Source organism: Chondromyces crocatus, from assembly GCF_001189295.1.
GTDB lineage: Bacteria > Myxococcota_A > Polyangia > Polyangiales > Polyangiaceae > Chondromyces > Chondromyces crocatus.
In genome coordinates, this window is record NZ_CP012159.1 from 5,873,202 (window position 1) to 5,988,544 (window position 115,343).

Annotated in this window: 81 protein-coding genes (2 of these 81 cut by a window edge); 41 read left to right on the top strand and 40 right to left on the bottom strand. The window is 69.8% G+C overall.

Going from position 1 to position 115,343, the window contains the following annotated elements; all coding sequences use genetic code 11:
- On the top strand, positions 1–2,474 hold the 3' portion of the coding sequence (locus CMC5_RS48605) for a serine/threonine protein kinase (RefSeq protein WP_050432176.1). It extends 121 nt beyond the left edge of the window; the window shows 2,474 of its 2,595 coding nt (coding positions 122–2,595); its start codon lies off the left edge, out of view; its stop codon occupies positions 2,472–2,474.
- A gap of 64 nt (positions 2,475–2,538) precedes the next feature.
- A complete protein-coding gene (locus CMC5_RS21520) occupies positions 2,539–4,083 on the top strand; it encodes a tetratricopeptide repeat protein (protein WP_050432177.1) in 1,545 nt (514 codons plus the stop codon).
- A 78-nt stretch (positions 4,084–4,161) separates the two neighbouring features.
- Here the strand turns inward: CMC5_RS21520 and CMC5_RS21525 are convergent, their stop codons facing one another.
- The 3 genes from CMC5_RS21525 to CMC5_RS21535 all read right to left on the bottom strand — a co-directional run bounded on the left by CMC5_RS21525 (position 4,162) and on the right by CMC5_RS21535 (position 8,416).
- Positions 4,162–4,668 (bottom strand): DUF2505 domain-containing protein, encoded by a 507-nt coding sequence (locus CMC5_RS21525; protein WP_050432178.1) that lies wholly within the window; start codon positions 4,666–4,668, stop codon positions 4,162–4,164.
- 534 nt (positions 4,669–5,202) lie between these two features.
- A complete protein-coding gene (locus tag CMC5_RS21530; protein ID WP_050432179.1) occupies positions 5,203–6,513 on the bottom strand; it encodes a pyridoxal phosphate-dependent aminotransferase in 1,311 nt (436 codons plus the stop codon).
- Positions 6,514–6,535: 22 nt separating this feature from the next.
- A complete protein-coding gene (locus CMC5_RS21535; protein ID WP_050432180.1) occupies positions 6,536–8,416 on the bottom strand; it encodes a hypothetical protein in 1,881 nt (626 codons plus the stop codon).
- A gap of 170 nt (positions 8,417–8,586) precedes the next feature.
- On the opposite strand from CMC5_RS21535, the gene CMC5_RS21540 reads away from it, so the two are divergent.
- The 6 genes from CMC5_RS21540 (at position 8,587) to CMC5_RS21565 (ending at position 15,549) form a co-directional block, all read left to right on the top strand.
- Positions 8,587–9,114 (top strand): hypothetical protein, encoded by a 528-nt coding sequence (locus tag CMC5_RS21540; RefSeq protein WP_050432181.1) that lies wholly within the window; start codon positions 8,587–8,589, stop codon positions 9,112–9,114.
- Positions 9,115–9,718: 604 nt separating this feature from the next.
- Entirely contained in the window at positions 9,719–10,276 is a 558-nt protein-coding gene (locus CMC5_RS21545; protein WP_050432182.1) for a hypothetical protein, read from the top strand.
- A 15-nt stretch (positions 10,277–10,291) separates the two neighbouring features.
- Positions 10,292–11,209: an isoaspartyl peptidase/L-asparaginase family protein gene (locus CMC5_RS21550; RefSeq protein WP_050432183.1), complete on the top strand. Its 918-nt coding sequence runs from the start codon at positions 10,292–10,294 to the stop codon at positions 11,207–11,209.
- Between the two features lie 150 nt (positions 11,210–11,359).
- A complete protein-coding gene (locus CMC5_RS21555) occupies positions 11,360–12,436 on the top strand; it encodes an STAS domain-containing protein (protein ID WP_156338771.1) in 1,077 nt (358 codons plus the stop codon).
- A 6-nt stretch (positions 12,437–12,442) separates the two neighbouring features.
- Complete coding sequence (locus tag CMC5_RS21560) at positions 12,443–14,989, top strand: DEAD/DEAH box helicase (RefSeq protein ID WP_050432184.1); 2,547 nt, start codon at positions 12,443–12,445, stop codon at positions 14,987–14,989.
- Positions 14,989–15,549, top strand: coding sequence for a YkgJ family cysteine cluster protein (locus tag CMC5_RS21565; protein WP_050432185.1), 561 nt, complete (start codon positions 14,989–14,991; stop codon positions 15,547–15,549). The genes CMC5_RS21560 and CMC5_RS21565 overlap by 1 nt, the downstream gene beginning before the upstream one ends.
- Here CMC5_RS21565 and CMC5_RS21570 read toward each other — a convergent pair.
- Together CMC5_RS21570 and CMC5_RS21575 are read right to left on the bottom strand one after the other, a co-directional pair.
- Positions 15,539–17,935, bottom strand: a complete 2,397-nt coding sequence (locus tag CMC5_RS21570) for an OPT family oligopeptide transporter (protein WP_050432186.1) — start codon at positions 17,933–17,935, stop codon at positions 15,539–15,541. The genes CMC5_RS21565 and CMC5_RS21570 overlap by 11 nt on opposite strands.
- 83 nt (positions 17,936–18,018) lie before the next feature.
- Positions 18,019–18,912: an SDR family oxidoreductase gene (locus CMC5_RS21575; protein ID WP_050436044.1), complete on the bottom strand. Its 894-nt coding sequence runs from the start codon at positions 18,910–18,912 to the stop codon at positions 18,019–18,021.
- A 92-nt stretch (positions 18,913–19,004) separates the two neighbouring features.
- Here CMC5_RS21575 and CMC5_RS21580 point away from each other — a divergent pair, with 92 nt between their 5' ends.
- From CMC5_RS21580 to CMC5_RS21605, 6 genes are all read left to right on the top strand, one after another.
- Positions 19,005–19,916, top strand: a complete 912-nt coding sequence (locus tag CMC5_RS21580; protein WP_245677679.1) for a LysR family transcriptional regulator — start codon at positions 19,005–19,007, stop codon at positions 19,914–19,916.
- A 170-nt stretch (positions 19,917–20,086) separates the two neighbouring features.
- Positions 20,087–21,274, top strand: coding sequence for an ABC transporter permease (locus tag CMC5_RS21585; protein ID WP_050432188.1), 1,188 nt, complete (start codon positions 20,087–20,089; stop codon positions 21,272–21,274).
- On the top strand, positions 21,271–22,014 hold the full coding sequence (locus CMC5_RS21590; RefSeq protein WP_050432189.1) for an ABC transporter ATP-binding protein: 744 nt from the start codon (positions 21,271–21,273) through the stop codon (positions 22,012–22,014). The genes CMC5_RS21585 and CMC5_RS21590 overlap by 4 nt, the downstream gene beginning before the upstream one ends.
- Complete coding sequence (locus CMC5_RS21595; RefSeq protein ID WP_050432190.1) at positions 22,011–22,964, top strand: MlaD family protein; 954 nt, start codon at positions 22,011–22,013, stop codon at positions 22,962–22,964. Before CMC5_RS21590 ends, CMC5_RS21595 begins: the two co-directional genes overlap by 4 nt.
- A complete protein-coding gene (locus CMC5_RS21600) occupies positions 22,961–23,632 on the top strand; it encodes an ABC-type transport auxiliary lipoprotein family protein (protein ID WP_050432191.1) in 672 nt (223 codons plus the stop codon). Before CMC5_RS21595 ends, CMC5_RS21600 begins: the two co-directional genes overlap by 4 nt.
- A 373-nt stretch (positions 23,633–24,005) precedes the next feature.
- Positions 24,006–25,508 (top strand): MFS transporter, encoded by a 1,503-nt coding sequence (locus tag CMC5_RS21605; protein ID WP_050432192.1) that lies wholly within the window; start codon positions 24,006–24,008, stop codon positions 25,506–25,508.
- Positions 25,509–25,649: 141 nt separating this feature from the next.
- Here CMC5_RS21605 and CMC5_RS21610 read toward each other — a convergent pair whose 3' ends face one another.
- The 3 genes from CMC5_RS21610 to CMC5_RS47730 all read right to left on the bottom strand — a co-directional run bounded on the left by CMC5_RS21610 (position 25,650) and on the right by CMC5_RS47730 (position 31,058).
- Entirely contained in the window at positions 25,650–28,811 is a 3,162-nt protein-coding gene (locus CMC5_RS21610) for a cyclic nucleotide-binding domain-containing protein (protein ID WP_156338772.1), read from the bottom strand.
- Positions 28,812–29,005: 194 nt separating this feature from the next.
- Entirely contained in the window at positions 29,006–30,274 is a 1,269-nt protein-coding gene (locus CMC5_RS21615) for a hypothetical protein (RefSeq protein ID WP_245677681.1), read from the bottom strand.
- Between the two features lie 223 nt (positions 30,275–30,497).
- Entirely contained in the window at positions 30,498–31,058 is a 561-nt protein-coding gene (locus CMC5_RS47730; RefSeq protein WP_245677682.1) for a DUF433 domain-containing protein, read from the bottom strand.
- Between the two features lie 243 nt (positions 31,059–31,301).
- Here CMC5_RS47730 and gndA point away from each other — a divergent pair, with 243 nt between their 5' ends.
- The 4 genes from gndA (at position 31,302) to pgl (ending at position 36,548) form a co-directional block, all read left to right on the top strand.
- Positions 31,302–32,735, top strand: coding sequence for an NADP-dependent phosphogluconate dehydrogenase (gene gndA, locus CMC5_RS21625; protein WP_218920024.1), 1,434 nt, complete (start codon positions 31,302–31,304; stop codon positions 32,733–32,735).
- Between the two features lie 224 nt (positions 32,736–32,959).
- Entirely contained in the window at positions 32,960–34,450 is a 1,491-nt protein-coding gene (gene zwf, locus CMC5_RS21630) for a glucose-6-phosphate dehydrogenase (protein WP_050436045.1), read from the top strand.
- Entirely contained in the window at positions 34,447–35,640 is a 1,194-nt protein-coding gene (locus CMC5_RS21635; RefSeq protein WP_245677684.1) for a glucose-6-phosphate dehydrogenase assembly protein OpcA, read from the top strand. Before zwf ends, CMC5_RS21635 begins: the two co-directional genes overlap by 4 nt.
- A 164-nt stretch (positions 35,641–35,804) precedes the next feature.
- Complete coding sequence (gene pgl, locus CMC5_RS21640) at positions 35,805–36,548, top strand: 6-phosphogluconolactonase (protein WP_050436047.1); 744 nt, start codon at positions 35,805–35,807, stop codon at positions 36,546–36,548.
- Positions 36,549–36,773: 225 nt separating this feature from the next.
- On the opposite strand, the gene CMC5_RS21645 is transcribed toward pgl, so the two are convergent.
- Positions 36,774–37,175 carry an RICIN domain-containing protein gene (locus CMC5_RS21645; protein ID WP_050432196.1) on the bottom strand — a complete coding sequence of 134 codons (402 nt, stop codon included), beginning with the start codon at positions 37,173–37,175 and terminating at the stop codon, positions 36,774–36,776.
- Positions 37,176–37,965: 790 nt separating this feature from the next.
- On the opposite strand from CMC5_RS21645, the gene CMC5_RS21650 reads away from it, so the two are divergent.
- The gene (locus CMC5_RS21650) at positions 37,966–38,955 is read left to right on the top strand and encodes a hypothetical protein (protein WP_156338773.1); all 990 of its coding nucleotides are present in this window, start codon (positions 37,966–37,968) and stop codon (positions 38,953–38,955) included.
- Positions 38,956–39,272: 317 nt separating this feature from the next.
- Positions 39,273–40,067 (top strand): SDR family oxidoreductase, encoded by a 795-nt coding sequence (locus CMC5_RS21655; protein WP_156338774.1) that lies wholly within the window; start codon positions 39,273–39,275, stop codon positions 40,065–40,067.
- 73 nt (positions 40,068–40,140) lie between these two features.
- On the opposite strand, the gene CMC5_RS21660 is transcribed toward CMC5_RS21655, so the two are convergent.
- Positions 40,141–40,530: a hypothetical protein gene (locus CMC5_RS21660; protein WP_050432199.1), complete on the bottom strand. Its 390-nt coding sequence runs from the start codon at positions 40,528–40,530 to the stop codon at positions 40,141–40,143.
- Between the two features lie 833 nt (positions 40,531–41,363).
- On the opposite strand from CMC5_RS21660, the gene CMC5_RS21665 reads away from it, so the two are divergent.
- Together CMC5_RS21665 and CMC5_RS21670 are read left to right on the top strand one after the other, a co-directional pair.
- Positions 41,364–42,179 carry a hypothetical protein gene (locus CMC5_RS21665; RefSeq protein WP_050432200.1) on the top strand — a complete coding sequence of 272 codons (816 nt, stop codon included), beginning with the start codon at positions 41,364–41,366 and terminating at the stop codon, positions 42,177–42,179.
- Between the two features lie 115 nt (positions 42,180–42,294).
- On the top strand, positions 42,295–42,786 hold the full coding sequence (locus CMC5_RS21670; protein ID WP_156338775.1) for an FHA domain-containing protein: 492 nt from the start codon (positions 42,295–42,297) through the stop codon (positions 42,784–42,786).
- A gap of 75 nt (positions 42,787–42,861) precedes the next feature.
- Here CMC5_RS21670 and glk read toward each other — a convergent pair whose 3' ends face one another.
- Positions 42,862–43,887: a glucokinase gene (gene glk, locus CMC5_RS21675; RefSeq protein ID WP_245677686.1), complete on the bottom strand. Its 1,026-nt coding sequence runs from the start codon at positions 43,885–43,887 to the stop codon at positions 42,862–42,864.
- Positions 43,888–44,145: 258 nt separating this feature from the next.
- Between glk and CMC5_RS21680 the strand changes: the two genes are divergently transcribed.
- Positions 44,146–44,568, top strand: coding sequence for a hypothetical protein (locus tag CMC5_RS21680; RefSeq protein WP_050432203.1), 423 nt, complete (start codon positions 44,146–44,148; stop codon positions 44,566–44,568).
- Between the two features lie 203 nt (positions 44,569–44,771).
- A complete protein-coding gene (locus tag CMC5_RS47735) occupies positions 44,772–48,203 on the top strand; it encodes a type VI secretion system Vgr family protein (RefSeq protein ID WP_050432204.1) in 3,432 nt (1,143 codons plus the stop codon).
- Between the two features lie 102 nt (positions 48,204–48,305).
- Here CMC5_RS47735 and CMC5_RS46020 read toward each other — a convergent pair whose 3' ends face one another.
- Positions 48,306–48,770 (bottom strand): YtxH domain-containing protein, encoded by a 465-nt coding sequence (locus tag CMC5_RS46020; RefSeq protein WP_050432205.1) that lies wholly within the window; start codon positions 48,768–48,770, stop codon positions 48,306–48,308.
- Between CMC5_RS46020 and CMC5_RS46025 the strand changes: the two genes are divergently transcribed.
- Positions 48,769–49,062, top strand: coding sequence for a hypothetical protein (locus CMC5_RS46025; RefSeq protein ID WP_050432206.1), 294 nt, complete (start codon positions 48,769–48,771; stop codon positions 49,060–49,062). The genes CMC5_RS46020 and CMC5_RS46025 overlap by 2 nt on opposite strands.
- Positions 49,063–49,294: 232 nt before the next feature.
- Positions 49,295–50,170 carry an alpha/beta fold hydrolase gene (locus tag CMC5_RS21700; protein WP_050436048.1) on the top strand — a complete coding sequence of 292 codons (876 nt, stop codon included), beginning with the start codon at positions 49,295–49,297 and terminating at the stop codon, positions 50,168–50,170.
- Positions 50,171–50,216: 46 nt separating this feature from the next.
- Here CMC5_RS21700 and CMC5_RS21705 read toward each other — a convergent pair whose 3' ends face one another.
- The 5 genes from CMC5_RS21705 to CMC5_RS21725 form a co-directional block, all read right to left on the bottom strand.
- Complete coding sequence (locus CMC5_RS21705) at positions 50,217–50,657, bottom strand: hypothetical protein (RefSeq protein ID WP_156338776.1); 441 nt, start codon at positions 50,655–50,657, stop codon at positions 50,217–50,219.
- An 88-nt stretch (positions 50,658–50,745) separates the two neighbouring features.
- Positions 50,746–52,008, bottom strand: coding sequence for a hypothetical protein (locus CMC5_RS21710; protein ID WP_050432208.1), 1,263 nt, complete (start codon positions 52,006–52,008; stop codon positions 50,746–50,748).
- On the bottom strand, positions 52,005–53,426 hold the full coding sequence (locus CMC5_RS21715; RefSeq protein ID WP_050432209.1) for a FecR domain-containing protein: 1,422 nt from the start codon (positions 53,424–53,426) through the stop codon (positions 52,005–52,007). Before CMC5_RS21715 ends, CMC5_RS21710 begins: the two co-directional genes overlap by 4 nt.
- Positions 53,423–54,106 (bottom strand): RNA polymerase sigma factor, encoded by a 684-nt coding sequence (locus CMC5_RS21720; protein WP_245677687.1) that lies wholly within the window; start codon positions 54,104–54,106, stop codon positions 53,423–53,425. Before CMC5_RS21720 ends, CMC5_RS21715 begins: the two co-directional genes overlap by 4 nt.
- Positions 54,107–54,225: 119 nt before the next feature.
- Complete coding sequence (locus CMC5_RS21725) at positions 54,226–54,864, bottom strand: LysE family translocator (RefSeq protein ID WP_050432210.1); 639 nt, start codon at positions 54,862–54,864, stop codon at positions 54,226–54,228.
- A 312-nt stretch (positions 54,865–55,176) separates the two neighbouring features.
- Here CMC5_RS21725 and CMC5_RS21730 point away from each other — a divergent pair, with 312 nt between their 5' ends.
- The 5 genes from CMC5_RS21730 to CMC5_RS21750 all read left to right on the top strand — a co-directional run bounded on the left by CMC5_RS21730 (position 55,177) and on the right by CMC5_RS21750 (position 65,031).
- The gene (locus CMC5_RS21730; RefSeq protein WP_218920026.1) at positions 55,177–58,818 is read left to right on the top strand and encodes an SUMF1/EgtB/PvdO family nonheme iron enzyme; all 3,642 of its coding nucleotides are present in this window, start codon (positions 55,177–55,179) and stop codon (positions 58,816–58,818) included.
- 114 nt (positions 58,819–58,932) lie between these two features.
- Positions 58,933–60,864, top strand: a complete 1,932-nt coding sequence (locus CMC5_RS21735; protein WP_050432212.1) for a mechanosensitive ion channel domain-containing protein — start codon at positions 58,933–58,935, stop codon at positions 60,862–60,864.
- Positions 60,861–62,285 (top strand): cation:proton antiporter, encoded by a 1,425-nt coding sequence (locus CMC5_RS21740; protein ID WP_050432213.1) that lies wholly within the window; start codon positions 60,861–60,863, stop codon positions 62,283–62,285. The genes CMC5_RS21735 and CMC5_RS21740 overlap by 4 nt, the downstream gene beginning before the upstream one ends.
- A complete protein-coding gene (locus CMC5_RS21745) occupies positions 62,282–63,667 on the top strand; it encodes a cation:proton antiporter (RefSeq protein WP_050432214.1) in 1,386 nt (461 codons plus the stop codon). The genes CMC5_RS21740 and CMC5_RS21745 overlap by 4 nt, the downstream gene beginning before the upstream one ends.
- Positions 63,664–65,031, top strand: a complete 1,368-nt coding sequence (locus tag CMC5_RS21750) for a cation:proton antiporter (RefSeq protein ID WP_082362681.1) — start codon at positions 63,664–63,666, stop codon at positions 65,029–65,031. Before CMC5_RS21745 ends, CMC5_RS21750 begins: the two co-directional genes overlap by 4 nt.
- A gap of 97 nt (positions 65,032–65,128) precedes the next feature.
- Here CMC5_RS21750 and CMC5_RS21755 read toward each other — a convergent pair whose 3' ends face one another.
- The 11 genes from CMC5_RS21755 to CMC5_RS21805 form a co-directional block, all read right to left on the bottom strand.
- Positions 65,129–65,800, bottom strand: a complete 672-nt coding sequence (locus CMC5_RS21755) for a hypothetical protein (RefSeq protein WP_245678628.1) — start codon at positions 65,798–65,800, stop codon at positions 65,129–65,131.
- A gap of 65 nt (positions 65,801–65,865) precedes the next feature.
- Positions 65,866–66,630: a hypothetical protein gene (locus CMC5_RS21760; protein ID WP_050432216.1), complete on the bottom strand. Its 765-nt coding sequence runs from the start codon at positions 66,628–66,630 to the stop codon at positions 65,866–65,868.
- A 130-nt stretch (positions 66,631–66,760) separates the two neighbouring features.
- Positions 66,761–67,993 (bottom strand): endolytic transglycosylase MltG, encoded by a 1,233-nt coding sequence (gene mltG, locus CMC5_RS21765; RefSeq protein ID WP_082362682.1) that lies wholly within the window; start codon positions 67,991–67,993, stop codon positions 66,761–66,763.
- Positions 67,994–68,145: 152 nt separating this feature from the next.
- Positions 68,146–71,094: an alpha/beta hydrolase-fold protein gene (locus tag CMC5_RS21770; protein ID WP_218920028.1), complete on the bottom strand. Its 2,949-nt coding sequence runs from the start codon at positions 71,092–71,094 to the stop codon at positions 68,146–68,148.
- A gap of 201 nt (positions 71,095–71,295) precedes the next feature.
- Complete coding sequence (locus CMC5_RS21775; RefSeq protein ID WP_050432219.1) at positions 71,296–72,846, bottom strand: VWA domain-containing protein; 1,551 nt, start codon at positions 72,844–72,846, stop codon at positions 71,296–71,298.
- A 59-nt stretch (positions 72,847–72,905) separates the two neighbouring features.
- Positions 72,906–75,398: an NAD(P)-binding domain-containing protein gene (locus CMC5_RS21780; RefSeq protein ID WP_050432220.1), complete on the bottom strand. Its 2,493-nt coding sequence runs from the start codon at positions 75,396–75,398 to the stop codon at positions 72,906–72,908.
- Positions 75,399–75,567: 169 nt separating this feature from the next.
- Complete coding sequence (locus CMC5_RS46600; protein WP_218920030.1) at positions 75,568–77,373, bottom strand: DUF4215 domain-containing protein; 1,806 nt, start codon at positions 77,371–77,373, stop codon at positions 75,568–75,570.
- Between the two features lie 11 nt (positions 77,374–77,384).
- Positions 77,385–80,471: a vWA domain-containing protein gene (locus tag CMC5_RS21790; RefSeq protein ID WP_050432222.1), complete on the bottom strand. Its 3,087-nt coding sequence runs from the start codon at positions 80,469–80,471 to the stop codon at positions 77,385–77,387.
- Positions 80,472–80,826: 355 nt separating this feature from the next.
- Positions 80,827–83,256, bottom strand: coding sequence for a cyclic nucleotide-binding domain-containing protein (locus CMC5_RS21795; protein ID WP_050432223.1), 2,430 nt, complete (start codon positions 83,254–83,256; stop codon positions 80,827–80,829).
- Positions 83,256–86,441, bottom strand: coding sequence for a serine/threonine-protein kinase (locus tag CMC5_RS21800; protein ID WP_050432224.1), 3,186 nt, complete (start codon positions 86,439–86,441; stop codon positions 83,256–83,258). The genes CMC5_RS21795 and CMC5_RS21800 overlap by 1 nt, the downstream gene beginning before the upstream one ends.
- The gene (locus CMC5_RS21805; RefSeq protein ID WP_050432225.1) at positions 86,438–87,757 is read right to left on the bottom strand and encodes a serine/threonine protein kinase; all 1,320 of its coding nucleotides are present in this window, start codon (positions 87,755–87,757) and stop codon (positions 86,438–86,440) included. Before CMC5_RS21805 ends, CMC5_RS21800 begins: the two co-directional genes overlap by 4 nt.
- Before the next feature lie 155 nt (positions 87,758–87,912).
- Here CMC5_RS21805 and CMC5_RS21810 point away from each other — a divergent pair, with 155 nt between their 5' ends.
- Complete coding sequence (locus CMC5_RS21810) at positions 87,913–88,107, top strand: hypothetical protein (protein ID WP_156338778.1); 195 nt, start codon at positions 87,913–87,915, stop codon at positions 88,105–88,107.
- Positions 88,108–88,146: 39 nt separating this feature from the next.
- Here CMC5_RS21810 and CMC5_RS21815 read toward each other — a convergent pair whose 3' ends face one another.
- The 3 genes from CMC5_RS21815 to CMC5_RS21820 form a co-directional block, all read right to left on the bottom strand.
- Positions 88,147–89,040 (bottom strand): PARP-type zinc finger-containing protein, encoded by an 894-nt coding sequence (locus tag CMC5_RS21815; RefSeq protein WP_050432227.1) that lies wholly within the window; start codon positions 89,038–89,040, stop codon positions 88,147–88,149.
- Positions 89,041–89,061: 21 nt separating this feature from the next.
- The gene (locus tag CMC5_RS44810; RefSeq protein WP_156338779.1) at positions 89,062–89,226 is read right to left on the bottom strand and encodes a hypothetical protein; all 165 of its coding nucleotides are present in this window, start codon (positions 89,224–89,226) and stop codon (positions 89,062–89,064) included.
- A 94-nt stretch (positions 89,227–89,320) separates the two neighbouring features.
- Positions 89,321–90,622 (bottom strand): DUF6688 family protein, encoded by a 1,302-nt coding sequence (locus CMC5_RS21820; protein ID WP_050432228.1) that lies wholly within the window; start codon positions 90,620–90,622, stop codon positions 89,321–89,323.
- Between the two features lie 162 nt (positions 90,623–90,784).
- Here CMC5_RS21820 and CMC5_RS21825 point away from each other — a divergent pair, with 162 nt between their 5' ends.
- On the top strand, positions 90,785–91,630 hold the full coding sequence (locus tag CMC5_RS21825) for an NAD-dependent protein deacetylase (RefSeq protein ID WP_082363495.1): 846 nt from the start codon (positions 90,785–90,787) through the stop codon (positions 91,628–91,630).
- 1,180 nt (positions 91,631–92,810) lie between these two features.
- On the opposite strand, the gene CMC5_RS21830 is transcribed toward CMC5_RS21825, so the two are convergent.
- Entirely contained in the window at positions 92,811–93,245 is a 435-nt protein-coding gene (locus CMC5_RS21830; protein WP_050436050.1) for a hypothetical protein, read from the bottom strand.
- Between the two features lie 175 nt (positions 93,246–93,420).
- Here CMC5_RS21830 and CMC5_RS21835 point away from each other — a divergent pair, with 175 nt between their 5' ends.
- Positions 93,421–94,749 carry a serine/threonine-protein kinase gene (locus CMC5_RS21835; RefSeq protein WP_050432230.1) on the top strand — a complete coding sequence of 443 codons (1,329 nt, stop codon included), beginning with the start codon at positions 93,421–93,423 and terminating at the stop codon, positions 94,747–94,749.
- 114 nt (positions 94,750–94,863) lie between these two features.
- On the opposite strand, the gene CMC5_RS21840 is transcribed toward CMC5_RS21835, so the two are convergent.
- From CMC5_RS21840 to CMC5_RS21850, 3 genes are all read right to left on the bottom strand, one after another.
- Positions 94,864–96,015 (bottom strand): hypothetical protein, encoded by a 1,152-nt coding sequence (locus CMC5_RS21840; protein ID WP_050432231.1) that lies wholly within the window; start codon positions 96,013–96,015, stop codon positions 94,864–94,866.
- Positions 96,016–96,039: 24 nt separating this feature from the next.
- A complete protein-coding gene (locus CMC5_RS21845; RefSeq protein ID WP_156338780.1) occupies positions 96,040–97,107 on the bottom strand; it encodes a DUF2167 domain-containing protein in 1,068 nt (355 codons plus the stop codon).
- 75 nt (positions 97,108–97,182) lie between these two features.
- Positions 97,183–97,785: a hypothetical protein gene (locus CMC5_RS21850; protein ID WP_050436051.1), complete on the bottom strand. Its 603-nt coding sequence runs from the start codon at positions 97,783–97,785 to the stop codon at positions 97,183–97,185.
- Positions 97,786–97,973: 188 nt separating this feature from the next.
- Here CMC5_RS21850 and CMC5_RS21855 point away from each other — a divergent pair, with 188 nt between their 5' ends.
- The 4 genes from CMC5_RS21855 to CMC5_RS21870 all read left to right on the top strand — a co-directional run bounded on the left by CMC5_RS21855 (position 97,974) and on the right by CMC5_RS21870 (position 103,514).
- The gene (locus tag CMC5_RS21855) at positions 97,974–98,816 is read left to right on the top strand and encodes a DUF1444 domain-containing protein (RefSeq protein ID WP_156338781.1); all 843 of its coding nucleotides are present in this window, start codon (positions 97,974–97,976) and stop codon (positions 98,814–98,816) included.
- 176 nt (positions 98,817–98,992) lie between these two features.
- The gene (locus CMC5_RS21860) at positions 98,993–101,170 is read left to right on the top strand and encodes an alpha-amylase family glycosyl hydrolase (protein WP_050432234.1); all 2,178 of its coding nucleotides are present in this window, start codon (positions 98,993–98,995) and stop codon (positions 101,168–101,170) included.
- On the top strand, positions 101,167–103,215 hold the full coding sequence (locus CMC5_RS21865) for an alpha-amylase family glycosyl hydrolase (RefSeq protein ID WP_082362686.1): 2,049 nt from the start codon (positions 101,167–101,169) through the stop codon (positions 103,213–103,215). The genes CMC5_RS21860 and CMC5_RS21865 overlap by 4 nt, the downstream gene beginning before the upstream one ends.
- Before the next feature lie 95 nt (positions 103,216–103,310).
- Positions 103,311–103,514, top strand: coding sequence for a cold-shock protein (locus CMC5_RS21870; RefSeq protein WP_063796617.1), 204 nt, complete (start codon positions 103,311–103,313; stop codon positions 103,512–103,514).
- A gap of 81 nt (positions 103,515–103,595) precedes the next feature.
- On the opposite strand, the gene CMC5_RS42810 is transcribed toward CMC5_RS21870, so the two are convergent.
- Both CMC5_RS42810 and CMC5_RS21880 read right to left on the bottom strand, forming a co-directional pair.
- A complete protein-coding gene (locus CMC5_RS42810) occupies positions 103,596–104,579 on the bottom strand; it encodes an SRPBCC family protein (RefSeq protein WP_082362687.1) in 984 nt (327 codons plus the stop codon).
- A gap of 146 nt (positions 104,580–104,725) precedes the next feature.
- Complete coding sequence (locus CMC5_RS21880; RefSeq protein WP_050432237.1) at positions 104,726–108,151, bottom strand: UvrD-helicase domain-containing protein; 3,426 nt, start codon at positions 108,149–108,151, stop codon at positions 104,726–104,728.
- A 520-nt stretch (positions 108,152–108,671) separates the two neighbouring features.
- Here CMC5_RS21880 and CMC5_RS21890 point away from each other — a divergent pair.
- The gene (locus tag CMC5_RS21890; RefSeq protein ID WP_156338782.1) at positions 108,672–110,801 is read left to right on the top strand and encodes a PQQ-binding-like beta-propeller repeat protein; all 2,130 of its coding nucleotides are present in this window, start codon (positions 108,672–108,674) and stop codon (positions 110,799–110,801) included.
- Positions 110,802–111,052: 251 nt separating this feature from the next.
- Positions 111,053–111,589, top strand: coding sequence for a hypothetical protein (locus tag CMC5_RS21895; RefSeq protein ID WP_156338783.1), 537 nt, complete (start codon positions 111,053–111,055; stop codon positions 111,587–111,589).
- Between the two features lie 174 nt (positions 111,590–111,763).
- On the opposite strand, the gene CMC5_RS44815 is transcribed toward CMC5_RS21895, so the two are convergent.
- On the bottom strand, positions 111,764–112,030 hold the full coding sequence (locus CMC5_RS44815) for a superantigen-like protein SSL4 (RefSeq protein WP_156338784.1): 267 nt from the start codon (positions 112,028–112,030) through the stop codon (positions 111,764–111,766).
- Between the two features lie 179 nt (positions 112,031–112,209).
- Here CMC5_RS44815 and CMC5_RS21900 point away from each other — a divergent pair, with 179 nt between their 5' ends.
- Positions 112,210–113,205 (top strand): dioxygenase family protein, encoded by a 996-nt coding sequence (locus tag CMC5_RS21900; RefSeq protein ID WP_050436053.1) that lies wholly within the window; start codon positions 112,210–112,212, stop codon positions 113,203–113,205.
- Between the two features lie 37 nt (positions 113,206–113,242).
- Here CMC5_RS21900 and CMC5_RS21905 read toward each other — a convergent pair whose 3' ends face one another.
- Both CMC5_RS21905 and CMC5_RS21910 read right to left on the bottom strand, forming a co-directional pair.
- Complete coding sequence (locus CMC5_RS21905; RefSeq protein ID WP_050432242.1) at positions 113,243–114,823, bottom strand: sensor histidine kinase; 1,581 nt, start codon at positions 114,821–114,823, stop codon at positions 113,243–113,245.
- Positions 114,820–115,343 carry the 3' portion of a response regulator transcription factor gene (locus CMC5_RS21910; RefSeq protein ID WP_050432243.1) on the bottom strand. The gene runs 145 nt beyond the window's last position, so only the last 524 of its 669 coding nucleotides appear in the window; its start codon lies off the right edge, out of view; it ends in the stop codon at positions 114,820–114,822. The genes CMC5_RS21905 and CMC5_RS21910 overlap by 4 nt, the downstream gene beginning before the upstream one ends.

A 115,343-nucleotide genomic window follows, 5' to 3' on the forward strand; every position in this document is an offset into this window, starting at 1 on the left:
AGCTCTGTGCCGTCAAGCGACTGCACGCGCACCTCGAAGAAGACGCAGGGGTAGCGACGGAGTTCCTCGACGAGGTCTGGATGACCGCGTCCCTCAAGCACCCCAGTGTGGTCGAGGTGGTGGGGTGGGGGAAGGACGAGCAGGGCTCGTACCTCGCCGTGGAGCTGGTGCAAGGCGTCAGCCTGATGCGGCTGATGAAGACGGTGACCGAGACCCGCGAGGCGTTCCCGGAGCGCCTGGTGGTCTACGCTGCGGCGCAGATCTGTCGCGGGCTCGCGGCTGCTCACGGTCTGCGGGCGCCCTCGGGTGAGCTGCTGAACCTCGTTCACCGCGATCTGACGCCGGGGAACGTGCTCGTCGGCTTCCAGGGCGAGGTGAAGATCGCCGACTTCGGCCTGGCCAAGGCGAAGCTGCGCATGACGCGGACGCTCACCGGCACGCTCAAGGGCGAGCCGACGTACATGGCCCCCGAGCAAGCGAAGGGCACCGAGATCGACCGCCGCGCGGATCTCTTCGCGCTGGGGGTGATGATGTTCGAGCTCTTCGCCGGGCAGCACCCCTGGGCAGCGCCCACCGAGTTCGAGATGGTGCACCTCATCGCGACGGCGCCGCCGGCCGATCTGCGCGAGCTGCGGCCGAAGATCGACAAGGGGCTGGTGACGCTCGTGAACCGCTGCCTGGAGAAGGATCCGGCGGCGCGCTACCAGAGCGCCGAGGAGATCCTGGCGCGCCTCGACGAGTGGTTGCACGCCCACGGCTACCAGCAGGGGAGCCAGGAGGCACTCGCCCGCTTCGTGCGGCGCAACGCCATGCGGCAGATGCGGTGGTTCGAGCGGGCCATGGGGGGTGAGCTCGCCCCGACGGGTGAAGCGATGCCCGTGAACCAGCCGCCTGCGGCGCGTCCGCCGCCTCCACCGCGCGCGGACTCGTACCTCGGGGGGCCGATCACCGTGCTCGGCGCCAAGGGGGTCCCCCTGGTCAAGGCGCCGCCAGGGGCCGAGCGGGACGAGGAGCGGACCGAGATCACCGCCGATGTGCACGCGCGGTTCAAGGCCGGTCGCGATCCGGTCGACGAGCTGTCCGACGACGAGATGCCGACGGGTCCCATCGGGGGGTGGGGCAACGAGGAGGACGGGCCGACCCTCATCAAGAAGGGGCGGACCTTCCCGCTTCCCCGGTCCATCGGGCAGCTCATCGCTGCGCCCGAATCTTCCGTCACCAGCATCGTCACGTCGAAGGGGGACAGTCCCTCGACGATCGCGCGGATCCGAGGGCCGCACGACACGCTGCTCGACGAAGAAAGCGATGCGCGTACGACGGCGGTGAAGGCGGTCCACCTGCCGGCGCCGCGGCTCCCAGCGCCTCTGCCCGCGCCGCTCCCCGTGCCACCCCTGGCTGCGCCGCCCGCTTCTCCCATCACGCCAGGAGCTGCACCGGGCTTGCTCGACGTGAGCTCGGAAGAGCTGCCGACGATGCCGCTCAAGGGCGACAACGCCTTTCCGATGCTGCCCTCGAACGGGCGCGCTCCCGGGTTGCCAGGGCATGCGACGTCGCCACCGCCGCCGCCGCCACCTGGCTCGAGTTCCATGCCGCCGCTCCCGGGGCGGAGTTCACCACCGCCCGGCGCGCTCGGGCCGCTGCCGCCACCGCGCGGGCCTTCGTTCCCACCGCCCGGAGGTGGGGCGGCGTCGGTCGCTGCACCTTTTCGCACGACGACGCCGCTGGAGCTGTCCGAGTCCCGCAGCCTCGCGACGCCCCCGGATCAGCGGGTCGTGGCGGAGGCAGAGCGGCTCGCCCGTGAGGCAGCGCGGCTGCGTGAGGAAGCAGAGCGGCTGGCAGCGTCGTCGCGGGCCGTGAGCCAGGCGGCAGCGATGGCTGCTGAAGCGGTGAGGCTGCTGTCGAGCGGTGGGGCGACGGAAGCCGCGCGCCGTCTGGAGGAGGCCCTCCACCTGGAGCGCAGCGCCTCGGCGGGGATCCCGGCGTCCTCTCCCGTGGCGCAGGCGCCCAGCTTGCCGCCTCCGCCCCCCCCGCCGCCCCCTTCCAGCCCCAGCCTCCTGCACGAGTCGGCCTCGTCCCCGGCGTTCCTCGCTGGTGCCAAGGCTTCGGATCTGCCCGCATTTGCGTCGAGCAGCGCTCCGTTCTCGTCGCCGCAGCCGGAATTTCAGGTGTCCGCGTCGCCGCATCCGACGCTTCGACTGACGGGCAACGGGGTCCCCGGCAGCGGCGCGGCGATCGCCTCGGTGCCACCTCCGTCGAGCTACCTGCATCGATCCACCGGGATGAGCGGCGGAGCCCCCCTCATGCCAGCGGCCCTGGGACCCGACGGGGCGGCGCAGGGCCTCGTCACGGGGGGGGCCGGCGGTCTCCAACCAGACGTCCCGTCGACGCTGTTCGGCATGTCCAAGCTCCTCGTGCTGCTGTTCGTGGGCGTCTTCGTGCTCGTGCTGGGTCTCCTGTTCCTGGTCTTCTCGTGACTTCGGCGTCGTCCACGGCACACCTCGCTTGATCCCGCAGCGGCCCGGCAGCTACCGTCGGGACATGGCGGAGCAGGACGACTGGTTGCTCATCGGCTTGGACGAAAAGTTGGCGCGTCGGCAGGGCCTTCCCCCGCGACTGCCCGTCCCCAAAGCGGAGTTCGATGGCCTCGCGGACAATGGCCTCAGCATCGACAACGCGCGCAAGTGGATCAAAGACTTTCTGACGAACTCGGAGCCCGGGAAGAGCGGCGTCTGGCGCAAGCAGAACAGCGCCGTCGTCAGCAGCCTGGAGGCCTTCGTCGACAAGGGGCCTCTCTGGGAGCGAGCGCAGAAGTGCTTCGCCGAGAACGACTACGAGAAGGCCATCTCGACGCTGAAGCGCATCAGCACGATGGATCCCGAGGATCATGCCGCGAAGCTGAACCTCGCGTCCGCGCAGGCGAACCAGCGTGATTTCCCGGCGGCGCTGAAGAACTTCCAGGCCATCCGGAAGACGTTCGAGGGCGATCCCGACTTCCACGTGGCGGTCGGGCACGTGCACCTCGCTCTGGAGAACCGGGACGCCGCAATGGATGAGATGGTGCTCGCGCTGGAGGCGAAGCCGGATCATCAGCCAGCCCTGGACGCGATGGTGCAGATGCGGGTGCTGACGCCGATCTACGAGAACCCGCGCGACGCGAACTCGTTGCTCTACGTGCGCGCGGACGCCGTAGACGAGTACCTGCGCGGGCAGTGGGACGCAGAGCCCCGCGACCTGGCGTTCTTCATCGAGCAGATCGCCTACCACGAGCGCGAGCTGCGCCACGGCGTGGTGCTCGCGGCGGCCGAGCGTGCGATCGAGTCCGCCGGGAAGACGGAGTCCCCCGACGCGAGCCAGGTCGAGCGGGTGGAGCTGGCGCGCGTCTCGGCGCTTCGAGCGCTCGGCCGCGTCACCGAGGCGCAGGCGGCGGCAGAGGCCTACGCGGCGCGCGCTCCTCGGTCGGCAGGGGCGCAGGTGGAGCTGGCGCGGACGCTGGCCACCGGAGGACGTGGAGACGAGGCACGGGCCGCCATCGATCGCGCGCTCGAGATCGATCCGGGCGACCTCGAAGCCCTCGCGATCCGTTTCCTCCCCGAGGACACCAACGACCTGCAGAAGATGCACGCGGCCTTCCCCGCGCTCCAGGCGTTCGTCGAGGCGCATCCAGAGAGCGCGGGGGCGTGGCGCTCCAGAGCGCGCGCAGAGCTGGCCATCGGGCGAGAGGACGACGGGCTCGCGCATTTCGCGAAGGCCGTGTCCCTGGCGCCCGCCGACGACGAGCTGCGGGCCGAGTACTGGGGCGAGCTGGGCAAGCAGCAGCGCTACCAGGAGATTCTCGACGACGCGGCGAAGATCTCCGACATGAAGAAGCGCGACTGGAAGCTCCGGTGGAACGAGGCGGAGGCCTACGTCGGCCTGGAGAAACGCGCCGAAGCGCGCGCGTGCTTCTCGGCGATCAACTTCGACGAGTCGCTCCACGTCGACGTCCGCAAGCGCGCGAAGCGCGCCGTGAACGCGGTGGACGAGCAGGCGGCCACGCCGGCCGAGCCGCCGGCTGCCGGTGAAGGCGAAGCCACGCCGGGCTGAGTTCGAACTGGTCTGAAGTCCCCCACGAGCGGTGGGGGGTGATCCGAAGGGGGCACCCCGGTGCCCCCGTGAGATCCGTCAGCCCGCCTTCCCTTCGGCGACCCAGCGGTTCATGAAGCCCTGGCTGCGGTCCCATCCCTCGCGGAGCTGCTTCTCGGCGCTGCTCTCGATGAGGCCACCGACACCGAAGACCTTGGCCTCGATGAGGATCTCGGTGATGCGCCGGACCTTGTCGTCGCCGATCGGCTCGATGCGCATCGAGCCTTCCTGGCGCACTTTGTCGGCCATCGCGCTGGGGGTCATCTTCCAGGTCCAGACCTTGGTCGCCTTGTTCCAGCGCCCATCTTCCGTGTAGCTGAAGCTGCTTCCGAGCAGCTTCTGTACCGGCCCTGGCATCTCCATCTTGGGCTGACCGGAGACCTTCCGGAAGATCTCCGTGTCCGACTCGCGCTGCTCGAGGATCTGGTACGCCGGGAAGCCGAGGTATTCCAGGAAGAGCTTTTCATTGAAGCTCTTATCGAAGAAGACCTTCCAGAAGGTGTCGGCGTTGCAGTTGATCTCGTGGGTGAGCGTAAATTTTCCCATGAATTCCTCGCAGTGGGTTGCCGTCAGGGGTCTAGCGCAGCCGGTCGGAGGCGTCCACGACAGGCAGCCACCGAGGAAGGCTCGGGTGGTGGTGCGAGCACTGCATCTTTCATGTTCGAGGTTTCACATCTGAACTGCTCGGCAGAGATGGGTCTCGAACCATGCGAAACATCGTGGTGTGGAGCTGGCATGTTCCCTGCGATGAGAGGGAACCAGCGTCGGCACGGTGCTTCGTTTCCCCCCCCCACGAAGCCTGTGTGACGCGCTTTCTCGGCACGCTGTAGAGCCCTCGCTTCCCCCCCCCGCGAGGCCTACGGCGTGCTTTTTTTTGTGCGCGCGGGCCCGTCGCGGGTCGTGACTCTGCGCCGCCGGGTCCGAGCCGGACCCCAGCGGGGTGAGGCGCTGCGGTGGGAGCTTCCGCGCTTCGAGAGGTGTCCGGGGTGGGGGAGGGGAGGCTGGCCGTGTGGTGTGACCGGGGGCCAGCGTGCGGGGCGACTACCTGGCGACTACCTGCGGTAATCGCTCCCCATGCGACTACCTGCGGTAGTCGCTCACCATGCGGGTGAGCCGCGCGAGCGCACGCACGAGGACCTCTTCGCTGGGGCCGAACGAGAACCGGACGTGGTGTCGGAAGCGGCTCGGGCGGTTGGCGCGGCGCTTTCCTGGGTTCACGTCGAAGAACTCTCCAGGGACCACGATGACGCGCTGGCCGAGCGCTGCGCGGAAGAACGAGTGGCCGTCGTTGAGGCCTTCGGGCAGGTTGGCCACCGAGCCCCAGACGTAGAACGTCCCCTCGGGTTCGACGTCGATGGTGACGCCCAGCTTGCGGAGGCCGTTCAGGAGGATCTCTCGCTTGTGCGAGAAGGAGCGGTGGATGGCGTGGGTCTCGGCCAGGGTGGGCTCGGCGTCGAGGAGCTGTGCCGCGGCCCGCTGCATGGGCTTCGAGCCGCCACCATCGAGGAAGCTGCCAGCGCTGGCGACGGCCTCGATGACCTCACGGGGACCCACCGTCCACGTGACGCGCCAGCCCGGGTAGCGCCAGTTCTTGGTGAGCCCGTCGAAGATGACGACGGGATCGTGATCGACGTCCTCCACGTAGCGGGCGGCGCTCTCCATCGGCGCCTCGTCGCCCAGTCCGTAGACGTAGTGCGAGTAGAACTCGTCCATGAGGAGCGTGCAGTCGAGTTCTCGCGCGGTGTGGACCCAGGCCGCGAGTTCCTCGCCGCGGACGTGCTTGCCCGTGGGATTGCAGGGGTTCGAGAGCAACAGCGCGCTCAGTCCGCGGTTGAGGATTTCACGCCTTAGGTCGCCGACCGAGAAGCTGTAGCCACGCTCGCCCTCGAGGACGATGGGGATGGGAGAGAAGAGACGGAAGATGTCGAGCAGCTCTTCGTAGGCCGTATAGTCGGGCAGGAAGTGCCCCAGGTTGATCTGCCCGAGGGACGCCGCGGCCCTGGTGAGCGCTGCGCGACCACCGCCGGAGACGGCCACGTTCTCGGCCGAATACTGGGACGGCATGCCACGCCGGTACGTCCGGTTGTAGAAGTCGGCGATCGCTTCCCGCAGCTCCCACAGGCCTGCGACGGGTGCGTACTCCTGGTCGTCACCGGCGATGCTCACGGCCTCGCAGCGCGGCGGTGAGCCGGGCAGAGGGCCTGTCTCGGGCTGTCCTTGCCCCAGGTTGCACCACCCATCCTCGCCGTCCTCGACGCCGGGGCGGAACCCCAGCCGTGAGGCCTCGGTGGTCACATAGATCACCCCCGTCCTGGGGACCTTGCGAAAGGCGCTGATGGACCCCTTCGCGCTGGAGGGCAGGTGAGGGGGACTCGAAGGCGCGTGACTCATGCTCGGTTCCTCGAAGCGTGGCTCAGCTCTGCGATGTCACTGCCGGCGCAGGTGACGGCTCTTCCGGCTTCTTCCAGGGGAAGGTGCGGCCCGAGAAGACGCAGAGCAGGTAATAACAGAACGCCAGCGAGATGGCGGTGAGCGTGTAGTACTTGTCGTCGTTCCAGTAGAACGCCATCCAGATGAACTGGCTGAGCGCCGCGAGGCCGAACAGCGGCACCTCGATCTGCGGTTTCACCCGCGAGAGCGGCGCCGCGAGGATCATGAACGAGTAGTAGTAACAGGTGAGCTGTGAGGCCAGGATGACGAAGATCTGCGCGAGGCATTGCGCGATCCACAGCGAGCGGACGCGCCGGCAGACGTAGACGAAGAGCGCGAGGGTGGCGGCGATGATGCCGTAGGCGACCCACTTGTACTTCGCGTAGCGCTCGATGCGCATCCGCTTCCAGACCTCGAAGGGATCCTGCAGCTTGTTGTCGCGGGTGTACTTCATGCGCCCGGACTCGACGCCGACGCCGAGCTTGATGCCTGGCACGGGCACGGGGCCGATTCGCTCGTTGATCTCGATCGGCGTGCCCTGACCGACGAGGACGCGCAGGCCCATGTGGTTGGTGAGCGGCGTCTGGTCGTGGACCTGCAGGGTGTGTTTGTAGAACTGCTGGTAGGCGTCTTTCCCTGCGACGGCCATGCTGGCGGGGATGAGGATCGCCGCGGCCGCGATGCCTCCCAGCAGCATTCTCACGTGGTGTGCAGGCATGCGCCGGTGGCGCGCGAGGTGAATGCCGGCGACCGTGAGGCCACCGATGACCACGATCCCCGGGAAGATGCGGAGCAGCCCGGCGTAGACGACGCTCGCGCCCGCCAGCGCGAAGTACCGTTTTCGGAGGAAGCAGGTGGAGAGCACCAGCCAGAACAGCCAGTCCTGACGGAGGAAGGCGCCGCCCGTCCAGTAGAAGGGCGCTGAGGACTGACAGCCCCAGAAGATCGCGCCGACGGCGCAGACGCGCCAGCCGAAGGCCCAGTACAGGGCGACGAACATGCCCCCGATGAAGAGGACATCGAGCATGGCGAGGTGCTGGACCCAGAGGAACCCGAAGATACGGTGGCTCGGATCGACCAGCTCGGCGAAGAACTTCCCTCCCAGCGTCCAGACCGGGGGCGGGTTGTACCCGTGGTCCTTCTGCATGTCGTCCCAGTAGCCCTTGTCGGACACCGTCCGGAAGAACTTCACGTCACGCTTGTATTCGTCCCAGCGCGCCGGGGTGAAGCTGTGCTTGCAGTCGTCCGGCTTGTCGAGGAACTCGCTCGCGGGCTTCAGGAGGTTGTCGCCGCTGAGGTTCCGGATCTTCTTCTCCGGAGCGCGCACCTCCTTCGTCATGTCGATGCGCACCTTCTTGCCGGTGTCTTCGTTCGTGTACTCGACGACACCGAGCTCGTCCTGCGCGATCAGGGAGCACTTGTAGAGGTTGCTGTACCCGAGCTCCGGGAAATACTTGGCCCCCATGTAGTAGTGATACTGGTCCCACCGGTGCCAGTACTTGGGGTAGCCAAAGCGGAAACCATTGAAGTAACAGAGAATCGCGGCGACCCCGAGGGTGATGCCGATGAATTTCTTCCAGCGTTCCGCCACGGGGCGACGCTGGCCTGCGCGGTGCGCCTCGTAGAACACGCAGCTCGCGGCCATCATCGCGATGCCGGCCTTGGCGACGTCCACGGCGCGTGCGTGGTCGGCGACGTAGCGCTGGACGCCGACGAAGAAGAGGACAACGCCGAGGACGGCGGCGATCTTCTGGCTGTACGTACGCCAGCGCGCCGGGACTTGGGTGGTGAGCGCCCAGGCCGCGATGAAGTACAACCCGAGACCTATCAAGATTTCCTGGAGCTGCTGGGCGTTAAGCTTCATGTGGAACTGTGATTGGAGGCTCTATCAGTAAGCGGGGCTGCCGCAGGGGCGGTTCCGCTAAGGCGCGGCCACCTTAGCCGAAATCAGACGTGGGCGTGCGCGCCGTTTGTGCCGTTTCGAGCCTCCGACAAGCTTCCGGAGCGCTCCTCGGCTGGTGTAGGGTCTCGGTCGTGTCGGAAGATGTCCTGTGGTTCTCTAGCGGGCTGCCTGCCAACGACGCGGGCGAGACAGATGGATCCGGACCTGACGGCATCTCCGCCGAACCGAGCCGGTTCTTTCTGAGCGTCGACGATGGCCATGTCATCGGCTGCAGCGAGGTGCGCGGCTTCCACGACGCGGTGACCGCCGCCGAGAACCCGGGGATCTCGCTTCCTGCGCGGCTCGTGTTGAGGGGCCTCGACCAGAGCGCGCTTTCATGGATCGACGCGTGGGCAGAGGACTGCGAGCGGGTGCGGCGAACCATCTCCATCCGTCGGCTTCTCGACGATCGCGAGATCACCATGGTGGTGACCCTCGCGTCGTACGGTTCGGGTGTGGATCCCGAGCTGTGGATCGAGTCGCTCACCGCGGGGCCCGCCGGCGGGATCCCTGCCTTGTTGCGGAGCGGTGTGCATCCGCGCGCGCTGGTCGACGCCGCGCTGGGGCTCGCCGGTCATCCCCGCCTCGAAGACGACGCAGGCTGGCTCATCCAGGGCTGAGCCTTCGACGCAGGGCTGAGCCTCCGACGCAGGGCTGAGCCTCCGACGCAGGGCTGAGCCTTCGACGCGTGCCAGCGCGACGTGCGGGCGTCGATGCTCGGCTCCGGAGATCGAACCGCGCGGGAGCACCTTGCTCGTCCGAGCAGCGGTGTTAGGCTGCTCCGTGAAGCCAGGAGGGAGCAGCTGCTCCAGGATGGTCCTGCTGCGGAGCACCGCAGCGCCGGGCCCTGATCGACTCTGCGGGATTCGCTCGCAAGTCCAACGACGAACACCCTTGCAAGGCCGTGCGGCTCGTTCCGTTCGGCGCAGGGTGCCGGCAAGCCGGAGGAGGGAGATGCTCATGCAGCGTACCAGTGGCTCTCACGCGGAGGCTGGGCACGTCTGACCCGAAAGCGGTCACGGAGCGGCCCCCCGCCGAGTCCATCATGGCTCGAAGCCCGAAAGGGTGAGGGGAACCAGGCCGAGCTGTGCCACGGGCGACCCAGAGGCCTCCGGTGAGGCCCGCGCGACGGGTCGGGTGCAATGAATAGCACCCGGCCCGTTTTTGTTTTCATCGGCTGCCGCGTAGTTGTCCGGAAGAGCGGGTCCGCGCTAGCACGGAGCCGTGCGTACCCTGTCGCTGTTCCTCCTGCTCCTGCCTGCGCTCACGGGCTGCGAGCACCTCTTCGGCAAGGCGGAACCCGAGGAGCCCGGCGAGGTGCTCGGCGTCTTCCACGTCGTCGGTACCCGTGCCTCGAACACCTGCGGCGAAGGCGCGCTCGGCGCGACGCCCACCTGGGAGTTCGATGTGGAGCTGTCCCGGGAGGAGGGGATTCTGTACTGGAACAACGGCGCCGAGCTCGTCCTCGGGTCGCTGGCCGACGACGACAGGACGTTCTCGATCGAGGCATCGAGCGTCGTGGATATGCGGACCGAGGAGACGCTCGCTTACGCTCCCTGCTCGCTGGAGCGGCGTGACATCGCCTCGGGCAAGCTCCAGAAGGCGGGAGAGGACGAGATCGTCCCTGGCTTCTCCGGGAGCCTGACGTACCGCTTTTCGCCTACAGCCGACTCGGAGTGCATGGACCTGATCGAGGGCGAGACGGCCCTCTTCACCATGCTGCCCTGCACGATGGTGTATGAGCTCGCTGCGGTCAGGCTGGCGGCGTCGGAGTCCGAGTAGAATCCCCCGGTGTCCATGGTGATCTCCCCCGTTCATGGTCTGGGCGACGACGGCGGGCGGTTCTACGTCCTCGTTCACGGCGGCGCAGGCCATGTCGTCGAGGCGCGACGTCAGCTCCATGTCGACGGGTGCCTGCGCGCGGCCCGCGCGGCCGCAGCGGTGCTCGCTGGCGGGGGAAACGCGCTCGACGCGGTGGAGCACGCCGTGCGGACGCTCGAGGACGATCCCCTCTTCAACGCAGGGACCGGCGCTTGCCTGAACGAAGCGGGGCGCGTCGAGCACGATGCGTCCATCATGGAGGGGCGTGGGTTGCGCGCTGGAGGCGTGTGCGCGCTCTCGGGGTTCCAGAACCCGGTGTCCATCGCGCGCGCGGCGCTGGAGGATGGCCGCCACGTGCTCTACGCGGCGGAGGGGGCGGCGCGGTTCGCCTCGGAGCGAGGGTTCTCGTCGGTGGACGGAGAGGCCTTGATCACTGACGCGGCGCGTGAGGCCCTTGCCTCGGTCCGGGCGGGGAAGGGGACCACGTCGTGGGCGGGGGGGACGGTCGGGGCGGTGGCGCGTGACGCGTCGGGTCTGTGCGCGGCCGCGACGAGCACGGGGGGGACGATCGACAAACGGCTCGGGCGGGTCGGAGACTCTCCGCTCATCGGGGCTGGCACCTACGCGGATGACGAGGCGGGCGCCGTGTCAACGACGGGTCAGGGGGAGGCGATGATCCGGCTGGGGGTCGCGCGCTCTGTGGTGGAGCGGATGCGCGCTGGCGCGCTGGCCGAGGTCGCCGCTCAGGTCGAGATCGAGCGCGTGCGTGGTCGGCTCCAGGCGACCGGGGGCGTGATCGCCGTCGATGCGCGGGGGCGCTGGGGGCTCGCTCGCTCGACGTCCACGATGTCCTGGGCCGTCGCGGGAGAGCGGGGAGAGCGCGCCGGCTTTTGAGGTGCGCGAGGGGGGCCGTCCGTCGCGTTCCACCCTGTACCTGGGACGGTCATGCCGGTATACGGGACCACAATCGAAGGGCGGGGATGGGGGCGCCAGGACCAGCGGAGCACAGGCGAGAGCGACAGCACGATGGCAGAGCGGGACAGCATGGGAGGTATCGACGGAGCGAGCGCCGGGCGGAGCGAGGACGGCTCTCGAGAGGGCGTGCCGCGCGAGCTGACGATCTCGATCGAGACCTCCTTGGCAGGGCTGATGGCCGGCATGCAGCGCATGGTCGGCACCGAGCGGTTCAACATCTGCCTCCAGAGCGGAGGACGCGAGAGCGTCGCGGCGGACTGGCAGATCCTCACCTCCAGGCCGTCCTTCGAAGAGGGGTTTGCGGAGCTCGCCAGGATCGCTGGGCGCGCCGGCTGGGGTCGCTGGGAGCTGGTCGCGCTGGATCGCGACAGGAAAGAGGCTCGCTTCCGCGTCGCTGGCTCCTGGGAGTCCGTCTACCAGCAGGCGCTGGGGGTGACCTGGGGGGCGAGCTTCCTGGCAGGGAAGCTCGCCGGTCTCTGTAGCTACCTCTTCGATGCGGACTGCTGGGCCGAGCAGACGGCGTACGAGGTGGCGGGTGATCCGTACGACGAGTTCATCGTGCGCCTGTCGAACGGGACCACCGAGCGGGAGGTCGAGGATCTCCTGCGCTCCGACGTCGCCACCCGCGCCGATCTCGCCGTCGCTTTGGAGACCCTCCGCCACGAGGTCGAGGAGCGCCGCCAGACCGAGCAGGATCTCCGCGACAAGCTCGAGGTCATCCGGCGCCAGGACGAGGCCATCCAGGCCCTCTCGACGCCCGTCCTCCAGCTCTGGGACGGTGTCCTCGCGCTTCCCCTCATCGGCGCCATCGACGGGCGACGCGCGGCCGCGGTCACCGAGCGCCTCCTCGGCGAGATCGTGAGGACGGCATCCCGCTTCGCCCTGCTCGATCTCACCGGCGTCGACATCGTCGACACCTCCACCGCCGACCACCTCCTGCGGGTCGTCCGCGCCGTCCAGCTCCTCGGCGCGCGCGCGGTGATCACCGGCATCAACCCGGCCGTCGCCCAGACGTTGACCTCGCTCGGCGTCGACCTCTCGGCCCTGACCACCCAGCAGAACTTGCAGGAGGGGCTCCGGTACTGCATTCAGGAGTCAGCACCCGCTCGCGGCGCCAAGTCCCCACCTCGCCGTCCGGGCCCCTGAGACCGCATGGACAACCAGCTCGGACCGCTCGAAGCCCGCATCACCCCCACCATCGACCCGACGCCCGACGAGCTGCTGAACGGCTTCCTCGAGTACATCACCGAGCGCGAGCTCGAGCTCTACCCGGCCCAGGAAGAGGCCATCCTCGAGCTGTTCGCGGGCAAGAACGTCATCCTCAACACCCCGACCGGTTCGGGGAAGTCGCTGGTCGCGACCGCCCTCCACTACAAGGCCCTCTGCGAGAACCGGCGCTCGTTCTACACCTGCCCGATCAAGGCGCTGGTCAGCGAGAAGTTCTTCGCGCTCTGCAAGGATTTCGGCGCGAGCAACGTCGGCATGATGACGGGTGACGCCTCCGTCAACCGCGACGCGCCCATCCTCTGCTGCACCGCGGAGATCCTGGCGAACATCGCGCTCCGGGAGGGGGAGAAAGCGCCCGTGGACTACGTCATCATGGACGAGTTCCACTACTACTCCGACCGCGAGCGAGGTGTCGCCTGGCAGATCCCCCTCCTCACCCTGCCCAAGGCGACCTTCCTCCTGATGAGCGCGACGCTCGGAAACGTCGACTTCTTCCAGGAGAAGCTCTCCGAGCTGACCGGCATCGAGACGGCGATCGTCCGCTCCAGCCAGCGCCCGGTCCCGCTCGACTACGAGTACCGCGAGACGGCGCTCCACGAGACCGTGGCGCACCTCATCAAGACGGGCCGAGCCCCCATCTACATCGTCAACTTCACCCAGCGCGCCGCGGCCGAAGAGGCCCAGAACCTGATGAGCCAGGATTTCTGCACCAAGGAGGAGAAGCGCGCCATCAACGCTGCCCTCGCCGGCGTCAAGTTCGCGAGCCCCTATGGCCGAGAGGTACAGCGCTTCCTGCGTCACGGCATCGGCCTCCACCACGCCGGGCTCCTCCCGCGTTACCGGTTGCTCGTCGAGAAGCTCGCCCAGCAGGGCCACCTGCGGATCATCAGCGGCACGGACACCCTCGGCGTCGGGGTGAACATCCCCATCCGCACCGTGCTCTTCACGCGCCTCTGCAAGTTCGATGGCGAGAAGACGGCGATCCTCAGTGTCCGTGACTTCCAGCAGATCTCCGGCCGCGCAGGCCGCAAGGGGTTCGACGATCACGGCACGGTCGTCGCCCAGGCACCGGAGCACGTGATCGAGAACCTCCGCATGGAGATCAAGGCCGGCAACGACCCGGCGAAGCGCCGCAAGATCGTCCGACGCAAGCCGCCCGAGCGGGGTTACGTCCACTGGGATCGCCAGACGTTCGAGCGCCTCGTCGCCTCTCAGCCGGAGCCGCTCGTCTCTCGCTTCCAGGTCTCACACGGCATGCTGCTCAACGTCCTCGGGCGCAAAGAGGGTGGCTGCCAGGCCATGAAGAAGCTCGTGCGCTCTTCGCACGAGCGTCCCGCGGTGCGCCGCCAGATCGGCAAGACCGCCATGCAGCTCCTGCGCTCCCTGTGGGAGGCGGGCATCGTCGAGCTCGTGCCCATGTGGGACTCCCGCGCGAAGAAGCTCGAGGTCAGCTCCGGCCTTCAGGAGGAGTTCTCGCTCCACCAGGCGCTCTCGCTTTACGTCCTCGAAACCGTCGACAAGCTCGATCGCGAGCTGGGCACGTACCCCCTCGACGTTCTCACGCTCGTCGAGTCCACCCTCGAGAATCCCGAGGCGATCCTCCAGCGCCAGCTCGACAAGGTGAAGCAGCTCAAGCTCGCCGAGCTCAAGGCCGAGGGGGTCGAGTACGAGCAGCGCATCGAGGCGCTCGAGAAGCTCGAATACCCCAAGCCCAACCGCGAATTCATCTACCTCACCTTCGACGACTTCGGGCGGCGTCACCCCTGGGTGGGCCAGGAGAACATCCGCCCCAAGGGCATCGCCCGGGAGATGTACGAGAAGTACATGTCCTTCGCCGACTTCATCAAGGAGTACGGCCTGGAGCGCGTCGAAGGGCTGCTCCTGCGCTACCTCTCCGACGTCTACAAGGGCCTCGTCCAGACCGTCCCCGACTACGCCAAGAACGACGACGTCGACGAGATGATCGCCTACTTCCGCGCCCTCGTGCGCGGCGTCGACTCCAGCCTCCTCGACGAGTGGGAGCGCCTCCGCGCCGGCGGCGCGCCGCGGGTCATCGAGGCGGCGCGTGGCGTCACCGAGCCGGAAGCGTTCGACATCACCCGCGACGAGCGCGCGTTCACCGTCCTCCTCCGGAACGAGCTGTTCTTCTTCCTGCGCGCCCTCGCTTCCAGGGATTACGAGGTCGCCGCCGAGATGGTCGAGGGGGAGGGGGAGCCCTGGACCGCCGCCCGCCTCGAAGCGACCTTGCAGGCGTACTACGCCGAGCACACGGCCATCCGCACCGACCCCGTCGCGCGTCGCCCCCAGAACACCCTGATCGAGCGCTCGGACGACGGCACGATCTGGAACGTGAAGCAGATCGTCGTCGACCCCGAGGACGATCAGGACTGGATGCTCGACTGCCTCGTCGACCTGGGGCGCTCGCGGGATGCAGGTCGCCCCGTCATCGTCCTCCGGCAGATCAAGAGCTGATGTCCACCGCGCCGCCCACCCCGCGAGCGCGCCTCGGCGAGCTGTTCGCCAAGGTCGATGGCTTCTTCGATCGCGCTGCGCGCCTGCACGGCCCGCAGATCACCTGCCAGGCCGGATGCGACGACTGCTGCCGACGTCGCTTCACCGTGACCTCCCTCGAGGCCTCCGCGCTCGCCGAGGCAGCAGCGTCGCTTCCAGCCTCCCGCCGCGCGGAGCTCGCGGCCCGGGCGCTCGGAGGCGATCCCGGCGTCTGTCCGGCCCTCGACGAGGGCGGCCAGTGCGCCGTCTACGAGGCCCGCCCGCTCATCTGTCGGACGCACGGTCTCCCCCTCCGGTTCACCCCTCCGAAAGGCACCCGCGCGCTCCCCGTGCTCGACGCATGCCCCAGGAACTTCACGGGCCAGGCGCTGGACTCGCTCGAGCCCAGCACCATCCTCGATCAGACCACCCTCTCCACCATCCTCGGCGCCCTCGACGCCGCCCATGCCGACGCCGAGGGCCGCCCCCGTGGAGAGCGCGTCGCCATCGCCGACGTGCTCTCCGCAGCCGCTACTTCGTAGCTGCGGCGCCCTCGGGCGACGTACCCCCGGGGGCACCGCCACCGCCACCGCCCACCGCGTCCTGCGCCTTCGTCCCGACCATGTAGAGCGCCACCACGATGAGTCCGAAGGCGATGATCCCGGACAGGTTGCTCGACGTGATGTCACCGAGCCGCGAGCCGAGATCGAACTGCCGCTCCATCCCGAAGCCGGCCACCGTCGCCGCCACGAGGCCCGCGATGGCCCCTCCGGCGATGTAGCCGGACGACAGCAACGTCCCGGGGCTGAACTCCTCCTCGGCGGAAGCTTCCTTCCCTGCACGCCGCTGCCTGTCCACCAGCCACCGCACCAGCCCGCCGACGAAGATCGGGACGGACGTCGACAGCGGCAAGTACACACCCACCGCGAACGGCAGCGACGCCACCCCGCAGAGCTCCATCATCACCGCCAGCATCACCCCGATCAGCACCAGGCTCCACGGCAGCTTGCGCGTCAGGATGCCGTCGATGATCAGCGCGAACAGGCTCGCCTTCGGCGCATCCAGCTTCTGGACGTCACGCAGCTTGTAGACGGCCTCCTCGCCCGACACGAGGTAGCGCCCCTTCTCCAGGCTCCCTCCGCTCTCGACCTCGATGACCCGGTACTCCTGCCGGTCCGGACCGAGCTGGGTCCCCTTGGCCACCGCCCCCACCGGGACCGGACGCGGCGCATCGAGCTTCTCGGGGACATGGGGCGCCCGACCGCCGATGCCCGGGTCGACCACGAACGCGATCTTTCCTCCCTCGTCGACGAGGTACTTGCCTTGCGGCACCGCGCCTCCCGAGTCGGCCATGTACCCCACGCGGTACGACTGACCATCGGGGGCCGTCATCATCTCCGCGGTGATCGCGGCGGGTGGCAGCGGTGCTTCGTAGTTCTCCGCCACCACCGTGGTGTACGCCTTGTTCAGGAACAGCAGCGTCCAGCCGATGAACAGCGCGCTCGTCACCACGCCGACCAGCAGCGCGATCTGCTGACGCCTCGGTGTCGCCCCCACCAGGAAGCCGGTCTTCAGATCCTGGCTCGTCGTCCCTCCGTTCGACGCGGCAACGCACACGATCGCCGCCGTCGTCAGCGCAGCGGCGCGGTGCTCCACGCCGACCCAGCCCATCGCCAGGAAGAGCAAGCAGGTGATGAGCAACGTGGCGACCGTCATCCCCGAGATCGGGTTCGACGAGGAACCGATCTCGCCCGTGATGCGCGATGACACCGTCACGAAGAAGAAGCCGAACAGCATGATCAGGATCGCCGGCACGAGCTGGATGTCCAGCATCGGCGCCAGCCAGATCAGCCCCAGCAGGCCCAGCGAGCCGTAGATCACCACGCTGAACGGCAGATCTTGCGCCGTGCGCGGGACGGACGCCGTGGACGCCTTGCCACCCACGCGGAAGTTACGGATCCCGCTCTTGAAGGCCTTCAAGATGGTGGGCATGGCGCGCCCGAGGCTGACGAACCCGCCGGTCGCAACTGCGCCAGCGCCGATGTAGAGCACGTAGCGCGACCTGATCTCGTTCGGCGTCATCTCCCGGATGAGCGTGGTCGCGGGGAAGATGGGCGTACCCAGGCCCTCGCCGAAGAACGCGATGAGCGGGATCAAGATGAGGTAGGCGAGCACGCCACCGGCCATCATCGTCGAGGCGGTGCGCGGCCCGATGATGTAGCCCACGCCCAGCATTTCCGGCGTCAGCTCGCCTCCGAAGCTCGCTCCCCGGAAGCTCGAGAAGCGGTAATCCGGGTTCATCTGGAAGAGCTTCGCTGGGTCGCCGAGCAGCTTGTACACGAAGCCCAGACCGAACCCCCCGAGCACCGTCTTGGCGTTGGTGCCGCCCGTCTCGCCGACGATGAGCACGTCGGCGCACGCTGTTCCCTCGGGATACGTGAGGTTCTTGTGCTCCTCCACGATCAACCCGTGGCGGAGCGGGATCATCATCAGGACGCCGAGGAGTCCGCCGAGGAGGGCGATGGCGACGACCTTCATCCCCTCCATCGCGTAGCCCATGAGCAAGAATGCCGGCATCGTGAAGGCGATGCCTGCGGCGAGCGACTCACCTGCCGATCCCGTCGTCTGGACGATGTTGTTCTCGAGGATGGTGGCCCGACCGAATGCCCTGAAGATCGTGATCGAGAGGACGGCGATGGGGATCGAGGCGGAGACGGTGAGGCCGACCTTGAGGGCGAGGTAGACGGAGGACGCGGCGAAGATGACCCCGAGCACCGCGCCGAGCACGATGGCGCGCAGCGTGAGCTCCCGCGGGCTCTGCGAGGCCGGGATGTAGGGTTCGTGCTCGGCGTGGGATGGAGGCGCCTCGGAGACAGGCGCGCGATCGAGGACCTCTGCGGAGGTGGACTCGGGAGCGGCGGACGACATGGCCGGGAGCGTAAGGCACTTTCGGGGTGGGCCGCGACCCGTCCCGGCGGGGGGGCGCGGCTCCGCGGGGCGGGCGCGAGGGGTCAGGGCGCCGCGGGAGGGAGGAGGGCGGCGCGGTGGCGGGAGAGGTAGGTGCGCACGTCTTCGGCGGGCTGGCCGGTGAGATCTTCGACGGCCCTGGTGGTGACGTTCAGCGACCCCCGGGCGATCGCCTCGTCGAAGGAGGCGTAGGCGGCGGCGAGGGTGGGGGGGAGGCCAGCCTGCTGGAGGCCGTTTTCGAGCGCGCTCAGGGGGATGATCACGTAGTCGACGGGTTTCCCGGTGAGGTCGGCGGCGAGCCTGGCGAGCTCGCGGTGTGTGATCGTCGTCGGACCGGTGACGTCGAGGGTGCGCTGGCCCGCGAAATCGGAGGCGAGGGCGGCGGCGGCGGCGCGGGCGCAGTCTTCGCGGGTGACATAGCCGGTCGCTCCTTCGCCCGTGGCCGCGAGGAGCTGGCCGGTCGCGGCGGCGCGGGCGAGGGCAGAAGGGAGGAGGTCGGCGTAGAGGTTGTTGCGCAGGACGGTGTATCCCAGGCCGCTCTGCGCGATGGCGTCTTCCGTGCCCTGATGATCCGGCGCGAAGGTGACGGGGGACCCTGGCCCCGGGTTGGTCAGGGACGTGTAGACGATGTGCTTCACCCCGGCCTTCACGGCGGCGTCGAGGGCACGACGGTGCTGCTCGATACGACGACCTGGCCGATCGAGGGCGTCGGTGCTGATGAGCAGCAGGCGCCCGGCTCCAGCGAAAGCCTCCTGCAGAGACGCCGGATCGTCGAAGTCGGCGTGGCGGACTTCGACGCCACGAGCGCTCAGGTCGGCGAGCTTGGCCGGATCACGTGTCGTCGCGATGAGCGGGCCGGCGCCCTTCGCGAGCAGGAGTTCGAGGACGCGGCGACCGAGCTGACCGCCGGCGCCCGTGACCAGGAGAGGCTGAGACATGGTGAACACTCCTTGTTGTTGCGAGGTGCCCCGAGATCTGTGACCGTTTCGGTTCCGGCGCAATGCAGCGCTTTTGCTCACTGTGTTGCAAAATGGGAACAATTGATCTGAACCACCTCTCGGTCTTTGCGGCCGTGGCAGAGACGGCGAGCTTCACGGAGGCGGCGCGACGCCTGGGGGTACCCAAGTCCACGGTCAGCCGTGCGATCGCCTCGCTGGAGGCCGCGCTCGGCGTACGGGTCCTGCAGCGGACGACGCGAACGGTCGCGCTGACCACGGCAGGGCAGGCGCTCGTCAGCCGTCTGGCGTCGCCCCTCCAGGCGCTGACGGAGGCCATCGCGGGCATCCCGGAACTCGCCGACGAGCCCTCGGGATCGCTGCGCCTGACGGCGACCGCCGACTTCGGCGCCGAGGTGCTCGCGGAGATCATGGCCGGCTTCTGTCGCCGCTACCCCCGCATCTCGGTGGCGATGCACCTGTCGCCTCGCCCCGTGGACCTGGTGAAAGAAGGCTTCGACGCCGCGTTTCGCATCCTGGGCAAGAAGCCGCGCGACTCGGGACTGATCGCGCGCAAGGTGGGAGAGCTCAGCCTCCAGTTCTACGCCTCGCCGGAGTACCTGCGGGTTCGGGGCACACCGAAGGCACTGGAGGATCTCTCCGGGCACGACGGGGTGATGATCGTCGGCACGAGCCCCTTCGCTCCCGACGAGGAGGCCTTGATGCGCGCCAGGCTACAGGTTCGCTTGACCGCGGACGACGGCTTCTTCGCGCGAGAGGCGCTTCGCCACGGCATGGGCATCGGGCTGCTCCCGTCATTTCTTGCGCAGCAGGACGTTCTCGCGGGGAAGCTCGTGCGGGTGCTCCCGCGGTGGGCGGCACCTACAGGGGGTGTATTTCTCGTACGCCCGAGTGGACAGCACCTGCCCAGGAAACTCTTGGCCTTGCGTGATCACGTCGTGGAGGCACTGGGCAGGCGCTTCTCACTATCGGGCGGAGAGGGATGACGAGCGGCGAAATCGCGCGCACGATGCCCCCCCTGGTGGCTGGACCAGGTCGTGCTGAGGGGGCGCCCGCAGCGCGCCAGAGATTGACGGCACGGCATGCACCACGCCAAGGTGCAGGAAGTCGCAACAGTTCTCGGCCTGCAACCGTTCTTGGCCTGCTTCGATAACTCATGCCCACGGCTCCCACCGCCACCGACGCTGGAACGACGCGCTCCCGCGACGAGGCCGTGAGCACGGGATTCCAGATCGAGCTCGTGGCCCGCGGCGAGGCGACGGCGGAAATCTTCATCTCGGGTGACCTGCTGCTGCGGGACGCCGCCGGATTCTGGCGAGCCCTGCGCAAGCAGATAGCGGCCGCCGGAGCAGCGCGCACGATCGACATCGACCTCTCCGGTGTGCGCGAGATCGAGGGCGGCGTGATGGCCCTGCTGCTTCAGCTCGTCGGCGAACTCCAGGCCCGCGAGGTGGAGAGCGAGATCCGCGGCGCGAAGGGACCGGTCGCGGACGTTCTCGGCCTCTACGGCACACCCGACAAGGTCGATCTCCGCACGAAGCCTCGGACCGAAGGGATGCTCTCCCAGATCGGGCGGGCCACAGTCGCGATCATCACCGAAGTGAAGGCGGTGCTCTCGTTCGTCGGCGAGCTCGTGCTGGCGATCTTCGGTGTCCTCCGCAATCCCAGCTCGATGAACTGGAGCGGTGTGTTCCCCATCATGGAGCGCGCCGGGGCCGACGCGCTCCCCATCATCCTGCTCATCAATTTTCTGGTGGGCTTCGTCATGGGTTTTCAGGGGGCGGTCCAGCTCAAGCAGTTCGGCGCGAACATCTTCGTGGCCGATCTCGTGGGCCTGGCGGTGGCGCGCGAGTTCGGTCCCCTGATGGCTGCGATCATCGTCTGCGGTAGGTCTGGCGCGGCTTTCGCCGCGGAGATCGGGACGATGAAGGTCTCCGAGGAGATCGATGCGCTTCGCACCATGGGCTTTGGCCCCGTGCGCTACCTGGTGCTGCCGCGCATCCTGGGCCTGATGCTGGTCATGCCCCTGCTCACCCTCATCGCCGACGCCATCGCCATGTTCGGCGGGCTCCTGGTCGGCGTGTTCAGCCTCGACCTCACGCCCGTCGGCTACCTGCTCGAGACGCAGAAGGCCGTCAGCGCGTGGGACGTCATGTCGGGCGTGATCAAGAGCATCTTCTTCGCCTTCGCCATCGCGCTGGTCGCGTGTCAGCAGGGCCTGGCCACGGCGGGAGGTGCGGAAGGTGTGGGGCGACGCACGACGTCGTCGGTGGTCGCGATCCTGTTCTCCCTCATCCTCATCGACGCGGCCTTCACGGTCGTGTTCTACGCACTGGGCCTATGAGCGAGCCGCGCATCGAGGTCGACGACCTGACCATGGGCTGGGGGGACAACATCCTCCAGAAGAACGCCTCGTTCCAGGTGAAGCGCGGCGACATCTTCGCCATCCTCGGCGGCAGCGGCTGCGGAAAATCCACGATGCTCCGCTACCTCGTCGGCCTCGAGACCCCGATGGGGGGGCGCATCACCATCCAGGGGATCGGCGCCCCGCGCCTCCAGGTGGGCAGGCCCAAATACGGCGTCATGTTCCAGTCGGGCGCGCTGTTCGGTTCGATGACCGTCGGCGAGAATGTCGCCCTTCAGCTCCGGAAGTGGACCGATCTCCCGGATGACGCGATCGATGCCATCGTCCGCGCCAAGTTGCAGCTCGTCGGCCTCGGCGGCGTCAAGAACCACATGCCTTCCGAGATCTCCGGCGGCATGAAGAAGCGCGCCGCCATCGCCCGGGCGATGGCCCTGGAACCGGACCTCATCTTTCTCGACGAGCCCTCGGCAGGCCTGGATCCGGTGAGCTCGTTCGAACTGGACGAGCTGATCCTCACCCTGAACCGCTCTCTCGGCCTCACCGTGGTCATCGTCACCCACGAGCTGGAGAGCATCTTCAAGATCGTGAAGACATGCGTGATGCTCGACAAAGAGAGCAAGAGCATCATCGCCCGCGGCGATCCCCGCCAGCTGCGCGACGAGAGCCGCGACCCGCGGGTCCACAGCTTCTTCAACCGAACGAACCGGGAGGGGACATGAACTCGGCCAACCACTGGAAGATCGGCCTCTTCGTCGTGTTCGGCGTCTCCATCGCCATGGTCACGCTCATCTATCTGGGCGCCAAGTCGCTCGGCAAATCGACGAGCACCTACGTGTCGTTCTTCGACGAGTCGGTCCAGGGGCTCGAGATCAGCTCTCCCGTGAAGTTCCGCGGGGTGACGATCGGGACGGTGTCGAAGATCGAGGTCGCCGCCGACCAGCGCCACGTCGCCGTCGAGTACCAGATCGGGAGCAACGTCCCCGAGCAGCTCGGCCTCCGGAAAGGCGACTCCGACGCCAGGAGCCTCGGCCCGACCGAGCGGCGTGTCCAGCTCGCCTCGGCCGGCGTCACCGGCGTCAAGTTCCTGCAGATCGACTTCTTCCCGGTGGATCAGTACCCCGAGCATCCGCTGCCGTTCGAACCGCCGTCCAACACCATCCCGGTTGCGGCCTCCGCCCTGAAGAACATCGAAGAATCGTTCATCAAGGTGATGCACAACATGCCCGAGCTGTCCGAGCAGCTCGTGAAGCTCATCGCTCGCGTGAACAGCATCGTCGCCGAGTTCGACGACACCCATCTGCCCAAACGCGTTGGTGACACGCTCGGCAATGTCGACATGCTCCTCAAGTCCGCCCACAAGGGCATCGAGGACCTCAACACCGCCAAGCTCGGGGACGGGGCAGGGAAGACGGTCTCTTCCATCGCTGCGGCGACCGCGCGGCTGGATCGCCTCCTGGGCCGCGTCGAGAAGGACGATCTCGTGGGCAGCATCAAGCGCACCACAGACAACATCAGCAACGTCGCCGACGGGGCGAGCATCCCGGTCGAGGAGCTGAACCAGACGCTGCGATCGGTGCAGGACGCAGCGAACTCGCTGCGCCAGCTGGTCGACGCCCTGGAGCGCGACTCCGACATGCTCCTCAAGGGGCGATCGAGAGGGGCCGAATGACGATCCTCCGCAAACCCATCGCCGCTTGCGTCCTCGCGTGCCTCGCCTTCGGCAGCGCCGGGTGCGCCTTGCTCACGAAGAGCGACCCCATCGCCCCCCGTTACTACAACCCCGAGCGGCTGAACGCCCCGGACCCCGAGCCCACGTCACGGAACAAGCCCGACTCGAACCCCGCCCACAAGCTGCGCCTTCGGGCCGTACGCGCCAGCGAGCACCTCAAGGAGCGCATCGTCTTCCGCGACTCTCCCACCGAGCTGGGCTTCTACGACGGCCGCCGCTGGACCGAGCTCCCGGAGCACTACCTGCGCCGCCAGCTCTCGGCCGCCCTCTTCGAGAGTCAGCGTGTGCAGCAGGTCATCGCTGGCCCTGCCGCCACCCTGGAGGTCGAGATGAGCGCCTTCGAAGAGGTGCGCGAGCCGCGGCGCGTGGGGCGCGTGCAGATCATGTTCCTGCTCCACGACGGCAACCTCGTCCGGTTCCGCGAGACCGTCACCATCGAGCGCCCCATCGCAGGCGAGGGGACCCCCTCGGCCGAAGCCACCGTCAGCGCCCTCGGCGAAGCCCTCGCCGCGGCGGTACAGCGGATCGTCGACCGGACGCTACGTGAACTCGATTTCGTCACCCCCACGCGCCCCTCGCCCGTCCCCGAGCCGCCGCCGCTTCCCTGACCCGCTCTTCCGGGCTGCACCTCTGACCTGGCTCCTCAGGCGGCGTCTCCGACCTGGCTCCTCGGGCTGCCTCACTCAGGGGGCCTTCCACAGGGCCTCCCCGCGGTCGAGCTGGCCAAGCCGTTGGCTGTGTGCTGGTGTCGTACAAAAGCAGCAGTCAGGGCCCTTTGGCGCGGAGACACCAGGGCCGATCTGTTACGCAATGGCATCGAGTCGTTGCCATTGGTGGTGACCTCCACCCGCGCCACGACAGCACGAACCCGAGGCATTCCCCTCGGGCAGGGTGAAACGAGCGTGGATGGCCTCATGCGATCGAGCAGCGCGTCGACTCCCCCCGAAGTGAAGGGCGAGGCCTGCAGGCGGCGCACCCCCCGTGTCTGACGCCCTTCCCAGGAGAGCAGGCCTGCCGCTGGCGCTGCTTGCGGCGCTCGCCTTGTCGACGGCGATAGCTCCCCTCAACTCCACGATGATCGCCGTCGCGCTGCCCGAGATGGCGCGGACCCTGCCAGCCGACTCGAGCGTGCTCCGCCAGGGGCTGGTGACCAGCTACATGCTCACCAACATCGTGCTGCAGAGCCCTGGCGGGAAGCTCGGCGATCGCATCGGCCATCGTCGCGGCCTGGAACTCGGACAGCTCATCTTCGCGCTCGGCGCCGCGCTCGCCTACCTGATGCCCTACCTCCCGGCGCTCATCATCTCGCGCGTCCTCATGGCCACCGGCGCTGCCGTGATGACGCCCAGCGCGATGGCCATGCTCCGCACCGAGCTCCCGACCGAGGCCCGCGCGCGCGCCTTCGGCGCCTTCGGCGCCCTCATCGGCATCTCCGCGGCGCTCGGCCCGAAGATCGGCGCCCTCCTCGTGGCCCGCTTCGGCTGGATCTCCATCTTCCTCGCCAACGTCCCCGTCTTGCTCGCCTCGGCCCTCCTCCGCCGCGTGGCAGGCGCCTCGGCCTCCTCACCCCGCCCGACGGTGGCGAGGGCGTCCGAGCCGACCGCCAAAGACCAGCCCAGCGCACCCAACTCCCAGCCCTCCACATCAGCCCCCGAGAGCGCGGCGCAGCCCCTCGCGACGGCAGCAGGGCAGGGGAAGGGCACGACGGCGCCAGCGCCCTTCGACCTGGTCGGCTCCTTCTTGCTCGGAGCCTCCCTCATCGGCCTCGTGCTCGGCATGGAGAACGCCCCGCTCCGCTGGGCGGCTTTGCTGGGAATGCTGGGCCTCATCCCCTTCGCCCTCTGGGAACGCCGCGTCTCCGATCCCGTCATCGACTTCTCCCTCTTCCGACGCCGTGCATTCCTTGCAGGGACCCTGATCGTCGCCCTCCAGAGCGTCGCCATGTACTCCGTCATGTTCGAGCTCCCCCAGGTCGCCTCACGGCTGTTCTCCTCGGGGAAACAGGATGTAGGCAACACCCTCGTGGTCATGATGGGCGCCATGGTCGTCACCTCCCCCCTCGGCGGCCGAGCCTCGGAGCGCTTCGGCGCTCGCGCCGTCGCCATGACTGGCAGCCTCCTCAACCTCACGGGCATGATCCTGCTCGGCATCGGTCGCCTCGACTCACTCACCGACGCCATGCCTGCCCTCGCGCTGCTCGGCGCCGGCTTCGGCCTCGTCTCCGCGCCCACCCAGTCGGCCGCGATGAGCGACGTCCCCCGTCACAAGAGCGGCATGGCCGCCGGCGTCTCCTCCACGATGCGCTACGTCGGCGGCATCGCCGGCGTGAGCATGCTCGGCTTGCTGCTCAGCGAGCGCACCGAGCGCGACGTCGTGATGCGCGAACACACGACCGTCGTGACCCTCTTCTGCATCGCCTTCGTGCTCCAGGTCCTCTGCACCCTGCTTCTCCCCCGCCGCACCCCTCCGCTCCCACCTCGGTGACCCCCGCGAGCAACCCCTCCACCCCGAGGCACTCCTCCACGCCACCAAGCCCCCTCCACCCCGTCCCATGCACCCCCAGCCTCCTACAAGGCGCGACTCGCACGGGGGGAACCACCTCCGCCGCACACCGTGACCGCGGGCCTACCCCGCGGCCCCAGCGGCCCTCAGGTGCCCCAGCAGCGTCCGGATCACCCCCCGCGCCAGCTCGGGTGACTCATCGAGCAACCCCTCGAACTCCGCCCGCGGGATGCGCAGCACCTTCCCCTCGGTCGTCGCCACCACCGTCGCCGCGCGCGGCGCCCCGTCCAGCAGCGCCACCTCTCCGAACACCGCCCCGGGCTCCAGCGCCCGCACCGCCGCCCCTCGCCGCTCGACCTGGAAGCGCCCCTCCACCACCACGAACAGCGCGTCGCCCGGATCTCCCTCCCGCACCACCTCTTCGCCGGACTCGTACTCCAGCGCCTCGGCGATCTCCGCGACAGGGTACAGCTCCTCCCCGCTCAACCCCTTGAACAGCGAAGAGTCCACCAGCACGACCACCTTCTCGAGCACCGTCGCCATCGGATGCGACGAAGGTAGCGCGCCTGCGTCGAAATTCCGGCACTTCTCCAGCCAGCCGTCGAGCTGTGGCGGCTTCCCGCCCGTCGGCAGCGGCGTCGCCCAGTCGATCTCCAGCAACGCCACCGCCCGAGCGGCCAGCGGACGCGGCAGGATCGTCTCCAGCAGCTCCAGCCCGTGACCTCGCTCCCGCGCCCCCTCGGCCAGCGCGGCCCGGGCCCGCGTGATCAGCTCCCGATCGCCCATCACGGCCGCCAGATCCAGAAGCCGCGCCGACGTCTCCTCGATCCGGTAGCGCACCTCCCGCCGCAGAAGGCCCCGCGTCTCCTCGCGCAGCCCATCCGGGGCCGACGCCCGCTTCGGCGAGAGCCTCCCGAACAGCGTCATCGGGTACAGCAGCGCCAGCGACTCCGCGTACTCCAGCGTCATCTCCATCGCTTGCAGCACGAGCTCCGGATCCACGGCCTCCCCGGTCCTCCGGGACACCGTCGCCAGTGCTCGCGCCACGGCGTTACGCGCCCGGTAGCCCAGCTCCGCGTACCGCACCAGCACCTCGGCGCACGCCTCCGGGCCCAGCCGCGCCAGCACCCGCGCCGCGCGCACCGAGCCCGTCAGCGCGGACCCGCTCGCCACCGACGTCGCCACCGCGGCCCCCTGACCGCGCGTCGTCGGCAGCGCCGCGATCAGGTCGCCCACCGCCTCGGGACCGGCCAGAGAGAGCGCCTCCGTGACGGCCCGCACCTCCGACCCCGTCGTCAACCGACCCAGCAGCGCCGCCACGGCCCCCCGCGCCTCGATCAGCACCGCCGCCCGCGCTGCCGCCGCGAACACCGCCCGATCCGACGACCCCAGAGACAGCAGCACCTCCCGGTGCGCCTGTCGCGCCCGCAGCTCACCCAGCGCCCACAACGCCGCCGCGCGCCGAGGCGACCCGGGCACCAGCGCCTCTTGCCGCAGCACCTCCACCACCGCCGCTTGCCCCACGGGCGTTTGCGGCGCCCCCGAGAACGCTGCCACCGCGAACGACGGCGACGACCCCCGCCCCCCGCTGGCCACCGCGATCCCCCCGAGGCCCACCAGCGCCTCCCCCCACAGCCGCGCCTTCTCCGCGCTCGCCCCCGACCGACCCCGATCGAGCGCCAGCGAGAGCCGCGCCTGATCCGCGCCGCCGCCCAGCGCCCGCGCGCCTGCGAGCAAGCTTTGCTCGATGTCGTCTTCCGGATCCGGATCGGCCAGCGCCAGCAGCCGAGGCCCCTCCCCGGGCCGCCCCACCCGCACCGCCGCCGCCACTGCAGCCCGCCGGATCTCCGCCTGCGGCGCCCGCAGCGCGTGCGCCACCTCGTCCATCGAGAAGAACCGATCGTCGAGCACCGCCAGCAGCCGCGACGCCCCCTCCACGTCCCGCCGCCCCACCCGCCGGTGCAGCGTCTGTGACAGCTCGCGCCCCAGCGCCTGCGCCGTCTGGGGCGACAGCTCCTCCTCGATCTGCCCCTCGCCCAGCGCGTGCGCCAGCGCTGCCATGTAGGCCCGCCGCGCCCTCGCCACGGCCAGCATCCCCACCGCGCCCGTCAGCGCCAGGATTGCCCCCAGCGCGAGCGGTGGCGGCCCTGCGGCGCCGAACGCGGCGAGCAGCAGACCCACCAGCACCCCGCCGAGCGGGTTCGCGAGCCCCTTCGCCAGCACCTTCGCCCGCACCCGTGCTGCAGGAGGTGCTGGCGTCAGCAGCAGATCCTCCACCGGCGCCGACAGCGCGTAGCGGAACGTGTTCTCCGACAGCCGCGCCATCGCAGCCGACACCACCCCGGGCGCGAGCCCGAGCCCGGCGCCCATCGCCACCTGCGACGCGAACAGCGCCTGCATCGAGATCCGCACCCCGAAGCGCGCCGTGAACCGGCTCGACCCGAAGAGCTGCGCCAGCAGGATCAGCAGGTTCGTCGCGGCCCCGAACGTCCCCAGGAAGGCCGCCATCTCCTCGCGCTCGTAGCGCGCCTTCAGCGCCGCCTTCATCGCATAGTCCACCAGGTTCGCCGCGATGGCCCCCAGCAGCACCCCCGCGAGCACCACCCCCACCACGGGCGACTCCACCAGATCGCGCCGCATGTCGACCAGCGCGCGCAAGAGCTTCCCGGGGGGCTCCGCCTGCGACTGCCGCGGTGGCGCGCGCTCCGCCAGCACCGTCGGCAGTGGCGCCGCCAGCGCGGCGAGCACCGCCCCGGCGTAGAGCACCCCGGGCGTCCCCAGCAGCCCGGCCAGCGTCGGTACCGCTGCGCTCGCCACGATCACCCCCACCGTCGCCGCCGCGGCCACCAGCGGCAACAGCCGCCGCGCCTGCCGCGACTCCAGCGCGCTCGACACCGCGCGGAACGTGATCAGCGGGAGCAGCGGCGGCAGCACCAGGAGCCCCACACAGATCGCGTAGAGCAGCGCGCCCGTCGCGCTCTGGCTGAGCAGCGCCGCCCCGGCCACCGACATCGCCGTGATCAGCAGCAGCGCCCCGTCGAGCCGCGGCCCCTCGAAGCGCCGCAAGAGCGCCGCGTACCCGAGCGCCGCGCCGAAGCGCACCGCCGACGTCACCACGTAGAAGCGCGAGATCTGACCCAGATCGAACGCCGAGACGAACAGCGTGTCGGCCGCGATCCCGGCGAGCGACATCGCCCCCACGCCGAGGAAGGCCACACCTGCAGCGGGCAGGACGATGGGACCATCCCCGCGGCGGAGATCGATGAGCGCGCGCAATCGAGACAAGCGACCCTCATTAACACTTCGGCATCGCTCCGGCAGCGCCTCACGCGTGACGTGAGCGCCCGCGCCCGCGCGCTGCACCGTGGGGCCGAGCGGACACTGGCGCGCCTCGAAGCTGGCGCGTCTCGAAGCTGTCGCGCCACAAAAACGAAACGGCGGCCCCGGAGGACCGCCGTTCGACGTTCAGGACGACAGGCTCAGCCGCCGGTGCCCACCGAGCCGCCGACGCTCGCGCTCGCCTTCACGTTCACGTCGATCGACGCGGACGCGCTGGCCGACGCCTCGACGGCGACGGCGATGCAGGCGATCGCCTTGCCGCCGGCCTTGAGGGCCACATCCTTGATCTCCGCGCCGGACTTGACGACGCCGGCCACCGTCGTGGCGAGCTTCTTCCCGGTGCCGAGCTGGATCTTCACGATCGCCGGCAGGGTCGTCTGCAGCGCCGCGATCAGCTTGTTCACGTCGGTGTTCGCCTTGCCCTTGGCAACGACGCGAACGTTCGGCGCATCGCAGGTGAACTCCGCCGCGCCCTTCGCGGTGCACTGCATCTGGCAGCTGATGTCCACGTTGGGGGGCTCGAAGTCACCCGTGCACTTGGGCGCCTTCACCTCGGCCGAGCAGCCGCCGGAGCAGGTGCCGTCGCACTTCGCGCTCGCCTTCATCTCGCACGAGCCCGAGCACTTGCCGTCGCAGGTCCCGGAGCAGGTGCCCTGAGCCTCGGCGTCGCACTTGCCTTCGCACTTGCCGGCGCACTTGCCCTTGGTGTTCTTGCCGTCGCACTTGCCATCGCACTTGCCGCCGCAGGTTCCGGAGAAGCCTGCCTCGCACTTGCCCTCGCAGCTCGCCTTGCAGGTGCCGTTGCACGCGGCGCCCGCCTCGACGTTGCACGAGCCCTTGCACTCGGCCTCGCAGGTGCCGGCGATCTCGCCGCCCTTGCAGCTCGCCTCGAGCTTGCCGGGCGACACGGGCGATCCGCAGTCACCGAGGCAGCTCGTCATGAAGTCGATCGGCACGTAGCACTTCGGCGGATCCACCTCGACGGCGATCTGCGCCTCCGCGTTCGCCTGGAGCATCGCGGTCACCTTGGCGGCCACGGCGGAGCACAGCTTCTCCGCGCCCTTGCCACCACCCGGCTCCACCTTCAGCTCCTCCTCGGACATGCCGAGGTCCTTGCCGAGCTGGCCGCAGGAAGCGATGAGGCTCGCCTCCATCTCGGTGACGACCTTGTCGAGCGTGAAGGCGGCCTCCAGGAAGCCCTTGACCTTCCCCTCGACCGCGGCGCCGCCCTGGAACTTCAGGTCGGCGAAGCTGCCGGTCTCCATCTCGGGACAGCCACCAGCGGCTGCAGCGACATCGCCCAGGGGGCCCGGCAGGGCCGGCAGCGAGCCGCAGTTCACGAGCAACGGCGACGCCAGGCCGAGCATGAGCACGGGCATGGTCACCAACTTCCAACGATTGACGCTCATCTGCCTAAACCCTCCGGCGCCCCTCGGGCACCCCACAAGCAATGCAGCCTGGAAAACCCGTCGCGCGTCCAGAGGCAGAGGACAGCGGCCTACCTTGCGCCGACACCCCCAGCGCTCACCCCGAGCGGCCCTTGCGCCGCGGCAGGTCCCAGTGCGGGCCGTATGCCCCAACTGAAGGGGGCTGTAAAGAAGCAACCGGCGCGTCCGGGCCGTTATGACACGCCTACCGGCGGCCACTGCGAGCGCGCTGACCGCCACCCCCCCGACTGGGGGGTGACGCACCAGCGGCGCCGGGGGCGCTCGGCGTGTCGGCGGCTGCGGGAGGCGTCGCCGAGGGCGTGGCCGAGGGCGTCGCGTGCGGTGTCACGGTGGCGTCGGCGGCTGCATCTGCGCGCGCCGTCGCAGGGCGCGTCGCGGTCGCGCGGGGCGCCTTGCTCAGAGGAGCCTCTGCGTCGAGGAACGGCAGCGTGAGCTGCGAGAGCGGCCGCGCGCCGACCGTCGGACCTCCCTGCTGCTCGAACAAAGCCTGCTCGCGCGCCAGGTCGGCCTCGATGAGATCGAGGTTGTCGTGGGCGAACGCGAGCGCATCGAGGATGCGCGCCGCGCCCAGGTTCGGGTAGCGCTTGAGCAGCGTCTCCACCGAGGCACCACCGCGATGCCACGCCCAGAGCCGACGCACCGGCACCCGGGAGCCAGCGACGTGCGGACTACCGGCGAGCACCTGGCTGTCGCAGCGGACATGCGGGTGGGGGACACGCACACGAGGGAGCGGAGGGACCGCCATCGCCGCGTAGCCTAGTCGCGACGTCGCCTGGTCGTCCAGCGCTCCCACACGCCCTCTGCGCGCATCCCGCCTCCCAGCATGGGAGCATCCGGCCTGCCGACGGGGGCGCATCCGGCCTCCCGGGCGGGGGCGCATCCGGCCTCCCAGCATGGGCGCCGCCGGCTCCGGGCGCGTGCGTGACGGGGCCCGCTCGGTGGAGCCGGGGCGCCCCGTGTGGTACCGCCTTCAGCGAGGGAGCAAAGCATGACGACAGAAATGGACATCGGGGTCGCGGGGCTCGGCGTCATGGGCCGGAACCTGGCGCTGAACATCTCGGACAAGGGTTTCTCTCTGGCCGTCTACAACCGCCACTCCGACCCGGTGAAGGCGTTCGCTGCCCATGCGCAGGGCAGGGAAGTCGCTGCCTGCACCACGGTCGAGGAGTTCACCCGCTCTCTCAAACGGCCGCGGAAGATCCTGATGCTCGTCAAGGCGGGCATCGGCGTCGAGAACACCATCGCCGCCCTCAAACCCCACCTCCAGGAGGGCGACATCCTGGTCGACGCCGGTAACGAGCACTTCGCCGTCACCGAGCGCCGCGAGCGAGAGCTGTCCGCGGCGGGGATCCGGTACTTCGGCATGGGCGTCTCCGGCGGCGAGCTGGGCGCCCGCAACGGCCCCTCGATGATGCCTGGCGGCGAGCGCGCCGCTTACGAAGCCCTTGCGCCCATTCTCACCAAGATTGCCGCGCAGCACGCCGACGGCCCCTGCGTCGCCTACATGGGCCCGGGTGGCGCCGGCCACTACGTGAAGATGATCCACAACGGCATCGAGTACGGCGACATGCAGCTCATCGCCGAGGCCTACGATGTCCTGAAGACGATCGGCGGCCTCTCCAACGACGAGCTGGCCGAGGCCTTCTCCGCCTGGAACGAGGGCGAACTCGAGTCGTACCTCGTCCAGATCACCGCCCACATCTTCACCGTCCGTGACCCCGAGGGCCAGGGCCAGCTCCTCGATGCCATCCTCGACGCCTCCTCGATGAAGGGCACCGGCACCTGGACGGTCGAGGACGCCGCGTCCCTCAACGCCGCCATCCCCACCATTGCCAGCGCCGTCGACGCCCGCGTTCTCTCCTCCGACAAGGCGGGCCGCCTGCGCATCGCCAAGATCCTCGCCGGCCCGGACCCCAAGGACGCCGGCCGCGTGCTCGCCGGCTTCGACCGCAAGGCCCTGATCGACGCCGTGCGCGACGCCCTCTACGCCTCCAAGCTCTGCAGCTACGCTCAGGGGATGAACCTCCTCCGCCTCGCCTCCCGCGAGCGGAAGTGGAACCTCGACCTCCCCGAGATCGCCCGCATCTGGCAGGACGGCTGCATCATCCGCGCCCGCCTCCTCAGCCGCATCAAGGCCGCCTTCGCTGGTGATCCCGAGCTGCCCAACCTCCTCCTCGACCCCTCCCTCGCCAAGGACCTCGCTGGCCGCCAGACTGGCTGGCGCAAGGTCGTCGCCCTTGCCGCCGAGGCCGGCATCCCCACCCTCGCCACCAGCGCCTCGCTCTCCTACTACGACACCCTCCGCCGCGAGCGCCTCCCGGCCAACCTGGTCCAGGCCCAGCGCGACTTCTTCGGCGCCCACACCTACAAGCGCCTCGACCGCGAAGGCGACTTCCACACCGACTGGAGCGCCACCTCGTGAGCAAGAGCGACGAGAAGCCCACCAGGGGCGATGACGCCACGCACGAAACGAAGCCGCGTACGGACGGGAAGCCGCGCACGGACGAGAAGCCGCACGCCGACGAGAAGCGCAACGCCAGCGAGACGCCCGGTGCCGACGCCAGCGAAGCGAAACCCGCCAAGCATGACGCCCAGCGCAGCCGGGCTGCCGAGGACGGCACCGAGGGCAACCCCCTCCGCGAAGGCATGCCCGAGGAGCGCAACGCCGCTCCGGCCGCGCTCGTCATCTTCGGCGCCTCCGGCGATCTCACCCGCCGGAAGCTCCTCCCGGCCGTCTACAACCTCGCCTTGAGCCGCCTCCTCCCGGGCGGCTTCGCCGTCGTCGGCGTCGCGCGCCGCGACAAGCCCGACTTCGCCGACTCCATGCGCGAGGCCGTCGACAAGTACTCCCGTCGCCCCCTCGAAGACGCCGTGTGGAGCGACCTCGCCCGCGGCATCTCCTACGTGAAGGGGGACTTCGACGACGACGCCACCTACGAGGCCCTCGCCAAGGAACTCGACCGCCTCGACCAGGAGCGCGGCACCCGCAAGAGCCGCGTCTTCTACCTCGCCGTCCCCCCCGACCAGGTCACTGCCATCGTCCGGGGCCTCAGCAAATCGAAGCTCATCTCGCCCTCTGGCCACGACGACGACGACCGTTTCGAGCGCGTCGTCGTCGAGAAGCCCTTCGGCGAGGACCTCCCCAGCGCCCGCGACCTCAACCGCGGACTGAGTGCCCACCTCTCCGAGTCGCAGATCTACCGGATCGACCATTACCTCGGGAAAGAGACGGTCCAGAACCTCCTCGTCCTGCGCTTCGGCAACACCATCTTCGAGCCCCTCTGGACGCGCCAGCACATCGAGCGCGTCGAGCTGACCGTCGCCGAGGACATCGGCGTCGAGGGCCGCGGCAAGTTCTACGAGAAGGTCGGCATCACCCGCGACATCGTCCAGAACCACGCCCTCCAGCTCCTCACCCTCGTCGCCATGGAGCCTCCCTCCTCGTGGGACGCCGACGCCGTGCGCGACGAGAAGGTCAAGGTCCTCCGCGCCCTCCGCCCCATCACCGGCAAGGCCGTCCTCGACCACACCGTCCGCGCCCAGTACGCCGCTGGCGTCGTCCGCGGCGAGAAGGTCCCCGGCTACCGCGAAGAGCCCGACGTCGCGAAGGACTCCCTCACCGAGACCTACGTCGCCCTCCGCGCCCACGTCGACAACTGGCGATGGAGCGGCGTCCCCTTCACCTTGCGCACGGGCAAGCGCCTCGCCCGGCGCGTCGCCGAGGTCGTCCTCCACTTCAAGCCCCTCCCGCACGGCCTCTTCCGCGGCCGTGACGGCGACCAGCCCAACGCCCTCGTGATGCGCCTCCAGCCCGACGAGGGCATCTCCCTCCGCTTCGCAGCCAAGGTCCCTGGCAGCGGCATGGCCCTCCGCGGCGTCACCATGGACTTCCGCTACGGCGCCGCCTTCGGCTCCAGCACCCCCGAGGCCTACGAGCGCCTCCTGCTCGACGTCCTCCGCGGCGACGCCACCCTCTTCACCCGCTCCGACGAGGTCGAAGCCCAGTGGCGCTTCATCGACCCCATCTTCGCCGGCTGGGCCGCCGAGCACGCCAAGGTCGCCACCTACCCCGCCGGGAGCTGGGGCCCCGAAGCCGCCGACGCCCTCGTCGCCCCGGATCGCTGGAGGCGCCCGTGAGCGCCTCGCCCAGCTCCCCGAGCTCCAGCGGCTCCAGCGGCTCCAGCGGCTCCAGCGGCTCCAGCGCCTCCGGACCCGGCGCGCCTGGCGCTCCTCGCAAGCCTGCGCCGCCGCGCAGCACCGGCCCCATCGCCAAGGAGGTCGCGCGCGTCGAGTCCGAGCTCAACACCTTCTGGTCCACCCCCGACGAAGGCAAGGACGGCCAGCCGGTCGCCAAGACCCGCGCCTCCACGATGACCTACGTCGCCGTCGGTACTGCGGACGAGGTCGCGCACCTCGAGTCCCAGGCCGAGGCCCTCGAGGCCACCCACGCCGGCCGATCCTTCCTGATCACCGTCGACCCGAGCATCCCCCCCGCCGAGATCGAGGCCTCCTGGACCGCCACCTGCCGACGCGACGGCGGCGTCCCCATCTGCCGCGACCGCGTCACCCTCTGCTTCGGCGCGGGCGCCCACGAGCGCGTCGCCTCCGTCGTCCGCGCCCTCGCCCTCGCCGACGTCCCCCTCTTCGTCGAGGCCGCTCCCGGCGCTCCACCCGACGTCGCCGAGGCCCTCGTCGCCATCTGCGACCGCCTCATCCTCGACTCCGCCGAACTCCCCACCGCCCGCGTCGCCGAGCTGGTCCAGGCGAGCCGCGGCCCCGTCGCCGACCGCGCCTACATCCGCACCCACTCCTGGCGCGACCTCGTCGCCCGCTTCTTCGACCAGGCCCCTGGCGCCCATCGCTTCATCCGCCGCGTCGAGATCGCGCGCACCCCGGGTGACGGCCCCGATCCCGCCGCCCTCTTCCTCGGCTGGCTCGCCTCTCGCCTCGGCTGGACCTTCACCACCCGCACCCAGGCCACCGACGCCGCGGGCGCCACCATCGAGATCGCCCTCACCGACGCGCCGCCCCCTCCCGAAGGCGACACCGGCGACGCCGACCCCTTCCGTCGCCTCGACGCCGTGCGCATCCAGACCACCTTCGAGGACAAAGCCCTCTCCCTCACCTGCGCTCGCCTCGACGATGCCCCCACCTCCGTGCGCTGGACCCTCCGTGGACCGCGCACCTGTGCCAGCGAGCACGTCCACCCCCTCGGCCGCCGCGACGAGACCTGGGTCCTCATGAAGGCCATCAACGCCACCGAGGGCGACCAGGTCCTCCGCGACGCCTCCCTCGCCGCGGCCACCTGGAGCGCGCTCTCTGCCTGATCGGAGGTCCCTCTGGAGCGCCCTCTCGACCCCACCAGGGCTCGAACCGAACCCCTTCAGCCGCCGGCCACCCGTGCCGCATCACCCGACGGTGTGGAGCGCGCCCTGATCCCGTGGAGCGCGCCCCGATCGACAAACCCATCCTTCAGCCCGAGGAGACGACCATGAGCACCACCCGAACCCGCCCCGAGCACGAAGAGACGATCATCGCCCACGACGACGGCGAGCTCGCCCGCCTCGGCGCCGAGCTGCTCGCCCGCGCCCTCCTCGAGGCCGTGAACGCCCGTGGCTGCGCCCGCATCGCCCTCTCTGGCGGCGGCACCCCGGGCCCGACCTACGCGCAGCTCGCCACCTACGATCTCCCCTGGGACGTCATCGACTGGTTCTGGGTCGACGAGCGCGCCGTCCCCCCCGAGCACGACCGCTCCAACTACGGCGCAGCCCGCCGCGCCCTCGCTGCCGCCCCCATCCCCGAAGCGCGCTTCCACCGCATGGAAGCCGAGGACAGAGACCTCCCCGCTGCCGCTGCCCGCTACGACGCCCTCCTCCGCGGCCAATTCGGCATCGCCTCCGCCATCGCCTTCGACGCCATGACCCTGGGCATCGGCGACGACGGCCACACCGCCTCCCTCTTCCCGAACATGGGCACCGTCGCCATCGCCGACCGCCTCGTCGCCGGCATCCCTGCCGATCGCACCCCGGGCGAAGGCCCGCGCATGACCCTCACCACCCCGGTCATCCACCACGCCCGCTTCGCCCTGATGATCGTGAAGGGCCCCGCCAAGCGTGACCCTTTGAAAGCCGCCCGCTCCCCTGGCTCCGAGGACGAGGTCCCCTCCCGCATCGCGCAAGGCATCCAGGGCCGTCTCTGCTGGCTCCTCGATCGCGCGGCCGCTGGCGAGGGCTGAGCCGCCAGCACACGCCTCTCGCCACCCGCGGAACCTCGCGGACCGCTGCCGGAGCGCGCTCATGCTTCGAGCGTGGGTGTTCCAGACTGCTGTGGGCAATCTCGATGACTATCGCCGTGCCGTCCGGCGAGAATCGCTTGGTGCGGGGAAAGACGTGTCAATGGTCGACGGACGTGTCGAACCGCGCGCCCCGGACCGAGCGGCTCGGGGCGCGTCGTGCTGGTCTCAGCCCGAGGCCTCGACGAACTTCCAGCTGTAATCCTTCGGTTCTCCGCCCTTGTAGGCGATCACGTTCTCGCCTTCATAGGCGATGAACGAGGTGTACTTCTTGTTCTTGATCTTGTACCCGCCGTCGCCGTACGCCTCGAAGGACCAGGTTTGTTCCTCGCCGTCGTTGCCGTCATACATGCCGACGGCGCCACCGGAACATCCGAGGAACTGGCTCGTGTTGCCACTCTTGATCTTGTAGTAGTGCCCGTCCTTGTCGGCGGGCTCGAAGTACCAGTGCTGCTCGTGGTTCTCCGGGCCGCTGTACCCGACCACCTTGCCCCCGCTGGGCGCCAGCACGCTGGCCTTCTTCGTGTTCTTGATCATGTAGCGCTTGCCCTGCACGAACGGCTTGCTCATGGATTCCCCCTGCTGATTGCATGACGGGAGCGGGCACCATTGCCTGCTCCCCTCCGGCCGATACCCCTCGGGCCCTCGACCGGAACGACGTTTCACTGCGCGCGCACCCAGGGCCTCGAAGAACCCCTCGAGCGGCGAAACGAGCCTCGAGCGGCATCCTCCAGCGCGCCACCCGGCACACCTTAGGCCACCCCCTCGGCCCGGCCACGGCTCATGAGCGCGTGCGTCGTGAAAGCCGGGAGCATGTTAGGGAGAACCCACCACTGAATGCAACGATCAAACGGAGGAAATGTCGAAATGAGCGCGATCATGGATGGCCGAGACGAATGAAATTTCATTCGTGGGCGCGACGTGGTGCCGAGGACGATCCGCGCATTCGGCAGCGGCGTTCCGGGCACATCGGAGCGCGCCGGCGTGCTCGTGAACCCTGCCCGCCAGGGGACGGGTGCGGGGGAGCGCGAGGCGTGACCCATCTCGTGCGGATGCGTGCCGGGCGGCGCGTTCCAGGAAGCGTGTTCGTCGTCGACGCTCGCTCCCGCGGCCCGTCGAGGCATCGCTGGGCCCGTCGGGGGCATTGCGGCGCCACGGGCGCCACGTCGGCGTGCCCTCTCGTCGTTATCGTGGAGACGCAGCCGCGTCGCGTGGTGACGCTACCGCGTGCGCGGCGGACAGAGCGAGGACACTCGCCACTGCACTGGACCCGCTCGGCGCTCCCTGGTCCGCGCTCCGTACCGAATGCAGCGACTGCTCACCATCTGTCTGGCACACCGGGTGCAAATCTGTCCGCTTCATGACCCGTCCTGGTGCTCCGTCCGTCGCCCCGCCCTGGCCTTTACTGTCCAACACGCTGGGGGACGCTGGTGGAGCCGTGGAGCTGCGCGCTCCCTTTCCGGCCATCACGCCCCCGGTGCTCTCCGTGCCCGTGTCCGTACCGCGACCTGCCGCGTTTGCGCCTGCGCTGCGCCGCAGCTGGAACCTGCGCCGCAGCTCGGACGGGGAGACCCTGGTCGTCACCTTCCACGGCAAGCTGACCGAAGCGGACGGCCGCACCTCCGTCCTCGCGCTCGTCGCCCAGCTCGCCCGTGGCCCTGCCCGCGTCGTCTGGAACCTCCACGAGATGACCGGCTACGAGGCCGGTGCGCGTCTCGCCTGGCAGCGCGGCCTGTGGCCCGTGCGCCACTGCATCCGCAGCCTGGAGGTCATCGGCGGCAGCCCCGTGGTCCGCGTCGGCGCCGTCACCTTGACCATGGTGCTCGGCCTCGAAGCGCGCTTCTACAGCGCGAGCAGGCCTCCGCCGGCACCCGACTCCAGCTTGCCCCTGGAGGCCCTCGGCGTCGCCTCGTCCGCGGTGAACCCCGCGCTCACGGCGAGCCTCACGAGCCCAGCGCCCCCGGCGACGCCAGCGCTCCCGGCGACGCCAGCGCGCGCTGCGAGCCCAGCGCGGGCGCTGATCCCAGCGTCCCCGGCGAGCCCGGCGCGCGCGCTGAACCCGGTGTCCGTGGTGAGCCCGGCGTCCCCGGCGAGTGCCGGGTACATGGCGACCATGGCGCTCACGGCGAGCCCAGCGCTCATGACGAGCCCAGCGCTCACGGCGCGTTCGGCGAACACCACGACCTCCGCGAATCCATGGGTTTCGAGCGCGTGTCCCGTGAGCCAGCGGCCCACGAACCATGCCCCGGCCTGCCAGTCACCGTCGACCCTGCGCTCCTGCACCGATGCGGGACCGAGCTCGCGCAGCGGCACGCCTGGTCCCCGCCCCGGGAGGCGCAAGGCGGCCTGAAGCGTGGGCATGCGCGTGCGACCGGGCCGCCAGCGCTCATGCCTCGTGCGAACGGACTCGCTCTTCGGCGTGCGCACAAGCTTCCCAGCGCCGCGCGACCTCGCTTGCACGGAGCGCACAGCGCCTTGCTCCCCACGCGCGCAGCTCGGCGCGCCCTCCGCGCCCGTGCGTCCCGGTCCTCCGCCTGCGTGCGCGTGACGACAGACGCATCGCGAGGGAGGACGATCCCCGCCGCGCGCGTGCCCGGAGCGCTTCTCCCGGAAGACGTGGTACGACCTCGCGGCGGATGTGCCGACGTCGGCGCAGGAAGGATGTTCATGGCTCGCATCGCGCTCATCACCGGTGGTAACCGCGGCATTGGCTACGAGGTAGGACGACAGCTCGGGCAGCGCGGCGTGGAGGTCATCCTCACCAGCCGCGACGACGCTGCAGGCCGCACCGCCTGCGACGAGCTCCTCGCCGAGGGCGTGAGCGCGCGTCACCATCGCCTCGACGTCACCCGGGACGACAGCGTGCAGGATCTCGCTGCGTGGGTGAAGGCCGAGCTGGGCGGGCTCGACATCCTGGTCAACAACGCCGGCATCGTGTTCCAGGGCTTCGACGCCGAGATCGCCCGTCAGACCATCGACACCAACTTCTTCGGCCCCTTGCGGGTCACCGAGGCCCTGCTGCCGTTGCTGCGCCCCTCCGGACGCATCGTGATGATCTCGAGCGGCCTCGGTGATCGGAGCAAGCTCGGCCCCGAGCGCCGCGCCCGTTTCGAGACCCCCTCGCGCCTGACGCGGGACGCCTTGATCGCCGAGATGCGCGCCTTCGTCGCCGCCGTCGCCGCGGGACGCCACGAGGCCGAAGGCTGGCCCAGCTCGGCTTATGCCGTCTCGAAGATCGGCCTCAACGTGCTCACCGATCTCGTGGGCCAGGAGCTTGCCGCCGCCGACCGCGGCATCCTGTGCAACGCCGTCTGCCCTGGCTGGGTGCGCACCGACATGGGCGGCCCGAACGCCCACCGCTCCGTCGAGGAAGGCGCCGACACCCCGGTGTGGCTCGCCATCTCCCCGGACGTCACGGCGCAAGGCGCGGTGTTCCGCGACCGAAAGCCCTACGCTTGGTGACCGCATCGGGTTGGTGAGCGGAGCGGGCTGGTGAGCGGAGCGGGTTGGTGCGCGGAGCGGGCCGCGCGGCTCCTCAGCGTCTCGGGGCCTGCTCCAGGGTGCGCGCCAGGTGATCGCCGAAGCGGCTCATCAGCTCATCGAGGTGCTTCGCCTCCGTCACGTCGCTGTCGAAGATCCGCCAGGTCGTCCCTTGGCGCTTTTCGATGTGGAGCGGGACGATCAGCGAGCCCGTCATCTTCTCGTCCCGGAAGGGGATCATCGCGCTGAAACTCACGATGTCCTCTCGCGCCTGGTTCGCGTCCTTCTCGACGTGGAGCTCCCGGAGCAGCTCGTCGGGCCAGCCCAGCGTCTTCAGCGCCAGGTAAGCAAACCGTTCGGCGAACTCGGTGTAGGTCTGGCTCGCGAGAACACTCCTCCGCAGCCACGAGCGCAGGAACGAACTGTAGGTGTGTCGGGTTTCCATCCTCGTCTCCAGATGGAGGGCACGCCCGGCGCGTCACGAGATCATGGATCTCTGGCCCCCTTGCGCTCGGAGCGTAGCAACCTTTCCTCCGCGCGCCCCTCCAATCACCCGCCGCGCCCCGCGACGTACTCCTGCTGTGGTGACCTTCGGGCGCCATGTCGAGCCTTGGCAGCGCGAGGCGGGGGCCGCCGGGCGCCTGCGAGGCCACCGAGGCCCTCGTGCGCCCCTCGTCGGAGGACGACGAGACCATCGCGCTCTCGGTCGGGCCGCATTCCGGTGATGGCGGGACCGTCGCGGCGTCGATGGGGCAGCGGTCAGGTGAGGGGGGGCCATCGCGGCGTCGATGGGGCGGCGGTCAGGTGACGGGTAGGCCATCGCGGCGTCGATGAGGCGGCGGTCAGGTGACGGGTAGGCCATCGCGGCGTCGATGAGGCGGCGGTCACGTGGCGGCGAGGCCATCGAGGCGTCGATGAGGCAGCGGTCACGTGGCGGCGGGGCCATCGCGGCGTGGATGGGGCGGCGGTCACGTGGCGGCGGGGCCATCGCGGCGTCGATGAGGCGGCGGTCACGTGGCGGCGGGGCCATCGCGGCGTGGATGGGGCGGCGGTCAGGTGACGGCGGGGCCATCGCGCTCGCGTGGGACCTTGGTGGCGGTGACCTCGGGGCCACCTCCGGCTCGACGCTGGTGCCGATTGCACGACGCATGGAATGGGCCAGGTCTGTGCGTCAGGTTCGGTCGATTCTTTGACGGGCCCGGCATTGACGATCCCGATCGGCGACTTACCGTGGTCTCCGCCCGGACCGATCGGTGTCTGTCCGGAGTGGAGACAGCCATGCGTTTACCTGCTCAGACCACCTCGTCGTGGGGTTACATCGAGTTTGCTTGTTACACTTGGTCCTCGCTCGTCGCGTGGTCCGAGTTCCCGGCCCTGTCTCAGGAGGAGCGTGACGTGCTGGCGCGTCTCGCGGCGGATCTGAAGGGCCACATCGATCGCTTGCTGGAGGAGGCGCGGACGACGGAGACTCAGCGCCTGTTCGCGCGCCCCACGGCGCGGGCCCGCCAGCATGCCTGGCTCGCGCTGCTCAAGCGCACCTTCACCGAGGCCCAGTCGCTGGTGAGCTTCCGGCTGGGTGGCAACTCCACCGATCACCCGCTCGTGCGGGAGTTCTTGCCCAGGCTGCAGGCCACCATCTTTCGCAAGAAGCTCGGCGAGCGCGCCCACGAGGCCGACAAGGCGACCGCGCGCCTCGAGGGGCTGCGCGGCGACTTCCCGGAGAAGGCGGCGCTCGTCGAACGGCTGCGCGTCGCCACGGTCGGCACCCATAGTGCCGTGGCCACCCATGAGGCCGCCCTGAAAACCTGGAGCGTGATGCGCTCCGGCGAGGTCGTCGCGAAGCGCCGCCTGCGTCTGGCGCTGGAGAAGACGCACCGCGCGCTGGGCATGCACTTCGTCGGGCAGCACGACTTCGTGGAGTCGTTCTTCCCGCGCGCGGAGAGCGAGAGAGAGGAGAGCGGCGAGGAGGGAGGTGCTGCGGGCGAGGTCGCGACCAGGAGCGATGCCGAGGCAACAGCGGGGGTGAGCGCATCGCTCGTCACCTCGTCTGGCGCCGCCGAAGCAGGCACCAGCACCTGGAGTGCCGAACCCTGATGCCATGAGCTGGCGCGCTGGGGCTCACGTGACCGTGGGGCCGGCCGTCGCTCTCCAGCGCTTCTGCTGGGCCCGAGGGCGGTTGTCGGGCGAGCGCGCGAGCCGATGATGTCGCGTGGTAGACTTGGCCATGTCGAGCTGGGAGATCGAATACTGGGGGCATGAGGACGTGCCGCTCGCGTACTTCACCGGAGCGGCGTCGTCGTGGGGCGGTGGAGAGCGGTTTCCCGTCGAAGGTTCGCTCGACGCGCTTCCCAGGGTCGTCGAGCGGCTCGGGTGGAACCCAGACCGGATCGAGGGCCTCGCGCGCGCGAGCGCCGTGATCTCGGTGGGGCGCCGGGTCGGAGCGAGCGTTCGCATCGCCTCGTCGATCGTCGCGCCCGATCACGTGATCTTCTTCGTGGTCGACGAGCGCCTGTTCCTGGTGGATGTCGGCTCCACGAACGGGACAGTGCTGAACGGAGGCGAGGTGCCACGAAGCGCTGGCTCGGGGCCTCTTCGTCCCGACATCGAGCCGATGCGGCCCTACGAGGTCCGCGATGGTGACGTCATCACGCTGGCCGGTGGTTTCCACCTGAAGGCGCACGCGGTGCGGGCGGGAGCGTGACCTCCAGGATCCTCGTCGGCGAGGGGCGCAGGAAGGGGGCCAGTGGCGCAGGAAGGGGGCCAGGGGGCTCGCGGCTCAGCCGTCTTCGAGCTCCGCCGAGAGTTCCCGCGCCACGTCGAGGGCGCCGCGCACGCCGACGAGGGAGTCGGTCACCACGGCGACGGGGATCTGGCCGAGAAAGTCGGCGAAGCGGCCCTTCTGCAGGAAGGCGTTCATGAACACCTCCTTGCGCTCGGTGACGATGTGCTTGGCGATGTTGCCGCTCACGAACACGCCGCCGAGGGCCATCTCGCGCAGGGCCATGTTGCCGGCCTCGGCGCCGTAGATCTCGGCGAAGAGGTCGACGGCACGGGTGGCGGGGCGGAAGGCGCGGGTGAGGCCCAGCTCGGTGATGGCGGCGTTGCGGTCGCCCTGGGCGAGGCGGCGATCGACGGCGCGGGTCATGCGTCCGCCGCGGGACACGAAGAAGTCGAAGAGGGCGCCGAGGCCGTCACCCGAGAGCACGCGCTCGTAGCTCACGTGATCGTTGTAGCGGGAGTGCATGAACTGCCACAGCTCGATCTGGAGGGCGCTGCGGGGCGCGAAATCGGCGTGCCCGCCCTCGGTGGGCATGGCGAGGTGGCGGTCGCCGGTCCACACGAGGCGCGCCTGGCCGAGGCCGGTGCCGGCGGCGATCACTGCGGCGTTGCGGGCCTTCACCCGGGGAGCCTTCTCGGTGAGCTTCACGAGCGACTTGCTGGGCAGGGTGAGGCAGCCGCGTGCGCTCACGACGAGATCGTTCACGAGCGAGACGCGCTTGATCTTCAGCCGCTTGGCCAGCTCGCCCTCGGCGAGGCGCCAGGGCAGGTTGGTCACGGTGGCGATGCGGTCCTTGATCGGGCCGGCGATGCCCAGCACGGCGACTCCAGGATGCGGCGCGTTGGAGCGGGCGAGGAAGGCGAGGGCGATCTCCTCGAAGCTCTGGTGCTCGCGGCTCGGGTAGGAGGCCTCGGCGATCACCTTGCTGCCGGCGCTGTCGTACAGCGCGAGGCGGGTGTTCGTTCCGCCGATATCTCCCACCAGGAGCGACATCGTCTGCTTCGCGCGCTTCTTCGTAGCCACGTGGCGCCGTTGCCAGCGGAGCGACGGGGATGCAAGGCGAACCCGACCGAGGCCGTACCAGCCTGCGGCTTTCTGCGAGCTTTTCCCGGAGAGGCGCGGCACGCCGGGTCGACTTCGATGTGGGTGCGACATTTCGCCTCGGGCGCTACCATGAGGACGGGAGCGGGCTGAGCTCTTCAACGGGTTCTGGCTGCGAGGACGAACGACGACGGACCACGACGAACGAACGACACAGCTCCAGCTTTGAGGGCAGTCCCCATGCAGATCGGCACGCACGAGGTCGACTTCGAGCCACCAGATCTCATCACGATCCGGGTGAAGGGCGATGTCCTGGAGGGCGACGCCGACCTCCTGTGCACGTTCTGCGAGCGCTGCTGCGAGGGGCTCGTCCGGAACTTCGTCATCGCCGATCTGACGCAGCTCGGTGTCTTTCCGAGCGGGGTGCGCAAGCGCCTGGCGCTCCGGATGCGCGAGCTGCCGAACGAGGGGACCGTGGTGATCGGGGCGAGCTTCACCGCCCGGATCCTGATGCAGTGCTTGATCCAGGCGATGCAGCTCGCCATGAGGCGGCAAGCGACCACCGTGTTCGTCGATGACGAGGCCGCAGCGCGCACCTGGATCGCGAAGCGGCGCGCTCACTTCGCGGTGCAAGAGGCCAAGGTGCTGGAGGCGAAGGGCTGAGCGGTGATGTGCGTGCTTGCGTGCGCGTCGACGCCAGCATGACGGCAGTGTGGGGACATCGCGGAGTTCCGGATGGCTCGATTCGCGGATGATGCGGGCCTCTCGACGGACGTTCGTGTCTCGTCACACCAGGTGGCGATCGCTACCATGGCGGCTCCCGTCGGCGTCTCACGGTCCGCGTCGGCGAAGCTGGAGGAGGCGCGATGACGCAGATCGATGGCCACGTGCGGTTCGAGAGCGACGGGTTCCCGGAAGGTCTGCTGGAGATCGCGAAGCTCGACGGTCGGGAGGCGATCGGCAAGCTCTTCGAGTTCGAGCTCTTGCTCGTGTACCAGGGGGAGGACGAGGTCGACCCGGAGGAGATCCTCGGCTGCGAGGCGACCCTCGTCTTCGAGCGCAACGGCGAAGAGATCCGCCGGGTGCACGGGATGATCGCGGAGATCAACGACCGGCTGGACACGGAGACGGACCACGCGACGTTCAGCGTGCTCGTCGTGCCGCGCGCGTACCGGCTCACGTTGCTCGAGACGCTGGACGTCTTCCTCGACACGACGGTGCCCGACATCATCCGGCAGAAGCTCGAGGCGCTCGGGATGAAGGGGCGGGGCGCGACACCGGCAGGGTCGGGGCCGGGAAGCGTTCGCGCCGGCCATGTCATGGCCGCGAACGAAGCCGAGGAGCCGTACGACTTCGACCTGCGCTTGCACGCGAAGTACCCGCGGCGTGAGCTCATCGTGCAGTACAAGGAGACCGATCTCGCGTTCCTGTCGCGGCTCTGCGAGCACCTCGGGATCAGCATCTTCTTCGAGCACCAGAACGGGCGCGACGTGATGGTGTTCGCCGACGACGCCTCGGGCTTCACGCGGAGCGACGAGGACGTGGCGGTGCCGTTCCGGCCGCGGGGAGATCGGTGCGACATCTTCCGGCTCGAAGAGAAGACGCGGATGATCCCGGGGCAATTCGTGGTGCGGGACTACAACTACCGCACGCCGCAGGTGACGTTGACCGGGGTGGCCGACGTGCCGCACGGGCAAGGGGCGGTGGTGGAGTACGGCGCCCATGTGAAGACGCCCGAGGAGGCAGCGGCGATGGCGAAGATCCGCGCCGAGGAGCGCCTCGCGTGGCGTCGGGTGTTCGAGGGGTCGAGCGGGGTGCCTCAGCTCGCCCCTGGATCGACGTTCACGCTCGACGGGCACGGGCACGGGAACCTCGACCTCCTGGTCCTGGAGATGACGCACCGGGCGGCGCTGCCGACGAAGCTGCTCGGTGAGGCGCCCGGGGAGCCCGGGTACACGAACGACTTCAAGGCGATCCGCAAGGCGAGGCCGTTCCGGCCAGCGCGGGTGACGCCGAAGCCGCGGATCCATGGCGTGGCGACGGGCATCATCGACGCGCAGGAGGACAGCGAGTACGCGAAGGTCGACGATCAGGGGCGTTACCTGGTGCGCTTCGTGTTCGACACCCACACGCCGGAAGAGCGGCAGGCGTCGCGCTGGGTCCGCATGGCGCAGCCGCATGCGGGGCCAGGCTACGGGATGCACTTCCCGCTGCGGCCCGGGGTGGAGGTGCTGCTCACGTTCGTCGACGGGGATCCGGACCGGCCGATCATCGCAGCGACGGTGCCGAACCCGCAGACGGCGAGCCCGGTGACGTCGAACAACGCGCCGCGGAACATCATCCGCACCGGGTCGGGCAACGAGATCAACATCGACGATACGAAGGACGAGCAGCGCATCAAGCTGACGACGCCGAGGGACAGCACCACCCTGCAGCTCGGCTACCGCAACGCGCCCGAGGATGGTGTCGCCATCGAGACCCAGGGCGCGTACTCGTCGATGGCAGCGTCGAGCATGTCGAACTTCAGCAGCTTGAACTCGACCGTCTCGGCGCTGGGGAGCTACCTGACGAGCGGCAGGGTGTCGTCGGTCGCGGAGAGCCCGATCAAGCTGGGCAGCAGGCCGAGCGTGCTCGGTGCGCTCAACGCAGCGAGCAAGATCACGACCACGCTGTCGACGATCATCAAGGGCGCGACGGCGGTGGCGAGCTTGACGGTCGAGGGGATCGAGTTCGATCGGAAGCGCGACGAGCTGGATCGCAAGAAGAAGTCGATCGAGAAGCAGAAGGATGCGCTCGCCGCAGAGAAGGCGCGGAAGGAGCAGAAGGCGAAGACCGAGGCCGAGCTCGCCGCGCTGCGGGAGAGCGTCACCGACTCGCAGGCGCTGAAGGACGCGGAGGCGGCCTACCTGGCGGAGAAGGCGCAGTACGAGGCCGATCTCGTTCTGCACCGGACCAACACCGAGTGGTTGACGGAGGCGAAGAAGGGGGAGTGGGTCCGCAAGGAGGGCGACGCCGTCGAGTTCACGGGCGAGTCGGCGGCGCAGGTGGAGTACCTGACGCTGGAGACGGAGGCGAGCACCAAGGCCATCCACGGTGATCCCGAGGGCGAAGACGAGGCGGCGCAGAAGGGCAGCAAGCTCCGCTACGAGGAGGCGCGGGCCGCGTACCTCGCGTCCTTGAAGGACGCCATGAAGGCGGACGGGAAGAGCGACGATGACTGCGAGGACGCGCTGTCGGGCGCCGAGGACGCGATCGAGGCGGAGGACGCGGCCGAGGAGACGGCCGCCACGACCTGGGCCGACGCCGACGTGGCGAAGAACGACTACAACACGAAGGTCGGCCTGAACGAGAACGGGGAGGAAGCGCAAGAGCTCAACCGGACGAAGTTCGCGCTCGGGGTGACCGAGACGGCGAGCGGGCTCGCCGAGGTGCTGGTCAGCGACATCATCGGGATCCTCACCGCGGTCTTCGAGATGCGTGAGGCCATCCGCAGCTCGAAGGAGGACAGCGCGGCGAAGCTCAGCGCCGTCGCTTCGAGGCCGCGGAAGCGTGCGGCGATCGCCGGCGCGTTCGGTGCTGGGCCGCTGTCGATCTGGAAGTACCTGAAGTCCATCAAGAACACGCTCGGCTCCGAGGGGGACACCGAGGTGTACGCCGACGAGACCTTGAACCTGTGGGCGAAGAACGCCGTGATGTTCGCCAAGGAGAGGACGGTGGTGCAGAGCGAGGATCTGCTGGCCCTCCTGTCGCAGGGCAACGCGGAGCTCGCCGCACACGACACGGCGATGATCACCGGAGAGAAAGTGGACGTGCGCGCGGACGCCTCGGTGCTCATCAAGTCGACCCCGCGCGCGCCGATGGCCGGGCCAGGGACGATCACGCTGGAGTCGAAGGACAAGACGAGCATCACGTCGAAGAAGAGCGACATCGCCATGAAGGCGAAGGAGGCGCTGTCCGGCGAGGCGAAGCAGGTGAACCTGCACGCGCGACGCACGGCGGAACTGCTCGCCGGGTCGGGGGCCAACCCGGAGTGGGGGCTCAAGGTCGATGGGGCAGGGAAGTCGGTGACCCTCGGTCATGTGACGGGTCAGTGGAAGCTCACCGTCAAGAACAACAAGGTGGAGCTGGGAGGTCCGTCCACCAACCTGACGCTGAACGCGACGACCTCGCGCCTGCAAGCGTCGGCGTCGTCGTACGTGCGGGTCAACCAGGCGAAGGGCGAGATCGTGTCGACCAACGTCGACCTGAGGGCGACCGGGAACGCCACGGTGAACGGGCAGCGGATCCTGCTCGGCTGACCCGACACGCGGCGCGAACGAGCGCTGAAAGCACGAGCACCCGCCCTGAGGGACGGGTGCTGGTCCACGCGAGCTGGGCGCTCGCGTGTCGGACGTGCACGCTCAGTTATCCATCTTCTTCTCGACCACGGGCTTCACGGCGTCGCGCGCCTTCTCGGCGAAGTGCTGCACGTTCTCGCCCATGGCCTTCACCTCGGAGCTGGCCTGGGCGAGCAGGTGCTTCGCCTCGCCCTGGATCTTCTGCGAGCGCTGCTTGAGCGCCCAGCGGGTGTCGGCGCCGGGGCGCGGCGCGAACAGGATGCCGAGGCCCGCGCCGATGCCGACGCCGGCGACGACGCCCGCACCCACGAGCGCGGCCGAATAGAGGGGGCTCCGCTTGCGTGCGAGACCGAACCAGCCAAGCCCGTCATCGACGCTGAAGTGACGGACGGCCATGGCCGCGCCCGCCACGGCCGTGGCGCCCTTGAGCATCAGGGACACCCCGCTCGTGAGGGTGCTTCCCACCTGGTCCTTGGCCTGCTCCACACCCTTCAACGCGACGTCCACCTTGTCTTCGAGCTTGGTCATGGCAGTTCCCACCTTGTTGTGTGTGTTTCTCGAAATCCGTTCGCTCGATGGCCAGGAGATCCGGTCTTCGAGGAAGGCTTGCGACAGCCTGGTGTGCGATCCGGCTGGCCTCGTCGCGGGCGGCGAGACCGTCGAAGCGCGTCTGGTTGCGTTCTGCACAGGGAAGCGGTCAAGGCTGTCTGCTGCGGATGAACTGGCAAACAGCTTGCCAACCGTGGAGATGGCCCTGGCGTGCCACGGATCTCCGTCCCTTGTGACGCTGTTCACGAGCGGCCTGGGCGCGAGGCGATGAATGGACCGCGAGGGGGCACGAGGAGCCCTGGACGTGTTCCCCATGCGCACAGGCGGGCCGCTCGTGGCGCAGGTCGGGGCCGTTCTTCGTGGTGCACGCTGCGGGTTGACGGGCGTGGTGCGGATGACCGAGGGTTGAACGCCCGCGCTGCGGGGACGCTGACGACCATCGCGAGGCCTCGGCGCTTCGAGGTCTCCCCGAGCCGAGGCAGGTGTCTGCCGACGAGGCGTGCATGCACGCGAATCCGGTGACCGTTCACGATGTCGACCTGCCCGAGGGCAGGATTCGGTACCTCCGTGCAGGGACCTCGGGGCCGGCGGTGCTCCTGCTGCACGGCTCGATGCTCGATACCGCGAAGCTCGCGTGGGGGCGCGTGATGCCGGCGCTCGCGGGATCGTTTCAGGTCTTCGCGCCCGACTGGCCTCGCCACGGCGGGAGTCGGCCGTGGAGGGGTGCTGCGGATCAGCCCGCGCTGGAGCAGTGCCTGGATCGGCTCCTCGACCACTGGGGGCTGCCTTGCGCGTCGCTGGTGGGTCACTCGATGGGCGGCGGGGTGGCCGCGGGCTACGCGATCACGCGGCCCGAGCGGGTGCAGCGGCTGGTGCTGGTCGCGCCAGGGGCGATCGAGGACGAGCGGGTGGCGCAGAGGACGGTGTACCTGCTGTTCCAGAGCCCTCGGGCGCTGCGGTGGATGACGGCGTGGTACGCGCGGAGCCCGAAGCGGGTGCGGTCGGCGACGCTCGCGGGGCTCGTCGACGGGGAGAAGAACCCGGATGCGGAGGAGCTGTCGGCGCTGGCGCAGGAAGAGATGCTGGCCAAGCAGGCGGCGGGGGATCTGATCTTCGACGAGTGGCAGATCGGGTCGTTCGGGTGGGACCGGATGCGGTTGAACCACCGGCCACGCTTGCCGGAGATCACCGCGCCGACGTTGCTGGTGCACGGGCGGGAGGACACGCTGGTGCCGGTCGCGTGCATGGAGGACGCGGCGCGGTTGATTCCCGGCGCGAAGCTGCTGCGCGTGGAGCGGGCAGGGCACTGGGTGCCGCGGGATCGGCCCGAGGCGTTCAACGCGGCGTTGCTTTCATTTCTTCAGCCGCTGCTGGGGTGAGGGGCGACCGCGCGCGGCGCGCAGCGTCTCGAGAAGGGACGCAGGGCTAGCCGCCGGCCCAGTATCCGGCGGTGCCGCCGTTGTCACCGGCCCCGTGTCCGGCGGTGCCGCCGTTGTCGCCGGCCCCGCCCCCCGCGGTGCCACCGTCGCCGTTGCAAGGGGAAGGCAAGGGGAACCCGCCGGCCATGCCACCGATGCCCTCATCGGGGTTGGGGGGGCCGTTTCCCGAGCCACCGATGCCTGCGTCGCCTGGACAGGGCACAGGGTTGCTCATGCCGCCCGCGCCGGCCACGCCGTCGTGGCCGCCATAGCCGCCGTAGTAGCCAGTGACGACGGAGGGCCCGGAGAAAATGGGGGGGCCCTGCTCATCGTCCTCCATGTGGCCGATCGCAGTGATCTCGATCGTGCAGCCGAGCATGATCATCGTGGCCAGCGGCGGGATGATTGCCAAAAGCAAAGACGTGCTGGGGAGCGGCAAGCGCTTCATGGAGTTCTCCTCTCGTCGGGTGACGTCGCGTCGTCTGGTGACATCGATCGTCGCTGTGCCGTAGTCGCGAGGTGGGGGTCGCGACGGCTCAAGGAAATGCAGCTCCAGGATCGACCGTGAATGCGAGGCCGAGCGTGGCGCGGAGCAAAGGGATGCCTGCGCGATCACGGACGCCGCCCGGGGAGCGAAGGACGGGCTCGGGCAGGAGGAGCAGAGCGTCGGCGTCGAGCGTGGCGCTGATGCGCTCGCCGAGGGGGGCACGGAGGCCAGCACCGAGCTGGAAGGCGGCGGTCCACGCCTGGACGGTGCGGCTCGGGTAAGGCCCTCGGGTGTGGCCTTCGGCGCCCACGCGGTAGGCGCCGATGCCAGCGGCGAGCGTGGGACGCAAGGGGGCGTCGGCGATGAGGAAGTTGCGTGTGACGTCGAGGGTGACGAGCTGCTGGGTGATGTCGACGTCGCCGCTGGGGTTCGAGATCCGCGTGGGAAGCGTGGAGAGCCAGGTGAGGCCGAAGGCGTAGGGAGAAGCGGCGCGGGCGACGCGCAGGACGGGCGTGGCGGCGACACCGAAATTGCCGGGGCTGACGAGGACGCCGAAGGCGGCTTCGAGGCGGAAGGTGGAGAGGGGCGGGGAAGCCGCGGCTGGAGAGGGACGCGGCGGGGAAGAAGGGGTGACACGCGAGGGAGGTGGAGGTTGCGGGCGTGGGTCGGTGGCGCGGGGCTGCGGGGGGACGTTGTCGTCGGTCGAGGACGGGGTGTCCGGTGCAAGGGCGTCCGGCGCAGAGGAGGGAGGGTGAGGAGCTGAAGGGGGAGGGTCGTGGGGCGTTGCGAAGCTGAGGCGACGCGCGCGCAGGAGTTCCACGGCCCGAATGGCGAGGCTCACGGCGCTGTCCGTCGCGGCGCTCCGCTCTGCAGGGACGCGGCGCACGGCGGGGAGCTTTCCGTCGATGAAGTGGACGTCGACGGAGAGGCCGGTGGGGGTGGGGACGACGTAGAGCGCAGCAAATGGAGGCAGAGACGCTTCGGGGCTGCGAGGGGGAGCGGTGTCGTGAGGTGGTGTCGGGCTCGGGTCGCGGAGCGGCTCGGCGGCTGAGGGCTGGGGGGGCGTGGCGGCGGTGTCGAGGGGAGGGGCGGCGTCGAAGAGATCGTCGGGGGCGGCGTCGCGGACCTCGAAGCCTGCGGCGTGCAGTTCGGCGCGGAGGCGGAGGAGGATCGCGTGCGTGGCCCAATCGGGTGCGGCGGGCTGGACGAGCAGCACGCGGGGCGGGACGGCCCACGCGCCAGGAGACGTCAGCGTCGAGGCGGCGCCGAGCAGCAGCATCGCTGCGAGGCGCCGGAGGCGGGGACCCGTCACGGGGAGTCGCTCTTCGGTCGCGGGTCGCGCTCGGGCTGTGGGGGGCGCTCAGGCTGTGGGTCACTTTTCGGGGGCGGCTCGTGGTCGGGTTGCGGGTCGCTCTCTGGGCGGTGGGCCGTGATGGCGCGTGCCGCGGCGGCGTGGGGGCCCTCGGGGTGGAGGCGGAGGTAGCGTTCGGCGATGGCGGCGGCGGCGGCAGGGCCTGCGCTGCGCTGGAGGGCGACCATCTTGCGGCCGAGCGCTTCGGTGGCGAAGGTGCCGCGTGGGGCCTCGGCGAGGTACTGATCGTAGAGCGTGATGGCTGCCGCGGTGGCGCGACCATCGTCGGCGATGCGGCCGAGGAGGAATGCGGCGGTCGCCGCCTGAGGGGTGCCAGGGAAGCGCTTGCGCTGCGTCGAGAGAGCGCGCTGGGCGAGGTCGCTGCGGCGGGCGTAGCGTGCCGCGTCGGCGAGCGTGCCCAGCTCGCCGAGGGACGCTTGCTGGAGCGTGGTGTCGATCCCTCGGGCCTCGGCGTCGGCGACGATGCCGGCGAAGTCGCCCGTCGCGAGGCGTGCGCTCCAGGAGGCCGGCGGGGCGCTCGCGGGAGGTGTGGAGGTCGACGGCGTCGTGGGGGTCGATGGCGTCGTGGGGGTCGATGGCGTCGTGGGGGTCGAGGCCGCCGTGGCGCTCGCGGGCGCGGGTGCGGTCTCGGCCGAGGTGGGCGCGCTCGTCGGTGCGGTGGCGTGCGCGACGCCGTCCGTCTCGATGTGCAGACGCCCCTCGGCGACGTGGGCGGTGAGGCGCTGACCGGCGACGAGCGAGACGCCTTCGGGCGTCATGGGGCCGTGAACGAGGACCGAGCCTTCGCGCATGTGCACGGTGAAGACCTGCCGCTCGGAGGACCAGGTGACCTGAAACGCCGTGCCGGTCACGGCGACGACGAACGGGCCAGCTTCGATGGCCCAGGCAGCTCCCGGGCGCCTGGCGATCGCGACGTCGGCGTCGCCTCGCTCGAGGACGATCCGGGCGCCGCGCTGGTGAAGGTCGGCGATGCGCCCTCGTCCGCCCTCGCGCAGGGTGATGGCGCTGCCGTCGCTGAAGTGGACGGCGGCTGCACGATCGGGCGCGGAGGCGATGTAGCCGCCTGCGGCGATCGCGCCGCCGTCGATCTGGACGACGCTGACGCGCGCCGGAGGCCAGGCGAACAGCACGGCGAGGGCGAGCGCAGAGGCCGCAAGTGCGGCGAGGGCGATGGCCCGGGCGCGCCTGGGAGACGCGGAAGTCGCGCGTCGGTCGAGGGCGGCGATGAGGGCCGCCTTGCCGGCGCGGTGGCGATCGGGGGTGGTGTGGCCTGGCGTGGCGTCGCGGAGGAGCTTGCCGGTGCGGGCCAGCAAGGCCTCGCGGGGCGCCAGGGGGGCGGTGTCGATGTCCTGGTTCATTCCACTCCCTCCTCGTCGGTGCGGGGGCGCGGGCCGAGGTACGCGGAAAGGACGGGATCGCGTTCGACGCGGGCGAAGACGCGCGCCGTCGCGCGGGCGAGCTTCCGTTTGGCGGTGGCGAGCGAGACGTCGAGGCCGGCGGCGACCTCGGTGAGCTCCAGGCCCTCGACGTGCCGGAGGACGAAGGCGAGCCGCTCGTCGGCGCCCATGCCGTCGAGGATGGCGTAGAGGCGCGTGACGGCTTCGCGGGCGTCCTCGTCGAGGGTGGTGCTCTCTTCGGGGACGGCGCCGGTGTCGGTGAGCCGGAGCCAGCGGCGGACGCGGCGCTTGCGAATCTCGGTGCCGGCGACGCGGACGGTGATGCCGATGAGGAAGCTGCGGACGCGCGCCGGATCGCGGAGGGTGGGGATCTGGCGGAAGAAGCGGAGGAAGACCTCCTGCACCTGGTCCTCGACGTCGACGGAGGGGCCGAGGGAGCGGCGGAGCAGGCCGCGCACGAGGGGGGAGAAACGGTCCCAGGCGACGCTCGCGGCCGCCGGGTGCCCCTCCGCCGCGGCGCGAGCGAGGGCGGCGTCGTCGGTCTGGGCGAGGGGGAGGTGGTGCACCGAGGCGAGCCGGAGGCCAGGTGGAGCCAGGCCCGAGGGGGGAGGAAAGGCAGAGGTGGGAGGGACGGTGGCCACGCGAGGCAGTAGTCGCCCGGGCGAGGGCGTGACGGCTCAGGAAAATCGTACAGGGGTAGAAACGGGCGCGAATCGGCCAATGCGGCGTGGCTCGGCGAGCGTGGCATCGCCTGGACGTCTCAGCGCTGCTGCATCGCCCGGACGAAGTCCACGCCAGCCGTGACGGCCATCACGAGGAGCAAGAGGCCCATGCCGCGGATGAGCCAGGCGAGGGCGCGGCGAGGGAAGCGCGCCTCGTAGCGGCGGAGCAAGGCGACGAGGAGGACCTCCCAGGCTGCGACCCCCGCGGCGGCGGCAAGGCCGAACGGGATCGCCTCCAGCTCGGTGAAGGGGACGATCTGGCGGGAGTAGAGGTACGCGACGGCCGTGCTCCAGGTGGCCAGCAGGGTGGGGTTCAGGATGGAGACGCTGAAGCCCAGCACGAAGCCCCGGAGGTGCTTCTCCTCGCCGGGCTGCGCGGTCTCGGACGGGGTCCACCGCATGAAGTACAGCCCGAGGACGCCCAGCACGACGGCGCTGAGGCCGTGCGAGAGCGAGAGCACGAGCGGGTTGTCGGCGAGGAACCGGGAGAACCCCCAGAACGCTGCCGTGGCATAGAAGGCCTCGGCGACGGCGGCGCCGAGGCCGATGCGCACGGCGAGGCCGTACTGCTTCTGGACGCACGCGCTGAGCACCATCGCCGCGACGGGGCCCGTCAGCGGGATGGATCCGATGAAGCCGAAGGCGAAGGCGACGAGCGTGATGGTGAGAATGTTCAAGTACAGCCTGGTGCGGTGGAGAGGCGCCGCCTGGCCAGAAACTCCGAACGCCTCCCGAGCGTCAAGCGTGAACCGTCCCCATCGGGTCCGGTGCTCGGGGTCACCGTTTCACCGGGTCGAAGGCCTGGAGAGTCGCGGGGTTGGACGACGGAGCGGTGATGTGGAGGTCGTGCTCGGTGGGTTGAGCCTGGGCGGGGCAAGCGGGTAGCGTAGAGCCCGTTCATCGCGAGGTGCGAGGCGCGCGCCCGGAGAGGGAGGATGATGTCGGTCACGCTCCATCAGATGCCGGAGCCGGGGAAAAGGCGTGACGTCTTGCCCCCGCTACGCTGGCTCCACCTGTCGGATCTGTGTCTCGGCGAGGGCGGGAGACATCGCAGGCCCCAGGCCCTGGAGGGGCTCCTTCGCGCCTTCGGCGAGGGGGGAGCGCTCTCGGGCAGGCGCCCGGATCTCGTCTTCTGCACGGGCGACGTTGCGCTGTCGGGGAAGCCCGAGCAGTACCGGATGGCGTGGTGGTTCTTCGAAGATCTGGCGCGCGCGACCGGGGTCCCGATCGAACGCATCTTCGTGGTGCCAGGGAACCACGACGTGGACCGGGCGCGCGTCAGCCCGAGGTTCTCGCTGTCACTGGACGATCGGGCGGCGGCCGAGGCGTTCTTCGGGCCCGAGGGGATCGAGGATCGGGCCATCGCCTTCCGTCGCTTCGATGCCTTCTCGGCGCTGCAGCGGGACGGGTTCGGGCTCCAGCTCTCGGCGGAGCGGCCGTTCCTGCTCGCGCGCTGTACGGTGGCCGGGCGGCGCGTGGGGGTCCTGGGGCTGAACTCCGCGTGGCTCGCACACGAGGACGGGGCGAGGGGGCGTTTGCTGGTGGGGGAAGGGGTGGTCCGGAAGGGCCTCGCCGCGCTGAAGGAGGAGCTGCACGGGGAGCGGCCCGAGGTGCGGGTGGCGCTGCTGCATCATCCGCTGGGTTGGCTGCGGGACTTCGAGCAGGCGGCGATCCGCGAGCTGCTGATGGAGGGGGTGGACTTCGTGCTCCACGGGCGGCCGAGCGGGGAGCGCGCGGTGCTCGCGGAGGGGAGCGCGGGGGCGGCAATCCTCGCGGCAGGGGGCGCGCTGGATGGGGCGGTCGACGAGGGGGGAGCCCTGCTCGTGGAGGTGGGGGAGTCGGGAACGCTGGTGACGCCGGTCGCGCTGACGTCCGAGCCCGAGGCGCGGCGCGGTGGCGTGGTGGTGTCGATGGGGACGCCGGTGCCGCTGCCGTGGCGTGGGCGAGCGCGGGGAGCGGGCGGCGGGAGCGCAGCGCCAGGCGATGTCGGGACGTACCTGCGCCGGCTCGAGAACGAGACGCGGTGGGCGACGCTGCTGGGCTTGAGCAGCGGTGCGAACGCGTTGCGGATCCCGCTGGAGCAGGTCTTCGTGCCGCTGCGGGCGCAGGAGCTGGGCGCCGAGGCAAGGAGCGCCAGCGAGCCGGAGGGGCCGGCCGCGCGCGGCGCCGGGGAGCTGCCCGCGCGCGCGGGCGTGATGGAGCTGTGGGGGAAGGCGACGTTCCTCGCGCTGATCGGAGGGCCCGGGAGCGGGAAGACGACGCTGCTGCGCCGGCTGGCCTACCTGGGCGCGAGGGCGTTCGCGGGGGATGCGGCGGCGCGTGCGTTGCTGCTGCTCGAGGCGAGCGGGGAGAAGTCGCTCCCCTTGCTGGTCCCCTTGCCGCAGATCGCTGGGGGGCTGCGCGCCGGTGGTGGCGCAGGCGGTCTGGTCGCCGCGATCGCGGACTGGGCGGCGCGTGAAGGTGGGTTGTCGGAGGCATGGCTCCATGAGGCGCTCCTGGCGCGGCAGGTGACCCTCCTGCTCGATGGCCTCGACGAGATCCCCGACCTCGCGCACCGGCAGCAGGTGGTCGAGGCCCTGGTCGCGCTGGCCCGAGAGCTCGCGGCGGTGGAAGGCCCCGGGACGATGGTGGTGACCACGCGGCCCGCTGGATACGGGGGAGGAGCGCGGCTCGTGTCGCCGTTCGTGGAGGCGCAGCTCCTCGACCTCGAGCCCGTGGAGGTGGACCACTTCATCACCCAGTGGGTTCGCGCGGCGGAGCAGATCCCCTCGGAGGTGCGGCTGGAGCAGCACCCGCACGCGGCGCGTCAGGTGGCGTCGCTGCGCGCGGCGATCCAGGCGAGCGAGGCGCTGGTTGCGCTCGCGGGGCAGCCGCTCCTGCTCACCGAGATGGCGTTCGTGTACCACCGGCGGGGGCACATCCCGGAGCAGCGGGCGCTGCTCTACGAGGCGGCGCTGGAGGTGCTGCTCCGTCCATTCGAGGGACACGCTCACTTCCGGCGCGCGGTGGTGCATGGCGGGCTGTCGGCGGTGGCGTGGCACCTGATGGCGCTGAGCGCGCCCGAGGATCTGCGGGAGGCAGAGCAGCTCGACGTGCTCGCCGAGGTGGTCGCGCGGCGGCTCTCCGGGCGAGAGCTGAGCGAGCCTGAGCACGCCGATTCAGGGAGCGCCGAGGGCGGCCTGGCCGAGCGAACGTCGGAGGAGCGAACGTCGGAGGAGCGGGCGTCGGAGGCGCGATCCGAGATCGACGAGGCGCTGCGCGAGGAGGCGACCGCGCTGCTCGAGGCGCAGGCGCGCGAGGCTGGGATCGTGCGGATCAGCGCGGACCAGCGTTGCCGCTTCGCGCACCGGACGCTCCAGGAGTACCTCGCGGCGGTGCAGCTCACGGACCTGACGGAGGCCGAGCTGCAGCAGGTGGTCGCGGCGCGGGTGGACGAGCCGAGCTTCCGCGAGACGTTGCGGCTCGGGGTGGGGATCCTGGCGGCGCACCGTCCGAGGGCGCTGTCCCGGCTGCTCTCGTCGCTCTCCGGGTCGCCGGAGCGTCCGCTGTTGCAGCGCGCGCGCGGGGCGGCGGGGGCCGTGTCGTTGCTCGCGGACGTGGCGATGTTCGATCTGGAGCCGTTCCTGCTCGCGCCGATCCGCGAGGAGCGGGACGCGATGCTGGGGGTGCTGGCAGACCCAGGCGCGCCGGAGCTGCTCCGGGTGGGGGTCGGCGAGGCGCTGGGTCGGGTGGGGGATCCGCGCTTGACCACCGATCTCCGGTGGGTGGAGGTGCCGGAGGGCGCCTTCTTCCGGGGCGCGCCGGCGCGCGACGAGGAAGCGATGGAGGACGAGCGACCAGGGCACGAGGTGCCGTGGCTGCATGCGTTCCAGATCCAGCGCTGGCCGGTGACGATCGAGGAGTACACGCGCTTCGTCGAGGACCGAGGGTACGAGGCGCGATCGTTCTGGTCCGAGCCAGGGTGGGCGTTCCGGCTTCGCGGGCACGTGACGGCGCCGGAGGGGTGGGCGGTGCAGCGGCGAGGGCCCTGGAACGCGCCTGTGACCGGGCTGTCGTACTGGGAGGCCGAGGCGTACTGTCGCTGGCTCGAGCGGCGTCGGAAGTCGGCGTTGCCCCCAGGCTGGCAGATTCGGCTCCCCACCGAGTCGGAGTGGGAGAAGGCGGCGCGCGGCGGGCTCGTGCTCGGAGAAGGCGAGGCGAACCCTGCGCCGGAGCGGCAATATCCGTGGACGGGGCCATGGGACACGTACCAGGCCAACACGGGATTTCGTTTCCAGCGGGTCACACCCGTCGGTTGCTTCCCGGGGGGGAGCGGGCCGTATGGCGCCTGGGATCAGGCGGGGAATGTGTGGGAGTGGTGCATGGACTGGTACGATCCCGGCGCCTGGGCGGCGTATGAGCGTGCGGGTGAGTCGGGGCGGCTGGTGGCGCTCGACGAGAGCGCGGTGCCAGAGATGCCGATCCTCGACGAGCAAGGCAGGACGGCCCACGCGCGCTGCCGTGTGCTGCGCGGCGGAGGCTGGGGCATCGGCGCGCTGATCGCGCGGGTCTCGTACCGCGGCCGCGGTGAGCCGTGGCGACGCGATGGGGTGATCGGGCTGCGTTGCGCCGCCGGGCCACCCGTTTCCTGACGCTGGCGGCTTTCCTGGGATCGCTGGGGAATCCCCTGGCTTGACCTTGTCGCCGGCTCCGCAGAAGCTCGGCGCGTGAAGCGGCTTTTTTCCAGCCCCGGAGCAGGCAGGACCGTGGCCACCACGTTCGCCGCGATCCTGGTGCTGCTGTCGCCCGGAGGCGTGGCGGCTCAGCGCAGCGCGCCCGCGACGGCCGTCGACGCTGGGGCCACCACTGCGGCGCGTGGTCCGCAACGTGCCGCGACCGCGCTGGCCGACGACGCGCTCGACGCGGGGATCGGTGCGGAGACTGGACCGCGCACCGACGCGGGGCCGAGGGCCGACGGTGGCGCGCTGCTCGACGCGGGTGCGTCGCTCGATGCGGACGGGGGCGTACGCCCGGACGGTGGCGCGCTCGCCGTGGAGGTCGACGGTGGATCGCCCACCGATGGCGGTGCGTCGCCGGAGGAGCTGCCCTCCGACGACGACATCTTCGAGACGGCGCCTGCGCCGGAGCCCCCGCGTCTCCGGCGACCCCCGCTCCCGACGGCGAGCGTGGCGGTCCCGCCTCCCGTTCCCACCCTGGCGCTCCCGCCGTCGATGCCTCCCCCCGCGCCTTCGGAGCCCCTCGAAGAGGCGCCCGTCCGGTTCATGGACCGCACAGTGTTCGTGGTCCGGGGGCCGCGTGGGGGTCGCACGCCCGAGCAGCGCGCGCGCGCTGCCGTCCAGGTGCTGGAGGCCGCCGCCCAGGAGGCGACGGAGGTCGCCGAGGTCCGCGTCGATCTGAACGGCGACATGGCGGTCATCTACGTCGGGCAGAGCCCGCTCATCCAGCTCGGCCTCGCGGACGCGGAGGCCGCCGGTGACGCCTCGGTGAGCATCCACGCGGACACGGTGGCATCCCGCGTGCGGGACATGCTGGCCCGGGAACACAGCCGCAGCCGCGCCGCGCAGCTCGTGTTCTCGGTCTCGCTGGTGGTCTTCTCCGGGCTCATCGCGCTCGCGCTCTTCCGCAAGCTCGGAGAGCTCGTGAAGCGCGTGCGTGGCTGGATCGCGGATCACCCGGACCGGCTGCCGGCCATCGTGGTGGGAGGCATCGAGATCCTCCGGCCGGCGGCGTTCAAGGGGGCGCTGTCGGTATCGCTCGGGGTGCTGCGGGTACTGGCCCAGGTCGGGGTCATCTACACGTGGCTCATCTTCTCGTTCTCTCTGTTCGAGGCGACCGCGAGCATGCGCGAGCGGCTCACCGGCTTCGTGCTTGCTCCGGTGTCGGCGCTGGTGGGGCGCGTCGCGGGGAGCGTGCCCGTGATGGTGATTGCCACCTTCGCGGCGCTGGTCGTGCTGGTGCTGCTGCGCTTCGTCGGGTTGTTCTTCGGAAGCATCGCCCGCGAAGAGACCAAGGTGGGCTGGCTCCCCCCCGATCTGGCGATGCCGACCGGGGTGCTGGTGCGGACGGCCATCGCCGTGGGCGCGCTGGTGTTCGCGGCGCCTCTCGTGACCGGGGTCGAGGAAGGCGCGATGTCGCGCGCCGGGCTGGTGGTGCTCGTGGCGATGGGGCTCGCAGCGACGCCGATCCTGTCGTCGGCGGCGGTGGGCGTCGCAGTGGTCTACGGGCGCCGGATGCGGCTGGGCGACATGGTCGAGGTCGGAGGCCGCCTGGGCCGGGTACGCGAGATCTCGCTGCTGGAGGTGAGGATCGAGGACGAGGACGGGTGCCCCGTGCGGGTGCCGCACCTGCTGAGCCTGGTGCATCCGACACGGGTGCTGGGGAAACATCCGCTCGTGGTCATCGAGCTGAGCACGGCGCCGGACGCGGATCTCGCTCGCGTCCAGGAGATCCTGGCCCGCGCGGCCACCGGCATCGGCGGTCGGGCGCGTGTCGCGCTGGTGGGCATCGACGTGGAGGGGGCGCATTTCCGGGCCACGATGGTGTCCGAGGACCGCAACGCGCGCGGGCGCTGGCTTTCGGCAGCGGCAGCGGCGCTGTCGGCGGGCGGCGTTGCACTGGGAAGGCCTCCCGAGAGACGACGTCCAGGCAGGGCGACGACGCGAGGTGACGCCCCTTGAATGCCGTCTGGCTCCTCATGGGCCTCCTCCTGCTGTCGTACATCGGCAGCTTCCTGGTGAGCGGCCACGCATTGCGGGGCTACGGGCTGCCCTCGGGCTCGGAGTTCGTGGTGCTCGGCTTCGCCCTCGGTCCCTTCGTGCTGGGGCTGGTCGAGGGACCCACGCTGTCGCTGTTCGAGCCCGTCACCGACGTGGCCCTCGGGTGGCTGGCGCTCGTGGTGGGGCTGGGGTTCGGCTTCTCCGGAGAGCGTCGCGTGGGACCCGGGCGTCTTGCGCTCGGGGTGGGTCTGTCCCTGGGGGTGGGCGGCGTGGTGGCGGCTGCCGTCTGGTTCGCGGCGGGCGTCCTCGCCAAGGACCTGGAAGGACGAGACAGGACGGTGCTCGCCCTCGGCGTCGGGGCAGCCTGCGGAGAAACGACGCGCCACGCCGTTGCATGGGTGGTGGAGCGCTACCGGGCGCGCGGGCGCCTGTCGAGCCTCATCGACGATCTCGCCGACAGCGACGATCTCGGGCCGCTGCTGATCATGGGCGTCGCCTTTGCTCTCGCGCCGGCCGCGCAGGGGGCCTGGGCGATCCCCGTCTACGTGTGGACGGCGATCACGATCGGGGTGGGGGTCGCGCTGGGCCTCATCGCCGTGGTGCTGCTCGGGAGCGATTTCCGGTTGATCCAGAGCTGGGGCGTGCTGCTCGGCACGTCGCTCCTCACCATCGGGACCGCTGCGCGCTTCGGGCTCTCGCCGCTGCTCGCGACCTTCGTGATGGGTGTCACCATCGCAGGCGGTTCACGGCACCGCGGGGAGATCGTGGCCATGGTGGCGCCCACCGAACGCCCGGTGCTGCTGCCCGTCCTGATGCTGGCGGGAGCCCACGTCCGACCGCTCGCGGCGGCCTACCTGTTGCCGCTGGCGTGTGTGGCGCTCATGGCGAGGGTGCTGGCGAAGCTCGGCGCCGGGCTCGTGGTGCGGCAGGTCTGCGGGCCAGCGAGCAGCGCGCCGCCTGCGCTGGGGCTGAGCATGCTGTCGTGTGGCGCGGTGGCGATGAGCATGGGTCTCGCGTTCTCGCTCCGGTTCCCTGGAAATGTGGGGGATGCCGTGCTGCTGTCGGCAGCGGTGGCCACGGTCTTCGGTGAGTTCGTGGGGCCCGTGTCGCTGCGCTCGATGCTTCGCCGTGCCGGGGAGATCGCGCCCGTCAGCGAGGTTCCTCCGCGGCCGGGGCGTCTGGGCCGGGGAGCTTCGACGAGTCCCGTGCCGGTGGGTGAGGTCCCGAGGGCGTCCACCCCGGGCGTGACGCCCATCCCTGGCGTGACACCCATGCCGAGCGTCGTGCCCGCCACCACGGATCCCTCGGGGGCTGGCGACCTCCCCGTCCCCGGACCGCAGCGGCTCCCCAGCATCCCCGACCCGGAGGACGACAAAGCATGAGCGCTCACCCCGACGCGATGCCCAAGGGAGCTCGTCAGCACGTCATCCACGCGCTGGTGCTCCTTCTGTTGTTCGCGCTGCTCTATGCGGGGACACGGGCGGTCCCCGGGCTGCACGGCCCTGCGGCGACGATCGCGTCGGCCGGGTTCCTGTTGCTCGCGGGGACGCTCGCGAGCGAGCTGGTCGAGCCGCTGGGGTTGCCTCACCTGTCGGGCTACATCCTCGCTGGTGTCCTGGCCGGGCCGCACGTGCTGCACCTCGTCGATCACGAGACGGTCGAGGAGCTGTCCAGCGTCAACTCGCTGGCGCTGGCGCTGATCGCTCTGGCGGGCGGGTCGCAGCTCCGCATGGCCATGCTCCGGGAGGGGTTGAAGAGCATCTCGCTCCATCACGTGCTGCAGCTCGTGCTCGTGCTGCCGGTGATGGGGGCCGTCTTCTACTTCGCGCGGCCCCTCATCCCTTTCGCCGCGGCCCTCTCCGTGACGTCGGCCATCGGTGTTGCCCTGCTGTGGGGGGCGTTCGCGATGTGCCGCAGCTCCGCGGCGACGCTGGGCATCCTCTCGCAGACCCGGGCAACGGGGCCGCTCGCCCAGCACAGCCTCGCGTTCGTGATGACCTCCGACGTGCTCGCCATCGTGCTGACGGCCTTCATGATCACCGTCGCGCGGCCTCTCGTCGTACCCGGGGCGACCATGGCGATGAAGGACTTCGAAGCACTCGGTCGGGTATTGCTCGGGAGCGTCGCGCTCGGGACCACGCTCGGCCTCGCCCTCGCGGCATACCTGCGCCTCGTTGGGAAACAGACCATCCTGGTGTTCGTCGCGCTGGGGTTCGGTGCCACGACTCTCCTGCGCTACCTGCAGTTCAACCCGCTCCTGGTGTTCATGACGGCGGGGTTCGTGGTGATGAACCTGTCCACGCAAGGGGAGAAGCTGATCCAGGCCGTGCAGGATGCGGCGAGCGTGGTGTTCGTGCTCTTTTTCGCCACGGCGGGCGCGCACCTGGACCTGCCGCTCCTGGGGCTGATGTGGCCGGTGGCCCTCCTTCTCGGTGGATCGCGCGCGCTGGCGAGCTTCGGCGCGGCGAAGCTCGCTGGTCGGCTCGCTGGTGACGCGCCCGTGCTCCGGCGCTGGTCGTGGGCGGCGCTGGTGTCGCAGGCTGGGCTCGCGCTCGGTTTGGGCTTCGAGGTGGAGCGGGCGTACCCGAGCCTGGGAAGGGGCTTCGGTGCGCTGGTGGTGGCCTGCGTCGCGCTCAATGAGCTGGCAGGGCCGGTGCTGTTCAAGCTGGCGCTGGACCGCGCGGGGGAGAGCGCCGCGGAGGCCGAGCGTGTGGACCCAGGGAGCCAGAGGGCCGAGGCTCTTCTGGAGCAGGAGAGCCGATGAGTGCCGCGCGTGATGCACGCCCCAGGCGGCTCTCGCAGCACCTCACCCATGCGGTGGTGCTCCTGCTGCTGTTCGCGGTGCTCTACGCAGGAACACAAGCGGTGCCCGGCCTGAACGGGCCGGCGGCGACGATCGCGGCGGCCGGTTTCCTACTGCTCGCGGGGACGCTCGCGAGCGAGCTGGTCGAGCCGCTGGGGTTGCCTCACCTGTCGGGCTACATCCTCGCCGGTGTCCTCGCCGGGCCGCACGTGCTCCACCTCGTCGACCACCACACGGTGAACGAGCTGTCCGGGGTCAACGCGCTGGCGCTAGCGCTCATCGCCCTCGCGGGCGGCGCCGAGCTGAAGCTCGAGATGGTCCGCAAGGTGCTGAAGAGCATCGCCATCCACCTGCTGATGCAGACGGTGCTGGTGTTCATCGGATTGACGGCGATCTTCTACGCCGTCCGGAGCTGGATCCCCTTCATGGCGGAGCTCTCCACCTCGGCCGCTGCGGGCGTGGCGGTGCTCTGGGGGGTGCTGGCCGTGAGCCGCAGCCCGTCGGCGACGCTGGGGATCCTCTCGCAGACGCGGGCGAGCGGCCCGCTGGCCATGCACACCCTCGCGTTCGTGATGACGAGCGACATCGTGGTCATCACCATGGCGGCCTGCTCGATCAGCGCCGTGCGTCCGCTGATCGAGCCCGGCTCGTCGATGTCGCTTCGTGAGCTGGAGGTGCTGGGCCACGAGCTGCTCGGGAGCATCGCCATCGGCACGACGCTGGGGCTCGCGCTCGCCGCCTACCTGAGGATCGTGGGCCGCCAGCTCATCCTGGTGTTCGTCGCGCTGGGCTTCGGGGCGACGGAAGTGCTGCGTTACCTGCGTTTCGACGCGCTGCTGGTGTTCATGACCGCAGGGTTCGTGGTGATGAACCTCTCCAAGCAGGGAGAGAAGCTGCTGCACGCGGTGGAGGACGCGGCCAGCCTGGTGTTCGTGCTGTTCTTCGCGACGGCGGGGGCGCACCTGGATCTGCCCTTGCTCCGAGACCTCTGGCCGGTGGCGCTCCTGCTCGGCGTGTCCCGCGCGCTGATCACCTGGGGGGCAGGGCGCATCAGTAGCCACATGGCGGGGGATTCACCGCTCATCACCCGGTGGGCCTCGGCGGGGCTGGTGTCGCAGGCGGGCCTGTCGATCGGGCTGGGGCTGGTGATGGAGCGGGCATTTCCCAGTCTCGGGAGCGGCTTCCGCGCGCTCGTGGTGGCGTGCGTCGCGTTCAACGAGGTGGTGGGTCCCATCCTGTTCAAGCTGGCCCTGGATCGTGCCGGAGAGACCGCGGTGGAGGCATCCAGGGGAGCGCCGGCCAGTCAGGCACCATCGACTCCCTGATGCGCGGCGTGATGCCAGGCGAAGGGGCGTGCCCTCGCCGTGGCCCGCTCGGGCCGAGCCGCGCGATCCGTGCAGAGGATCGCGCGGGGGCGGGCCATCAGCGCGGGGTGAAGCGGATCGAGTAGCTCACGACGGTGGTGCCGCCTTTCGGCTTGCGGAAGTCGATCTTCTCGAAGACACCGACCACGCAAGCCGAGAAGCCCTCGCCCTTCAGCGCCGTGCGAGGCTTGGTGACCTGCGCCTTGCCACCTTCACGCTCGATGCGGAGATCGACGCCGAAGTCGCCACCCTTCTTCGGATCGGTGACGTGAGTCCAGCACCGGCGCAGATCGTCGAAGTGAGGCTCGACGGACAGCTTGATGGGGGCCTTGGTCACGGCGTCGTGCGGCCCGCCGCCGATGTGCATGCCGATGTTCGTGACCTTGACGTCGGGCAGGGAAGCCTCGGCGGCGGCAGGGTCGGCCGTCGGAGCAGGGGCTGCTTCCTCCGCGGGGGCGGCGCTCGCTGCAGGCGAGGGGGCTGCGTTCGGGTCGGCGGAGGGTACGACGCTGGCGGCGCCCGGTGCTGGCGCCCCAGGGAGCGCGGTGGCGGGGGGAGCGATTGGCGGAACCGGGGCGTGGCTGCCCTCGGTGGCCGTGGTGGAGCTCGGGGTAGAGCAGCTCGCGCTGGTGAGGACCGAGAGCGAGAGCGCGAGCGCGGTCACGGACCAGCCAGAACGATGCCGTGGACGCGGCTCGGAGAGGGGGGAGGACTTCAGCAGGGTGGGCACGGCGCGGAATCTAGATCAGGTGGCGGTGCCGCGCGCCAAGATCTCTGCGAGCCAGGGGGGAAGCGTCAGGGGGCGGACGAGGCCGGCGCCGCGCCGATCGAGATGTCGACGTCGTCGATCTCGACACCCTTGAAGCTCGCCGAGTTGCTGCACGAGGAGTCGTAATTGAGGGGGCAGGTCGCGCCGGTGCACTCGTTCTTGATCGTGGTCTTCACATCACCGACGACCGCGGAGCCGTCGATGGCGAGCGTGACCGTGACGGTCGAACTCGAGATGAACTTGATGCCGCTCGGGAGATCGACGCGGCGATCATCGATGCCATCCCCGTCCTCGTCGATGACCTGCGTGCGGTCGTCGATGCCGTCGCCATTGACGTCGACCTGCGGATCCTCGGTCTTGTCGTTCAGCCCGTCGCGATCCGCGTCGACGAACGTCTGCTGGTCATCGTCGATGCCGTTCCCGTCAGAGTCGAAGATGGTCTGGCCGGGGGGATACTCGACGTCGGTACGGGTGCCGGAGAAGTTGAAGTTGTCGCCATCGACCGTGCCGGCGATCACCCGGGTGCCCGTGTCGAGGAAGGCCTCCTCGTCGCTCGCGATGTAGAGCAGGAAGGTCGCGCCGGTCCGGAACGTCGTCGTGTCGTCCTTGATCGCGTCCGGGATCTTGCCGCCGGGATAGCAGCTCGCGTCCAGTTTGGCCTCGCTGGAAGCGACCCGGTAGCCGACGTAGTCGCCCGGGCCGAGCCCACCGCACGATGCCGTCACCGCGGCGAGAGATCCGAGAAGCGTGGCACGACCGAGCGCGCGGCGAAGGTTTCGGGGTGTAAGCATGTCAATTCTCTCCTTTGTCATCGAACGATCCCTCGGGGACCGTGAGTCGGGAGCTCCCCCACTCGACTCGGAGCATTACCCCAGATCGAACGGGGGTGCCTACTCCTGAGCCATCCCTCGACGACGGTCGTCAGCGCGGGGCGCCCGCGCTGGCGGCTCGGAGGCGTCGGACGCCCTCGTTGTGGGCTTCGAGACTCTCGCTGAAGGTGTGCCGGCCTCCCCCTGTGGCCACGAAGTAGAGATATTTCGTGGCTGCAGGCGAGAGCGCTGCGACGATCGAGGCCTCTCCCGGGTTACCGATCGGCCCTGGCGGGAGCCCCGGGTGAGCATAGGTGCTGTACCGGTTCTTTGGATCTCGAACGACTTCCGGGGTCGGCTTGCCCGTGAAGCCCGCGCAACTCGGGGCGTCGGCCGGATAGGCCACGCAGCCGTAGAGCGAGGTCGGGTCGGACTGGAGGCGCCGAGAGCGGAACGTGGGATCCAGGAGCCGGTTGATGAAGACGCTGGCGATGAGCCGGCGCTCGTCATCGACCACGGCCTCTTTCTCGATGATCGACGCCAAGGTCAGCACCTCGCGCCGTCCCCAACCGAGCGAGGCCTGGAGGGTTGCGAGGCCCTCCTTGTGCTGCGTGGCGAGCGCTTTCCAGCGACGATCGGACTCGGACATCAAGCGACGGGCCACCTCGCGGGCGTCGCTGTCGAGCGGGATCTCGTAGGTGGCCGGGAACAGGTACCCCTCCGCGCTCTCCACGCCGACGCTGCCAGTGCGCTCGATCCCGACACGCTCGAGCAGCTCTGCATCCGAGGTGGCCGCGAGGAAGGCGCGGCGGCCCGCGACGTGGAGCTTTTCCAGGCGCGCCGCGATGTCGTAGCGGTTCCATCCCTCGGGGATGACCACCTTTGCCTTCGGACGATCCGGGGCGCGCTGCAGGAGCGCCCTGACCTCGCGCGCGCTCAGCCCTTGCCACAGCAGGTGCGGCCCAGGCACGAACTCCTCGGTTCCACCCGTGGCGTGCAGGTAGAGCGCCATCCCCCGCTCGCCGCGCACCAGGCCGTCGGAGGCGAGCAGCGCTGCGGCCTCCTCGGCGTCGAGGCCTTCAGGCCAGTTGATCTCCACGAGCCCGCCGTGGTCCGGCGCCGTTGCGCTGCCATAGCCGATGACGAGCCCGACGGTCAGGAGGGCGACCAGCGCGAAGCCCACGGCCATACCCGCGAGCGCACGTTGCCACCCCGGCCTGGGCTTGCGCCGCGTCCCACGCGACTTGCTCGCGGCCTGCTTGCGCGTGGACGACGGGGGAGAGGGAGGCTGCTGCGGGCCCTCGGGGGCTGCTGTGGACCGGCGACGCGCCTCGCCCCCCTGCATGGGGGTGTTGCTCCGTCGATTCGATGCGCCAGAGGTCGCCGTGGTCTCTCGACGGCTTCCAGCCCGCACCGGCCTGGGTCGACCGCTCACCCCCGGAGTGAAACCTCGAAATACGGCCCGCTGTCAACGCCGCGTCGCGCCGACGCCCTCCGTCAGTCCCAGGCCTCCCCGAAGAACCCACCGTCGAGTGCGGGCCGCCGGTCCATCAGGAGATCCCCCTTCTGCGCGGTGATCCGCGCGTCGTACACCACGAAATCCGGCGCCAGGCGCGGCAGGAAGCGGCTGTACGCGGTGCCCCGGAACGTCACACCTGCGTGGAGCACGAGGTACTCCGCAGCGTCCCGCGGGTGGGGCCAGATCAGCGAGACGCCCACGTGGGGCCCCGCGTGGCGCTTCCCCCGCAGGGTGAGCGCATCGTCTTCGAACTTCACGGGCAGGTCGCCGGCGAAGAGTGCGGTCACGCGGTTGCTGGAGGGGCTGCCCACCAGCACCAGGGTCCGGCCGGTGAGTTCGGCTTCCGTGATCTCGGTGTCGGCTTTCACCGGGTAGCGTGTTTCCGCCCCCGTGGCGTGGATGCTGCCGTGATACGCCGCCACCGCGCGGTTCGTCTCTGTCTGCGCAGGATCCAGCGTGCCGTACACGATGAGCTGCTGGTGGCGGAGCGCGTCGTCGAGCGGACCCGACACGCCAGGCCGCTTCTTGCCGGCTCGCGGAGGCGCTTCGTCCGAGCGCGTCCACGCTCCCCTACGCCGGACGAAGAACGCTTCTCCTGCTCGTTCGCTCACCTCGATGGGGGACTCTCCGTCGAGCACTACCTGCGCTGTGCCGCCGTCGATGGTGCCGATCCCCCGAAAGTCGAGCGCCAGCGCCTCCACGTTGCGCGTGGTTACCTCGACCCGGCGCGCGTCCTTCACCCAGTGCGCGTCGATCTCGCCGCGCCGAGCGCCGTCTTCCCGTCCGACGAGGCGCACCCAGAAGGCGCGATCGTAGCGGTGTTCTCCGGTCACGAGGCGAACCCGCGGGGGCACTTCCGGGCGTCGGCGTGCCGTGAGCCACGAGATCATCCGACCGCGCTCGTAGCCGTGATCCCACACGTTGTGATCGAGATCGTCCTGCAGATCGAAGGTCACCGGGTTGCCGAGCGCCCGGTAGCGATCGACCACCACGCGGGATCGGTCGGGACCGTCCTTGCCACCGTGGACCACGTGGAGTGGCAGGTGCAGCCCGTTCTCCGCGTAACGCACGATGTACCGCTGATCGATGAGGCGATCCTCCCACGGGGCGTGGGGCACGCCGCGCACGTTGCGGTAGTCCTTCAGGTTCGGGTAGCCGCACAGGGGAGCGGCGGCCGCGAACCGGTCGGGGTAGTGCAAGGGGACCGTGAAGGCCACGGTGCCACCCAGGGAGTAGCCGGTGAGCGACACGCGGCGAGGATCGACGCGGTAATCCGCCTCGATGGCGTCGATCACGTCGAGCGTGTCCTGCTCGCCCAGCGGTCGCGGCCCCGCGTTGCCGAACCCCCAGGGAGCGGCCAGGATCGCGCCTTGATCCGGGAAGGCCGGCAGGTGCCGCGCCGCGCGGGCGCGATCGGATGCCATGTCGGGTGCCTCGCCGATGAGCGCCCGCAGCGCCACACCGGGAGGGTTGTCGAGCCCGTGTGCGACGAGGACCAGGGGCATCGGTGTCCCCTCCGACTTGTAGGAAGGCGGTACGAACACCAGGTATGGCTGTAGCGCTCCGTCGACCTTCGCGCGGTAGGCGCGGTGCACCACGCCCGTCTTGTTGCGGTACGGATCCTGTCCCTGTAGCAGCACCTTCGCGAGCGACTTTGCTTCTCTCGTGTGCGCACGCAACCACGGCAGATCGGGATGCGCTTCGGCGAGTGCCAGCTTCAGGGTCGCCACGTGGTGCGTGAAGCTGTCACGACTCCCCGAGGGAAGATCCGGCCGTGCAGCGGCAGTGACGGCGGCGTCGAGCGCGATGATGCTTCGATGCAAATCTCCCCGGAAGACCAGCGGCGTCCGTACCTCGGCCAGCTTGTCGCGCCCCGAGCTGGCGGCACCAGGCTTCGCGGACGGGCCGGCGGGGGTCGTTGCGTCGGCGCCCCTCCCGGTCGCTTCGAGGCGTAGCCTGAGTTCGGCTTTGCCCGCTTCCTCGAACGGCGCGACCATAGAGACCGACGCGCCTTCTCCCGTGAGCGATGCGAGCGGAACCGCGCCACGACCCAGCACGTCTCCCTCGCCCTTCTTGCCCGTGAGCCGGGCCTCGTAGCTCAGCTCTCCGAGCCGACGTGGCCAGAGGCCTGGCGCCTGCAGGTGCGCTTCCACCGCGAAACCTTCGGCGATCGCGCGCGGCGACCAGCGCACGTCGAGCAATTCCTCCGGCGCGCAGTCTTCCGAGGCCGCCGACGCGAACCGCAGATCCGGCAGCGGCTCCCCGCGCGCGCCGCGGACCCGGAGCCACAGGCCTGCAGGCGCCGGCTCGAACTGCTCGACGACGACCACCAGCGTGTTCACCCCCGCGCGGAGCTCGGCGTCGGCGATGACCTCATCCTGGAGAGGCTGCTCGTTGCCCGGCCGGCGACCTTCGAGAGCGATCGCGCCGTTCAGGTAGACCCGCGCGCCTCCGCGCATCCCCACCAGCACCGTCACCGGCCTCTGCTGCCCGCTGACGAGATACCCGGCGAGCACGGCCCGTCGCGTCTCTCCCTTTCGCTTCTTGTCCTTGGTGAGGACGGTGACGAACCCTCTGGCGGCGCACAGAGAGGTGAGCTTGGGCGCATCGACGCCCGTGAGCACGGCGTCAGGGTGGGGAAGCTTATCGAAGGACTTCGTGGAGAGCGGCTCTGTGGCGCCCCAACCGTTCAGCCAGCCTTCACCGCGGACCGTGTGGAAACGGGCTGGATCGAGCTTTCCTCTCGGCGAGGCGAGGCCGACGCAGCGGCCCTCCAGGCACAGCGTGTCGACCTCACAGCGGGTACGCTCGAAGCTCTTCCCCTCCTCGTTGCAGACCTCCGAGGTCACCTCGTCCACGCAACGGGCCGTGCCAGGGCTGCATGGGTTTCCAGCCGACGCTTGCGAGGGATCGCTCGTGGCAGCCACGCCTGGGTCCCCCGTCATCGAACTCGCTGGGGGAGTCGCAGTTCCTGGGGGCGGGGAGCCCTGACCACACCCTGCCGCGAGACCGAGGCCCGCAAGCACCTGCCACCACCTGAAGCTCATCTCGGGACCGGCGCGAGCCTACCTCGCCATGGCTTCACGAGGACCGGAAAGGTGATCCTGGGACGCCCAGCGTCCCCCGCGTCAGAATCCCAGCTCGAGCGCGTTGCTCTCGTTCCGCTTCACCGCCGTCTGACCCGCGCGGGTGTTCTGGGGCTCCGCAGGGGGGGCCGCGGCAGGTCCCGCGGCGACCTGTCCGCTCCCTTCCACGGGCATGGCGGGGGTCGCGAAGCGTCGCGGGGCATCAAAGTCGGTGCTCGCGCTCTCCAGGGCCGCGGCCTGCTTGTCGAAGTCGCGCCCGACGTCGGCCGCCCGCGCCTTCGGTGCGGCCGACTTCGCCCGGGTCGCCTCGCTCCTCAGTGTCGCCCGCTGGTCGTCGAGCTTGCGACGCGCCTCCTCCACGCGGCCCTGCTTGAACAGGAAGTTCGCCTGCTGCAGCGTCTGCGCCGTCTCGCTGCGTTGAACCCTCCCGGCCACGATGCCATCCAGTGTGCTCGCCAGGCCGGGATCGTCGGTCACCTCCAGCGCGAGCTTGCCCGAGCAGCGGCCGTCGGTGCTCTCGACGAGATCCCTGTACGTCATCCCCACGTCGGCGATCGCCGTCTCCCCCAGCTCGGGCCGGGCCAGCCGTACCTTGAGCAGGGCCGTCTTCACCTCGCCGCGGGAGAAGCTCCCGAGGGGGACCGTCACCCGGTTGCCGGCACGCCGGAACGTCCGGTCGAACACGCGGTCGAGTTCCACGCCGGGCGCCAGATCGACGGCCAGCTCGACGCCGCTCGCGACGGTGGTCTTCAGTGCCTCCGCCTCCTGCTCGAAGATCCGGGTGAGCTGCGAGTCGTTCTCCGCGAAGTAGTGGCGACCGTTCGACTCCTGCGCGATCGCGGTGAGGATTTTCTCGTTGTATGCGATGTCGACGCCGATGGTCGTGATGCTCACGCCCCGGTCGTGGGCGCGTTGCGCGATGGAGCGGAAGCCGGGAACGTCGCGCACGCCGTTGTTGGCGTCGCCGTCGCTGAGCAGGAGCATGCGGCTGACCCGGCCCTCGCTGCGCTGGCCGAGCAGCGAGAGGCCCTCGTCGACGCCGCAGGAGATGCAGGTGTCACCGCCGAGGGTGATTCCGCGGATGTCCGCGATCACGCGGCTGCGGGTGCCCGGGCCGATGGTGGTCGGGGGGACGATCACGCTGGTCCTCGTGTCGAAGGCCACCACGGAGACCACGTCGCCGTCCTGGAGCTCGTCCACGGCACGGACCGCCGCCTGAAGCGCGTTCTGGATGCGGCTGCCCTTCATCGAACCCGAGCGGTCGATGACCAGGGAAAGGTTGGCCGCCGCCTGCGAGTTCGCCTGGCTGCCCTCGTTCTTGACCTCCAGCATCAGGAACGTCTCACCCGCCGTCTTCAGCAGCCGCGGGTGCCCCAGCCGGCCTTCGAGCATCAGCGTCCCTCCGGTGGTGAACCGGCCGAGGTCCGAGGAGAGGTCGCCTCCGACGGCGACGGTCGTCCCCTGGAGAGCAGGGTCGGTCGTCGCCACCGGATCGACGGTGGCACGCCCGCCTGGCGGGGTGAGGGAATAGACGGAGACGCTGGTGAGCAGCATGCCGAGGGCGGAGAGGACGGCGATCTTCTGCGGTGTCATGGCGCTCCCTGGGGGGATCCGGCTGGATCCGCTCTGACAACGGTGGACGGCTGCCGAACTTACGCTGGGCGGCCCGAGGGTCCGGCCTCTTCGACGCGAGGCGTGGCCAAAGGTTCTGTACTTTTTGCGGACGTGCCCCCTTCGCCGGTCGCGGCCCCCACCCGCACCCCGGCTGCCCGCAAGGTGTCCCAGGGCGGGATGCTCCCGATCAGCACCAGCACGGCGTCCACCAGGAGCCCGCGCCGCCCGCGCGGGGAGGCGAGCGTCACCTGGACCGCGCTTCGCTCTGCGGAGGCGAGCGCCGCCACATGGGTCTCCAGGGCCAACGTGAGCCGTGAGGCGGTCGCGAGGCGCTGCACCTCGTCGATGTTCCTGGTCCTACCACGGCGGAATCCGTCGGCTCTCGCGGCGAGCGTCACCGTGGTCCCTGGCTGGCGTGCCAGGGCGATCGCTGCCTCCATGGCCACATCGCCCAGACCCACCACCAGCACCCGCGTCCCGGCGAGGCTGCGGGCGTCGGCCAGGTGGTAGTAGACCCGATCCTCGACCTCCGACGGCACCGGGACCGGCAGCCGGCGGGGCGAGCCACGCTGACCGATCGCGAGCACCACCCGTCGCGCCCGGCGCTCGGTCCGTTGCGCCGTGCCGGGAGCCGCCTTGCTCTCTGTGACGGGCTCGGTGACCATCACGAACCCCTCACCCGTAGGATCGCGCTGCATCGAGATCATCCGCGTCTGCTCCAGGATGGGTAGCCGCTCCTGCCGGACCACACGGAGCCACTGCGCGAGCAGCTCTTCCTTCGTCGACTCCTGGAGCCACAGCTTGCCGGTGATCGGCAGGTCGAGGGGCTGATCGAACACCAGCTTGCCCCGGGGGAAGCTGCGGATGCTCGCCGCGACGCTTCCTTGCTCGATCACGTCGAAGCGGAGCCCGAGCTCTTTCGCTCGCAGCGCCGCGCTGATCCCCGCAGGGCCCGCGCCTACGATGATCAAATCCAGAGGCTCGTCGCGTGTCGAGGCGTCGCCTTCCGAGCCGCGATCACCACCGCGTCCCGCCCAGGGGGCCGCTTTGCGCAGGCCTGGGGCTCGCAGCTCCATGGCCGCTCGTTCGGTGGCGCGCGCGCCCTGCTGGATCGCGTTCTTGATCAGCGGAAGCCCCGTGATGTCCCCCGCGAGGTACAGGCCGGGCATGTCGACGCTCTGCAGATCGTCGTCGAGATCGGGGCGATCGTCCCGCCGCGCGCCGTCGGTGATCGTCAAGGAGCCGTTCGGGCAGCGCTGCTCGCAGAGGGTGAGCCCGCAGCATGCCTCGGGGCGGGCCACCACGGCGACGTAGCGCTCGATCGCGAGCACGTCGTAGGGACAGGCATCCACGCAGGCGTAGCAGCCCAAGCAGGTGCTCGTGTCGATCTGCGGGAGTCGCACCCGCTCTGCTGGTCGGAGGAGCGATGCGGACACCATGGGAGCGCGCTTTCGGCGTCGCTCGCGCCAGCGCCTCAGCCCGCGCTCGCCCAGCATCCAAGCCATGGCGGCGCCGAGTCCGGTACCTGCCCACCCGAGTGAGCGTCCCGCCGCCGAGCCGATCACTCCCGGTATCTCGGGCGTGGCCCGCGCGATTTCACGTGCTGCGGTCCATGCGAGAGCGCGGTCATCCGTGTGCTGCGCTCGGCACACGCCCTCCCCGAGTCGGGCGCGCCTCGCTGACTCCGACTCGATCTCGGGCAAGGTGAGCTGGTGCTCGTCGAAGCAGACCACCGGCTGCGCGTTCCCCAGCCGCGTGCCATCCCGCGGGAGGCACCGCGCCACCGGATCCCGAGGGGCGCCGAGATCGTGGCATCCCACGCAGGATCCAGCCGTCACCAGCGCGACCGTCGCCTCGCGGGTGGGCCGGTAGGTCGCCTCCAAGCCTCCCTCCACCTCGGCCTCGGCCCCTGGCGCGAAGCGGAGCGGAGGTGCGTCGGGGCGCAGCACCACGCCTTGATCTCCTCGATGGATGGTGTGGCACGTCGCGCACGTCATGTTCCCGCGGGCGAGCTGTTGCTGGTGACCGGGGCGGGTCGACCCGTGCGCCCCGTGGCAGCTCGGACAAGCCCGAGCTGCTGACGGAGGCTCCTGCGCCGGTGAGAGCACTGCCCCCGGTACCTTCGCGGGTGACTTCTGCGCGGCACCGGCGCTGGCGTCACCCAGCCTGCTGTCCGTGGGCGCGTGACACGACGCGCACGAGAGCCCCGCCTGGACGTGCGGCCTGGAGAGGGGGCCGGCCGAGCCATGGCCGCCGGGTGGCGGGAACACCAGTGCCGCCACGGCCGCCGCGGCCGCTCCGACCAGCGTCGCCGCCAGCACCCCCTGGAAGCGGGTGACGTCCGAGGTCGCCTCGCTTCGCCGCGCGGCGCGCCCGCGTGACGGCTCTCGAGGCTGAGCGGCCCGCGCGCGCGGATCGGACACCTCGGCGCGGTAGAGCGTCGACGAATGACCAGGTCGCGGGGCGCTGCCGGCAGGAGGAGGGCCGGAGGGCTCCCCGTCGAGGCGGCCCGAGGGCTCCGTGGGGGGCACGGAGGCGGCGGCCTTTCCAGGGGAAGGGGGAGGGGAGGGGGACCTCATCGGAGGGGCAAGGGACTCGGACGGGGCCGATGGCTGCTCATACGATCGAGCCCTGTCTCGGGATCTGCCCGCGCGAACCACGTGATGGTGGCGGGGCGTGGTGCGCAGCGCCGTTCGAGGTTCACTGAACGGTGATCGCCAGCGAGTACACGAAGGTGTCGTTCGGCTTGACCGGCGAGGAACTCACCCGCACATAGTACGTGCCAGCGGCGAGGCCCCCTTGCTGGACCACGGAGCAGTACCCCAGCCCCGAGTCGTCGTCGTAGTTCAGCATGGTCGTCCCATCGGGAGCGAGGATCTCGGCGTAGCTGTCCAGCCGGTACATCGCGCAAGTCCCTTGCCCCGCGTCGCCCACCACGGCCCGCAGCAACGAACTCGGCCCTGGTACCGTCACCGCCACCAGATCGACATCTCCCGCGGGCATCACCGCGGCGCGCCACGGTGACGTGTACGGGTTGGCCTGTGCGGCGGTGTTGTTCGGCTCGACCTCGCTCAGCTCGAGCTGGCAGGTCGGGCTGCAGCCGTCACCGGCCACGGTGTTTCCGTCGTCGCACTGCTCGCCGGGCGTGACCACGCCGTTGCCGCAGACGTCCTGGATCATCGTGACGTCGAGCCGGTAGGGGAAGTAGCTGCCCCCGGAGCGGGACACGCGCAGCACGTAGTTGCCGGCGGGGAGAGCGGGCGCGACGACCCTGGAGCAGCGGCCGGGTCCCCCGTCGTCGTCGCTCGCGAGGACGGTCGCGCCGTTCGCGCTCAGCACCTCGATCTGCGGATCCATCTGGTTGTTGACGCACGCCAGCGCGTTGACCTCGTTCACCTCGGCCACGAGCGAGGCCCCGCCACTCGGTACCGTCACCCGGATGTGGTCGACGTCCGTCGCGGTGTTGATCTGTCCGACGAAGGGTGTGGTCAGTGGGTTGGCGGTTGCCGGTGTGTCGTTCGGCTCGACCTCGCTCAGCTCCAGCGCGCACTGGCTGCTGCAGCCGTCGCCGGAGTCCGCATTGCCGTCGTCACACCCTTCACCCGGGTCGATGAACCCGTCTCCGCACATCGGCGTCCGGCTCGCGGCCGAGAGCGTGAACGTCCCCGCTTCCTCGCCGCCCACCAGCACATAAAGCGTCTGCCCCTGCGTCACCGGGATCGACAGGAGTTCCGGGCTTCCGACGCCGCTCGCGAGGTTGGCACAGCCGAGCTCCGTGGCCACGCTGTCGCAGGTGCTTCGCACGGCCAGGGCGAGGTTCGTCGACGACGACGCGTACATCTGCACCTCGAGCAGTCCCGTGCGCTCCGCCGTCACCTCGTAAGTGACCGTGGGCCCCGCGTCGTCTCCGAGGCAGCTCAGCGGCGCCGTGAGCGAAGGGTGCCCTGCGGTGACGCCGGCCGTGCTGCCTGGATCCGCCAGCACGACCGGCTCGGCGCACACGGCCGCGCAGGCCGCGGTGCAGTCGGGATCGGTACAGTCGATGAGCCCATCCAGATCGTTGTCGAGCCCGTCCTGGCACTGCTCCGGGCTGCTACACGCAGCGAAGTCGAACGAGCATGTCGACGAGCACGCGAGGTTTCCGCTCTCGTAGCCGAACGACACGCAGGTCCGCGCGTCGAGATCGTCTCCATCGCAGTCCTCGAAGCCCTCGCGCACGCCGTCTCCGCACACGGCGATGACGCCTCCTCCCGCGCCGCCGTTTCCGTGCCCAGCGTCGCCGCCGGCACCAGCGTCGCCACCAGCGCCGCCTTCGCCGCCCGAGCCCCCTCGTCCTCCGACGCTGGTGCCCGCGCCGATGCCCCCGGTGGTCGAGCGCGGCGGCAACCGATCGTCGTCGCCGCAGCCGCCGGTGAGCACTGCGAGCAGGGCGGTGCCTGCCAGCGCCGCCGCTGCGCGCTTTGCCGTCGATGTCACGGCGCGTTCGCGCGCAACGAGGCCTCGCAACCCTCTCCTGCTCATTCCGAGTACGGGCATGAGTAGGTGACCTCCCAGTTGTGTATCGTCGGCGCCGACAGCAGGTCGGAGCTGGGATTCATCGTCATCGTGAGCTCGAGGATGTCCTTGCGTGCATCGGGCAGCTCACCGAGGCGGGTGTACAGGTTCACCGGGCACTCGGGCGACGGCCCGAGCATCGTGCAGACCTGCGTGTTCACCGGGTTCGCGTGTGCCGTTCCGAGAACGTGACTCGTCGCCGAGGCGATCCCGGCCGCGGTGTCGGCCGTCTTCGCAGAGAACACCACGCTCGTGTTGCTGGGCGTCGTCGTATCCCAGCGCAGGAAGCCCCACTGCACCTTGCTCCCCGAGGGGCAGTCGGCCTGGTAGGTCTGGCGGTACACGGTCTCCTCGAAGCTCGCGACGCAGCCACCCGTGAGCCGCGCTTGCACCCGCGCGCCGAGATCCGATTGCACGGTGCCGCAGGTCGTCGGGCAGAGCCGAGCAAACATCGGGTTCGCCGGGTTGTCGATGTACCACCCGTTCGCCACGCAGCTCGCAGCGTTGGGAACGCGGGTGAGCGTCGTGTCTGTACCGCCACCGCTCGTGTAGATGATCTCCAGATCGTCGATGGTCACCGTCGGATCGTTGTTGTTCTGCAACGCGACCGGCACCTGCACGTCGCAAGGCTGCACGTCGCCGCGGATCGACTTCAACGCGGACTTCAGGCTCGTCTCCAGCGTGCTTCCGGTCGTGTTGAAGAAGAATCCACGACCACCACCTTGCTGTGCAACCTGCACGACGAAGGCCTCCTGGGCTTCGCCGAAGCCGATCGGATAGGTGCGAACGCCGGAACCGTGAAAGCCCGTCTGTGCGATCTGCGCCATGGTGGTCCACTCGTTCGGATCGCAGTGCGTCGCGATGCCGTCGGAGATGAAGATGACGATCACCTCTTCCTCAGGGTGAGCGATTTTGCGCTGCGTCGCCCAGTAAACGGCCCCATCGAGGGCGTTCCGAACCGGGGTGTCGCCGCAGGGGCGTTGATTGGTCAGTGCCTGCAGGAGCGCCGTCTCATGTGGATCCCCTGCTCCGGATTGCTCGGTGAGCGTGCCGAACAGGCGAGGTTGGGCGCAGCCATTGATTGAACCGAGAGCCGCGCACGAGCTGGGATTACAGATGGCCGGGTCGTTGTCCGGCCAGAACCTCAACGCCACATTGATTCCGGCGGAGGTCGGATCCTGGAAGAAGCTCCCGAGCGCATTCCTGAGCGGATCCCAGCGCTGTCCCTTGACGGTGGAGAGGGCCGTGCCATTCGGACAGACGTTGTTCGTCCATTGAGTGGGGTTCGGGCATCCGGACCCCGTGCAGATCATCGACGTCGATACGTCGACCGCGACGAACATGGTCAGCTTCTTGATGAACGACACGTTCGCGTTGGCGATGCACCCTGGCGACGTACAGGCGTCGTTCTGGTAGACGCTCCAGTTGTTGCCGCAGAAGCACTCCGGGATCGTGTTGTTCGGATTCACGCGCAACTCCGAGCCGACCGGCAGGGAGTCGCAGCCCGGGACGGCGATGCACGAGCCAGGCGCCAGATCCTGCGTCAAGGTCAGCGAGCATGCGGGGGTTCCAGTCGGCCCGCTGCACGCTGCGAGGATGGATCCGGGATCGCTCGAAGGGATGCTGCCGGTGTTCGGAGGGTAGCTATTGACCTGCAGCGTCCATCCCGCTGGCACCGCGGTGTTGCCACGGTTGCAGACGGGGACTGTCCCGTCGCAAGGGACGCTGACCGTGAGGTCCACGCCCGAGCAGCTCGGGTTCGTCTGATCGGGCAGGTAGGCGACGCAGCGACCCTTCGGAGGGCACTGCGTGCCGCTCTCGATCTGGTACTGCCGGACGCACTCGTCATCCCAGTAGCTCGAGCAGCAGTACGCATGCGGCGAGCCTGCGGCGCACATGCTTCCGAAGCCTGTCGTGCAGTTGTTGGTGAGTCTGTCACCCGAGTAGCAGGGGCTGTGCACACAGGTTCCTGGTGCAGCATCGCAGTCGAGGCCGCAGATGCTCTGAGCGGCATCGACGCAAGCTTGCGTCCACTTGGGGACGGCACACGTCTTCGGCGAACAGGCTGCGGTCACACGCGTGACGCAGGTGGCGTTCCAGTTGGACACGCAAACCTGGCTGCTGTTGCAGGTGTACCCGAGCGTCGGGTTGCCGCACGAGTTGCCCGGGGCGCAGCTGCAGGTATGCAGCACGGGATTGCACTCGCTGCCAGCGCCGAAAAGCGACACGCACTGCGCGGTGGTGTTGCACGTGTACTCGCAGCACCCTGGCCGCGTTGCGCACACGTTCCCCGCGCAGGTGTCGCATCCTGCTTTGAGGGGAGGCCCGGCCAGGCAGAGATCGTGACCACACGTTCCTTGATAGGTCGTGAGGCAGCACTCCGGGTGCTGTGCGCAGACCTTCTGTACGCACGGGCTGCACTCCTCGAAGAGGCCCACCGCAGGGGAGCCCGCGGTGTTTCCGAGGTTGCCTGTACCGCATGGGTGATGAGCGCATGCGAGCGGGCTCGCTTCCTCGCAGAACTGATCGAACTGGCAATCCTCCGTGGTGGAGCACGGCTCGGTCGTTCCCAGATCGGCGATCGCGGGATCGAGGCCGTTGATGTCGCCTGTGAACCACGGGAACGGAGGCAGATTCGAGCCGATCGTGATCCCACCTGGTCCAGGATCCTCCTCGAACACCTGGCAGCTCGGATCGCAGGGGTTGTCGACGCAGATCCCTGGCATCGACAGACTCTTCGGCCGCGGCAACCCATCGTCTTCGTGGGTCTCCTCCGACGGCTTCGGCGCCCGGATGATGCGCATCTCGCCGCCGCCACACGTGCTCCACGTGCCGCCCACGCAGGTCTGCGTGCCGTGCTGGCAGGTGACCACGCCGTTGTGCTCGGCGATCGTGATCGAGCAGTCTCGCTCTGCTCCATCGGTGCAGCCGTTGTTGCCGCCCGTCGTGGTCGTGGTGTTCCCGCCGCTCGGCGACGGCGGCCGGAGCGGATCGTCACCGTCGCTGCACGCGCTGCCGAGAAGGATCCCGCCGACCGAGACCGCTGCCATCAAGAGAGCGCTCCGAAGCCAACCCGGAGCCGTGCCCTCCCGGAGGCGTTTGCCCGTCCAACTGGTCGAGTGACCGCCCATTTGCTTTCTGTCCTCCAGTAAGGCTGCCGCGAAAAGTGTACCGTTCCGCTGAATGCAAAGTCCAGGCCTCAGGGTTGAGCCGTCGGCCGCCGCAGCCACATCCTGACTCATGCTGCGGGGACCAGCTCCTTCGCGGTGTGTTGGCGACCCAAGCGTGTCGGGGTCAGCAGGAAGTTTCGCGCTCTGCAACGGTTGCGTACTCGTCATCACGCACGAAGAGGTACGACCCGTGCGCACCCACGCCCCGTGCTTGCCGTGCCAGGAGCGGCGGTCGTCAACGGCCGAAGCGTCCGGCCGTCGCTGCGTGCAGCAAGAGCAGCGCGAGCGCCACTCCGAACGTCACGATGTGGATCGGGAGCCCGACGCGCAGCGCACGCGACAGCCAGCGCTGCGCCGGGAGGGCGCGGAGCTCCACGACGATCCGGATCAGTGTCGACAGCCCTGCGAGCCGCTCTGCGCCACGCCCTTCGAGCAAGGTGTCGATGCGTCCGCGGACCGCCTGCTCTTCTGACCTCAAGTTTCGTCCCGAGACCAGCAGCGAGAGCGATCCGAGCGGGCTCCTCGCATACGGGAGCAGCACCTTCTCCGCGATCTTCTTGACCAGCTCACTCTTGCCGCTCAGCTCTCGGTACAGGCGGTCGAGCAACACGTTCCGCGCACCGGTGAGATCCTCGGGGAGCGCTGCCGTCCGCTCGATGCGCGCGAGCCGCTTCGGGAGCACACGGTAAACGATGGCGGTGTATCCCCCAGCGAGGGCGCTGATCCAGAAGACCAGGTGCAGCGCCGCCCCGAGCGTCGGTCGACCTGCGCGCGGAAAGGGCGCGTGTGCGATCACGAGTCCCGCGGTGAGCAATCCCAGGCACAGGTGCATGGCGAGCTGCGGCTTCACGCGGCTCTTCACCGCGGTCTTCGCGCCGCCCTCCTCATTACGCTCCCCGCGCCCTTCTCGTGCGGGACCCTTCCGGAAGAACCGGACGCCGCGCTTGGGGACCGCGTAGAGCAGCAGCAGCACGAAGCCCAGCGCCGCGAGCACGCCCGCGCCCCACCCGAAACCCGTCGCGGGTCGCCACACGCCCCGCCCGTGCATCTCCACGCCGGCGAACCCCATCCCGGCCGCGATCAGGGCGCTCCCTCCGAGCACCGCGCCGAACGATGGTCCTCTCGTCGGAGCATGCGTTCCTCGTCTCTCTGCCGTTGCGGGGCGCGGATCGCCGAGCAGCGAGCGCACCTCCGCGATCTCCTCCGCCGGGTTCACCCGCGCGATCGCGCCGACGGGGCACGACTGCACGCAGGCTGGCCCCGCTTCGCTGCGGCACAGATCGCACTTCACGGCGACCTCGGCGCTCCGTCCCATCGACGCGATGGCTCCTGGCTCTCCGGTGAGTTCCGTCGACGCGGCTGGTCTCGTCGACCCGGCCTGGGCACCCACTTTCGAGTCGCGTGGCGCCATCTGGATGTTGTCCCAGGGGCACGCTTTCGCGCACGCCCCGCAGCCCGTGCAGAGCGCCTCCCGGATGAACACCTCTCCTGCGGGATCCTTACCGATTGCCCCCGTGGGACACTCGAGCATGCAGGCCGGGTTCTCGCAGTGCTGGCACGAGTTCGGGAGCAACAGGCTCCTCGGCGCTGCGACCACGCTCGCTCGATCCGTCGCCTCCGCCTCACCCTGGGCCGCGATCTTGTCCCCGCGCCGGATCAGCCGCGCGACCCCCTGGTGCGTCTCCGCGCACGCCCACGCGCAGTGCCCGCACCGCACGCACGAATCCAGATCGATCACGAGCAGCGAGCGCGCCACCTGGAGGCGATAGAGGTCCCGGAACAAGTGCGCCGTGTGGTGCTGCGCGAGCCCCGCGACCACCGCGTGCTGCGCCGCGTGCTGCGCCCGCGCTCGTGCTCGCAGCAGGTCCAGGAGTTCGGGCCGACGCCGCTCCAGCGCCCGGAACGCCCGCGCGGGGACCACGAGCAATGTCGACGCGCCGCTCGCCACGGCGCCCGTCTCCCGGGGCGTATCCGCCGAGAGTTCCTCATGACCGAAGAAGTCACCCCGCGTGAGGTATGCCCGGACGTGGAGCCGCTCGTCCTCCTCGGTCTGGAGCTGGATCATGCCGTCCGCGACCAGGAACAGCGCGTCCGCGGGATCCCCCTCCCGATACACGGGCTGGCCTCGACCCATCGTTCGGTACGTCACCGCGTCGAGCAGCGCGTCGACGTCCTCCATCCCCAGATCCCGCGTGAACGACAGCGTGTTCAGCAGATCCCGCGTCGCGCTCCTGCGCAGCCCCCGTTCCATCTTTTCGGCGAACTCCGCCTTCCCGGAGCGCGCCGCCGCCCGTCGAAAGATCGTCACCGGGATCTCCGCCGCAGCGCCGGCTTCCACCGCGATCGCCGTCGCTCGCCGCGCCGACCCCACCGTGGCCTCCTCGCCGAACGCGCTGCCCGCGCCCGCCACCCGTAGCTCCGACTCCAGCTCGTCCCCGCGACGCAGTGCGCGCAAGCTCACCCGCCCCGAGGCGACGACGAAGAACGACTCGCCGCCGTCTCCGGCGCGGTAGAGCACCTCCCCAGCCGTGACCGACCGCAGCCGCCCCGCCTCCGCGATCTCGCGCAGCGCCCTACCATCCAGACCCCGCAGCACCGGCGCGTCCAGCACCGAAGGCGGCCAGGCCGCAGGGCTCCCCGGGACCGGCTCCGTGCTCGCAGCCATCAGCGGATCTCCGCCTCGGCCCGCTCCAGCTCCACGATCTCCAGCCGAGAGAGCATCTCATGGGTCACCAGCGGCCCGCTCGGCCGGAGCCCTCGCTGCGCTTGCACCTGCTCGTAGTCCGCGAACCCCCGGATCAAGAACGGCGGGAAGGCGCGGAACAGCAAGCGGGCCTCGACCTTGAATGGCCCTCGTCGACCGCTGGTCGGTAGCTCGTACGTGTACTGGATCGGGACCCCGGGAGGTGCCGAGCGCGTGTCGATGATCGCGTCGGGCGCCTTCGGCTCGCCGCGTCGCGCGTCGAGCGCCCCCACGGGAAAGAACGTCTCGAAGAGGGCGTTCATCCCCGTCAGGTTCGATCGGCAGGCGCCGGTGTCCAGATCGTAATCTCCGTCCTCGTAACGATCCGCGCGCAGCGACCCCTGGCCCGGCCCGGGCTGACACGACCCGTCGGCCGCGATCTCCCCGATGCAGCGCACGCAGCGCAGGAACCCGTTCTGGAAGTTGATCAGCCCGCGTCCCCGGAACGACGTCCCCCCTTCGATCGTCGGCGGACGCCACTCGGGGTGGTCGGGCCCATCGCGCACGTCGGCCCCGAACAACCCCGCCGGGCGGCCTTGCGCATCCAGCCGATCCGGACGCGTTCCCACCCGCACGAACACCTTGTCGCGCAGATCCTCGTCGGCCCGGTCGACCCGCCCCACCTCGTACACCACCCGACCGCCACCATCACGTACCACGAGGTGAACCCAGATCTCGCGCTCCTGGCTGAACCCGGCGGGCACGCGGTGCCCGGCGCCCACGTTCTCGATGATGACCGGCACCGTGAGGCGTCCCCGCTCCTCCCGCCCCGCAGCCAGCTCGAGGCGGAACGTGTGGCGCAGCAGCAGATCGCGCCGGTTCCGCACCCCCACCGGCAAGCCATGGACGTCCACGCCCTCCTCTCCGAGCAGCGCGCCCACGAAATCATCACCGAGCGGCACGTCGACGCCGGTGAAGTAGTGGTTCGTCACTTCCTTCAGGGTCGACGACGCATCCGCCACCCGCCCGCGCGCCCACGTCCCTGGCGCCCGCGCCTCGAACCGCGTGCCTGGCGGACACCCCTCACGCGCTGCATCGGAGGCCGAAGACCCACTGGCGTCGGGCACGCACACCCCAGGGAACGTGCTCATGTGGCACCCCTGGCAGCTCGCCGGCTCCCGCCCTGCGCGGGCCTCCTGTTTCGACCACGCCACCCACTCGGAGTAGGCGTTGCGCAGCCGCTTGAAGTGCTCTCCGCGTGGCGCATGCACCGTGTCGCTCCCGAACAGGCGCACGTCGTGGCACGACCCACAGAACTCGCTCGACTGGAGGTATGCCTTCACGCTCGCCGGAGGGCGCCGGTGAACGATCGGATCGTCGGAATCGAACCTCTCTCGTACCCCGTCGGGCTCCGTGCCCGTGCTGCGCGCGCCGGGTGGCAGGAGCAACGTATCGGGACGCATCTGGTAGCCGCTGTTCGCGATGCCGAACACACCGCGCGTGTCCTCGGGCCGGCTCGCGAACACCGCGCCGGTCACGAACGAGCGCCACGTCGGGTTGCCCTCGTAGCCGCCGCTCCCGCGCGGGCCGACGGGTCCGTGCACCTGGTGGCAGAACCCGCACGAGATCCCCTCCAGCCCTTGTGGTCCGAGCAGATCGCGCACCGGCAGCCGAGAGCGCGGGTCTCCGCCGGCGCGCCCGTCCCACGCCGGCATCGCCCCCTCCAGAAGCTCGCCAGGGCTGTGGCAGTTCACGCACCAGTGCTCACCGCCGGTCCCGGCCTTCACCACGCCGCTCTGCCGATCACGGCAGGCCCGCTCCGGATCGGCTCGCCTCAGGAACCCTGGCCCGTTCGGGCAGTCCGCGTCGCGTCCGTTCTGCTCCTCGATCAGGATCTCCAGCGCGTTGAAGAGAGGGCTCTTCACCGCGTGCGCCATCACCGAGCGCCGCCATTCCGCGGCCTGTCGGCTGTGGCAAGCCGCGCAGTCCTGCGCCAGCGTCTCCTGAGGACCCAGTGCGCGCACCGCGAGCAGCGCCGACGTCGATCCGCTCGCTTGCGGCGCCTCTCCCCGTGCGAGCCAGACCGCCGTCGCCGCCACCACCGCGCCCACCAGAAGGGGCCCGACGCGCCACAGCCTGTCCTGCCAGCGCGTCTCTCGCGTCATCTCCGCGGCTGTTCCTGGAGACGCGTGTCCTGCGCGCTCCCCGGCTCCTGCACGCTCCCCGGCCCGTCCTTCAGCCCCCCGCGCGCACCGCGGCCTGGCGAGCTCCGCATGCTCGCCGCCGGCGCCACGCTTTCCTGCGGGTCGCGACGCTTCGTGTGTCGTGCGACGCGCGCTCGCGTCGACACCCTCGTCTTCGCTCCGGAGGAAGCCGCGGAACATCTCCACGATCTCCTGCGCCTTCGACGGTCGCCTCGCGGGATCCGGGTCCAGGAGCCGAAGCACCCGGCTCTGCAAGCCAGGGGGCAGCGAGGTGGCCACCGCCTCGGCGAACGGCGGCGGCTCGCGCTGCGCAGCCTCGACCATCGCGTGCCTCAGCCCGGCGCCCGAGAACGGGTGCTCCCCCGAGAGCAGCCGGTACAGGATCAACCCCAGCGCGTAGCGGTTCGCCGCGCCATCCCAGATCGCTCCGTCCGCCTGCGCAGGCGGTGTCCACAGGGGCGACACCTCGCGCGAACCTCGCGTCCCCGCCGTGCCTCCACCGTCGGCGCCCACCAGCGCCTCGACCAGCGCCGTCGCGTGCAGCGACGCCGACCGCTCGCCCTCCTCCAGCCACACCGCCTGCGGCGTGAGCGGGCCGGGGAACAGGCTCGCCTTCTCGCAGGCCGAGAGTGAGAGCGCGAGATCCAGCGCCAGCGCGACCGCCTCTTCCCAGGGCCACGGGCCCTTTCGGTCGTGGAGCCGCGAGGCCAGCGTGACCGGCCTCGTCGCGCGGCACAGCCAGACCCCCTCTGCATCGATCCCCCCGTCGACGAAGCCTCCGACCCCAGCGCGTCCCAGTGCGAGCAGTCGCCGACCGAGCGCCTCATCGTCCGGTGGCAACCGCCACAGCTCTTCGTCACCCGAGCGCCAGCAGGTCGCTCGACCGAGGTCGGGGAGCGCCTCGTCCACCGCGTGCCCTGCCTCGCCGGGCGTACGCCGAAGAAGGGCGCCCTCGCGGTTCACCGGGTCCTCCCTGGCCCTTGCAGCGCCGATGCCGTCGCCGTCGCGTTCGGACTCGGCGACAGCGGCTCGCTCGTGGAGCGCAGCAGGTACGCGCCCATGCCCGCCAGCGCCGACAGCCCGACGATGATCCCCACCGCCAGCGCCGTGGAGAGTTCCCGGGGCTTGTGGACCTGATCGAGCAGCGCGATCGTGTCCATGCGCGGCGCCCTCGCCCCATCCTCCCGTCGCCTGGAAGCCTCTCGTCCCGGCCCCGATGAGCGCTCGGTTCCTGGACTGGGCGCCGTCGCCCGCGCTCCTCCGTCGTCGAGCAGCGTGGCGCCTGCTCCGCCCCCACCTTCGGCCATCCCGGAAGGTGCAGAGGCCTGCTCCGCGCTCGCCTCGGAGCGCGAGCCTTCTCCCTCCTGGCTCCTCGCTGCCGCCACGCGCGGGCTCGGCGACGGTGACGTCACGCGCGGACTCGGTGTGGGCGCCGTGGCGCGACCGCCGCCTTTCCCCGGCGCGGCGGCGGGCTGAAAGGGTTCGAGCCGCTCGACCACGTCCTCGGCCATGTAAGGCCGATCCTCCGGGGCTTTCTCGAGGAGCTGGAACAGGAGCTGCTCCACGCCGCGCGGCATCCCCGCGCGCACCTCGTCCGAGAGCGACGGCGGTTCGGCCGTGCATTGCAGGTTCAGGAGCTGCCGCGGTGACGCCGACTGGAACGGGGGCGCCCCGGCGAGCATCTCGTAGAGAACGAGCCCCAGGCAGTAGAGATCGGCCCGGTGATCGATGGAGCGCGCGTCGATCTGCTCCGGGCTCATGTACTGCAGCGTTCCCACGCTCTGCGTGTTCGTCTGGTGCAGTGCTTCGATGACCTTGGCGATGCCGAAGTCCATCACCTTCACCGCCCCGTCGCGCAGGATCATGATGTTCTCGGGCTTCAGATCCCGGTGGATCACGGGCGGCTCCTGCCCGTGCGCGGCGGCGAGCGCCGACGCCACGGACGACGCCACCCGCACCGCCTCGGTCCAGGGCAGCCGCCCCTCGCCGCCGAGCACGTCCCGCAACGTCCGGCCGTCGAGGTACTCCAGCACCATCACCAGCTCGCCATTCACCTCGGTGCTCGCGAGGCTGCGCACCACGTTCGGGTGCTCCAGGTGCGCCAGGATCTGCATCTCGTTCAGGAACAGACGCCGCCCCTGCTCGCTCCGCGACAGCTCTGGCCGGAGCACCTTCAAGGCCACGCGCCGCCGGGAGAGGCGCTCCTCGCCCTCGTACACCTTGCCCATGCCCCCCTCGCCGATGAGCCTGCGCACGAGGTAATCGCCGATCTGATCCATGCACCTCTCCTCCCCGCAGCGGCGGGGACGCCCCTACATACGGACGAGCTGCCCTCAGGACTTACACCTGGAGCGTTCAGGGTAACCTGTTCCCTGCAGATCGGAGGGGACGATGTAGGGTGGACGTCACCGTTCGCGTCGCCCAGGCTTTCCTCATGAGCCAGAAGACCCGCTCCCAGGTGCTCGAAGATTCCAGGCGCAAAGGGGTCGTCGCCGGGGCGGCTACCGCCGCGACCGTCGTGGCTGGTGTGGCCGTCAGCCTCTCCGCAGGGGCGATCTGTGCGGTGCCGGCCGCGGTACTCGGTTACCGCTGGTGGAAGCACCGGGCCGAGAACGGTATCCGGTTCTGAGTCGCTCAGGGGCGACGGTCCGATCCGGGAAAGTGGGGATCAAACGACCGGAGGCTCCTTCTCGACGCGCTGGAAGGCAGTCTCGACCTCATCCCAGGCCACGTTGGCCGCCTCGGCGGTGTGCTCGCGGAGCGCCGCCACGAGCGCCGACCCCGAGCGCCCGTCAGATCCCTCCAGCAGCAGCGGTGCGCAGGCCAGATCCGCGAATACACGGCGCGGCCCGTTGGCCTCCGAAGCATGCTCGTTCGCACTCGCCCGCAGGCTCCCCTTGGGGATGAGCTGCGCGCACACCACGCACTTGGCCCGGCCCGTGGGGGCCCGCTCGAGCGCAGGCTGCGGCTCGCTCTTCAGCGCTTCCCGCGCGACGCGCTCGAGTTCTGCGCGATCCGGGATCTCTTCTGTGACCTTGCGCAGCGCCCGCAGGAAGCCTCGTCCCTTCGTCGCGCCGCACGCCAGGTGGTGCCAGCCGAGGCCCGAGAACGACGGCACATCTTCCCCGAAGCGCAGCGTCCCAGCCTCGATCGCCTTGCCGCAGACCCGGCAGCGGGATCGCCCGGACTTCGCTCGCTCGATGACGTCGGTCTGATCCTGGGTCACCCGCACCTCGGTCGCGCCCTTCGCCACCGCCTCCTTCAGCGCCAAGGCGACCGGGGGAACGTCGTACGCGAGGTGCAAGCGTCCGAGATCGTCGTCGAACTTCTGCTTCCCGAGCCAGGCCGAGAGGGCGGCGAAGGAGCGGAGCGCGCGCCGCGCCGGCTGCCAGATCATCAGCTGGCCGATCGGCAAGAACCAGGCACCCGACGCGCGGACCCACGCGAACTGGTCGAGGTCGGCGGCGATGACGAGCTCCGCGACGGCTTTCCCATCGCTCTTCGGGAGGTCGACCGGGACCCCGCCGACGTCCGTGTCGAGGTGATCGATGACAAACCCCATGCTCGCTCCGGTTCCTCGATGTCAGGTGAAGAACGCCCACCGTCGTGGCATCACGTCGGCCTCGATGGGCTCGTCGCGCCGCGTCGGCGTCACGCTGGCTCGTGTCGACCCGGGCAAGAAGAGGCCTTGCTCGGGTACGAGCGAGCCGACGCGGCGCACGCTGCCACGGACCGTGATGAGGGCCAAGAGTTCGTACGCGTCGTCATGGACCGCGATGAGCGTCGCACGATCTTGCCCGACCCCGGCTCGCGCGTGGCGTTGCCGGCAGCAGGCACCGTCGTCAGCGGTACATGCGATCGATCCGGGCTTCCGGAGGTCCCGGGTCGAGGAGCAGGAGCGCCACGTAAAACATCCACTCGGCTGGCTTCATCGCCAGGTAGGTCAGGTCGGATGCCCAGCGAGGCCGCAGGTAGCGGCTCACCGGTAGTCCCAGCCGATCGTAGATCCGGCGCGCCATCCTCCCGAAACGCGGCCAGCGTGTGTGCAGGAGGTCCTCGAACGCATTGGCCACCGCGAGCTGCCGGTTGACCACGATGGGCGCCCCACCGCGTCGACCCATCCGCAGTGGCTTCACCAGCCAGGTGTGCCCGCGCGCGGCCACCGTGCACAGGTAGTGGCACTCTGCCGGTACGGTTTCGAGCGGGATCTGGGACAGCGTGTGGTGGCAAGTCCGGGTGAACATCCGCAATGCGCCGTCGGCGCGGCCGAGCCACGCTGCGTGGAGCATGGCGTACACGCCCAGGAGCAGCGGCGACGCCCCGAGCGCTCGGACGAGGGCCGGCCAGTGCATGCGGGGCGACCGCGGGAACTCCTCCTGGGGGCCCTCGGCGCGGTACACCGAGGCGGCTGCTGACACCCGCGCGCGGCGCTGCGCCTCTGCGCCCCGCCTCCGCAGACGCGCGCGAAGCTCCTCACCCAGGAAGAGCGTCGTCTGCACCGGCGCGAGCGCCAGCAGCAGCAGCAGCGGCGGGAACAACATCGTCACCTGCGCCCACCCCCAGAGCTGCACGGCGAGCACCCCGTGCTCCATCATCCCGACGAGCAGCCCCGCGTGGACCAAGAGTTCCATCGGCGCGTGCAGCACCCCGGGCCGCCGCCGCGAGATCACGTAGAGCAGCACCACGACCGCGTGCAGCGGCACGAGCCCCACCGCCTCGGGCTCCGCGAACGGCCGCAGCACGGGCGCGTCCAGCTCGCAGCTGGTCACCACGCAGCTCGATTTCGCGACGTGGCTGTACAGCGCGACCTCCGTCGGCAGCACCCCGAGCGCCAGGAACTCCGCGGCGATCCGCAGAGCACGGCGCCCGTGCTCACGCGTGTGTGCGTGGAGCAAGAAGACGAGCACCATGCCAGCGCAGAGGCCGATCACCGCGAGCAGGGTCATGGGCATTCCGAGGTTCACGGTCCGGACGAACAGCAGGCTCCCCAGGAACACCAGCGGCGCTGCGTACCCGACGATGAGTAACATCGAGAGGAGCGCATCCATGTCGGGTCGGTTCTCGGAGCGTCGCTGGTGTTCATCTTGCTCGGTGCTCCCGCTGGCTTCCCCGTCGGCGCTGGCTGCGCCGGCGCTCGTGCTCATCGTCCACTCCCGGCTCTCTTCGAATCCCAACCTCGCCAGCTCTCTTCACAGGCTAGCGTTCCCGGGCTCAGCGCTGTGGGGTGTCTCTGAGGAGCGCGCGTGAACAGGCAGACTGCCGGCTGCACGTCCATCGGGCGTGGCTAAGCTGGCGCTGTGCCCTCCGTGCAGACCCCCGACCTCCATGATCTCGTCCGCTTGCTCTCCGGCCGCCGCGTCGTGGCCTTGACGGGCGCCGGCTGCAGCACCGAGTCCGGCATCCCCGACTACCGCGGCCCCACGTCGAGCCAGCGCACGCGGGCCCCCATCCAGTACCAGGAGTTCGTTCGCAACCCCGCAGCCCGCCAGCGCTACTGGGCCCGGAGCTTCGCGGGGTGGCCTCGGTTCGCGGACGCCCAGCCCAACCCGGCCCACCGCGCGCTCGGTTCTCTGGAGCGCGCTGGCATCCTCCAGGGCCTCATCACCCAGAACGTCGACCGGCTTCATCACCGGGCTGGCAACCGTCACATCATCGAGCTGCATGGCGCTCTGGCCGAAGTGCGTTGTCTCGACTGTGGGCACCTCGAACACCGGGACGAACTCCAGGATCGCCTCGTCCGTCTCAACCCGGGCTGGGCCGCGTCCGCGTCCACCTACCAGCCGGATGGCGACGCTGAGATCGAGGCGGCGATGATCGAGGGCCTCGTCGTCCCGGCCTGCATCGTCTGCGCGGGCGTGCTCAAGCCTCACGTCGTTTTCTTTGGGGAGAACGTTCCGCGCCCGACCGTCGAGGCGGCCTTCGCCTGGGTCGACGCGGCCGAGGCTCTCCTCGTCGCAGGCTCGTCGCTCACCGTCTTCTCGGGCTTTCGCTTCGTCCGACGCGCCGCCGAGCGGGGCATTCCCGTGGCCATCGTCAACCTCGGGCCGACCCGGGGGGATCCCCTCGCGCAGCTGCGGGTGGAGGGTCGCCTCGGGGAGCTCCTCCCGTCCCTGGCGGACCAGCTCACGACCCGGGGCGGCGTGATGAGCTGAGCCAGCCCGAAAAACGTGGTTCTCATCACCGGAAATGGGCCCGAGGACCCCGGTTTTCGGGGTCTTTGTGTGGTCGACCGTTCTGCGGCGCGGATGCACGTGGGGTCTTTGTGTGGTCGACCGTTCTGCGGCGCGGATGCACGTAGGGTCTTTGTGCAGTCGACCGCTCGGTGCGGCGTGATGCTCGTGTGACCGGAGGGGGGACGACTGCTTTGCGGGGGTGGTGCACCAGCGGTCTCCCTGAGGTCGACCGTTCTGCGGCGGTGGTGCGCGTGGGAGCCGAGAGGGGACGACCGTTCGGCGCGGGGAGGACACGCCTGGCTCGATGAGGAAGGGCTGCGTCGGAGGTGGAGGGCAAGCGAGCAGGTCCACATACTTCAGCAACACGTGCCGGGCGCACCCACAGGCGCTGGAGGGGAACTTGCAGTGAGGGAGGGGAGGGAGGGAGGGGAGTGACGGGCTCGGCCAGCGCCCGCCCGAGGCGAAGGCGGGGACGACGGCCGGCACTACGTCATCGCGACGTCGACACGGAAGCGGGTGGACCGCACTCCGCCTGCGCGGACCAGCTCAGTTCTGGCTGTCCTGCGACGGAGCCAGCTCGACACCTGGCCCGAGGAAGACCACCGCCAACCCAACTCCCATGAACTTCAACAGCTGGTTCACGCGCTTGCGCATCGGTGCCTCCTCAGTTTGGTGACGAGCGAAGAACTGAATATGACATTTCGGTGTCAAACGTGCAAGCGTTCGTCACCGTCGCGACCCCGTGTCCACGCCATGCCTCCAGGGCGCCATCGAGGTGAAAGAGCCGGAATTCGGCGGAGAAAAGGCATCCGTTAGAGCAGATGAACGACAGGTCTCCACGGTCGGGCTCGGCCGGGATGGTGGGCTCGATTGTGACAAACCGTTGTCGGTTCGAGGAAGGAGGCGCGGCCTGAGGCCGAGGCTGAACGCTGGTCCCTCTTCGGGGGGGCGCAGCGCATGACAGTGAGATGCCAGAAGTGGGATGACCAACACAGGGTCTCGACGGGAGACCCTCCGGCAGCGTACGCACTCGTGTCGCGGGCATGCTCGGCGTAGGGCTCGGTCGTCGTCGTGGGAGCCGGCCGTCGGCAGTGCCGTCCGCTCGTCGTGGGAGCCGGTTGCCGGCAGTACCGTCCGCTCGCCGGCGTGAGGCGGCGGCCTAAGACGCTTGGTCTTCGCTGTAGCGGATCATGATCACGCTGTAGCCGCCGAGAGGGTCGTTCTCCGAGCGGATCGACCCCCAGCCGTAGGTGTAGGGCGGCGGACCGAGCAGGGAAACGAGCCAGGTGTCGTGGTCGGCCTTGCGGGCGTTTTCTTCCTCACCGGACCAGTCGTCCCACGACAGCTTCGAGACCGCGCCGACTTGATACAGCTCGACGGCGGCGAGGCAGCCCTGGCGGAACCGGAGCGTCACCCGGAAGCTGCGGCCGTAGATGTTCAGGCGATCCAGACGGTAGGCGCTCCAACCAGGGTCCAGCGGGAGGGCCTTGGCGCGATGGGCGAGCTGGGAGCGCAGGAACGTGGCTTCTGCTGTCCGGCCGCCGACGCGGAGGGTGGGGACGAGCTCGATCTCGCCATTGTCCGCGTGGATCATGCGGCCCATTGAACCATGCAGATCAAGCGAGGACAACGCCCTCCCGGGCTCCGCGGAAGGGGATGGCATCGCCACGACGTGGCGCCTTCGGCGCTTCGTGCGCGCCCTGAGCGGGTCCGGCGCACGTCCAGCACATCGGGATTGACGTCATGATCGCGCTGGCAACTAGATGGGGATGGTGACGCTCCAACCGGGAACGCAGGTCGATCGGTACATTGTCGAGGACGTGCTCGGCAAGGGGACGACCGGCTGCGTGTACCGTGCGCGGGACACTCGCCTCGGGCGACGCGTGGCGATCAAGGTGCTCTCGCCCGAGCTGAGTCAGAGCGCGCAAGGCGCCGAAGCGGCGGCGCGGCTGCGCCGGGAGGCGTACGCGATCGCGGCGCTCGAGCACCCGAACGCGGTGCAGGTGTTCGACTTCGGCGAGTCGTTCGCGGGGCCATACATCGCGATGGAGCTGATCGATGGCAACAGCCTGCGGGTCTGGCTCGGCGCGCCCGAAGTCTCGACGGCGCTGAAGCTGCGCTGGCTCGCGGACGCCGCGCGCGCGCTGGGGGCGGCGCACCGCGCAGGGATCATCCACCGCGACGTGAAGCCCGACAACATCCTGGTGCGCAACGACGGGATGGTGAAGGTGCTCGACTTCGGCATCGCTCAGGGAGGCGGTGATCCACAGACGCTGCGGCGCCTCACCGTCGAGGGGCGAATCGTGGGCACGCCGGCCTACATGTCTCCGGAGCAGCTCTTCGATCGGCCGCTCGACGGTCGCAGCGATCAGTTCTCGCTGGGCATCACGGCCTACGAGCTCTTGAGCGGCGGTTTGCCGTGGAGCGGCGTGGAGAGCGTGCCGGATCTGATGGTGAAGATCGTGAGCCAGGAGATCCGCGACATCCCCGACCCGGTGGGCGATCTGCCGCCGGTGGTGAAGATGGCGCTGCTCCGCACGCTGAAGAAGAACGCCGCGGAGCGGTTCCCGACCATGGAGGAGCTGGTCCAGGTGCTCGATCCCTGGACGGCCGGCGCGCAGGCCCCGGCGGCCGCTGCGCGCCAGGTCGTGTCATACCGCTCGTCGCCCCCCCCAGCGCATCCGTCACCTCGGCCGCACGCGCCGTCTTACCCGCCTGCGCAAGCCGTCCATCATCCACGGGCTGCGTCTCGCTCTGCCGTGCACGCTTCTTCGCCGCCGGGACCACCGGGACCGCCGGGGCAGCCAGGGCAGAGGGGGTCGGCCGCATCGTATCCCTCGTCGCCGCCGCCAGCGACGGCAGGGGCCCACGGTGGACGCGAAGGAAGCGAGGCGCGCGGGGCGAGTCGGTCGAGCAAGGCACCGCCGTCCTCGGCTGCGCCCGGAGAGACGCGCTCGCTGCGGCGTCTCGTCATCGGCTTCAGTCTCGGGGCGGCGGCCACGGTCGCGCTGGCGCTGGCGCTGCTCTCGCGGTACGCGCCACCCACGCCCGCCATCGACACGGCGACCCCGGCCTCCACGGGCTCGGCTGAGCCCTGATCCGTGGTGGTGCAGCTGCTGTAGCGCGGCGGCGCCTGTCGGTCGGTTCGAGCGGGGGCGAAGGGGTTGCTGTCACGAGCGCTGGCGCGGGAGCACCTGCGTCGGTGGATCGGCTCAGACGGTCGCGAGGGGGATGCCGCCGCAGTCGTCGCAGGTGGTGGCGCCGCCGCCGTAGCTCGCGTGGCAGCGAGGGCAGCAGCGTTCGTCGTCGACCTCGCCGGTGGGGGGAGGGATCGCGGCGAGGTGCTCGGGATCGAAGCCGAGGGCGCGGACCAGGTCTTCGAGGTGGCGGGTCAGCGCTTCGCGGTGGGCGCGCTCGGTGGCCTGGGCGTCCGGCTCGGTGGTGGGGCAGGTGGGGCGGAGGGGCCAGCGCGCATCCCGTACCAGGTGCGCCGCGAGAGGTTCGAGCTGCGCACGAGGGACGAGCGCGCCGGCCGCGGCGAGGGGATGAAGGCCGGTGAGCGCCGTGCGGGCAAGGACGTCGGCGGCGCGCATGGCGCTCACGGGGAGGAGCGCGATGCCGACGGCGTGCGTCCAGCGCTCCAGGCGCGCCGCGGGGGCGAGGCGGCGGTGGATGCGGACCCAGAGCGCGGCATTGGCGACGCTGCCGACGTAGAGGACGGCGAGGGCAGGGAGCCAGGCCCGCGCGAAGCCGATGCTCAGGAACAGAGCTGGAGCGACGGCGAGGGCGAGGACCGCGAGGGCGAGGCCCGCCGTCCGCAACCCGCGTGTCTCCTGGTAGAACGCAGCGACACGCGCCCTGGCCGCGTCGAGATCGCACTGCGCCGCGAGCCGCTGCTCGATCGCGGCAGGGCGCGCCTCGGTGGGCAGCTGGCGCAGGGCCTCGATGGCCTCGGCCACCTGCTGCGCGAGCGTCGACGACGCGGTCTGCGCGAGCAGCTCGCCGTCGACGCGGACCTCGTTGCCCACCGAGGTCACCCGCTTCATCTCGTCGAAGCGCAGAAACAGGCCGGTGTGCGGAGCGCGTTCCTCGGCCTCCAGGCACTCGGTGACCCACCCGAGCGCGCCGTCGCGGCCCAGGGCGACGGGCCACTGCGGGACCAGGAACGTGACCGCCTCGGGCAAGAGCGGCACACCGAGCACCGCGCCCCCGCGGGCGTTGCCGAACGTGCGGTGGGGCAGGGCGGGGCGGGCCCGGCCACGTGACCACGCCGGGAGGGCGAGCGCGCCCCGCGGCACCCACGCCACGGCTTCCAGCAGCACCAGGACGACGAGTGTGAGGTAGAGGGCCTGACCGTCCGTCATGAACCGCGCAAGGCGTGCTGGCGCTCAGCCTTCCTTGTTGCGCCGGAAGAGCTTGGCCCCGAGCGCCCCGACGCCTGCCACGAGGAGCATCACCAGCTTGACGGCGCCCTTGCCGAGCTTGCCGAGGATCCCCGTCTTGGCCGCCGCGGCGACGGCACCCCCTGTGACCAGGCCGACCAGACCGATCTCGGCGATCTTGTCGCCCGGCTTGTACTCCGCGTACCGCTCGCCGTCGTTGTACGAGAAGCGCTCCAGAAGCTTCCGCGCGGTCGGCAGCGCCGCCGCGTAGTCCTCCGGTGCCACGATGAGGCTCGCCTCCATGACGCCGTTCCTGCCGAGGATGCGGATGTTGTGGTTCACCGTCTGTCCGCCGGTGGTGTCATCCTGCCCCGTCGTGGCCCACTCGAGGTTGTGCGTGGTCGGCTCGTAGCGCGGCGGCTGGGCCCAGCCCACCAGGCTCACCGTTCCCCAACCGCGCTCGCGGCGCACCTCATTGCTCCGGTCATTGCCCTGGCGCAGGGCCTGCATCATGGCGCCGGCGTCGAGATCGGCCTTGTCCTCGTCCTTCACGTAACCGATCTCGGCGAACTGGAAGATGATCGACCACGAGAAGTCGGCGGCAGAGATCATGCCCAGCTCGCGCTTGCTGGTGGGATTCTGGTTCAGTTCGAGGAAGCGCTGGGTCGTCTTCGCGTCGGCGAAGACCGTCCCTTCCGGGACGTCGAGCTGCGCCACGACGCCGAGCGCCCCCTGGGTCGGCCCTGGTTTCCACGGGAGCGAGAGGATCTGGCGAACGTGCTCCGGAAGCTGGTCGGCGCCCTCGATGAACTGACCTTCGACGGGCGAAGGGACGACGCCTGCTCCGAGATCGGCCGTCGCGGCACCTTGCGCGGCGGGCGCGCTGCTCGGGGCGGGCGCTGGCGGGGTGGGTCTCGGCAGCGGAGCGGGGGGGGGAGGACGCGGGGACGGCACCGCGATCTCCACGGGCGGTGGAGCGATGTCCGCCCGCGCGGGGGCCCCGGTCAGCGTCGCCGCCGGAAGGACGGTGGCAAACCCCAGCGCGAGACGCGACCACTGTCGGGGACGCAACATCCAGCCATCGGAGCCGACCCACCGGGCGGGGTCAAGGGCTCTCGACCCGTCGAGATGCATGGCGGATGCAGGCGTTCAACGCGCCGACTGCAGCAGCGTGCGCAGCGTCTCCCGCGTGGCCTGCACCGTCTCGTCGGGACCGACGACCTTGAAGAACCAGTTCCCACGATCCTTCGTGCGGACCACCGCGCCGAGCAGCCGGAAGTTCTCCTTCACCATCTCCACGGGCGACTTTCCGAGGCGTCGTGAGGGCGGCGCGAGCGCGACCTTGTAGGTTCCCGGCAGCTCGACCATCTCCACCTGCATCTCTCGCACGGCGAACGAGGAGCGCTGCTGCCCCACGCCGACCTTGCCTTCGAACTGGTTGAGCCACGTCTGGAAGTTCTTCTCCACGTCGCCGTGGCTCCCCGTGCCGAAGAACATCACGCGCACCTCGGTATCGTCCTTGTCGCTCGGCGCGCGGGGGACCTTGTAGGCGGCCTTCTCGTAGCCGTTCTTCACCACCTCGATCGCGCTCCAGCTCCCCGGCGCCTCCCACTGGAGCGGCGGCACGACCGGGGTCGTCGCGGACGCCATCGGGCCTGCCTCTGGTTCGGCAGGTGTGCGCGAGCAGGCGGAGAGCGCAGCGAGGGCGACGATCAGCGGAGGGGCGAACAGGGCGTGCTGGGAACGGCTCATCGGAAGAGATTCGGGGGGCGTCGGAGCGTATACCACGACCGCTGCCTGCGCCGAGCCGCGCCGCGTCCTCGCCAGCCCTTCTCGAGAGGCCACCGCGACCGCCATGGCGCCGCCACCCGGGTCCGGCCATGGAGGCCCTGGATCTCCGAGGAAATCCCGCTGGCACGGCGCTCGTAAAGGGAGACGCCATGATGACCGCGAACCCGCTCCACGACCTGCGCTCCTCGGGACCTTCCGTGAGCAAAGGCCATCCAGGTACCACTGGCTCCGTCGCGCCCGACACGCGTGGCGATGTGCATCCCGCCATGCTCCCCGGCGCGGTGAGCCCTCGACCGGAGCCCACCCGTGCCACCGAGGGAGTCGCCGATGCCGACGCCGTTCTTCGCGAGGAGCTGCACCGGCTGGGGCGGTACGAGGACGCATGGGGGCGCCTCAAGATCCGGCTCCACCCTGCGAGCTACCTCAAGCGACAGGACGCTTCGCACTTCGTGCTGCGCAAGGTCGCCGACGGGATCGCGGGGCTCCTGGTCTGCGATCTGGGCTTCGCCAACATCTCGGTGCCCTCGGTGCTCGCGGCAGGTTGGGGCGTCCCTGCCGATGAGGTGTGGGCGCGTGCTCTGCAGAACGTCCGGGCCGAGGGGCGCCTCGACGAGGTGCCCGGAAAGGAGTTCGGCGTCCCGCTCGATCTGCTTGCATCCTCGAGCCATTACGCCGCGAGCCACCTCTTGTTCCTCGAGGACTACATGCCGGGTGACGCGGGGTACGGCGCCCTCGTGGGCGTGCCGCAGCGGCATCTCCTGGTGCGGCACATCATCCGTGACCGGGAGGTCTTTCAGGCCATCCACCTGATGTCCCAGGTGATCGACGACTGGTACGTCGCCGACGCGGGCCCGATCTCGCGGGATCTCTACTGGTGGCGCGGGGGCCAGATCACCCGACTCGTGCTCGATCGGAGAACCAACGGTCTCGTCCTCGGGACGAGCGAGCCCTTCGCGGGCGAGGTCCTGGCCAAGGTGCTCGCGGGCAGCTGATCGCGGCGTGCGCCATGGATGATGCGATGCGTCGTAGACGGGCCTCCAAGATTCGCCGGACGGAGATGTCAGGGCGACGGGATATCGACGTCGCAGGCGTGCCTGGTTTACGCTGCGGGCATCCTTCGTGGAGTTCGGCACGTCTTCTCCGGGTCGACCCGGAGGTCTCCTGCCGCATGACCGTCGCACCCCATCATCGTCTTCTGGTGCCTGCCGTCCTCGCGCTCGTGGGAGCGCTGGCTCCCTCGTGCGTCGAGGACCGGCACCCGACGCGCGACTGCGCCACGGTGATCTGGGCCCGGCAGGAGCAAGGGGGGGAGCTGCGCGTCCAGGGAAGCTGGGACGGCTGGGCGCTGCCGGGGACCGCGCTGCAGAGCCATGGCGACGGCTGGTACCTGGTCGAGCTGAGCTTGCCCCCAGGCGAGCATGGGTACCGGATCCTGGAGGGGGGAGCGCTGCGGCGTGACGCCTACAACCCGCTCACCACCTTCCGGGTGGACGCGGAGGGCGAGGACGAGGAAGTCGCGCTGGCCCTCTCGCCTGACTGCAGCGTGCCCGAGCTGCGCGTCACCGCCGTCGAGGTGAGCGGAGGTGACGTGACCGTGCGCGGCACGTTCCTGGCGAAGCCCCAAGGGCCGCCGCTCGATCCTGCGCGGCTCGTCGGGGTGCTCGGGAGCGGCGAGCCGACCGAGGTGACCGAGGTCGACCCGGCCGAGGGCACGTTTCTGCTGCGGAAGAGGGGACTCCGGCGGGGCAAGCACACCCTCACGATCACCGCCGCGGACACCCGGGGGAGCGCGGCCGGGTCGGCACGGGCCGTGGCCTGGGTCGAGCCTGCCAGCGCGAACTGGGACGAGGGCCTTCTCTACCAGATCGTCACGGACCGGTTCCGCGGCGATGGGGGTGCTGCGCTCGCACCACCAGCGACGCCAGGCGCGCGCGCGGGCGGGACGCTCGACGGCATCCGCGCCGAGATCGAGCGGGGAACCTTCGAAGCGCTGGGGGTGACCGGGCTCTGGATCTCGCCGGTGTACACGAACCCCGTGGAGGTGCGCTCGGGCAACGATGGGCGCCTTTACGAGGGCTACCACCAGTACTGGCCTCTGGAGCCGCGCTCGGTGGAGCCGCGCCTCGGCGGTCCGGAGGCGCTGGACGCCCTCATCGACACGGCCCACCGGCACGGCCTGCGCGTGCTCTTCGACCTGGTGCCGAACCACGTCTACGAGGCCAGCGAGCGGTACACGACGTACCGCAACAGCGGCTGGTTCAACGAGGGGCCGGAGGCGTGCGTGTGCGGGACGCCCGGGTGCAGCTGGGGAGATTTCATCCAGACCTGCTGGTTCACGCCGTACCTGGCCGACATCCGCTGGCAGAACCACGATGCGATGCGCATGGCGGTCGACGACGCGCTGTTCTGGATGGACCGCTTCGACGCCGACGGGGTGCGCATCGACGCGGTACCGATGATGCCCAGGGCCACCACCCGGCGGATCACGAGCGCGTTGCGGGCTCACGCCGCCCCGCGGCACGCCCTGTTCTCGGTGGGCGAGGTGTTCACCGGGCCTGGCCTGCGCGCCATCGACGAGATCCGCTACTTCCTCGGTCCGAACGGTCTCGACGGGGCCTTCGATTTCCCGCTGATGTGGGCCATCCGCGACGCGGTGGCGAGCGGGTACGGTGGCTTCGAGGCGGTGGAGAAGACGCTGGTCGAGACGGGGGCTGCGCTCGCCGGGTCGGGGGCGGTGCTGGGGAGGATGATCGACAACCACGACGTCTCCCGGTTCATCTCCGAGGCGACGTTCGAAGGAGGCAACAACGCCTGGACGTCGCCGCCGCCGCAGCCCACCCGCGCAGAACCCTACCAGCGCACCCGGCTGGCGCTCGCGCTGGTGCTGACCTTGCCGGGAATGCCGGTGCTCTACTACGGCGACGAGGTGGCCCTCGCCGGCGCGGGCGACCCGGACAACCGCCGCGTGATGCCAGCGCTCGACGCGCTCTCGGCCGAGCAGGAGGCGACGTTGATGCTGACGCGCCGACTCGGGAAGCTGCGTCGGTGCTCGGCAGCCCTACGCCGGGGTGAGCGTCAGCTCCTCGTGGCCGGCAAGCAGCTCTACGCTTTCCGCCGTGATGCCGACGATGGGGAGCTGGTGCTCGCACTGTTCTCGACGGCGCCGGAGCCGGTCGATCTTCCCCTCCCGGTCGGTGCTGCGCCGGCCGGGACCTACGTGGACGTCATGACCGGCGAGCGCATCGAACTCTCGCCTGGCACTCCGCTCGTGCTGCCGCCTCTGAGCCATCGGATCCTCCTCCCCCACGACAGCCCCTGTCTCGAAGCCCCTGGAGACCTGCCATGAGAATGCCCTCCGCCCCTTGGACCGCGATCGCCCTGGTGGGCAGCCTGTTCGGGATGACCGCCGCGACGGCGTGCAGTGACGATTCCCTCATGGATCGCTACCCGCCGGGCACGGGCGCCTTCGATCCGGGCTCGGTGCCGCCCGGTCCAGGGAGCGGTTCCGGCTATGGCGCGGGTGGGCCCTCGGGCGGTGGTGGGGATGGTGGTTCGGGCGGCGTCATCGATCCTGGGCCGCCCCAGTGTGACGACTCGTCGAAGCGCTGCGACCACATGTTCACCTACGCAGGGACGGGCAACGAGGCGAGCGTCGAGATTCGCGGGAGCTTCGCGCCGGGCGCCTGGGACGACGGCGTGCAGATGACCCGGCAGAATGACCAGTGGGTCGCGACCGTGCCCATCCCGTACGGGCAGTCGGTGCAGTACAAGCTGGTCATCGATGGCACGACCTGGATCTCCGATCCAGGTAACCCCAACCAGGTGGACGACGGCTTTGGTGGCAAGAACTCGCTCATCGAGGCCACGACCTGCGACCCGTGGACCTGCGAGGAGCTGCCGGGGACCTTCAACTGGCGTGACGCGGTCCTCTACTTCGTCTTCGTCGATCGCTTCTTCAACGGCGATCCCAGCAATGATGGCCCCAGCATCCCTCAGGTGCAGCCACCCGCCGCCTACCAGGGCGGCGACTGGGCCGGCGTGCGGCAGAAGCTCGCCGAAGGGTACTTCACCGAGCTCGGGGTGAACGTCCTGTGGCTGACCGTGCCGATGGACAACACCGATCAGGCGGGTCAGGGCAACGGCGAATCCCACATGTACAGCGCCTACCACGGCTACTGGCCGCGGGATCTCACCCAGCCAGAGGCGCGCTTCGGGACGATGGCCGAGTTCAAGGCGCTGGTCGACGAGGCGCATGCCATGGGGATCAAGGTCATCGTCGACTACGCGATGAACCACGTGCATGCCAGCTCGCCCGTGTACCAGCAGAACCAGAGCTGGTTCTGGCCGAACGACAACGGTAGCGGTGGCAACTGCATCTGCGGTGACGGCTGTTCGTGGGATGGGGCCCAGGGGAGGCGGTGCTGGTTCACGAGCTACCTGCCGGACTTCAATTTCACGGTGGCGGCGGCCCGGAACTGGTCGGTCGACAACGCGGTGTGGTGGATCAAGGAGACGGGCATCGACGGCTACCGCCTGGACGCGGTGAAGCACATCGAGGACCAGTGGATCATCGATCTGCGCAACCGCGTGAAGAGCGAGATCCTGCCGTCGACCGGCGAGCATTTCTACATGGTGGGTGAGACCTTCACCGGAGACCGTGGCCTCATCAACCACTACGTGGACTCGTACCGGATGCTCGACGGGCAGTTCGACTTCCCGCTCCGGGCGAGCATCGTGCGCACGCTGCTGATGCGGCACGGCTCGCTGAACGAGCTGGTCAACGAGCTGAACATCAGCGATGGGGCGTTCGCCAATGGCATCATGAGCACCTTCATCGGGAACCACGACGTGCCGCGCTCGATCCACTTCGCGGAGGACACGCCGATGTGGGGTGACGCCTGGGACGGCGGCAAGGATCGCAACTGGTCCAACCTGCCAGGCTTGCCTGGCGGAGCGAGCGCATTCGAGCGGCTCGCGAACGGCTTCACGCTCATCTACACGACGAAGGGCGTCCCGCTGATCTACTACGGTGACGAGATCGGCCTGCCCGGCGCCGGCGATCCCGACAACCGCCGCTTCATGGCGTGGTCGGGGTATTCCGCGGGACAGACGAAGCTCCTGAACCACATGAAGAAGCTCGGGACCATCCGCGCAGCGCACCCCGCGCTCCGCCGTGGGAACCGTCAGACGCTGACGGTCAACACGGACACGCTGGCATACTCGATGACCGGGAGCGGAGAGACGGTCTACGTGACGATCAATCGGAGCGATACCGCACAGCAGGTGGGGGGGTTGCCCGCGGGTCAGTTCACGGATGCTCTGACGAACGAGTCCGTGTCAGGCCCGACGGTGACAGTGCCCCCCAGGTCGTCTAGGATCCTCGTACAGTAGTGCTGGACGCCGTGGTGAACCTGCCACGGCATCCGGCGTCGAGGTTCAGCCCCGAGACGATGGTCCGGGGTCGCATGGCAGGACAGGAGGGGGGGATGGCAACCGGAACGGTCTTTTACTTCAGCAAAGACAAGGGGATGGGTGTCATCAAGCAGGACGGGGATGACGCCCAGGTGCGGGTCCTGGCGGCTGACATCGAGGAGCCCGAGACGAAGCACCTGATCACCGGACAGAAGGTGGAGTTCGAGGTGAGTGCCGGCGCGGAGGCGCTTCGGGCGCTGAACGTCCGGGTGGTCTGAAGCGCCGGACGAGGAGAGAGCGTCGCGAGGGCGCCACGGCCAGGGAGGCCGTCCAAGGACTCCCGCGCCACGCGAGGCCGGTCACCCCAGGTGGCGCGCGAGATTTCCCAGGGACGCTCGGAGGCCGGCGTCGTGGTCGGCCTGGCTGATGCCCGGGGGGACGTTCTCGGCGGTGACGATGACGAGCGTCCCTTCGGCCGACGGCTCGAAGGACCAGGTCATCACCATCTCGCCTGCGAACGCGCTTTCCTCCGACTCGAATTCGCCGGACTGCACGATGCGTTTGCCTGGCGCCAGGGCCAGGAAACGGCCTGTGCTGATGTCGGTTCGCGCGCTCGTCTTGCCCAGGTCGGGTGGTATCGACTCGTCGTAGGTCAGCTCGATGCGATACCGCCCCCCCTCGCGGAAGTCATATTCGAGAGCGCGACCCGTCATGCCCTCTGGCGGCAGCCATGCCATCAAGGAGTCGGGATCGGCGAAGGCGCCGAAGATCGCATCGGCGCTGGCAGCGATGACGAGTGAAGCGGTGTCCGTTCGTCCTCGAGGCCGACCCTTGTCTCCTGCGTCGGCCGGCGTTTTCTTCTCGGCGCGAGTCTCCGCCGTTGCGCGCGGCAGTTCGATGAGCCCTTTCAGGTGGTTCAGCGAGAGCCGCCAGCCGCCCTCGGCGTGCGCCTGGGCGGCCGGACTCACGTTGCCGTCCTGGATCACCGTCGCCCGCGTACCTGCGCCTTCGTCCGAGAGCTCGATCGTGACGTGATGAATGTCCTCGCGTTGGAGCACGTCCCTGGAGTGCGGGTCCGTGTACTCGTACGCGAGCAGGCGCCCTTCTTCGACACGGTGGACGAGCCCCTCCACGCGCGAGGGCTCGCCTGCCAGCTCGAACACCCAGACGAACGGCTCGCCCAGGCGAAAGCCCGAGATCACCTCGGTGACGGGCAGGATCTTCGTGATGCTGTCTGGCTGCATCAGCGCGTCCCATACGGCCTGCCTGGGGGCGTCGATGAGCACGGCGGCGCGTGCGACGAGGTTGGCATCGGCGATCACGGCGTCCTGCGGTCGGGGCATGCTTCTCGGTATCACGTTCACGCAGCGGGGGCTCTCGACCGCACCTCCGCTCGGTGCTGCACGAGGCCGCTTGCCCAGGATGTAGAGCTGTCGGCGTCCACGAGGGCGCGCGCTTCGAGGAGCGGCAAACGCTGGCGATGCACGGCTCAGAAGAGCGTGAGCTGGCGTTTGTCGGGGGTGGCGGGCTCGGGCTTGGGCTTCCGGGCCTCGGGCTGCTGGCGGTCGAGGAGGGCGTCCTCGACCTCACGCAGGAAGGGGGAAGGGGCCGTCTGCACCACCTGGCCCCGGCGCAGGCGCTCGCGGGCCCAGCTCAGGTAGAGGCGCTCGCGAGCGCGGGTCATACCGACGTAGAACAGCCGGCGTTCCTCGGCGACGTCGGGGTCCTCGTCGCGGGAGATGCGCAGAGGGAGGAGCCCATCCTCGCAGCCGACGAGGAAGACCACGCGGAACTCCAGCCCCTTCGAGGCATGGAGCGTCAGGAGAGAGACACGGTCGGCGCGCGGGTCCCAGGCGTCGACCTCGATCTCGGAGCCCAGCTCGAGCAGGAAGCGGCGCAGGTCTTCGCCACAGCGGCGCGCGAGGGGGGTGAGCAGCTCGGCGGCCGTATCGAGGTCGGCCTGGGTGAGGGGGGCTTCGGTGGCAGCCGCGGAGGCCGTCTCCGGGCCTTGCGAGGGGGTGCCCTCCAGGGCTTCGCTGGCCTCACTCTCCCCAGGGGCTTGCTGGCGCAGAAGCGCGAGGGCTGCGCGGAGCTGCTCGAGTACCGGCTCCTCGGTCGGTGCGCGGCGCATCACCCGAGCGATGGCCTCGGCAGCTGGGCGTTCCACGATGCCGCGGTGGGAGCGACGCTGGAAGGGCATGCCGGAGCGGGCGAAGGCCTCGCGGAGGGCGTCGGCCTGCGCTTCGGTGCGGTACAGGACGGCCACGTCGGAGAAGGAGAAGTCCGTGTCGTGGTCGTCGGCGGCGACCCGTCGGCTGTCCATCGAGAAGAATGTCGAACCGCCGATGAGGCGCTCGACGGTGTGGACGACGAACTCGGCCTCGGCGCGCTCCGTGGGGGACTCCTGCAGGGTAATGCGGCGCGCGTCCTCGAACGTAGCGAGCAGCTCGCGGAGGCCGAGGGTGGGCGAGGGGGCGATCACCTGGAGCGCGGCATCGACGATGGTGCGCGTGGAGCGGTAGTTCTTGCGCAGGCGCACGAGCTTCGCGTCCGGGAAGTCCTGCTGGAAGCGGAAGAAGAAGCCCACGTCCGCGCCGCGGAAGCTGTAGATGGCCTGATCGGGGTCACCGATGGCGCAGACGTCGCCACGGGCTGGCGCGAGGGCCTGGACGAGGCGGTATTGCTGGGCATCGATGTCCTGGTACTCGTCGATGGAGAGGGTGCGGGTGCGGGCGCGCCAGGCCTCGCGCACCTCGGGGTTTGCCTCCAGGAGGACGACGGCGAGGCCCACCAGGTCGTCGAGGTCGACCAGGCTACGCTGGGCCAGAGCAGTGGTGTACGCCTGCCAGGCACGCGCGAGTTCCTCGGAGGGCTGGGGACCGTCGGGCGGGAGGGCGGAGAGACCGAGGGGGCTGCGACGCTTCCAGGCCGAGAGGGACTGGAGCAAGCGCGGGATGCGCCGGTCGCCGGGGCTGTCGTCACCAAGGGCCCTGGCGAGCAACAGGGCACGCTCCTGATCCCCGGCGATGGCCAGCGGGTGCTCGGAGGGGTCACCGCGGAGAGCCGACACGAGTTCGGGGTGGGCACGGAGGATGCGGAGGCCGAGCGCGTGGAAGGTCATGGCGGGAACTCGGGCTCCGTCGGGACCCAGCAAGATGTCCAGGCGCTCGCGCAGCTCCTCGGCGGCGCGGCGCGTGAACGTGATGGTCAGGCACGCTTCCGGGGCGATGCCGAGGTCCTGGACGAGATGGGCGATGCGGTGGGTGAGCGTGCGCGTCTTCCCGGTGCCTGGCCCAGCGAGGATGAGCAGGGGCCCTTCCGTCACCTCGGCTGCAGCCCGCTGATCGGGATCGAGCCCGGTGAGAATGCCGGCGGGGGCGACGAGCGGTGTCCCTGCATGTGGAGTGCTCTCTGGTGGAGGCGAGGCATGCTGCGCGGTCGTTGCCGCGGCGGTTCCACTGGCCCCCTTTGGCGTGGCCGACCCGGAGGCGGTGAGAGGTACCCCGGCAGAAGTGGCCACGCCCACTGGCGCACTGCCCCTCGCGTGAGGCTGGCGTTGCGTTGGCTGCGGGGTCGCGACATCCGGACGCGCATCCACCGGAGTTCGTGCGACCTGCGGCTCGGGAGGCGGGTCCTCGAACAGGAGCGCCGACGAGCGGCCTCGCTTCAGCTCTTCCGGATGGAACAGGCGGATCACCCCGTACTCCCCGTCGTAGCCGGCCTGCCGGATCACGTCTCCGGCGCGCATGCGGGCAATGGCCTCCCCGAGCCGGGGAGGTCCAACCTTGTCGAGCTGGTCGATGGGCATTTCCTGGAGCAGCGAGAGCTCCGGGCCGAGCTTCGTGAGCAGGTTGTCGTAGCTGCGCTGCACCGTCTTGCTCGACGGGCCGACGCCGTGCAGCTCGGCCAGGATCTCCGGCAAGGGAATGAGACTCCTGAAATCACTGGCCCCCTCCAGGCGGAACCCCTCGTCACGATCCGCCAGATCCTCCACCCGATGCAGCACGCCGACGGTCACCGGTTTGCGGCAGACCGGGCAGATCGTCTTGTGCGCCCGCGTCTCCTCGGGGCCCATCACCACCCGGCACTGCCGGTGACCGTCGAGGTGGTACTTGCCCTCCTCCGGGAAGAACTCCAGCGTCCCGCCGAATCCCTCGCCCGTCTCCAGGGCGCGGCGGATGGCGTAGTAGTCGAGCTCCGTCTCGAAGCGTGTCGCCTCGCGGCCGAGCTTCGCTGGCGAGTGCGCGTCCGAGCTGGACACCAACCGGTAGCGATCGAGCGCCGAGATCCGCCAGTTCATCGCAGGATCGGAGCTGAGGCCCGTCTCCAGCGCGAAGATGTGCTTCGCGAGATCCCCGTAGCAATCGTCCACTGCGTCGAAGCCAGCCTTGGAGCCGAGCACCGAGAACCAGGGCGTCCAGATGTGAGCGGGCACGAGGTACGAGCCCTCGCCCGAGGCGAGCACCGCTTCGAGCAGGTGGCGCGAATCCAGGCCCAGAATGGGGCGCCCGTCCGCGTTCAGATTGCCCACCTTGGAGAGCGTCTTCACCAGCCGATCGGCAGCATCGAAGTCGGGCGCGTAGATGAGATGATGAATCTTCCGGGTGCGCTCGCCCTTCTTGTAGATGGTCGAGATCTCCACCGAGAGCATGAACCGTGTGTGGTCGCGGCAGGTGGGCTCGAGCCGTGATTGCACGGTACGCTCCACGTCGTCGCGCAAGCGGAACAGTCCAGGCTCGGCCGGGACGAGCTGCTCTTTCAGCTCCTGCATCCAGGCCGGATGGGTGAAATCGCCGGTCCCGATGACGGCAATTCCTTTGCGGCGCGCCCAGTAACTCAGATGAAGGAGGTCGCAGTCGCTGCTGGTCGCCCGCGAGTAGTGGGAATGAACATGGAGGTCGGCATGGAACCGCATGAGCGCTCTCCGAGGTCTGGCTGGCACGTTGTCCAAACGGCAGCAGGGTCTCTCTTGGACGCTCGTAATTGAAATGGTCCCCCCCGATCAACGAAAGACAGTGATCTGGTGATGATTTCGATCATGCGTGGTTTGCCCGGTAAAAGGGCTGTGATTCGCACAATGAGGGGCACGGTGAATCATGAATGCATTGGGAGCACACGGTGAAAATTCCCAGAAGCACGTGGGGGTGATGCATTGCGATGGTGGATGAAGAATTGCCTCGCCGTTCTCCACGCATGGCAGAAGGGCGGACGTCGGTGCCGTCCTCGTGAGCTGACGCCTCTGGATGGTGGTGATCGACGGAGCAGGTCGGTCGGTGCGGGGGGTCAGGGGTGGGGGGGCTGGGGGGATGGGTACAGAGGGCGCGCTCCCCGCACGAAGACGTCGGCGGGATGGCAGCATTCCGTGATCCCGATCGCCCGATCCCGAAAAGCGGGGTGAATGGACGTCGCAGAGAGAACGGAATACAACCCGACGGATGAGGCGGTCTTCAACGCTCTCCTTTGCGCTTCTTTCCCTTCTGTCGCTCGGCGCTTGTGCCAGTGGCGCGCGTCCGGAGGCCACGTCCCCTCGGCCAGGTGGCAGCTCCTCCATCACCGCGGGGGCCACCTCCGAGCTTGGAGCACAGCGCGGGAATACGGTAGCGGCCCTGACCTGCCCGCAGGTGGAGCTCGCTCAGGGCGATGCCCGGAGACCCGGTCTCGAACTCCTCCTCGGCGGCCAGCCGCGTGAGGCGGTGAACCACTTCTCGGACCTGGTCCGCGCACGACCCGCCGATCCAGCGGCCGGGGCACTGCGCGACGCCAGCGAGGCTGCCCTGGAAGCACGGCGTGCGAGCGCCGTACAGCGCGCAGAGGCCGTGAAACCAGTGCAGCTTGTGCGGCTACCCCTCACGCGCTCGTCTGGCTCGATCGGGGCCAGCGGATCCAAGGTCACGCTCACGCGCGAGTCGGAGAAGCGCAACGTCATCACGGACACCGCTGACTGGCTGCAGAGCAACCAGCTCATCTCTCGCACGCTCAGGGGGAGCGAGTCGATGCCTGCCCACGTCGGGAGCACGTTCCGAGGCCAGCGGCTGTCGGAGGTGTTCGTCAGCCCCGATCACGACATCGCGCTGTACAGGGGCACGTCGGACTTCCTCGTCGTGTCCGCGCCAGGCAAGACGCCGCGGGTCTACGATGTGTCCGCGGCCGTCGCTTCGGTTCCCTCGGTGCGATTCGGCGTGGATTTTGCGCAGCTCGTCGGTCGGACCCTCCTCGTGCAGCTCGCCTACAACGGCTACGCCAAGGACGCTGGTGGTCGGACAGGGTATGTCGTGGCCTTCGATGCGGAGACGGGGCGGCTCTCGTGGTCGAGCGAGCCCCTCACCGGGAATCTGGGGAACTTCCATGTCGCTGGTGGCTCGATCGTCGCCGGCTACGGCTTCACCGCAGAGCCGGACTTCCTTCACGTGCTCGATCTGAACACGGGCGAGATCACGCAGAAGATCCCACTCAAGAGTGGCCCGACATGGATCCTGAGCCAGGGCAACCGCCTGATGGTGCGGACCTACGACACGGATTACGTGTTCCGTGTCGAGGGGACCCTGCCACCGGCGCCACCGGCGGAGCTGGCCGCTGCCGTCGACGCGGGAACGAAGGTCCCTCCTGGAGCGGCTGCGGCGTGCTGGGGGCGGGCAACGGTGGCGGCCCTGGATCGTGGCGACGCCCCGGCACTGGCCGAGGCCGTGCAAGGGCTGGGACAAGCGGGCGTGGAACCGGCGGTCGTGCGCGCCCTCGATGTGGCACGCGCGCGGCTGGACGCCCGCGCGCGTGGCGATGGCTTGCTGGATCTGACCGCGACACCGCCCGTGGTGCTGCCTGCTCCCCCGTGGACCTCCGCGGCTCCGGCGCCGCGCCCTTTGCCGCCGGGCAAAGCGCCCACGCTGGTCCGGCTCCGCAGCGTGACAGCCGATCCGGTGCGCGAGGTGGAGACATCCGGCGACCCGAATGAGGAAGACTGGTATCCGCGCCCCTTCGCCACGAGAGATGCGCCTCCCGCGGAGCCGCCGCGTGACGTGCCTCACTCGTACGGTGGAGAAGCGCTGCGGGCGGTCCTGCGGTCCGGAGAATCCCGTGTGCTGCTGTACGGTGGTCGCTACGTGGTGCCGGTGAAGGCAACGAAGGTGCAGGGGGTGTTCGATCTCGACGCCTTCCGCCACCCCCCCACCGTGAATCCTCAGACGAAGGAGTTCGCGGTTCAGAACGTGACCTACGCGCAGGCCGAGGGCAGCGTGCTCCATGTGTGCAACGGCGGTGGATCCTATGCGCGCGAGGTTGGCGGAAAAAAAGGGTTTCTGTCCGCCATCGAGATGCCCACGGGGAAGCTGCTCTGGCGCAGCGAGCCGCTGCTGTGCAACGCGAACTTCGTGTCCGTCGGTGATTATCTCGTCACCGGATACGGCTTCACCGACGAGCCCGATTTCCTGTTCCTGATCCGGAAGGCCGACGGCAAGGTGATGCAACGGGTGAAGCTCGACTCCGCCGCGCACCTCATCCGCCGCCTCCCGGACGGTCGACTCCTGGTGGAGGCCTACGGCCACGCGTATCTGTTCGAGGTGAAGCTCTGAGCCTGCTCGAGCAGCGGTCGGAGGTGCCAACACCCCGTCCGAGGAGATCGCCGCTTCGCCGTCCCGGTATCCCGCTCCTCTCGACGTAACCCGCTCCCTTCGACGTTGGGCTGGCCCATTGCCGCGCCGCGCCAAGCCACGGAGCGACAGTCTGTCGGGACGTCACCTCGTCGCATCGCTGGTTCTCCCGCCCGATCTGGGATACATGCTTCACTGCGGCGGCGTGTGACCTGCGCCGCACTGGAGGCTTCGTGTCTTCATCGACCTTCTTCTTTCTTCGTCGGCAGGACGTGTGGTCGGGCTTGTTGACGGCGCTGATCGGCCTGGGGGGAACTGCATGTGGTGGAGGGGCCGCACCCCCCTCGACATCACCCCCCGTGCCAGCCGCGCCGGCCCTGCCAGAAGCCACCGCCGTGGAGCACGCGGAGCCGTCCACTCCCTCGGATGCGGCGCCGTCAGTGCAGTCCGAGGTGGTCATTCATCACGCCGACATCCACGGAAAGATCAAGGCGCGTGCGGGCAAGCGGCTCCTCGTCGAGCCGCTCGTCGTGACGAGCCGAACCCTGCCCGTGAAGGGCAACAAGGCGAACCTCTACCGGGTCGTGGAGCCCGAAGGGGGCGAGGTGGAGATGCTGCTCATTGCCGAGGCGAACGTGGCCTTGGATATGGAAATGGGCAAGAGCATCGCACTCGATATCGTGGACGAGAAGAAGGACGTGCTGGTCTCCGGCAGGAAGACGAACCATTACATTCCCGGTACGAAGGTCCTGCTCCGCTATGAGTGGTGACGAGGAAGCGTGCTGGCGAAGGCCGTCGTGGTCTGACACCGTGCCGCTGTGACGATCGGGCCAGCGCGAAGGACGCGTCGGTAAAAGCGGTCCGTCGACCTGCGCGCTGGAAGGTACGGTGTGACGACGGTGTCGATGGGCGCGGTCCGCCGGCGTGCGTGCTGTGCCGTCCGGTCAGGGACGAGGTGGAATGCTCGGCTCACCGGGTGAGAGCGTCGGCTCTGGTGGCGATTGTGGGGGGACGAGATCACCTGGCCCCGGTTGAGGCTGGGCGGGCGTGAGTTCGGGGGGCGCGGGCGATTTGATCTCCGGAGGCTCCTGGGGCGGAACGGTCCCCTGGTTGCCGCCGCCGCACGCGGTGAAGGCGATGGTGGCGAGGAGTGCAGTTCCCAGGCGGACGAGGACGAGGGAAGGTGAGGACGGGAGGGGAGAGGTGGCCATCGCGGAGAAGTGTTGGGCGGATTCTCTCCTGCCGGAAGTGGGAGCCCCGCCGCGACGGCCTGACGCGCTCGCATGGGAGGCCGTAAGGGCTTCTTAAGATCTGGGGCTTAAACCTCCTCCTCGAGGTTCGAGGCAATGGCCGGGCGGGCGTGGTGCTCCCGGGTCGTGGAGGAATGACGATGAGCGATGACGCCAGAAAAAAGGGCTCCGACCGATCGTTGACGCGCCGCAAGCTCGTGCAGGCTCTCGGGATGGCGATGGCCGCCGTGCCGCTGGGCCAGCTCGTGGCGTGCTCGTCCTCGGGTGATGGAGTCGGAGGCAGCGGAGGCAACGGAGGCAGCGGTGGGGCAGGCGGTGCCGGTGGCGCCGGTGGCTCAGGCGGCGCCGGTGGCGGCACGATCGACCCCGACGCCTGGGCGACGGGGGGGACGGCGTCGATGAGCGATGACTATCCCGATCCGTTCGCCGACGGGCCGGGGAGTGTCTGCGAGCTGATGTGCGCCGCGACGCTGGGGCCCTGCTATGCGGCGACGGTGGATCGGAAGGACATCAGCGAAGGGGAGCCGGGTCTCCCTGTGCGCTTGGCCTTCCTGATCGTGGACGAGACATGCACGCCCATCGAGGGGGCTGCGCTCGACATCTGGCATTGCTCGCCGGGTGGCATCTATTCGGGGGACGACTCGATCCCCTTCTGTAATGCGAACGATCCGGACGCGCTGGCGGGACGCTGGTTCCGCGGCGTGCAGACCTCGGATGCGAGTGGGCGCGTGGATTTCGATACCTGCTTCCCCGGCTGGTACAGCAGCCGGACCATTCACATCCACTTCACGGTGCGCATCAACGGGGTCGAGTTCATCACCTCGCAGCTCTACTTCGACGACACGCTGTGCGACGACATCGTCGCCACGCAGCCGCTTTACAGCGATCGTGGGCAGCGCGACACGACCAACCAGACAGACACGGTGGTCTCCCCGGAGGACGCGCCGGACTACAGCTTCCAGGTGGCGCAGATGCCAGATGGGGCGATGCTGGCGTGGAAGACGCTGGTGCTGAGGTCCTCGACGGGTGAGCCTCTCTGCGCCTTGTCCGGTGGACAGCCTCCCGGCGGTGGCGGTGGCGGCCCTCCCGGTCCTCCTCCCGGCGAGGGGGGGGGTCCTCCCGGGCCGCCCCCCTGAGTCCCTGACGGCCTCTCCTCGTCTCAAGCAGGTCGTCTCAAGCAGGGAGGCGTGTCCCTTCGAGATCGACCTGGAGTCCACCATATTCCGAAGGCTGGAAGTTCAGCGACAGGCCGTGCAGCTCGGCGACGCGGCAGGCGATGTTGAGGCCGAGACCCTGACCGTCAGGCGCGCGGGTGCGGGCTTCGTTGCCCCGGAAGCCTCTCTCGACGAGGCGGGTGAGGTCGTCTGCAGGGATGCCCGGGCCGTCGTCGAGGACGCGAAGTCGGAAGCGGTCGTGCTGGATGGGCTCCACGACGACTGCCACGTGGCCGCCGGGATGGTTGTGGCGGATGGCATTGTACACGACGTTGCTCACGGCTTGCTCGATCAGCGTGACGTCACCCTCGATGATCAGGGGGAGTTCAGGGACGGCGTGGTCGAGTGAGATCTCGAGTTGGCGCGCGATGGGGCGATGCCGGCCGATGACCCGGGTGACGAGGGCATTCAGGTCGACGGGGCCGCGGTGGAGCTTCTGTTCGCCGGCGTCGAGCTTGGCGGCAATGGCGAGGTTGTGCACGAGCGAGGCGAGGTAGTGCGCTTCGTCCATCGCGGAGACCAGGACGCTCATGTCGACGGCCTCGCCTCGAGCGGTGGACTCCTGGAGCGTGGATAGGTGCGCCTGGAGCACGGTCAGCGGGATCATGACGTCGTGGGTGGTGTTGGCGAGGAAGTCGCGCAGGGCTCGCTCGCGAAGGTCCTTCTCGGCAAGCTGAGTGCGGACGGCACGGCTGGCCGCGTCGAAGGCGCGGCCGAGTTCGGTGATCTCGTCTCGTCCGCCGATGGACACGCTCTCGGTGAAGCCGGCGAAGGCGGACTGGCGCACGGCCTCGGTGAGCTTCCGGATGCGACGGACGACCGGCCCCACGGCGAGGAGGACGGCGACGCTGACGATGCCGACGGGGATGAGCCAGATACGGCTGGCGGGCAGGATGGCCCCGAGGAACCCCGGGCCGGTGGTCCCGCGCGCGAGCACGAAGGTGCAGGGGCCCTTGCCCCACGGCATACGGATGAGGACCTCGACGATGGCGCCCTGGAAGGAGAGGGGTGGGGAGGCGATGTCACGGTCGGAGATTGCCTCGATCAGCTCGGGAGCAAGGGGCGGCGCGCGGTGGTTGTGGGATTCGAAGCGCTCGTCGTAAGCGAACAGAACGGGAGGCTCCCCGGCGCGCGGCGGAGGGCCGGAGGCGTCGCGGTCGGACCAGGAAGGGAAGGGTGGTCTCGGCGGAGGGTCGTCCCAGGGGGGCTCCTCTGGCGGGCCATGGTGCATGGGCCAGGGGGCGCCGGATGGAGGGGCGCCCCACGGGGGGGCCTCTGGCGGGGCAGGGCGCACGTCCCAGGGGGAGTCGGCGCCAGGCGGTGGTCTCTCCGAACGCGGCAGGGGGGTGCCGCCCCAGCGGTCCGGCTCGGTCTCGCACCGCGACTGCGCGCCGGGCTGGAGCATGTGCTGAAAGGCGATGCGGGTGAGGACTTGCTCGGCCGCGCTGTGGCGCATCTGCGAGTCGACCGCGACGAGGGCGACGAGGGTCGGGGCGGTGACGACGAGGGTGGTGACGGCCAGGCGGAGGCGAAGCTTCATGGCTCGCGCCCGACGGCGAGGCGGTAGCCGATGCCCCAGACCGTCTCCACGAGGTTGCCGCCGAGCTTCTTGCGGAGGCGCGAGACGTGCACGTCGAGGGTGCGCTCGGTGCCGTCTCGGCTCGGGTCGAGGACGTTCTCGACGAGCCAGGCACGCGTGATGGCCTTGCCGGGCCGGCGGGCGAGCGCCGTCAGAAAGTCGAACTCGACGCGGGTCAGCTCGACCGGCTTGTCGTCGACGTGGACCTCCCGCGTGGCGACGTCGATCCGGAGTGGTCCGAGGTCGATGACGTCGCCGCGCTGAAGGGTCGGTCGCCTCAGCCGAGCCCGGACGCGCTCGATGAGCTCCTCCGGCCAGAAGGGTTTGGTCATGTAGTCGTCGGCGCCGAGCTGGAGCGCGCGGACCTTGTCCGTCGTGTCGTTGCGTGCGCTGAGTACGAGGACGGGGACGTCGGAGGTCGCTCGAAGGTGCTTGAGGATGTCCATCCCGTAGGTGTCGGGGAGCATCAGATCGAGGATGA

What these genes read in the sequence shown, in the direction of transcription:
- CMC5_RS21575 (WP_050436044.1), bottom strand. Translation starts at nt 18,912, where the DNA reads ATGTCTCAGCCTCTCCTGGTCACGGGCGCCGGCGGTCAGCTCGGTCGC.
- CMC5_RS21855 (WP_156338781.1), top strand. Translation starts at nt 97,974, where the DNA reads ATGATGACCGCGAACCCGCTCCACGACCTGCGCTCCTCGGGACCTTCC.
- CMC5_RS21680 (WP_050432203.1), top strand. Translation starts at nt 44,146, where the DNA reads ATGCAGATCGGCACGCACGAGGTCGACTTCGAGCCACCAGATCTCATC.
- CMC5_RS21655 (WP_156338774.1), top strand. Translation starts at nt 39,273, where the DNA reads ATGGCTCGCATCGCGCTCATCACCGGTGGTAACCGCGGCATTGGCTAC.
- CMC5_RS46025 (WP_050432206.1), top strand. Translation starts at nt 48,769, where the DNA reads ATGGCAGTTCCCACCTTGTTGTGTGTGTTTCTCGAAATCCGTTCGCTC.
- CMC5_RS21590 (WP_050432189.1), top strand. Translation starts at nt 21,271, where the DNA reads ATGAGCGAGCCGCGCATCGAGGTCGACGACCTGACCATGGGCTGGGGG.
- CMC5_RS21700 (WP_050436048.1), top strand. Translation starts at nt 49,295, where the DNA reads ATGCACGCGAATCCGGTGACCGTTCACGATGTCGACCTGCCCGAGGGC.
- CMC5_RS21645 (WP_050432196.1), bottom strand. Translation starts at nt 37,175, where the DNA reads ATGAGCAAGCCGTTCGTGCAGGGCAAGCGCTACATGATCAAGAACACG.
- CMC5_RS21580 (WP_245677679.1), top strand. Translation starts at nt 19,005, where the DNA reads ATGGGAACAATTGATCTGAACCACCTCTCGGTCTTTGCGGCCGTGGCA.
- CMC5_RS21585 (WP_050432188.1), top strand. Translation starts at nt 20,087, where the DNA reads ATGCCCACGGCTCCCACCGCCACCGACGCTGGAACGACGCGCTCCCGC.
- CMC5_RS21820 (WP_050432228.1), bottom strand. Translation starts at nt 90,622, where the DNA reads ATGAGCACGAGCGCCGGCGCAGCCAGCGCCGACGGGGAAGCCAGCGGG.
- CMC5_RS21665 (WP_050432200.1), top strand. Translation starts at nt 41,364, where the DNA reads ATGCGTTTACCTGCTCAGACCACCTCGTCGTGGGGTTACATCGAGTTT.
- CMC5_RS21870 (WP_063796617.1), top strand. Translation starts at nt 103,311, where the DNA reads ATGGCAACCGGAACGGTCTTTTACTTCAGCAAAGACAAGGGGATGGGT.
- CMC5_RS21520 (WP_050432177.1), top strand. Translation starts at nt 2,539, where the DNA reads ATGGCGGAGCAGGACGACTGGTTGCTCATCGGCTTGGACGAAAAGTTG.
- CMC5_RS21845 (WP_156338780.1), bottom strand. Translation starts at nt 97,107, where the DNA reads ATGTTGCGTCCCCGACAGTGGTCGCGTCTCGCGCTGGGGTTTGCCACC.
- CMC5_RS21745 (WP_050432214.1), top strand. Translation starts at nt 62,282, where the DNA reads ATGAGCGCTCACCCCGACGCGATGCCCAAGGGAGCTCGTCAGCACGTC.
- CMC5_RS21760 (WP_050432216.1), bottom strand. Translation starts at nt 66,630, where the DNA reads ATGCTTACACCCCGAAACCTTCGCCGCGCGCTCGGTCGTGCCACGCTT.
- CMC5_RS21860 (WP_050432234.1), top strand. Translation starts at nt 98,993, where the DNA reads ATGACCGTCGCACCCCATCATCGTCTTCTGGTGCCTGCCGTCCTCGCG.
- CMC5_RS21775 (WP_050432219.1), bottom strand. Translation starts at nt 72,846, where the DNA reads ATGACACCGCAGAAGATCGCCGTCCTCTCCGCCCTCGGCATGCTGCTC.
- mltG (WP_082362682.1), bottom strand. Translation starts at nt 67,993, where the DNA reads ATGCAGGGGGGCGAGGCGCGTCGCCGGTCCACAGCAGCCCCCGAGGGC.
- CMC5_RS21550 (WP_050432183.1), top strand. Translation starts at nt 10,292, where the DNA reads ATGGTGATCTCCCCCGTTCATGGTCTGGGCGACGACGGCGGGCGGTTC.
- CMC5_RS21560 (WP_050432184.1), top strand. Translation starts at nt 12,443, where the DNA reads ATGGACAACCAGCTCGGACCGCTCGAAGCCCGCATCACCCCCACCATC.
- CMC5_RS21705 (WP_156338776.1), bottom strand. Translation starts at nt 50,657, where the DNA reads ATGAAGCGCTTGCCGCTCCCCAGCACGTCTTTGCTTTTGGCAATCATC.
- CMC5_RS47730 (WP_245677682.1), bottom strand. Translation starts at nt 31,058, where the DNA reads ATGGCGGTCCCTCCGCTCCCTCGTGTGCGTGTCCCCCACCCGCATGTC.
- CMC5_RS21900 (WP_050436053.1), top strand. Translation starts at nt 112,210, where the DNA reads ATGAGCGATGACGCCAGAAAAAAGGGCTCCGACCGATCGTTGACGCGC.
- pgl (WP_050436047.1), top strand. Translation starts at nt 35,805, where the DNA reads ATGAGCACCACCCGAACCCGCCCCGAGCACGAAGAGACGATCATCGCC.
- CMC5_RS21815 (WP_050432227.1), bottom strand. Translation starts at nt 89,040, where the DNA reads ATGGGGTTTGTCATCGATCACCTCGACACGGACGTCGGCGGGGTCCCG.
- CMC5_RS21830 (WP_050436050.1), bottom strand. Translation starts at nt 93,245, where the DNA reads ATGATCCACGCGGACAATGGCGAGATCGAGCTCGTCCCCACCCTCCGC.
- zwf (WP_050436045.1), top strand. Translation starts at nt 32,960, where the DNA reads ATGCCCGAGGAGCGCAACGCCGCTCCGGCCGCGCTCGTCATCTTCGGC.
- CMC5_RS21530 (WP_050432179.1), bottom strand. Translation starts at nt 6,513, where the DNA reads ATGAGTCACGCGCCTTCGAGTCCCCCTCACCTGCCCTCCAGCGCGAAG.
- CMC5_RS21805 (WP_050432225.1), bottom strand. Translation starts at nt 87,757, where the DNA reads ATGGATCAGATCGGCGATTACCTCGTGCGCAGGCTCATCGGCGAGGGG.
- CMC5_RS21750 (WP_082362681.1), top strand. Translation starts at nt 63,664, where the DNA reads ATGAGTGCCGCGCGTGATGCACGCCCCAGGCGGCTCTCGCAGCACCTC.
- CMC5_RS44815 (WP_156338784.1), bottom strand. Translation starts at nt 112,030, where the DNA reads ATGGCCACCTCTCCCCTCCCGTCCTCACCTTCCCTCGTCCTCGTCCGC.
- CMC5_RS21565 (WP_050432185.1), top strand. Translation starts at nt 14,989, where the DNA reads ATGTCCACCGCGCCGCCCACCCCGCGAGCGCGCCTCGGCGAGCTGTTC.
- CMC5_RS21595 (WP_050432190.1), top strand. Translation starts at nt 22,011, where the DNA reads ATGAACTCGGCCAACCACTGGAAGATCGGCCTCTTCGTCGTGTTCGGC.
- CMC5_RS21650 (WP_156338773.1), top strand. Translation starts at nt 37,966, where the DNA reads ATGACCCGTCCTGGTGCTCCGTCCGTCGCCCCGCCCTGGCCTTTACTG.
- CMC5_RS21810 (WP_156338778.1), top strand. Translation starts at nt 87,913, where the DNA reads ATGAGCCAGAAGACCCGCTCCCAGGTGCTCGAAGATTCCAGGCGCAAA.
- CMC5_RS21660 (WP_050432199.1), bottom strand. Translation starts at nt 40,530, where the DNA reads ATGGAAACCCGACACACCTACAGTTCGTTCCTGCGCTCGTGGCTGCGG.
- CMC5_RS21880 (WP_050432237.1), bottom strand. Translation starts at nt 108,151, where the DNA reads ATGCGGTTCCATGCCGACCTCCATGTTCATTCCCACTACTCGCGGGCG.
- CMC5_RS21840 (WP_050432231.1), bottom strand. Translation starts at nt 96,015, where the DNA reads ATGACGGACGGTCAGGCCCTCTACCTCACACTCGTCGTCCTGGTGCTG.
- CMC5_RS46020 (WP_050432205.1), bottom strand. Translation starts at nt 48,770, where the DNA reads ATGACCAAGCTCGAAGACAAGGTGGACGTCGCGTTGAAGGGTGTGGAG.
- CMC5_RS21525 (WP_050432178.1), bottom strand. Translation starts at nt 4,668, where the DNA reads ATGGGAAAATTTACGCTCACCCACGAGATCAACTGCAACGCCGACACC.
- gndA (WP_218920024.1), top strand. Translation starts at nt 31,302, where the DNA reads ATGACGACAGAAATGGACATCGGGGTCGCGGGGCTCGGCGTCATGGGC.
- CMC5_RS21905 (WP_050432242.1), bottom strand. Translation starts at nt 114,823, where the DNA reads ATGAAGCTTCGCCTCCGCCTGGCCGTCACCACCCTCGTCGTCACCGCC.
- CMC5_RS21890 (WP_156338782.1), top strand. Translation starts at nt 108,672, where the DNA reads ATGAGGCGGTCTTCAACGCTCTCCTTTGCGCTTCTTTCCCTTCTGTCG.
- CMC5_RS21790 (WP_050432222.1), bottom strand. Translation starts at nt 80,471, where the DNA reads ATGGCAGCGGTCTCGGTCGGCGGGATCCTTCTCGGCAGCGCGTGCAGC.
- CMC5_RS21600 (WP_050432191.1), top strand. Translation starts at nt 22,961, where the DNA reads ATGACGATCCTCCGCAAACCCATCGCCGCTTGCGTCCTCGCGTGCCTC.
- CMC5_RS21795 (WP_050432223.1), bottom strand. Translation starts at nt 83,256, where the DNA reads ATGGCTGCGAGCACGGAGCCGGTCCCGGGGAGCCCTGCGGCCTGGCCG.
- CMC5_RS21570 (WP_050432186.1), bottom strand. Translation starts at nt 17,935, where the DNA reads ATGTCGTCCGCCGCTCCCGAGTCCACCTCCGCAGAGGTCCTCGATCGC.
- CMC5_RS21835 (WP_050432230.1), top strand. Translation starts at nt 93,421, where the DNA reads ATGGTGACGCTCCAACCGGGAACGCAGGTCGATCGGTACATTGTCGAG.
- CMC5_RS21615 (WP_245677681.1), bottom strand. Translation starts at nt 30,274, where the DNA reads ATGAGCGTCAATCGTTGGAAGTTGGTGACCATGCCCGTGCTCATGCTC.
- CMC5_RS21555 (WP_156338771.1), top strand. Translation starts at nt 11,360, where the DNA reads ATGGGAGGTATCGACGGAGCGAGCGCCGGGCGGAGCGAGGACGGCTCT.
- CMC5_RS21865 (WP_082362686.1), top strand. Translation starts at nt 101,167, where the DNA reads ATGAGAATGCCCTCCGCCCCTTGGACCGCGATCGCCCTGGTGGGCAGC.
- CMC5_RS21535 (WP_050432180.1), bottom strand. Translation starts at nt 8,416, where the DNA reads ATGAAGCTTAACGCCCAGCAGCTCCAGGAAATCTTGATAGGTCTCGGG.
- CMC5_RS42810 (WP_082362687.1), bottom strand. Translation starts at nt 104,579, where the DNA reads ATGCCCCGACCGCAGGACGCCGTGATCGCCGATGCCAACCTCGTCGCA.
- CMC5_RS21715 (WP_050432209.1), bottom strand. Translation starts at nt 53,426, where the DNA reads ATGAACCAGGACATCGACACCGCCCCCCTGGCGCCCCGCGAGGCCTTG.
- CMC5_RS21850 (WP_050436051.1), bottom strand. Translation starts at nt 97,785, where the DNA reads ATGAGCCGTTCCCAGCACGCCCTGTTCGCCCCTCCGCTGATCGTCGCC.
- CMC5_RS47735 (WP_050432204.1), top strand. Translation starts at nt 44,772, where the DNA reads ATGACGCAGATCGATGGCCACGTGCGGTTCGAGAGCGACGGGTTCCCG.